Source organism: Enterocloster sp. 210928-DFI.2.20 (genome assembly GCF_020554465.1).
Classification (GTDB): domain Bacteria; phylum Bacillota; class Clostridia; order Lachnospirales; family Lachnospiraceae; genus Enterocloster; species Enterocloster bolteae.
Window position 1 is genome coordinate 1 of record NZ_JAJCHK010000019.1, and the last position, 100,872, is coordinate 100,872.

Annotated in this window: 91 protein-coding genes; 6 read left to right on the plus strand and 85 right to left on the minus strand. The window is 50.5% G+C overall.

Translation table 11 applies throughout. The annotated features are described in order from the left end of the window. Nucleotides 1-239 (plus strand): hypothetical protein (locus LI015_RS16820; RefSeq protein ID WP_227125745.1); only part of this gene is annotated, 239 nt, incomplete at its 5' end. A 322-nt stretch (nt 240-561) separates the two neighbouring features. On the opposite strand, the gene LI015_RS16825 is transcribed toward LI015_RS16820, so the two are convergent. The 30 genes from LI015_RS16825 to LI015_RS16970 form a co-directional block, all read right to left on the minus strand. Further along, complete coding sequence (locus LI015_RS16825) at nt 562-846, minus strand: DUF6809 family protein (protein WP_227125747.1); 285 nt, start codon at nt 844-846, stop codon at nt 562-564. A gap of 1,039 nt (nt 847-1,885) precedes the next feature. Continuing rightward, nucleotides 1,886-2,140 carry a hypothetical protein gene (locus LI015_RS16830; protein ID WP_227125749.1) on the minus strand — a complete coding sequence of 85 codons (255 nt, stop codon included), beginning with the start codon at nt 2,138-2,140 and terminating at the stop codon, nt 1,886-1,888. A 296-nt stretch (nt 2,141-2,436) separates the two neighbouring features. Further along, on the minus strand, nt 2,437-3,687 hold the full coding sequence (locus LI015_RS16835) for an MFS transporter (RefSeq protein ID WP_227125751.1): 1,251 nt from the start codon (nt 3,685-3,687) through the stop codon (nt 2,437-2,439). A gap of 12 nt (nt 3,688-3,699) precedes the next feature. Then, nucleotides 3,700-5,514, minus strand: a complete 1,815-nt coding sequence (locus LI015_RS16840; RefSeq protein WP_227125753.1) for a CocE/NonD family hydrolase — start codon at nt 5,512-5,514, stop codon at nt 3,700-3,702. Between the two features lie 181 nt (nt 5,515-5,695). After that, nucleotides 5,696-6,652 (minus strand): LysR family transcriptional regulator, encoded by a 957-nt coding sequence (locus tag LI015_RS16845; protein WP_306560979.1) that lies wholly within the window; start codon nt 6,650-6,652, stop codon nt 5,696-5,698. 276 nt (nt 6,653-6,928) lie between these two features. Then, nucleotides 6,929-7,174: a hypothetical protein gene (locus tag LI015_RS16850; RefSeq protein WP_227125755.1), complete on the minus strand. Its 246-nt coding sequence runs from the start codon at nt 7,172-7,174 to the stop codon at nt 6,929-6,931. A 15-nt stretch (nt 7,175-7,189) separates the two neighbouring features. Next, nucleotides 7,190-8,896, minus strand: a complete 1,707-nt coding sequence (locus LI015_RS16855; RefSeq protein ID WP_227125757.1) for a sodium:solute symporter family protein — start codon at nt 8,894-8,896, stop codon at nt 7,190-7,192. Between the two features lie 23 nt (nt 8,897-8,919). Further along, nucleotides 8,920-9,933 carry an electron transfer flavoprotein subunit alpha/FixB family protein gene (locus LI015_RS16860; protein WP_227125759.1) on the minus strand — a complete coding sequence of 338 codons (1,014 nt, stop codon included), beginning with the start codon at nt 9,931-9,933 and terminating at the stop codon, nt 8,920-8,922. A 13-nt stretch (nt 9,934-9,946) separates the two neighbouring features. Then, nucleotides 9,947-10,729, minus strand: coding sequence for an electron transfer flavoprotein subunit beta/FixA family protein (locus LI015_RS16865; protein ID WP_227125761.1), 783 nt, complete (start codon nt 10,727-10,729; stop codon nt 9,947-9,949). A 17-nt stretch (nt 10,730-10,746) separates the two neighbouring features. After that, nucleotides 10,747-11,883 (minus strand): acyl-CoA dehydrogenase, encoded by a 1,137-nt coding sequence (locus LI015_RS16870; RefSeq protein ID WP_227125763.1) that lies wholly within the window; start codon nt 11,881-11,883, stop codon nt 10,747-10,749. Between the two features lie 21 nt (nt 11,884-11,904). Next, nucleotides 11,905-12,738 (minus strand): 3-hydroxyacyl-CoA dehydrogenase family protein, encoded by an 834-nt coding sequence (locus LI015_RS16875; RefSeq protein ID WP_227125765.1) that lies wholly within the window; start codon nt 12,736-12,738, stop codon nt 11,905-11,907. Nucleotides 12,739-12,755: 17 nt separating this feature from the next. After that, nucleotides 12,756-13,535 (minus strand): enoyl-CoA hydratase/isomerase family protein, encoded by a 780-nt coding sequence (locus LI015_RS16880; protein WP_227125767.1) that lies wholly within the window; start codon nt 13,533-13,535, stop codon nt 12,756-12,758. A gap of 6 nt (nt 13,536-13,541) precedes the next feature. After that, complete coding sequence (locus LI015_RS16885) at nt 13,542-14,720, minus strand: acetyl-CoA C-acetyltransferase (protein ID WP_227125769.1); 1,179 nt, start codon at nt 14,718-14,720, stop codon at nt 13,542-13,544. A gap of 17 nt (nt 14,721-14,737) precedes the next feature. Further along, the gene (locus tag LI015_RS16890; RefSeq protein ID WP_227125771.1) at nt 14,738-16,036 is read right to left on the minus strand and encodes an acetyl-CoA hydrolase/transferase family protein; all 1,299 of its coding nucleotides are present in this window, start codon (nt 16,034-16,036) and stop codon (nt 14,738-14,740) included. A 4-nt stretch (nt 16,037-16,040) separates the two neighbouring features. Further along, a complete protein-coding gene (locus tag LI015_RS16895; RefSeq protein ID WP_227125773.1) occupies nt 16,041-17,498 on the minus strand; it encodes a 4-hydroxyphenylacetate 3-hydroxylase family protein in 1,458 nt (485 codons plus the stop codon). A 34-nt stretch (nt 17,499-17,532) separates the two neighbouring features. After that, nucleotides 17,533-18,516, minus strand: a complete 984-nt coding sequence (locus tag LI015_RS16900; protein WP_227125775.1) for a lipoate--protein ligase — start codon at nt 18,514-18,516, stop codon at nt 17,533-17,535. 24 nt (nt 18,517-18,540) lie between these two features. Continuing rightward, entirely contained in the window at nt 18,541-19,152 is a 612-nt protein-coding gene (locus LI015_RS16905; RefSeq protein ID WP_227125777.1) for a GDSL-type esterase/lipase family protein, read from the minus strand. After that, on the minus strand, nt 19,149-20,531 hold the full coding sequence (gene lpdA / locus LI015_RS16910; protein WP_227125779.1) for a dihydrolipoyl dehydrogenase: 1,383 nt from the start codon (nt 20,529-20,531) through the stop codon (nt 19,149-19,151). Before lpdA ends, LI015_RS16905 begins: the two co-directional genes overlap by 4 nt. Nucleotides 20,532-20,550: 19 nt before the next feature. Continuing rightward, entirely contained in the window at nt 20,551-21,831 is a 1,281-nt protein-coding gene (locus LI015_RS16915; RefSeq protein ID WP_227125781.1) for a dihydrolipoamide acetyltransferase family protein, read from the minus strand. Nucleotides 21,832-21,905: 74 nt separating this feature from the next. Continuing rightward, complete coding sequence (locus LI015_RS16920; RefSeq protein WP_227125782.1) at nt 21,906-22,886, minus strand: alpha-ketoacid dehydrogenase subunit beta; 981 nt, start codon at nt 22,884-22,886, stop codon at nt 21,906-21,908. A gap of 35 nt (nt 22,887-22,921) precedes the next feature. Continuing rightward, a complete protein-coding gene (locus LI015_RS16925; protein ID WP_227125784.1) occupies nt 22,922-23,878 on the minus strand; it encodes a thiamine pyrophosphate-dependent dehydrogenase E1 component subunit alpha in 957 nt (318 codons plus the stop codon). A gap of 41 nt (nt 23,879-23,919) precedes the next feature. After that, nucleotides 23,920-25,035 (minus strand): 4-hydroxybutyrate dehydrogenase, encoded by a 1,116-nt coding sequence (locus tag LI015_RS16930; protein ID WP_227125785.1) that lies wholly within the window; start codon nt 25,033-25,035, stop codon nt 23,920-23,922. A 44-nt stretch (nt 25,036-25,079) separates the two neighbouring features. Next, complete coding sequence (locus tag LI015_RS16935; protein ID WP_227125787.1) at nt 25,080-26,315, minus strand: M24 family metallopeptidase; 1,236 nt, start codon at nt 26,313-26,315, stop codon at nt 25,080-25,082. A gap of 63 nt (nt 26,316-26,378) precedes the next feature. Then, the gene (locus LI015_RS16940; protein ID WP_227125789.1) at nt 26,379-26,837 is read right to left on the minus strand and encodes a VOC family protein; all 459 of its coding nucleotides are present in this window, start codon (nt 26,835-26,837) and stop codon (nt 26,379-26,381) included. 986 nt (nt 26,838-27,823) lie between these two features. Then, nucleotides 27,824-29,110 carry a phosphoribosylamine--glycine ligase gene (gene purD / locus LI015_RS16945; RefSeq protein WP_227125791.1) on the minus strand — a complete coding sequence of 429 codons (1,287 nt, stop codon included), beginning with the start codon at nt 29,108-29,110 and terminating at the stop codon, nt 27,824-27,826. A 60-nt stretch (nt 29,111-29,170) separates the two neighbouring features. Further along, complete coding sequence (purN, locus tag LI015_RS16950; protein WP_002565035.1) at nt 29,171-29,761, minus strand: phosphoribosylglycinamide formyltransferase; 591 nt, start codon at nt 29,759-29,761, stop codon at nt 29,171-29,173. Next, a complete protein-coding gene (gene purM, locus LI015_RS16955) occupies nt 29,755-30,789 on the minus strand; it encodes a phosphoribosylformylglycinamidine cyclo-ligase (protein WP_227125792.1) in 1,035 nt (344 codons plus the stop codon). Before purM ends, purN begins: the two co-directional genes overlap by 7 nt. A gap of 112 nt (nt 30,790-30,901) precedes the next feature. Then, the gene (gene purE, locus LI015_RS16960) at nt 30,902-31,417 is read right to left on the minus strand and encodes a 5-(carboxyamino)imidazole ribonucleotide mutase (protein ID WP_002572765.1); all 516 of its coding nucleotides are present in this window, start codon (nt 31,415-31,417) and stop codon (nt 30,902-30,904) included. Nucleotides 31,418-31,954: 537 nt separating this feature from the next. Further along, nucleotides 31,955-32,869: a PepSY domain-containing protein gene (locus LI015_RS16965; protein WP_002572766.1), complete on the minus strand. Its 915-nt coding sequence runs from the start codon at nt 32,867-32,869 to the stop codon at nt 31,955-31,957. Between the two features lie 239 nt (nt 32,870-33,108). Next, nucleotides 33,109-33,444, minus strand: a complete 336-nt coding sequence (locus LI015_RS16970) for a hypothetical protein (protein ID WP_007037094.1) — start codon at nt 33,442-33,444, stop codon at nt 33,109-33,111. A 61-nt stretch (nt 33,445-33,505) separates the two neighbouring features. On the opposite strand from LI015_RS16970, the gene LI015_RS16975 reads away from it, so the two are divergent. After that, nucleotides 33,506-35,050, plus strand: coding sequence for an ABC-F family ATP-binding cassette domain-containing protein (locus LI015_RS16975; protein WP_227125793.1), 1,545 nt, complete (start codon nt 33,506-33,508; stop codon nt 35,048-35,050). 186 nt (nt 35,051-35,236) lie between these two features. On the opposite strand, the gene LI015_RS16980 is transcribed toward LI015_RS16975, so the two are convergent. The 22 genes from LI015_RS16980 to LI015_RS17085 form a co-directional block, all read right to left on the minus strand. Beyond that, nucleotides 35,237-36,436, minus strand: a complete 1,200-nt coding sequence (locus LI015_RS16980; protein WP_227125794.1) for an anti-sigma-I factor RsgI family protein — start codon at nt 36,434-36,436, stop codon at nt 35,237-35,239. Then, a complete protein-coding gene (locus tag LI015_RS16985) occupies nt 36,433-37,167 on the minus strand; it encodes a sigma factor (protein ID WP_227125795.1) in 735 nt (244 codons plus the stop codon). The genes LI015_RS16980 and LI015_RS16985 overlap by 4 nt, the downstream gene beginning before the upstream one ends. Before the next feature lie 233 nt (nt 37,168-37,400). Then, nucleotides 37,401-39,602: an aminopeptidase gene (locus tag LI015_RS16990; protein ID WP_227125796.1), complete on the minus strand. Its 2,202-nt coding sequence runs from the start codon at nt 39,600-39,602 to the stop codon at nt 37,401-37,403. Between the two features lie 16 nt (nt 39,603-39,618). Next, nucleotides 39,619-39,942: a hypothetical protein gene (locus LI015_RS16995; RefSeq protein ID WP_002572780.1), complete on the minus strand. Its 324-nt coding sequence runs from the start codon at nt 39,940-39,942 to the stop codon at nt 39,619-39,621. Further along, on the minus strand, nt 39,939-40,412 hold the full coding sequence (locus LI015_RS17000) for a VanZ family protein (RefSeq protein WP_002565044.1): 474 nt from the start codon (nt 40,410-40,412) through the stop codon (nt 39,939-39,941). Before LI015_RS17000 ends, LI015_RS16995 begins: the two co-directional genes overlap by 4 nt. A gap of 15 nt (nt 40,413-40,427) precedes the next feature. After that, nucleotides 40,428-40,607 carry a hypothetical protein gene (locus tag LI015_RS17005; protein ID WP_002584185.1) on the minus strand — a complete coding sequence of 60 codons (180 nt, stop codon included), beginning with the start codon at nt 40,605-40,607 and terminating at the stop codon, nt 40,428-40,430. Then, nucleotides 40,607-41,284, minus strand: coding sequence for an orotate phosphoribosyltransferase (gene pyrE, locus LI015_RS17010; RefSeq protein WP_002565046.1), 678 nt, complete (start codon nt 41,282-41,284; stop codon nt 40,607-40,609). Before pyrE ends, LI015_RS17005 begins: the two co-directional genes overlap by 1 nt. Nucleotides 41,285-41,412: 128 nt before the next feature. Further along, a complete protein-coding gene (locus LI015_RS17015; protein WP_002565047.1) occupies nt 41,413-42,315 on the minus strand; it encodes a dihydroorotate dehydrogenase in 903 nt (300 codons plus the stop codon). A gap of 36 nt (nt 42,316-42,351) precedes the next feature. Further along, nucleotides 42,352-43,146, minus strand: a complete 795-nt coding sequence (locus LI015_RS17020; RefSeq protein WP_002565048.1) for a dihydroorotate dehydrogenase electron transfer subunit — start codon at nt 43,144-43,146, stop codon at nt 42,352-42,354. Between the two features lie 19 nt (nt 43,147-43,165). Beyond that, nucleotides 43,166-44,083: an orotidine-5'-phosphate decarboxylase gene (gene pyrF, locus LI015_RS17025; RefSeq protein WP_002572783.1), complete on the minus strand. Its 918-nt coding sequence runs from the start codon at nt 44,081-44,083 to the stop codon at nt 43,166-43,168. 194 nt (nt 44,084-44,277) lie between these two features. Then, on the minus strand, nt 44,278-45,381 hold the full coding sequence (locus LI015_RS17030; RefSeq protein ID WP_227125797.1) for a mandelate racemase/muconate lactonizing enzyme family protein: 1,104 nt from the start codon (nt 45,379-45,381) through the stop codon (nt 44,278-44,280). Nucleotides 45,382-45,385: 4 nt separating this feature from the next. Further along, on the minus strand, nt 45,386-46,789 hold the full coding sequence (gene uxaC, locus LI015_RS17035; RefSeq protein WP_119205343.1) for a glucuronate isomerase: 1,404 nt from the start codon (nt 46,787-46,789) through the stop codon (nt 45,386-45,388). Beyond that, on the minus strand, nt 46,779-47,549 hold the full coding sequence (locus tag LI015_RS17040; RefSeq protein ID WP_119205342.1) for an SDR family NAD(P)-dependent oxidoreductase: 771 nt from the start codon (nt 47,547-47,549) through the stop codon (nt 46,779-46,781). The genes uxaC and LI015_RS17040 overlap by 11 nt, the downstream gene beginning before the upstream one ends. 3 nt (nt 47,550-47,552) lie before the next feature. Then, complete coding sequence (locus LI015_RS17045) at nt 47,553-48,773, minus strand: UxaA family hydrolase (RefSeq protein WP_227125798.1); 1,221 nt, start codon at nt 48,771-48,773, stop codon at nt 47,553-47,555. A 10-nt stretch (nt 48,774-48,783) separates the two neighbouring features. Next, the gene (locus tag LI015_RS17050) at nt 48,784-49,131 is read right to left on the minus strand and encodes a UxaA family hydrolase (protein WP_002572788.1); all 348 of its coding nucleotides are present in this window, start codon (nt 49,129-49,131) and stop codon (nt 48,784-48,786) included. Nucleotides 49,132-49,150: 19 nt separating this feature from the next. Next, a complete protein-coding gene (locus tag LI015_RS17055) occupies nt 49,151-49,816 on the minus strand; it encodes an RraA family protein (RefSeq protein WP_002565055.1) in 666 nt (221 codons plus the stop codon). Nucleotides 49,817-49,832: 16 nt separating this feature from the next. Beyond that, on the minus strand, nt 49,833-50,576 hold the full coding sequence (locus tag LI015_RS17060; RefSeq protein ID WP_002565056.1) for an SDR family NAD(P)-dependent oxidoreductase: 744 nt from the start codon (nt 50,574-50,576) through the stop codon (nt 49,833-49,835). Then, nucleotides 50,573-51,694: an enolase C-terminal domain-like protein gene (locus LI015_RS17065; RefSeq protein WP_227125799.1), complete on the minus strand. Its 1,122-nt coding sequence runs from the start codon at nt 51,692-51,694 to the stop codon at nt 50,573-50,575. The genes LI015_RS17060 and LI015_RS17065 overlap by 4 nt, the downstream gene beginning before the upstream one ends. Nucleotides 51,695-51,704: 10 nt before the next feature. Continuing rightward, the gene (locus LI015_RS17070; protein ID WP_002565058.1) at nt 51,705-52,544 is read right to left on the minus strand and encodes a carbohydrate ABC transporter permease; all 840 of its coding nucleotides are present in this window, start codon (nt 52,542-52,544) and stop codon (nt 51,705-51,707) included. Then, nucleotides 52,541-53,488: a carbohydrate ABC transporter permease gene (locus tag LI015_RS17075; RefSeq protein ID WP_002565059.1), complete on the minus strand. Its 948-nt coding sequence runs from the start codon at nt 53,486-53,488 to the stop codon at nt 52,541-52,543. Before LI015_RS17075 ends, LI015_RS17070 begins: the two co-directional genes overlap by 4 nt. Before the next feature lie 85 nt (nt 53,489-53,573). Then, nucleotides 53,574-54,902 (minus strand): ABC transporter substrate-binding protein, encoded by a 1,329-nt coding sequence (locus tag LI015_RS17080; protein WP_002572791.1) that lies wholly within the window; start codon nt 54,900-54,902, stop codon nt 53,574-53,576. A gap of 375 nt (nt 54,903-55,277) precedes the next feature. Next, nucleotides 55,278-55,811, minus strand: a complete 534-nt coding sequence (locus LI015_RS17085; RefSeq protein ID WP_002565061.1) for a ferritin-like domain-containing protein — start codon at nt 55,809-55,811, stop codon at nt 55,278-55,280. A gap of 427 nt (nt 55,812-56,238) precedes the next feature. Here LI015_RS17085 and LI015_RS17090 point away from each other — a divergent pair, with 427 nt between their 5' ends. After that, nucleotides 56,239-58,005: a methyl-accepting chemotaxis protein gene (locus LI015_RS17090; protein ID WP_002565062.1), complete on the plus strand. Its 1,767-nt coding sequence runs from the start codon at nt 56,239-56,241 to the stop codon at nt 58,003-58,005. A gap of 93 nt (nt 58,006-58,098) precedes the next feature. Here the strand turns inward: LI015_RS17090 and LI015_RS17095 are convergent, their stop codons facing one another. Then, on the minus strand, nt 58,099-59,181 hold the full coding sequence (locus LI015_RS17095; protein WP_002572792.1) for a substrate-binding domain-containing protein: 1,083 nt from the start codon (nt 59,179-59,181) through the stop codon (nt 58,099-58,101). 172 nt (nt 59,182-59,353) lie between these two features. Further along, complete coding sequence (locus LI015_RS17100; RefSeq protein ID WP_002572793.1) at nt 59,354-60,664, minus strand: serpin family protein; 1,311 nt, start codon at nt 60,662-60,664, stop codon at nt 59,354-59,356. Between the two features lie 272 nt (nt 60,665-60,936). Here LI015_RS17100 and LI015_RS17105 point away from each other — a divergent pair, with 272 nt between their 5' ends. Then, a complete protein-coding gene (locus LI015_RS17105; RefSeq protein WP_002565065.1) occupies nt 60,937-61,380 on the plus strand; it encodes an Hsp20/alpha crystallin family protein in 444 nt (147 codons plus the stop codon). A gap of 116 nt (nt 61,381-61,496) precedes the next feature. On the opposite strand, the gene LI015_RS17110 is transcribed toward LI015_RS17105, so the two are convergent. Further along, nucleotides 61,497-63,173 (minus strand): amidohydrolase, encoded by a 1,677-nt coding sequence (locus tag LI015_RS17110; protein ID WP_002565066.1) that lies wholly within the window; start codon nt 63,171-63,173, stop codon nt 61,497-61,499. Nucleotides 63,174-63,321: 148 nt separating this feature from the next. Here LI015_RS17110 and LI015_RS17115 point away from each other — a divergent pair, with 148 nt between their 5' ends. Then, nucleotides 63,322-64,950, plus strand: a complete 1,629-nt coding sequence (locus LI015_RS17115) for a phospholipase D family protein (RefSeq protein ID WP_002565067.1) — start codon at nt 63,322-63,324, stop codon at nt 64,948-64,950. Here LI015_RS17115 and LI015_RS17120 read toward each other — a convergent pair. The 4 genes from LI015_RS17120 to LI015_RS17135 form a co-directional block, all read right to left on the minus strand. After that, nucleotides 64,943-66,334: an MATE family efflux transporter gene (locus tag LI015_RS17120; protein WP_002565068.1), complete on the minus strand. Its 1,392-nt coding sequence runs from the start codon at nt 66,332-66,334 to the stop codon at nt 64,943-64,945. The two genes, LI015_RS17115 and LI015_RS17120, sit on opposite strands and share 8 nt — an antisense overlap. Nucleotides 66,335-66,347: 13 nt before the next feature. Beyond that, entirely contained in the window at nt 66,348-68,144 is a 1,797-nt protein-coding gene (pepF, locus tag LI015_RS17125; RefSeq protein WP_227125800.1) for an oligoendopeptidase F, read from the minus strand. A gap of 71 nt (nt 68,145-68,215) precedes the next feature. Then, nucleotides 68,216-68,920: an LrgB family protein gene (locus LI015_RS17130; RefSeq protein WP_002565070.1), complete on the minus strand. Its 705-nt coding sequence runs from the start codon at nt 68,918-68,920 to the stop codon at nt 68,216-68,218. 1 nt (nt 68,921) lies between these two features. Beyond that, nucleotides 68,922-69,284, minus strand: a complete 363-nt coding sequence (locus LI015_RS17135) for a CidA/LrgA family protein (protein ID WP_002565071.1) — start codon at nt 69,282-69,284, stop codon at nt 68,922-68,924. A gap of 217 nt (nt 69,285-69,501) precedes the next feature. On the opposite strand from LI015_RS17135, the gene LI015_RS17140 reads away from it, so the two are divergent. Then, nucleotides 69,502-70,503 carry a GNAT family N-acetyltransferase gene (locus LI015_RS17140; protein ID WP_002565072.1) on the plus strand — a complete coding sequence of 334 codons (1,002 nt, stop codon included), beginning with the start codon at nt 69,502-69,504 and terminating at the stop codon, nt 70,501-70,503. A 33-nt stretch (nt 70,504-70,536) separates the two neighbouring features. On the opposite strand, the gene LI015_RS17145 is transcribed toward LI015_RS17140, so the two are convergent. The 26 genes from LI015_RS17145 to LI015_RS17270 form a co-directional block, all read right to left on the minus strand. Next, nucleotides 70,537-71,250: a GTP pyrophosphokinase gene (locus LI015_RS17145; RefSeq protein ID WP_002565073.1), complete on the minus strand. Its 714-nt coding sequence runs from the start codon at nt 71,248-71,250 to the stop codon at nt 70,537-70,539. Between the two features lie 42 nt (nt 71,251-71,292). Next, nucleotides 71,293-72,129, minus strand: a complete 837-nt coding sequence (locus LI015_RS17150; RefSeq protein WP_002565074.1) for an Mrp/NBP35 family ATP-binding protein — start codon at nt 72,127-72,129, stop codon at nt 71,293-71,295. Between the two features lie 99 nt (nt 72,130-72,228). After that, nucleotides 72,229-73,386 carry a flagellin lysine-N-methylase gene (fliB, locus tag LI015_RS17155; RefSeq protein ID WP_002565075.1) on the minus strand — a complete coding sequence of 386 codons (1,158 nt, stop codon included), beginning with the start codon at nt 73,384-73,386 and terminating at the stop codon, nt 72,229-72,231. A 10-nt stretch (nt 73,387-73,396) separates the two neighbouring features. Then, nucleotides 73,397-73,996: an HD domain-containing protein gene (locus LI015_RS17160; protein WP_002565076.1), complete on the minus strand. Its 600-nt coding sequence runs from the start codon at nt 73,994-73,996 to the stop codon at nt 73,397-73,399. 267 nt (nt 73,997-74,263) lie between these two features. Next, a complete protein-coding gene (locus LI015_RS17165) occupies nt 74,264-76,534 on the minus strand; it encodes a xanthine dehydrogenase family protein molybdopterin-binding subunit (protein ID WP_002565077.1) in 2,271 nt (756 codons plus the stop codon). A 2-nt stretch (nt 76,535-76,536) separates the two neighbouring features. Continuing rightward, entirely contained in the window at nt 76,537-77,016 is a 480-nt protein-coding gene (locus LI015_RS17170) for a (2Fe-2S)-binding protein (RefSeq protein WP_002565078.1), read from the minus strand. Between the two features lie 30 nt (nt 77,017-77,046). After that, complete coding sequence (locus LI015_RS17175; RefSeq protein ID WP_002565079.1) at nt 77,047-78,363, minus strand: uracil-xanthine permease family protein; 1,317 nt, start codon at nt 78,361-78,363, stop codon at nt 77,047-77,049. A gap of 52 nt (nt 78,364-78,415) precedes the next feature. Then, a complete protein-coding gene (locus LI015_RS17180) occupies nt 78,416-79,036 on the minus strand; it encodes a flavodoxin family protein (RefSeq protein ID WP_002565080.1) in 621 nt (206 codons plus the stop codon). A gap of 45 nt (nt 79,037-79,081) precedes the next feature. Further along, entirely contained in the window at nt 79,082-81,346 is a 2,265-nt protein-coding gene (locus LI015_RS17185; RefSeq protein ID WP_227125801.1) for a xanthine dehydrogenase family protein molybdopterin-binding subunit, read from the minus strand. Further along, entirely contained in the window at nt 81,336-81,818 is a 483-nt protein-coding gene (locus LI015_RS17190; RefSeq protein WP_002565082.1) for a (2Fe-2S)-binding protein, read from the minus strand. The genes LI015_RS17185 and LI015_RS17190 overlap by 11 nt, the downstream gene beginning before the upstream one ends. A 21-nt stretch (nt 81,819-81,839) precedes the next feature. Next, nucleotides 81,840-82,769: a dipeptidase gene (locus LI015_RS17195; protein ID WP_002565083.1), complete on the minus strand. Its 930-nt coding sequence runs from the start codon at nt 82,767-82,769 to the stop codon at nt 81,840-81,842. Nucleotides 82,770-82,828: 59 nt separating this feature from the next. Continuing rightward, entirely contained in the window at nt 82,829-83,128 is a 300-nt protein-coding gene (locus LI015_RS17200) for a DUF6506 family protein (protein WP_002565084.1), read from the minus strand. 125 nt (nt 83,129-83,253) lie between these two features. Then, nucleotides 83,254-84,444, minus strand: coding sequence for a YgeY family selenium metabolism-linked hydrolase (locus LI015_RS17205; protein ID WP_227125802.1), 1,191 nt, complete (start codon nt 84,442-84,444; stop codon nt 83,254-83,256). A gap of 29 nt (nt 84,445-84,473) precedes the next feature. After that, the gene (locus tag LI015_RS17210; RefSeq protein ID WP_002565086.1) at nt 84,474-85,673 is read right to left on the minus strand and encodes a 4Fe-4S binding protein; all 1,200 of its coding nucleotides are present in this window, start codon (nt 85,671-85,673) and stop codon (nt 84,474-84,476) included. Between the two features lie 20 nt (nt 85,674-85,693). Further along, complete coding sequence (dpaL, locus tag LI015_RS17215) at nt 85,694-86,890, minus strand: diaminopropionate ammonia-lyase (RefSeq protein WP_002565087.1); 1,197 nt, start codon at nt 86,888-86,890, stop codon at nt 85,694-85,696. 66 nt (nt 86,891-86,956) lie between these two features. Continuing rightward, on the minus strand, nt 86,957-87,448 hold the full coding sequence (locus LI015_RS17220) for a (2Fe-2S)-binding protein (protein WP_002565088.1): 492 nt from the start codon (nt 87,446-87,448) through the stop codon (nt 86,957-86,959). Nucleotides 87,449-87,450: 2 nt separating this feature from the next. Next, nucleotides 87,451-88,326, minus strand: coding sequence for an FAD binding domain-containing protein (locus tag LI015_RS17225; RefSeq protein ID WP_002565089.1), 876 nt, complete (start codon nt 88,324-88,326; stop codon nt 87,451-87,453). Nucleotides 88,327-88,342: 16 nt separating this feature from the next. Next, a complete protein-coding gene (locus tag LI015_RS17230; protein WP_002565090.1) occupies nt 88,343-90,703 on the minus strand; it encodes a xanthine dehydrogenase family protein molybdopterin-binding subunit in 2,361 nt (786 codons plus the stop codon). Further along, nucleotides 90,694-92,040 carry an amidohydrolase family protein gene (locus LI015_RS17235; protein ID WP_227125804.1) on the minus strand — a complete coding sequence of 449 codons (1,347 nt, stop codon included), beginning with the start codon at nt 92,038-92,040 and terminating at the stop codon, nt 90,694-90,696. Before LI015_RS17235 ends, LI015_RS17230 begins: the two co-directional genes overlap by 10 nt. Before the next feature lie 3 nt (nt 92,041-92,043). Continuing rightward, nucleotides 92,044-93,468 carry an amidohydrolase family protein gene (locus LI015_RS17240; RefSeq protein WP_002565092.1) on the minus strand — a complete coding sequence of 475 codons (1,425 nt, stop codon included), beginning with the start codon at nt 93,466-93,468 and terminating at the stop codon, nt 92,044-92,046. 93 nt (nt 93,469-93,561) lie between these two features. Beyond that, entirely contained in the window at nt 93,562-95,001 is a 1,440-nt protein-coding gene (locus LI015_RS17245; RefSeq protein ID WP_002565093.1) for a uracil-xanthine permease family protein, read from the minus strand. Nucleotides 95,002-95,167: 166 nt separating this feature from the next. After that, complete coding sequence (hydA, locus tag LI015_RS17250) at nt 95,168-96,541, minus strand: dihydropyrimidinase (RefSeq protein WP_002565094.1); 1,374 nt, start codon at nt 96,539-96,541, stop codon at nt 95,168-95,170. Nucleotides 96,542-97,052: 511 nt separating this feature from the next. Continuing rightward, nucleotides 97,053-97,817, minus strand: a complete 765-nt coding sequence (locus tag LI015_RS17255) for an alpha/beta hydrolase family protein (RefSeq protein WP_117625953.1) — start codon at nt 97,815-97,817, stop codon at nt 97,053-97,055. A gap of 14 nt (nt 97,818-97,831) precedes the next feature. Beyond that, entirely contained in the window at nt 97,832-99,133 is a 1,302-nt protein-coding gene (locus tag LI015_RS17260) for a TRAP transporter large permease (RefSeq protein WP_117625952.1), read from the minus strand. Beyond that, the gene (locus LI015_RS17265; RefSeq protein ID WP_054354671.1) at nt 99,130-99,639 is read right to left on the minus strand and encodes a TRAP transporter small permease; all 510 of its coding nucleotides are present in this window, start codon (nt 99,637-99,639) and stop codon (nt 99,130-99,132) included. Before LI015_RS17265 ends, LI015_RS17260 begins: the two co-directional genes overlap by 4 nt. Nucleotides 99,640-99,665: 26 nt before the next feature. Continuing rightward, the gene (locus LI015_RS17270) at nt 99,666-100,796 is read right to left on the minus strand and encodes a TRAP transporter substrate-binding protein (RefSeq protein WP_054354670.1); all 1,131 of its coding nucleotides are present in this window, start codon (nt 100,794-100,796) and stop codon (nt 99,666-99,668) included. Nucleotides 100,797-100,872 lie beyond the last annotated feature (76 nt).

Here is a 100,872-nt window from a genome sequence, read left to right on the forward strand (position 1 = left end):
TGGTAAAAAATAGGCCTTCTGATAACCAGATTTCTTCTTACGATTTTCTTAAGATACACAAGTTCGGTATACAACCAGGCTTGCAGATTACATTTCCAGAAAAGATTCCCCCGCGACTCATGGTAAAAAACAGCCCTTTGATAGCCAAGATTAATTGCATAAACTTTTCAAGCCACCTTGAACCCTCCTATCATCTGCCCTTTGAAAATATCGGCCCAAAAAATGCCCCTCACTATTAGTCCAGTTTCAGACCCCTTTTGATAACCTCAAAAACTCATTTTCGTTAAAAGTGCACATATAACTTTAGTTATTTTTACTCAGATTATCACGCCTCAAATGGTTTATATTCTTTTCCTCTGTACTAGATATTCCATTGGGTACTTCTTGGCAGGCCACCATGGGCCAGGGCATGGCCCACCAGATAGACAGACTCCACTCTTGGAGTAGCATGTATTTTTTTGTACGGGTACAGCACGTATTTGATTTTTTTCGCCTTGTTTTTCCTCTCTAAACAAACAAAAAGCCGCCACATAATATGACGGCTACCTTCAAAACATACTATCACATATCCCGAATCATTTTCATCAACCGTATCCCATCCTTCACCCCTTCCTCATACAGATACAGCTGACACATCCCATTTCCATCCAGCATGTCATCAATACAATTCTCTATGGCATCCCTCTGCTCCTTGGTAATTTCCTTCATCCAATGGTCCATCCGTTCGTTCAGCTCGTGGTCTGCTTTCTTTTCTTCCTGTGTCTTATCTACCTGCCATCGGGTTACCAGCCATTCTACCCTGGCTGCTATGACATCCTCACATTGTTCCCTCGTAGTTTTCTTCATGGACACTCCTCCTTCCGCCAACACCATATCGAATATCCCGGCGGAAGTCCATATCCACATGTCATAAAGATTCTGCTCCAAATACGTCAGAACCACCTACAGGGTGCACCTATAAATACACCATTTTCCTTGTATTTGCGTGGTCTCCAGCCAAAACCGACCACCTGACAGGTGACCAAGGCGCCAAACAGGTGCACCTCCATGGAAGCAGAAAAACGCCCGCATTGCGGGCGATTGTGGCCGGGAGGGGCGCCTTTAGGTGCACCTCCCTTTAACCTGCACACAAATCGAACGCCGGAATCACCTCTGAAATCTGCATGCTGATAGTCCATGATATCCCTGTCTCTGTACTTGATTTTACGCTGTTTTCTCAAATCCGCCCAAATTCCGTGGCTTTCTCCTAACATGCCCAGTACTCCCACTCTCCCCCGCAAAAGCCCACACGCTGCCTTACCGTGCGTCACAAGCCTGGTTTATCCGGCACCCTGTCTGGTCATTCTACAAGTATTCGCTTTCCCATTGCCGGTACTATCCTACGTCGTGGTATATCTATGGAAAGACGAATCACATCTCCCCTGTACCCATACGCTGTCTTGCGTATTCTCCGTGCCCCATGTTCATCCCCTTGTTTCCATTATTCATCATTCGCCCGATTGACAGTGTTTCGCCGTTCCTGGCTCCTCATACCAGTCCTCCCTTCACTTGATTCCCGGCTTTCGATATATTCCCTGATGGCTAGCGGTACCTATTTTTCATATAATTTCTACAGTGTATGCAGAAGTTCCGCCTCCAAGTCCACCTCTTTCTTTATCGTATACTTTTCCAATGCCGACAGTTTCTCTTCATCATATTTCAGTTAGATAATTGCCTTTTTCACGATAAGCCTCCCTAATATTCCATATTTAATCCTTTATCTAACTCAAAAAATCCATCCGTCACTCATCTCAGCGTACATTTCGATTTTCTCGCCTGCCTGATGGATGGACAACTCCTGTTTCTGGATATCATAATACTAGACGTGGTCTGATAGGATTTCCTCTTACCGCACTTCATTTTTGTTAACGAATCGGACTATATCTTCTAAATCATCGGATATACCAACATCAGGTATAGCCTCCTTGTAAGTTCCCATTTGCAGCATTCCCTCTGGTGATATTCTTATAAAAGCTCCTGATTCACCACCCATATAATAAAGCGCGTCCCGTCCGTTTAGAATAGTAATTGTATCTTCCTGCCACCTGCAGGAGCTTCTCGCAGTTATCTCCCTCCAGTAATCAAATTCTTCTTGAATCATAACTCCTCCTCTTTTAAGTCTCTACAGAATATGATGAGCATTTAATATAAAAATTCTTTGAGTATACCGAATGGGGACATAAAAACAGAGGCATCATGACAAATTCTTAATGTATGCCACAACAATAAAGCAAACGTGTCAGGAATCCCTGGGCTAGAATAGCTTAAGATATGCAATACAAAAAGGAAAGTTATTGGATCCCTTTTTACCATCAAACCATACAAAATTGAGTGAAGCCCGGGAAGATTTCCTCAGCCCAGGCTTCAATATGATTTCAATAGAATATTACAGTGGGACTATACCCCTTTACATTCCGCCACCTGCCTCTTACGTGACAGATAAAGCGACTGTATCACCACCAGGCCCACAAGCATCATTGAGGCGCAAACCATATATCCAGTCAGATACGTTCCTGTCAAATCCGTCATTAACCCAAAAAATGTAGAGCCAAGGATGATTCCCACATTATAAAATGCCAGTATATATGAATAGATGGCTCCGTATTCCCGGTTACCAAAGAGGTCTGTTGTCCAGAATGGATTACCCATGGTTCCAATAGGGATACCGATAGCAAACAAAAGCGCAAACAGGTAAAGGAATGGTGTGCCTATGGTAATAAAAGCCGCGCTGGCAAGGCCTACACCATACACAATGAAAATATACCAGTTTGATTTATAGGTTCCGAATCTATCTGCTATGGCTCCGTAGAGCGGTTTGGTGAATATGTTGACAAACGCATACATGGAAAAGGCACTGGCCGCCACCATGGGCTCATACCCCGCACTTCTGGCATAAAGGATAATGTGTCCGATTGCAGGCTTAACCGTAAATCCCACCAGAAACGCCACAAAGCTGAGCATCCAGAAGGAGGGCATTCTCAATGCTTCCTTTTGAGTATATCCCGTAACCACCTTCTTGCCTGTGTCAGCCGACATACCCGATTCCTCAAAACCATATGGCTTCAGCCCCATATCTTCAGGATTGTTCCTTACGATGAAAAATGCAATACCCTCCAATACCAAAATGATGGCGCTGGCAAACATAAAGCCGTACATCAGTGAATATTTTTGTATAATCCATGTAATCGTGGGCGTTAGTATGGTGCTGGAGACACCTGACCCTACTGTAACAATACCAAATGCTTTGCCCCGGCTTTTGACGAACCAGCGGTTAATCAGTGTGGAAGTTGGGACATGCCCGGCGCCTCCCAGTGTGATGCCTGTCAATATGGCACCCAGATACAAAACCGGAATGGAATCCGCTACTCCCATCAGCACAAAACCGATGATACATATAAATACAAAAAACAGATTGACACTGCGTACACTATATTTTTTATACAGATTACCGGCTCCCCCCAAAGCAGCAATGGTCGCAATCCCCTGCAGGGACATGATAAATGAGCTCTGGGTTCCCGTCAGGTTCAGCTTTTCCCTTAATGCCGGAAGAAAAATAGAAATTCCTACGGAAGCTACGCCGATCACACATAAGTTCATCATAAAAGCGGCTGCCATCACATACCACGCATAATGTATTTTCTTGTTCATCATTTCCTCCTGTTATTGTTTTGGCATGACCGGCAGCTGTATATAGGACATATTCCCATCTTCCGAATAGATGGTTGTCTCACCGGAGTAAATCTTCTTTTCATCATATTCGTACTGCAGACAATGGGTATAAATGGAATGTCCCCGGGCGTTTCCTGCCTTCTTGACATTTTTCCAGTCTTCATACTTGTCATTCTTCACCTCATCCTTGGAGGGAAGTGAGAAATCACGGCCGCTGATGGTGAATCCAAAGCGATAGCCTGCCGGAACCGTCATGCAAATAGGCCATACCTCCACATCCAGCTCGTAAATTTCCCCTGGCGTCAATGGCTGCTTCTCATCATGGGTATGCCACGGTCTATATGGTTTACTCATCTGCGGGTCCAGCTTCCTGTGGGACGCTCTGAGCCATCCGGTTCCCAGATTGCCTTCCGGATCGCTGGCCGCAACCGTGGTGACATCATTGCCGTCCGGATCCAAAACCCTGAATATAAGATAAATATCCGCATCCTCAGTGGTTGAGGAAATATAAAGCTTTGCCGTTACATGGCCTGTAAGTTCCACTTCTTCCTTTAACGGTTCAGTAAAATAAGAAAGATGCTCACTTTCTGCCTTAAACGCAGCTTTGCCAGGTGTTCCCGGATGATTTATAAACCCGCCATTATTCAAATCAAAATAATACTTTGTCCACTGTGTCTCTGCCGGAGGCCATTCCTGGGCGGTGCGCTGGGTAAAGGTACCGTCTACATGTTTGATATTCATAAATACCGGCGGCTGCTCAAACGTCCCCTCATTCTTCAGAAAACATCCAAAGAACCGCTTCTGCAGCTCTAGCCCGTAATTGGTATAAAACTCGGCATAATGCTCATTACCATGAATTTCCAGCCACTTCTGATCAGAACTGCATCTCATATACCCTTCGATATTTCCCCTCAGATGCAGACCGTTTCCTCCCCAGTTAGCACAGGACAGCACCGGAACCTTTACCTTTTCAATATCCGGCGTAATCCTGGTATAAACATCACTAATCCATTCATTCGCCGTTGGAAGCATGGATGCGTCCGCCCGGTTCTTCTCCAGCTCCTCCTCACTTAATGTCTCAGGTCCGGATACCAGAACACCATTTATACTGCTTCTCCGTCCCCTCTCTCCCAAGCCGTGCTGTGTGCTTTTAACTTGTGAAGGATACCACATGCTCCTGAAATCCATGAAAATGCCACCATGCCTGATATTGTCACGGTACACATCAAAATTCCCTTCAAAAGGACAGATTGCTTTCAGATGAGGCGGATTAGCCGCTGCCGCCGACCACATGGCGATTGCATAGTAAGAGATACCTGCCAGTCCAACGTTGCCATTGCTCCAGGGCTGAGCGGCAAAATATTCGATACAGTCATAATAATCCTGAATCTCATCAGGACTTCTGGAATCCAGATAGCCTTCTGAGCGGCCGGATCCCCTGGAATCAATCCTCACAACCGCGTAGCCATCCGGAACCCATTTTTCCGGATCCACGGTTTCCCAGTTCATGTATTTTTCACTGGTTCCCTCAAATATTTCAGGATACTTCCGCTTTAATGTATTCCAGCTTCCCTCATACCCATCCTTAAAATGAAGGCTTTTCCCGTAAGGTCCCTGGGACATCAGAATTGGGTATTGTCCATCGTCATCCGGGCGGAACACATCCGCCCTGAGGGTCACCCCGTCACGCATATGCAAAGGCACATCCCATTCAATCCGCATACCGTCCTGCACAACACTTTTCATGAACGGATCATCGAGCAATTGCTGTTTCGTGGTGACTACCCCCGGTTCCTGTTTACTCATATTCATTTCCTCCTGACATGTGATTTTGTACAGTCAGTATATTAAAAAAGTCCCTGTTTTGTCTAATTTGTATGTTTTATACATTTTATAAATATGTCTTATATATTCCCATCCACATGTGCATAAAGCCAACAAAAAAAGCCTGCCGAAAACAGCAGGCCGATTCATACATCAATGCCAATCAGATGTTGGCTTTCATTATGCTTTTTGAAATTGCCACCAGGCGCTCCGTATAGGGCTCCAGACGTTTTGTTTCACTCTTTCTCCATGCTATAATGAATGGATATGTAATACCACCTAATGGCAGCAGCTTTAGGGTGGGGTTGTCCACGTACCCGCTGAGTGTAAAGATTATGCTCTCATCCACATGCAGGTACTTTCTAAGTGTAAAATAATCCACATTCCTGTACTGGAACTGCATATTTACATGATTAGCGCGCAGAAATCTCTGGATATCCCTGGTCAGCATGGATTTGTTCAGGGAATTAGGCCAATAGCAGGTCAGGCCGTCCAAATCCCTCCAGCTCACATTTTCTCTGTCAGCCAATGGATTATTACTGTTGACGATTCCATTCATTGACAGGTTATACAGCTTCCTGTAGCTTATATTTTTATTTAAGTGAAGGTTTTCCGTATCCACCATATGACATATATCCAGTTCACCGTTCAGAAGCCTTTCCGCTATCAGCAGACGGTTGTCAATCTCCACCTCCAAAAGTATATCGGGAAAGGACTGTCTGAACATATGTACCACCTTTTTAATCTTAGAGGACTCATTTCCGTCACTGAACCCCATGCGTACCGGCTTTTCACTTATATGCCCATAAGATTCCTTTAAGCTTTTAAAGGTCTTCTCCACATCCGCCAGAAATCCTCTGGTCTCTTCCAGAAACTGTTCGCCAGCTTCTGTCAGAACCAGTTTCCCTTTATTTCGGGTGAATAACTTCACCCCCAGTTCTTTCTCCAGCTGCGCAATCTTCTGGCTCAGCAGCGGCTGGGAAACATTCAGGAGTTCCGCAGTTTTCATCATTGTCCCCTGTTCAACCACTAGAATAAAGTATTGGAAATGCTGCAGTGTTAAAGACATGTAGCCCGGATAGTCCAATTTGTCACCTCCATCAGCAGATAAAGCCCTCATCAAATATCACAAAAATCAATCATGATTTTTTCCACTTATGCACATATAATTAATAATTATCGGTTTTATAAGCGGATATTATCGGTTTTCCAAAATAATAATGTTTTTTAACGATTCCAGTAATTTATTTGTAATTATATCACACAAAAACCAATTTCGTCAAAATTAATCTAAAACATTGCTGCATTTTCACATTCTGTATATACTGGTGTCAATTTCTTTGCCTGAAAACGCAAAAAAAGCCCACCATGATTGAGATGAGCTTTTGAGATATATTTATTTTGCGATACCACCCAGTATACCACGCCCTTTGTCCGTGATAATGCAATACCGCTTTATAATTCCCTTTGATCGAATATATCCATCGTCCTCAAGCCGGGCTACAACGGGAATCAGCTTGGCCGTATCCCCGTCCACTGATTTCACAACATCATAATAGTCCGTTCTTTTGCCCAGGTTACCATCATTTAAATCCCGGATTGCCTCCAGAACCTGCATTTCTTCCTGATTCAGAGTAAACATAATAATCCCCCTTTCCTATGCCGTGACTGACCAAATAACACAAAAAGCAGCGATACACACAAAGGCAGCCATTATCATGGCAATGTCCCTGCCGCCGGAAGAATCCGCCGCAAATTCCTGTTCCGAAGAACAATGCTCGGATCGTATATAAGTCATATAATCAATCTCCCTAATCTGCTTATTCATGGCCAGTTCGCTTACCGCCAGGCGTATCTGTCTGGCGTCAATGTCAAACCGGTCAATAAAGTCCGCCATGGTAGCCGTCCTATTGGAAAGAAATTCCAGTATATCATCCTTTGCCTTTGATTGGGCCGGGTCCTCTCTCCCCCACCAGGAACCGGTCTTAGCTACGGCCAGACTCACAGCCACCATAACTACCATACTGATTACCATGGACCACCAGATACCGTCAAAACGTGTGCCATGGCCGGTAAAGGTCCAAATCATAGCTACTGTACCAGCGCTGAGTATGGAAAGCAGTGCTCCTTCCTTACAAGCTTTTTTCCAGTATAAAGCGCCAATAAGGGCCCCAAAATTACCGCTGCTGAACACGAAAAGAAAATTCAGTCCGGAAACAACCGATTTTAACGAGGTAGCCATTAACAGAATACTGACCAGAACACCAACGGTCACCATACGGGATACCCGGTTGATATTCTTTGAATTCGTTCCTGTATGGCCCAGGGCACGCTGGTAAAAATCCCTCACCAAAACAGTGACAGCTCCCATGGCACAGCCATCTACGGTTGACATGGCGGCAGCAAACACACCCGTCATAGCCAGGGCGCCAAAAATAACAGGTGAAGCAGCTATCATCAGACTGAGAGACTGTTCACTGTTTGAAAGAGCCGGAAACGCTGCCCGCGCAATCATGCCAATCACGGTCCCAGGTATAAGTACCATGATAGTGAGGGCCACGGCTGTTGTAAAAAAGCCCATTTTTGCATGTTTAACACTACGTGCGGCAGCTGTTCTCTGAAAATACCACTGGGATCCCCACTCGTTTACCCACATCCACTGAACCACCCATGTCATGACCATTTTAAGGGAAGGTCCTAACAAGGTAAAATAGGTGGTCGGCAAGTCCTCTAGGGCTTTCACGGCCTGAAATCCTCCAAAAGCTCCCATACCCCAGATTGCCACCAGGGGAAAGGCCAGAAAACAGCATACCATCTGCGGTATAATTGTATAATTGGAAGCGGCCAGACCACCCATGGTCATATAAAACAAAGTGATGACCCAGGCAATCATAATCCCTATGTTTTCCCCCAGGCCAAACATGGTGGAAAAAATCAGGCCGATTGCCTTAAATTGCGCGGACGCCGCTGATATGCCGGAAAGCACTATAAAGAATCCGGCAATCATCCGTACATTAAATCCGTACTTGATTTCAAACAGCTCCGCAATGGTAAATGCGCCGCTCTGGCGTACCCTTTTCGCATAGAGAAATGCACATATCAGAAATCCGATAATGGTGCATCCCTCATAAAAAATCCCTCCCAGTCCATAGATATATGCAAAGTTAGATACAGATGTAATGACTGCTCCGCTAAAGTTACTTCCGACCAGGCCTCCGGCCACAATCAACCAGCTCATCTGGCGCCCGGACAGAAGATAATCTGTGTTAGACTTAACATTTCCGCTGGACATTTTACCCAAAACCAGCAGAATAATCAGATATGCCGCCAGAAAAGACAGCTGTATTATTTGATTCCCTCCCATATAACATATCCTCCTTTTGATTCTCAGGCCCGCTCTGCTCTTATCCTTTTCACTGCATCGGTAAGCAGCGGTACAATTTTACATGCATCCCCTATTACGCCATAGTCCGCCACATCAAAGATGGGCGCAGATTCATCCTTATTCACAGCTATGATGATATCACTCTCCTCCATGCCGGCCAGATGCTGTATGGCGCCGGAAATTCCGCAGGCTATATAAAGGTTGGGACGTACTGTCTTACCGGTCTGGCCCACCTGGCATTCCTTATCCCTCCAGCCTGCGTCCACCGCTGCCCTGGAAGCGGATACGGTTCCTCCCAGTTCCCGGGCCAGATCCTCAAGCAGCCGGAAATTCTCAGGGCTTCCCATCCCTCGTCCTCCTGATACAAGCACCCTGGCATCCAAAATATCCATCCGTTCACTAACCCGCTTAATGATATCCACAATCTCAACATTTCTATGTTCCGATAGGTTTTCCACATGGAAACGCTCTACTGCGCAGCACGCATCTTTAACAGGCTCCCTGCGCTTCATGACGCCAGGGCGTACGGTTGCCATCTGGGGCCGGTGTTCCGGACACAAAATAGTTGCCATGATATTACCGCCAAAAGCCGGGCGGGTCATCATCAGATTGTTTGTCCCATCCTGGATTTCAAGTCCCGTGCAGTCCGCCGTCAGTCCTGTATGGATTCGCGCCGAAACCCTGGGAGCCAGGTCCCTGCCGATGGCGGTAGCTCCGTACAGCATGATATCCGGCTTATAGGTGGTCAAAACAGCCGTAAGGGCATGAGCGTATGTTTCGGTCATGTATGTCTCCAGCTCCGGGGCGTCCGCCAGGATGATCCGGTCTGCACCGTATTCAGCCAGACGGCGGGCCAGTCCCTCTACCTTGCAGCCCATGAGCACTGCCGTAACCTCTGTCCCCAGTGTCTCGGCCAGCTCCCTGCCCTTTCCAAGCAGCTCATAGGTTACATTGGAGACCACTCCATCCACCTGCTCAGCAAAGACAAAAATCCCCTTGTACTCCTGTATGTTCATATGAGTCCCTCCTTTATATGATAAACTTTTCCTGAAGCCTTGACGCCAGCCACTCAGCTGATTCCTGCGCATCCAGTGAAACCACGGTTCCTTTTCCTTTGACCGCTTTTGTGAAGGACTGGAACACCCGGGTAGGAGACCCCTTAAGTCCAATATTATCATCACTGATTTCCAGGTCGGAACGATGGATTTCCTCTATCTGCCGTTCCCGAAACGCTTCAAAGATTCCCCCGGGTGTCATGTACCTGGGTTGGTTTAATTCTGCCAGAGCCGTGATGAGACAAGGCAGCTTTGCGCGGATTATGTGGCAGCGATCCTCATATTGCCTTCTGACGGTAATATCCCCCCCTTCCAGGGTCATCTCTTGGGCATAGCTTATATTAGCCAAACCCAGATGTTCTGCAATCTGAGGCCCGACCTGGGCGGTATCCCCGTCTATGGCCTGGCGGCCTGTTATGATTAGGTCATAATCAAATCTGCGGATAACAGCGGCCAGGGTGGAGCTGGTGGCCCAAGTATCCGCCCCTCCAAAGGCGCGGTCAGTCACAAGAATCCCTCTGTCAGCTCCCATGGCAAGTGCTTCCCTAAGGGCCAGCGCGGCCTGGGGCGGACCCATGGACAATACCGTTACATTTGCTCCATGCAGGTCTTTAAGCCGCAATGCGGCCTCCAGCCCTGCCTTATCATCCGGATTAATAATACTCGGAACACCATCACGTATTAATGTTCCGGTTTCCGGATTCAGCTTCACTTCATTCGTATCCGGTACCTGCTTGATACAAACAATAATATTCAACCTATTTTCCTCCTCTATCACAACATGCCGCCGGCAATTACCATTTTCTGGACTTCACTTGTGCCCTCATATATTTCAGTAATCTTGGCATCCCTCATCATCCTCTCTATGGGATAATCCCTGGTATATCCATACCCTCCGTGAAGCTGTACACATTTAGTGGTCACCTCCATGGCAGTTTCGGCTGCAAACAGCTTAGCCATGGCCGCCTCCTGGGAATAGAGGTCCTGGTGATCCTTGGCATACGCCGCCCTATATACCAGGAGGCGGGCCGCCTCAATCCTGGTCTTTAAGCCGGCCAGCTGAAACCTGGTGTTCTGGAACGCGGAAATAGAACGTCCGAATTGTTTGCGTTCCTTCACATAGGCCACGGTCTCATCCAGGGCGCCCTGGGCAATCCCAAGTGCCTGGGCCGCAATGCCGATACGTCCGCCATCCAGGGTGCCCATGGCAATGCCAAAGCCTTTTCCCTCTTTGCCCAGAAGGTTTTCCTTTGGTACCTTACAGTTCTCAAACACCAGCTCGGTCGTACTGCTGCCCCGGATTCCCATTTTTAATTCCTTCTTCCCAATAGAAAATCCTTCAAAATCTTTTTCTACAATAAAGGCAGAAATACCCTTTGTTCCCTTAGATTTGTCCGTCATGGCAAAAATAACATATGTGTCCGCCACACCACCGTTGGTGATAAATATTTTGGTGCCGTTTAATATATAATGGTCTCCCCGCAGGACAGCCTTTGTCTGCTGGCCCGCCGCATCTGTGCCCGCCCCCGGCTCCGTAAGCCCGAAGGCGCCCAAACTCCTGCCCGCGGCTAAGGGAACCAGATACTTTTCCTTCTGCTCCTGCGTTCCGTATTTACGGATTGGATCCGCGCAAAGAGAGGTATGGGCGGATACGATCACGCCTGTGGTTGCGCAGACTCTGCTTAATTCCTCCACGCAGATTGCATAGGCAAGAGTATCCGCCCCTTGTCCGCCCCACTCCTTTGGAACCGGAATTCCCAAAAAACCGTATGCGGCCATCTTTTCAACTGTCTCCGTTGGAAAACGCTCTTGCTCATCCAGTTCTTGGGCCAAAGGCTTTACCTCGTTTTCGGCAAAGGTCCGGAACAAAGTCCGGGCCATTGTATGTTCCTCAGACAGAACAAAATTCATTCTATTTCCTCCTCATAAACTTTAATATGTATAAAAACCTTTTCCCGTCTTTCGGCCCAAAAGTCCTCCCCGCACCATCCTGCGCAGCAGAGGATGGGGACGGTATTTAGGATCGCCTGTCTCTGTTTCCAGCACTTCCATAATGGCAAGGCAGACATCAAGGCCGATTAAATCCCCCAGGGTCAAAGGGCCCATTGGGTGGTTCGCTCCCATTTTCATGGCATCGTCAATGTCCTTTGCCGCAGCCACGCCTTCCGCCAGAATGGCGCAGGCTTCATTGACCATGGGTATCAGTATCCGGTTCACCACAAATCCAGCCGAATCCTGTACGACAACCGGAGTTTTTCCAATATCTCTGGCAATTCCACATATTTCATCCGCCAGTTCCAATGGGGTGCCAATCCCCACAACTACTTCCACCAGTTTCATGACCGGGGCCGGATTGAAAAAGTGCATTCCCACCACCGGACGGTTGAGCCAGGCAGACAGCTGAGTCACGGAAAGGGACGAAGTATTGGTTGCAAAAACCGCGTTTTCACTGCATATCCCTTTCAGCTCCTCAAAAATGCGGCGTTTTAAATTCAAATCCTCCAGTACGGCCTCTATGATAAGTCCGCAATCCCGGGCACAGCTGTTGGTTCCGGCTGTGATGCGCTCCAGACAGGATTTGGCCATGTCAGGCTCCAGCTTTCCTTTTGCAATCTGTCTTTCCAGACCTTCCCTGATTCTATCCTTTCCTTTGGCCGCAATCTCGCCGCTGATATCACATAAAACCACAGAATACCCCTCTACGGCCGCAAATGCCTGAGCAATACCGCTTCCCATGGTTCCTGAACCGATTACTCCAACCTTCATAAACCCTGACCTCCTGTCTATACGCCTAAAAATGGTTCCGGCTTCCGTTTTTCAGCAAACGCCGCCATGGCCATACGCTGGTCACGGGTGCCGAAACAGGATGCAAATTCCACTATTTCAAATCTTCCAGCTTCTTTTAAGGTACATCCCGCAGTCCGGTTCGCCACACGCTTGGAAGCACCTATGCCCAAAGGTGCATTTCCCGCAATCTTGTCCGCCATCAAAAGAGCCTCGTCCATCAGCCTGTCACATGGCACTACTTTATTAACAAGTCCCATCCGAAGGGCTTCCTCAGCGCTGACCCGGTTACAGGTAAATACCATCTCCTTGGCCCTTGACAGTCCAATCGTGCGGACAAGGCGCTGTATGCCTCCGTAACCGGGAATTATACCTAAGGACGTCTCCGGAAACCCAAACACCGCCTGTTCAGAGGCAATGCGGATGTCACAGGCCAAAGCCAGTTCACATCCGCCCCCCAGCGCATAACCACCTACAGCAGCGATTACAGGCACAGGTAAGGTCTCCAGCTTTTCCATCACGGAGTTTCCCGCATGTGAAAAGTCCCCAGCCTCCTGTACGCTCAGCATCGCCATCTCAGTAATATCGGCTCCCGCGGCAAACGCTTTCCCTCCTGTTCCCGTAAGAATCAGGCAGCGGATGTCTGTCTTTGGAATCGCCTCCAAAACCTCTCCCAGTTCAGCAATAACCTGGCTGTTCAGCGCATTCATGGCTTCCTTCCGGTTGATAGTAAGGATTCCCGTATATCTGTTTGTTTCATAAATTACTGTTTCTGCCATGCCGCCTTAGTTCCTCTCAATAATCGTACTGACTCCCATGCCGCCGCCCACGCAAAGGGTGGCAAGTCCGCATTTAGAATCCCTGCGTCTCATTTCATGGAGCAGAGTCACTAGTATCCTGCAGCCAGACGCGCCTACCGGGTGGCCCAGAGCAATGGCACCTCCGTTCACATTTACCCTGGCGCTGTCCCAGCCCAGTTCCTGTCCCACGGCCACCGCCTGCGCGGCAAAGGCTTCATTGGCTTCTATTAAATCTATGTCATTAAGAGAAATACCCGTTTTTTCCAGCACCTTTCTGGTACTGTACAAAGGACCCATACCCATGATTTCCGGTTCCAGTCCGGCCACCGCTCCTGCCGTCAGCCATGCCATGGGCTTTATGCCCAGTTCCCCTGCTCTTTGAGCGCTCATGACCACAACCGCTGCCGCTCCATCGTTAATACCAGAGGAATTCCCTGCCGTCACAGTCCCATCCGATTTGAAAGCAGGCCGCAGTTTTCCAAGACTTTCAGCGGTTACACCGGACCTGGGATACTCATCCCGCTCAAATATCACAGTCTCCTTTTTCGCTTTAACCGGCACAGGCACAATCTCCTCTGAAAACCGGTTATTTTTCATGGCCTGTTCTGCCTTCTGCTGGCTCCATGCTGAAAACTCATCCTGCATTTCCCGTGTAATACTATACCGCTCCGCCACATTTTCCGCCGTCATTCCCATATGATACTGGTTAAATGCGTCAAACAGCCCGTCATTTATCATAGAGTCTATAAGAACATCATTTCCCATACGGTAACCAAAGCGGGCCTTTGACAGCACATACGGCGCTGTGGACATATTTTCCATGCCGCCCGCCACTATCACATCCGCGTCGCCGGAACGGATTAGGGCAGCTGCCATGTTCACACTGTTAAGGCCGGAACCACACACAAGATTCAGTGTCTGTGCAGGCACCGAAACCGGCAGACCGGCCTTTACGGACGCCTGCCTTGCAGCGTTCTGTCCCAGTCCGGCCTGAATCACACAGCCCATCAGGACCTGGTCCACATGCTCCGGATCTATACCGGCCCGTTTTACCGCCTCCCTGATGACAATGGATCCAAGCTCTGCCGCCGGTGTGCCGGATAAAGCGCCGCCCAGCTTTCCAACTGCTGTCCGCACCGCACCTGCTAATACTACTTCTCTCATCCTGTTCCTCCCTCCTGTCAGAACTTACACCGGAACCGCTTTTCAAACGACTCTGCCAGTCCATCCCGGAAAGCAGGATGAGCGATATGGATCAGCATCCTTGCCCGCTCCCGGACCGTGTGGTATTTAAGATGGGCAATTCCGTATTCCGTGATTACATACTCCACATCATACCTGTTAGTGGTAACGGCCGCGCCTTCATCCAAGGTTGCCACGATTTTTGATATTGTACCGCCGGCCGCCGTGGACGGCATGGCAATGATGGACCTTCCGCCCCTGCTGAGCGCCGATGCCCGGACAAAATCCACCTGTCCGCCCACCGCCGATATCTGTGTGGTACCAACCGATTCAGAGCATACCTGTCCCAACAGGTCCACCTGTACGCATGAGTTGATGGAAACCAGATTGTCATTCTTACCTGCCACATAGGGATCATTGGTATAAGTAGCCGGATACATGGCAACCATGGGATTGTTGTCCACAAAATCATACAGCCTTTTTGTGCCCATCAAGAAGGTGGCAACCATCCTGTCCCTGTGGAAATTCTTTTTCGAATTATTAATAATACCGGACTCCACCAGCTCCACGACCCCATCTGAAAACATCTCAGAATGGATTCCCAGATCTTTTTTGTTCTTAAGAGAGAGCAGCACTGCGTCAGGAATCGCGCCGATTCCCAGCTGGAGGCAGTCGCCATCACGGATCAGACTGGCACAATATTCTCCGATTGCCCTCTCCACATCCGTAATGACAGGAGGCGCCAGTTCAATGAGGGGAGCGTCATGCTCCACAATCATATCCATATCAGATATATGGACAAATGTATCACCAAGTGTTCTCGGCATCTGCGAATTCACCTGGGCAATCACCAGATTTGCCTCCTTTACCGCGTGTTTTGAGTAGTCAACCGACACCCCCAGGCTGCAGTAGCCATGTTCATCCGGCCGGGACACATGGATGACGGCCACATCCAGGGGCATAGTGCGGTGCCAAAGGTTAGGTATCTCCGAAAAGTAACAGGGGGTAAAATCCCCGTGCCCATCCCTGACCGTCTTACGGGTCGTTCCTCCCACAAACAGTGAATTGTGGCGGAAATATGGCTCCATTCCGGGCTGTGCATACTTACTCTGGCCCATGGAGATCATATGGGTGATTTCCACATTTCTGTAAGCTTCCCGATTGGCGACCATGGCTTCAATGATATGGGTGGGTTCCCCCACCGCATGACTCAGGGAAACCCTGTCCCCTGATTTTATATGCTTCACAGCCTCCTGGGCCGTTGTCAGCTTTTGCCTGTATATCGCTTTCCAATCCAATTGTTCAATTCCTTTCTGTATTCCCGATTTGAGCTATGGTCTTTGCCATCTCCTTCTTCTGAGCCAGATTTCCCTGGCGGGATATCATAATCCTCTGTGCCTGAGGACTGCCGGCGCCGTGCATGGACTCGGTACGGTATCCTACCGCGGCCGTACCCAGAGTCAAATTCTCAATCAGACGCAGAATCTTAAGACGGTCTTCCGTGGAAACATCGTCCACACCCTTTAAGTATTTTTCTATGTATGGCCCTATTTTCTCATTGCGCAAATCTCTTTCGGAGGGAGCCGTAACCATAAGGCCGCCGGCTATATCCTCTGCCAGACGGGCAATTTCGTATGGGAACCGAGTTATATTCTGCTTACAGACATTGGCAAGCAGCAGATCAATAAGATAATTTCCGGAATCAGTGGCCTGTCCCTGGCAGGAACATGCAATACCACAGGAATAAAGAGTTTCGTTCAGATGCGTCATCTCAATCAGCTTATCCTTAATATGACTGGCTTTCTGAGCACCATTATAATCAGCTGCCAGGGCCGCCGCTCCGATCAGCACATCCCCCACTCCCACTTTACATCCACCATAACTCTGTCTGTGGTAACCGGCAAAGCGCTCCACCAGCATACCCGAAAAGTCGGTCTCTCCATCCATGAAAATCCTCTCATTTGGTACAAACACATCATCAAAAATCACCAGAGCCTCCATACCGCCGAATTTGCAGTTTCCCACATCCATACAACTGCCCTCCAGCTTACGCGTATCACAGCTTTGGCGGCCCACTATCATAAATATGCCTTTCGCATCCGCGGGAACCGCAAAAGAAACAGCGTAATCCTCATCCCCCGGCTTCATAGACTGTGTAGGCATCACCAGAACCTCATGGGAATTGCTCATGCCGGTCTGATGCGCCTTGGCTCCCCGAACCACAATGCCATCGGTGCGGCGTTCAACCACCCTCAGATACAGGTCAGGGTCGCTCTGCTGTCCCGGTGCAAGCCCGCGGTTACCCTTGGGGTCCGTCATGGCTCCGTCCACCGTCCAGTCGTTTTCCTGGACCATTTTCACATACTCCACAAAATTCTTGTGATAGCTGGTTCCGTGCTTTTGGTCACATTCGTATGTAGTACTGTAGATTGCGTTCATGGCATCCAGACCCACACAGCGCTGGAAGCAGGAAGCCGTGGTCTGTCCCATCAGCCTCTGCATCTTAACCTTTTTAACCAGGTCCTCCGGGCTCTGGTGTATATGGCAGAAACGGTTTATCTTCTTCCCCGTCAGATGGGAGGTGGCTGTCATTATGTCTTCGTACTCCGGCTTCTGGGCCATATCATAGGTGGCCTTCACTGAATTGAGGGAAGGCCTTAGGATATCATTGTCCGCGCTGCACGAAATCCTTTCCCCGAACATATAAATCTCCATATTCATTTTGCGGATACTCTCCACATATTCTTCGCCTGTCATCATAATTCTTTACCTCTTTCATTGTAGTATTCGTCTGCTATTGCATAAGAATGGAGCAGAATTGCTCCTGACTTAAATTATTAAAATAGTCCTGGATATGTATTGTTTCAAGGAGCATACCTACGTCTTCCTCCCGAAGCTTTGCCCCTGTCAGCAGTGCCGCCAGCTCCTTTGTGTCCCTGTTCCCGAAGTAATCGCCGTAGAACGCCGCCTTTTTTATCACACCCTTCTCCACATCCAGATGGATTTCAATTTGTCCCACCCCATCCACCCGACGCCGTTTCACAATCTGGTATTGGGGTGATTCCCCGTAATTCCATTCCCAACGGTCATACACTTCCTTCTGCAGCTTCCTGACTGCATCCAAATCTTCTTTTCTTAAATCGTAGGGTATTAATCGGAATTCTTCAGACATAAAACCTTGGAGATGGTCCATAAATTCTATTGTAGAGATGGATTGGGACAGATGAGGTTTTACATTGGTCACGCGGCTGCGGACTGACTTAAATCCTTTAGATAGGAACTTATCCTCCGGCACCTTCAGGGATCTTTCCACCATATCCAGATTGGAGTCAAACATGATGGTTCCGTGGTGCATTACCCTTCCATGCTTTACATACTGTGAATTACCGGAGAATTTCCGTCCGTCTATACTCATATCATTTCGTCCGCTGAGTTGAACTTCCACCCCAAGGCTCCTCAGGGCTTTCATAACCGGATAACAGAAGGTGGAAAAGTCGAATCCGCCGCCATGATGTGCAATGAATGTAAAATTTACATTTCCCAGATCATGGTAAACCGCGCCGCCTCCTGAAAGACGCCGCACCACTTCAATGCTGTTTGCCTTAACAAAAGCGGCATTAATCTCCTCCATGGTGTTCTGGTGCTTTCCAATAATGATGGCATTATCGTTCCTCCAAAGGATGAAAAAATCCTTCTTCACAGCCAAACGGTCAAACACATACTGCTCCAGAGCCAGGTTAAAGTAGGGGTCTGTACAGGAATTATCAATATAATACATAGAGTCCTTTTCCTCCCTTCCAGGTTAGTTCTTGTCTGATACGCGCTCTAAAGCAGAAGATATTTCCCTGGCGGCAATGTCTGCCATCAGCTCATGGCCGGCTTTATTGGGATGAAGGCCATCCTCCAGGTAATACTCCCGAAGTGTGCCTCCCAGGCTTTCCGTCCGTCTGGGAAACTCCCCTTCAAAATCAATCACGGGGAGCCGGAACATCCCGCAAAGCTCTTTCAGCCAGCAGCTGTATTCCTCCCTGAGCATTCTGACCTCCTGCGTGTCTGCCCAGGCCGACCAGTCTGACCGCACAGGCGGACATGGCCTTAAGGGAACGCCTATAAACGGACAGACCCGGGCGGACATGGCAATGTGTGCCATTGCTCCCATGTTAGCCCTGGCTCCGGTTAAATCCCTGCCATAGGCTAAATCGTTGCTTCCCCCCATGAGAATCACCGCGTCATAATGGAGTTTCTCCAATTCTCCGGTCATGACGGCAAGCATCCCACCGGTGGTGGTGCCGTTCACTCCCCGGTTCACACACTCCATCCCGGTACGGGCAGCCAAAAGCGCTGTCCATACCTGGGACCGGGGAATGCCGTAACCATATGTCAGGCTGTCTCCCAAACAAATGATCCGCGTCATGAGTTGATGGCCCTGCCGTTCCAGGCGGCCATGAATGCTTCACCCAGGGCTTCGTTGACCGTTGGATGGGGATGAATGGTATGGATAATTTCTTCCGCGGTGGCCTCTGCGGTCATGGCGGCGGAAACCTCTCCTATCATTTCGGTAACATGTTTTCCATAGAGATGGACACCCAATATCTCGCCAAGCTCACTGTCCACAATCACCTTGAACATTCCATCGGTATCTCCCTCCACCAGGGACCTTCCATTGGCAGCCATGTGAAAGCGGCCTACTTTTATCTTGTCGCCATATTGTTCACGGGCCTGAGGTTCTGTCATACCAATACATGCAATTTCAGGATCCAGGTAGATGCAGGAGGGAATCCTGTTATAGTTCATCTCTTCACCTGTTTCGCCGCATATATGAGCCACGGCCGTCATTCCCTCATGGGATGCCGTGTGGGCCAGCATTACCTTGCCGTTCACGTCTCCGATTGCATAGATGTTAGGTATGTTGGTGCGTAGAAAGCCGTCTGTTTTAATGGCCCCGCGGTCCATCTCAATGCCGATTTCCTCTGTGTTAAGTCCCTCAGTGTTGGGAATCCGTCCCACCGCCATCAGGATAACATCCGCCTTAACGCTCTCCTCTCTTCCGTCCAGTTCATAATAGACCGTATTGTTCTTTATCTTTTTTACTCTGCATCCCAAGCGGAAATCCACCCCGGATTTGCCAAGGCGTTTCTGGGCCATTCTTCCCACCTCAGGATCCACCATGGGAAGGATATGGTCCATAAGCTCCAGTACCGTAACCCGGCTGCCCAGTTTGTTGAAAAGAAATGCAAATTCCACTCCAATCACGCCGCCTCCAATCACAGCAATGGAAGACGGGACAGAGTCAAAGTCCAGGGCTTCCGTGCTGGTGATGACATGGTTATCTCCCTCCTGAGCTATGAATGGCGGCATAAACACACTGGATCCGGTGGCAATAATGAAGATATCGCTGGTTATGTTCCTCTCTCCCACCAGGACGGTATGTGTATCCACAAAGGAGGCTTTGCCCTCCACGACTGTTACTTTGTTTGCTTTTAAAAGACCCTTCACACCGCTCACAAGGGTTTTTACAACCGATGCTTTGCGGGCACTTAGTTTCTTCATGTCCACGAACACCTGGTCCGGGTCCACTCCATCTACGCCAAAGTCCGCTGCCTCCCGCACCTGGCTTAACACTTCGGCTGACTTAATCAGCGTCTTAGTAGGGATACAGCCCACATTCAGGCAGGTTCCCCCAAAATATGTACTTTCAATAATGCATGTTTTCTTTCCCATCTGCGCAGCCTTGATGGCGGTCTCATATCCACCGGGCCCGGCTCCGATTACAGTTACCTCAAACTCTGCCATGACCATTGCCTCCTTCCGGCTAAATTAGTATATGAATCGGGTCCTCTAACAGCCCCTTTATGTATTCCACAAACTGGGAAGCCAGCAGTCCGTCTATCAGCCTGTGGTCCACAGAGAGCTGGATATTCATGATTGGACGAATTACAATGGCGTCCTCTCCGTTTTCGTCCGTCACCACCACTGGTGTCTTCCTCACGGAGCTCACAGACAAAATGGCTGCTTCCGGGGCGTTGATGATGGCGGTAAAGTTGCCAATACCGAACATGCCCAGATTAGAGATGGAGAATGTTCCCTCACTGTATTCTTCCGGGGCAAGCCTTCCTTCCCTGGCCCTGGACACCAAATCGCGGTTTTCCGCCGCCACCTGGGTAAGGGACTTGGTTTGGGCGTTCTTGATAACCGGAACCACAAGTCCGTTATCCCCGGCCACTGCCGTGCCTATATTAATGGATTTGTAGGTAATGATTTTGTCATCCTTCAGGGTGACGTTAATGCCAGGGAATTTTTTCAGAGCCTTGCAGGCCGCCATAATAAGCAGATCGGAAACTGCAATCTTCACATCACTTTTCTCATTCAGCTCTTTTCTGAACGCAGTCATATTGGTTGTATCTACGGTATCGGTAAAATACAAATGTGGAGCGGTAAATTTACTGTGGGCCAGCTTTTCACCGATAATCTTTCGCACGCCTTTGTAGGGAGCGGTGGAATCAATGAGCAGGTTGGAATTTTCCTGCGGCCGTGCAGAGACTGCATGGGCCGCTGTTGCCGCTGTTACGTCTTCCTTCATAATCTTTCCGGCAGGTCCTGTCCCCTTAACCTCCGAAAGATCCACATCCATCTTAGCCGCTGCTTTTCTGGCCAGAGGCGATGCCTTGATATCTTTATAGGTAATGCCGCCCTCAAAGCCTGTGCCTTCTATACCCGCCAATTGGGCGGGTTCCAACCCCTCTTCTTTTACAAGCCGCTGCGCCTTAGGCGTCAGTTTTAACGTTTTCAAATCAGCCGGAGCAGCAGGCGGCTCCTGGCCGTTATGGGAAGCGATGGCCGCATCCGGGTCCTCCCCCGGAGCGCCGATTACCGCAATGGGTGTGAACACATCGGCAAACTGCCCCTCCTCCAGCATTATTTTCAGAACCGTGCCGTCAGCAGTGGCTTCCACTGGCATGGTGGTCTTGTCCGTATTAATCTCAAACAGCACCTCACCCTTTTTTACAGAATCACCTGTCTGCTTATGCCACCTGACAAGCTCTCCCTCATCCATGTTAAACCCCAGCTTGGGCATGATTATAACTTCTGCCATAGCAATTTCCTCCTCGTTATAAGCACCCGGCGCCTGTCTTCAGGCGCCTGCGTGCAATACTCGTTTTATATACATTAGACCATCTGGCGAATCTTAGCCGCAATCTTCTTCTCATCCGGAATAAGAGGAAACTCCAGAGCTGGGCTGAATGGCAGCGGCACATCCGATGTTCCCATCCTCTCAATGGGGGCCTCCAAATCATAGAATACCTCCGGCATTATGCGGGCTGCAATTTCTCCCGTAATGCCAAAACTTACATGACCCTCGTCGATAATAAGCAGCTTGCCTGTCTTTTTAACGGAGCGGACGATAGTCTCCGTGTCCAGGGGTACTATAGTTCGAAGGTCAATCAGTTCCGCGCTGACACCATCCTTCTGAAGTTTCCGGATGGCCTTTTCAGCCTTAATGGTCATCATGGAGTTGGCAACCACCGTAATATCCGTTCCCTCAGTCACGATTCGGGCCTTTCCAAATGGTATGCAGACATCCTCATCCGCCTCGGGCACATCGTTAAACTTAGTGGTATAAAGCATTTTATGTTCAAAAAACATAACCGGATTATTGTCACGGACAGCTGTCTTTAAAAGGCCCTTGCATTCTCCCGCCGTGGACGGCAGGACCACCTTGACCCCGGGAATATGGGCGGCCCACGCATGCAGCGACTGGGAATGCTGAGCTGCCGAGGAACGGCCGCCGCCTAAAGGCATCCGGACTACCATGGGTACATTGCACTGACCGCCGGACATGTATGTAATCTTGGCCATCTGGTTAAAGAGCTGGTCGCCGCAGACCATGAGAAAATCGGCAAACATCAGCTCAATTACAGGACGCATACCGGTCAGGGCAGCGCCTACCCCCATACCCACAAAGCCCTGCTCCGAAATAGGGGTGTCTTTTACGCGCAAATCCCCGTATTTCTCCATCAGACCTTCCGTACATTTAAAGTTGCCGCCGATTACGCCTATATCCTCTCCCATCTGGAATACGGAACTGTCGCGTGCCATCTCCTCATCCAGGGCTTCACGGATTGCATCACGAACCATCAATTCTCTCATTATGTATAAACCTCCATTTCTCTGACAATCAAATGTTAATCCACGAATACATCGGCATAAGCTTCTGTTTCCTCCGGATAAGGGCTTTCCTCGGCAAATTTGCACGCCTCAGCGATTTCCTTATTAACCGCCGTCTCAATCTCACTGATTTCCTCATCGGTCAGTAGCCCCTTTGTCTTCATAACCACCAGCGGTTCCTTCGCCTTCCAGGCGGACAGTTCTTCCGGCGCCCGGTACTCTCCTGGATCGCCTACATGGTGCCCCTGCCAGCGGTAGGTTTTACACTCGATAAGACTGGGCCCCTGGCCCTTTCTTGCCCGCTCCACTGCTTTCTTTACGGCTTCATAGACAGCAAACGCATCATTCCCATCCACACACTCTCCCGGAATGCCATAGCCCGGGGCCCTCTTATAGAGGTCGTGTTCCTTGGTAACCCGGCGGATATCCACAGAAATACCAAACAGATTATTTTCGATAATATAGACTACAGGAAGATTCCATGCGGCCGCCATATTGACAGATTCATGAAACGTGCCTTCGTTGGACGCGGAATCCCCGAAGAACGCCAGCGTAACCTGGTCTGTTCCCCGCAGCACGGATGAGTAAGCTGCTCCTGTTGCAATAGGAATCTCTCCGCCCACGATGCCGTTGGCCCCCAGTATGCCTTTATCCATGGCCATGATATGCATGGAACCTCCCTTCCCTTTGGAATACCCCGTCTCCTTACCCAGTATTTCAGCCATCATGCGTTTTAAATCCGCCCCTCTGGCCACCAGATGACCGTGCCCCCGGTGTGTGGACCCAATATAATCATCCTCTCTGAGAGCCGCACACGCACCGGCCGCAACCGCTTCCTCTCCCAGGTACAGATGGGCCAGGCCGGGCATCAGGCCGCGTTTGTAGAATTCAAACACTTCCTCTTCAAAGCGCCGGGTGCGGTACATAACCGTATAGAACTGCCTGGCCAGATCCTTTTCTTTTTTTCCACTCATAATTAAGTTACCTCCAAACAAAAAATGATTCATTTCAGCTATCAATACAGTTTTGCATATACCTTCTTCACCTGTTCCGCATTAAGGGGCACGAAATTATTGCTCATAAGACGTCCCTGGGTAGTCATCACGCTCTCGGTAAATTTCCCGATATCTTCAGGTTTCATGCCATATTCATGGAGAGCCTTTTTGGGAAGTATCTGGTTTAAAAGCTCCTCCAGCCTGTCATACACATCCGCCGCATCACACCCCAGCAGGTCTGCCAGAAATTGATTTAAAACAGCGATTTCCCCATCCTTTTTTATTTCCATGTAAGCCAGGAGCACCCCTGTAAACATGGCATAATTGCATTCTCCGTGAGCTACATGGTACTGGCCCCCCAGAGGATAGGACAGTGCGTGGACAGCCGCGCATCCGGCAGTGCCGAAGGCTATGCCCGCATAATTGGAGGCAATGAGAAAATCCTCCAGAAGGGGAATTCTGGCCTCCCTGCCATGAGACGCTATGGTCTGGTATCCTTTTATAATCATCTCAATGGCCTTGTAACTGAACAGCTTCGTATAAGGTGTGGCCCTGGGAGAAAGGGAGGACTCCACCGCGTGGACAAGGGCGTCAATGGAACTGGCCGCAAACACGCCAAAGGGAAGACTGTTTAAAAGTTCCGGTATAAGAACCGCGTTGTCCGCGTACATTGCAGGCCCCACTAGGCCCATTTTAGTCCCTATGCGCGTACGGTTTAAAATGGAAATGTCCGTCATTTCACTGCCTGTTCCACAGGTTGTGGGAACAATGACAAGCTGGCGCCGCTTTTCCAAATCAGGAGCCTTATCATACAGACTGTCAATGGTTTCATCTCCGGCCACAGCCAGCACCTTTGCCAGATCTATGATGGTGCCCCCGCCCACAGCCACTATGCGTCGGGCCCCTGTTTTTAACGCATCCGCCATAATGGCCTCCGCCATCACATCGGTAGGTTCCCCCGCCCCATACTGCTCCTGAAAAAGGGTATGGCATGACAGCCCTAACTGTCCAAAATACGGGGTATAAATATATTCATTGGTCAAAATCAGGTCCTTATCCCCTAATTTGAATTCGTCAGCAAATTCTCTGCATGTTTTATAGCCGTGCAGGATCGGCTTCATAATAACTTCTACCATATTTTAAATTCTCACTTTCTGTATTAGAAAACCGGCCGTTCTCCTTACGGAAACAGGCATCCCGGGAAACCACAGGAAGTAATCTCATCAGACGGGAACTTGGTGATGACCTCATGACCTGTCTCCGTGACTACAATCTCCTCCTCAATACGGGCGGAGCCTGAACCATCGGCGGAAGCACACCATGTCTCAATTGCAAAGGTCATGCCCGGCTTAAATTCAAACGGATGATCCTTTGAAAACAGTGGTGAGATAGCCGGCTTCTCCCAGAGTCCTAAACCTATGCCGTGAGCAAACTGAAGCAGAAATGCCTCTTTCTCATCCTTAAAGCCCAGTTCCTGGGCAGTTGGCCACATAGCCACCACATCAGCTGTCGTTGCACCCGGTTTAATCACGGATATGCCATCCCGGATCCATTTAAGAGCCTTTGCATATGCCTCCTCCTGTGCCTTGGTAGGTCTGCCGCAGGAGAATGTGCGGTAATAACAGGTATGGTAACCGTTATATACATTGCCCACATCAAAGTACACCAGCTCACCCGGCCGTATCATACGGTTTGAGGTGGTATGGCTGTGTGGATTCCCCCGCATTCCGGAGATGCAGTTGACAAATTCCACAGATTCAGCACCCATACGGAAAAGCTCGCCCTGAATCAATCCCTCCATCTCATTCTCAGTTACGCCTGGGTGCAGATGCTTGGCAACCTGCCAATATACCGCATCCACCATGGCAGCAGAGCATTTTAACAGCTCAATTTCATCCGGGGTTTTAATCATACGCGCCTCCACCATAGGCGCCTGTCCATCCCCAATGGTAATTCCGGCCTTTTCCAACGCTTTGTAAAGAGGGATGTCCACGATGTCAATTCCCAGAACCTTTTTATCCGCGCCATACTCTTTCAGATAGGATATAATCTCACTTGCCTCCTGCTCCACCATGCCTGCTTCCGCGGGAATAGAGCCCCGCATGGAACCTACAGCCGGCATGATATTTTCAGAGGGCAGCCATGACACCCTCTGCCTTTTGGACGGGCAGGCTGGATCAAACAGGATAGGCTGGTCAATTCCATCAATAAGAAGACAATGCCGGTTCATCTTATTTCTGTTCCACTCACCCACATGGGTGCCGGTAATATAGCGTATATTGTCAAAGTCATAGCACAGCAATGCACCCAGTCCTGATTCCTTCAAATATTTCTTAGCTCTGGCAAGCCTTGCCTTGCGCATACGGTCAAAGTTAATATTGTCTTCAAAATCCACACCATTAAATCCAGATTTCATGTTTAAATCTCCTTTTCCTATTCATTTTAGTTTGCTGACACTACATGAGGCCTGACACAGTCTTTAATGAAACTGATCCGTAACTTCAATTAGCTCCATATTAGTCCCGTCCGGGTCCTTAAAATAAATCCATTTCCAGCCGGCCAGGGGACCGTCCGTGATGGTTTCATACTCATTGGAAGTAAACCTGACACCACATGCAATCATATGCTCCATGGTCTTTTCAATGTCATCCACCTTAAACGCCACATGAACCTGTCCCAATGCGTTAACAGGTCCTCCATACTGGTTGGGGGCGGCCGGCTCAATATATTCAATCAGTTCCAGCGTCGCTTTGCTGTTTGGTATGCCAAAAACAGCAATCCGGATTTTTGCTCCGGGAACCCCCAGCTTCTCACCCCTGGAAGCTTTAGGGGGTTCTTGTTTAATCAACTCCAGCCCCAGTACATCCCGGTAAAAAGGAATACTGACAGACAAATCCTTTACCGTAATCCCGGAATGAACAATGCCAATCATGCTCATGAAAAATACCTCCTTCTCTTATTTGTTCCGAAGCAGCCCGTTCCTAATTTCCGGCTGCCCGTGATGGTTGCCTTGATAGTTTGTATTGTAAGTCCGAAAAATGGCGAAATCAAATCGGCACAATTTATACACACCTATAAAAATAGCTTATAACAGACAAAGTGAATTTTCATGGTCCCGTATATATACGGCGGCCGGCATTTTGCAGTTTCGCTGACTGCCGGCAGATCCCATTGATTCATATGGCTGAGGATATGGCAGGCAGGTTGTTTTTTGTATATATTATCCAAACCAGCTGGTGGTTTTTCTCTATTTTTCATATATTATTAAAAATTATAATCTCTATAAGTTTGCATATTGGTATATCAATATTTATTATCTAAAAGAAACCGTATATTATAAAATTTTGAACCACCTATTAGAATATCTTCTAAAATCCATTGTTCTCATCTATCCGTTCAGGCAACTCTCCTCCACATCTCTGGAAAACCAACCGCTCCGTTTGCTTCATTATTATTTGAAGCAAAAAAAGGACTGCCCTCTATCATGCACAATCCTTCTATCACAGCCTACATTTATACATTGTTTTCATCCGGCCCCATCAGTTATCGTAAACTACCAACATACAATTAAAATCCCTATTCTCAAATTTTTAAAACATAGTTATTTCTTATACTGATGTACAAGTTACAATTTAATAAATATCGGTTATCACCCCGATAACCAACAAAATAAAATAATTTACATCCCATCTCATAATCCATCCCCATCAAAGTAATCTCCAATAAACGTAGACAAAATAACTTCCAGAAAATAGAAAATCCCCTGGTTCACTACCCAAACCAGGGGATGTCATCTACACTTATGCGGTTTTTACCCTTAAATTCACAGCCAAAAGCAAACCCAATTTTACCGTTTTTTCGTTCTAAAACCACAACATATTGTGGTCAAATATGTATTTTTTCTCCGCAAACCACAAGTGTCATCTACATCACAACTCCAACCTCATCAATCGCCTTACCAATATCATGCCTCATATACTTATTCCCAAATTCCACCCACTCCGTTGCCTTATAAGCATTTTCCCTGGCTTCCTTCAGAGTATTTCCTTTTGCTGTAACCCCCAGCACCCTTCCGCCGTTGGTCACTATATTCCCGTCCTTATCGAACCTGCTTCCGGCGTGGAATACATAATACCCGTCCTGTCCGTCAAACCGGTCCAGGCCGTCTATCTTATATCCTTTATCATAATGCTCCGGGTATCCGTCTGATGCCAGAACCACACATACGGCTGCATTGTCCTCAAATTCCAGCTCTATCTGGTCCAGGGTTCCGTCCACGCAGGCCTCGAACACATCCACAATATCATTCTTCATCCTGGGCAGCACTACCTGGGTCTCCGGATCTCCAAACCTGGCATTGTACTCCAGCACCTTGGGGCCGTTTTCCGTCAGCATCAGACCAAAGAAAATGATTCCTTTAAATTCCCTGCCCTCTGCCTTCATGGCGTCTACGGTTGACTGGTACACATACTTTCTGCAGAATGCATCCACCTCATCCGTATAGAATGGGCTGGGTGAAAATGTTCCCATTCCCCCTGTGTTCAGTCCCTGGTCCCCATCCTTAGCCCTCTTGTGGTCCTGGGCTGAAGTCATGATTTTAATCGTCTTTCCATCCACAAAGGAGAGTACGGATACCTCCCGTCCTGTCATGAACTCCTCAATCACAATCCTGTCACCAGCAGAGCCAAACTGTTTATCCAGCATCAGGGTCTTGACGCCTTCCTTTGCCTCCTCCCTGGTGCTGCAGATAAGAACGCCCTTCCCCAGCGCCAGACCGTCTGCTTTCAGCACGATAGGCATGGGAGCTGTCTCCAGGTATGCAAGGGCTGCTTCCGGAGAATCAAAGGTCTCATAAGCGGCAGAAGGGATGTTGTACTTCTTCATCAAATCCTTGGAAAATGCCTTGGAAGCTTCCAGTATGGCAGCATTTTTCCTGGGGCCGAACACACGGATGCCCGCATTTTCAAATGCGTCCACAGCACCAGCTGCCAGCGGGTCATCCGGTCCTACGACCACTAAATCAATGGCCTGCTCTCCGGCAAATGCGACCAGCTTCTCAAAGTCCATGACACCGATATCAACGCATTCAGCCACCTTGGCAATGCCCGCATTGCCGGGAGCGCAGTATAACTTCTCCACCTTCGGGCTCTGTGATATCTTCCATGCAATTGCATGTTCACGACCGCCGCCGCCTACTATCAATACTTTCATGACGTTCCTCCTTATTCTGAAAACATGGCACACATGGCGTGCGCTACTGTCAAAGAGATGTTACTGCCCATTGGCAATCATGTTGATTGCTTTAGGAAGGATTACCCACTCTGCCTGCTCCATAACCCTTCTTTGCAGGATTTCCGGAGTATCCCCTTCCTCCACTTCCACTGCCTTTTGGAGGATAATGGGGCCGGTATCCATGCCCCCGTCCACATAGTGGACCGTAGCCCCTGTCACCTTCACTCCTCTGGCCAGGGCTGCCTCATGAACCTTAAGTCCATAGTAACCCACACCGCAGAAAGAGGGAATCAGGGATGGATGGATATTGATGATACGCCCTTTATACTTCTCAGTCATGGCCGCCGGAATCATCACCAGGAATCCGGCCAGTACAATCAAATCCAAATCATATTCATCTATTTTGGCAAGAAATGCCTGGTTGAACGCGTCCCTGGTGGGAAACTGTTTTGGAGAAATGCAGACAGCCCGGATCCCATGCTTTCTGGCTCTCTCCAGAGCATAGGCTCCCGGATTATTGCTGATGACCACAGATACCTCTGCATTGGTAATATCACCATGATCCACGGCGTCCAAAATTGCCTGAAGATTGGTTCCGCCTCCGGATACCAGTACGCCCACTCTTAGCATAAGGATACACCCTTCTCTCCTTTTTCAATGGAGCCCACTACATAAGGAGCTTCGCCCGCCGCCTTCATGGCTTCCATGGTTTTCTCCACATCAGCAGGATTAACGGCCACTATCATACCCAATCCCATATTATAGGTATTATACATCATCTGCTCTTCAATCCGCCCTTTTTCAGCCAGCAGCTTGAATACTGGAGGAATGGGATAGCTGTCCTTTCTGATGACAGCCTTCACGCCGTCTTTTAACATACGCGGAATATTCTCATAGAAGCCGCCGCCGGTGATGTGGCTGCACGCCTTTACGGTAACGCCTGCTTCCTTTACGTTTCTCAGAGCCTTCACATAAATCCTGGTGGGGGCAATCAACGCCTCGCCCAGGGTAGTCCCCAGCTCATCATAATATGTATTCAGGCCTTCCTTTGTCAGCTCCTTCTCAAATACCTTGCGCACCAGTGAAAAACCATTGCTGTGTACACCGGAAGAGGCCATTCCAATCAGAACATCTCCTGCACACAGGTTTTCGCCTGTAATCAGGTCCTTCTTATCAACAATACCAACTGAGAATCCTGCCAGGTCGTACTCATCCTCCGGATAAAAGCCCGGCATCTCTGCTGTTTCTCCGCCAATCAGGGCAGAGCCGGACTGCCTGCATCCCTCAGCCACGCCTTTTACAATTGTAGCGATTTTCTCCGGAACATTCTTTCCGCAGGCAATATAATCCAGGAAGAACAGAGGCTCACCGCCAGCGCAGGCCACGTCGTTGACACACATGGCCACACAGTCGATTCCCACCGTGTCATGCTTATCCATCAGGAATGCCAGTTTCAGCTTGGTTCCCACGCCGTCCGTACCGGACAGCAGAGTAGGCTCCTCCATCCCTTTGAACGCGGACATGGAAAATGCTCCTGAAAATCCGCCCAGGCCGCCTAATACCTCAGGGCGCATGGTTCCCTTTACATATTCCTTCATCAGTTCCACTGATTTATAGCCTGCCTCAATATCAACTCCGGCCTTCTTGTAATCCATCATGGTTTCTATCCTCTCTTATCTGCTATTTCATTTGATTTCCCTTTAAAATTTCCTTTTATTTCCCTTTTATATTTAGCTGGATATTTCCTTTGCCCGTTTCCTTTAATCTGTCTTATTTCATCTGTGCAAGATATTCCTTATAGCCCACCTGCTCCAGCTTCTCAGCCTTTTTCACCACATCGTTCTTCAGGCTTTCGGAATACGCTTTCAGCTTTGCAAGCAGCTCCGCATCGGAGGTGGCCAGTATCTTTGCCGCCAGGATTCCGGCGTTGGCACCGCCGTTAATAGCCACGGTTGCCACCGGGATACCGCTTGGCATCTGCACGATGGAATACAGTGAATCCACACCGCCCAGGTCAGATGTCTTCATAGGAATTCCAATGACCGGCATAGGGAAAATAGCCGCGCACATACCGGGAAGATGTGCAGCCTTGCCTGCACCTGCTATGATAACCTTAAAGCCCTTATCCTCAGCTGCCTTTGCCCAGTCAAAGAATACATCAGGCTCCCTGTGTGCGGAAATAATTGTCATCTCGTAATCAATGCCCAGCTTGTCCAGAATCTCAGCTGCCTTTGCCATAATAGGCATATCAGAGTCGCTTCCCATTACAATTCCTACTTTTGCCATTGTTCATTCTCCTTTTCTAAAGCTCATTATCCTTGTAGATAATTATTATTAGTTTTTCTTATAAGTATCTTTATATAGCTCAATTCTACTTATAATCATAATACTAGGAAATGCGTATGCCGTCAATATAAAACTTGAAAAAAGTCTTCTGCATTTTAAATTGTTTTTGTAATGTATCTGCCTAAAACTGCCTGGTTCCTGCATCTATCAGCCAGGCTATCATTTCCGACACAGGCTGGTGAACAAAATACGCAGGGGAATGCCGGTATGGAGCCCATATGGGTCCGCCGTACATTCCCCTGCAAAATCCTTCAAGTTTCTTTCCGGTATCCTATTGCCTGCTGATAAATTCCAAACATTATCTCAATTCCAGAAATATAAAATTTATCATTATGTTTTCCTTGGCATCAGTAATCATACTTCTCTGCGGCTTTCTTCAGTATTATCACACATTGCACCTCAGCATTACATTCTATCATCCGTAACTTCCATTGCACGCTGCCGTCTTAGCCGGGCATTAAAAATCTCAATCATCCATCAGTCATCGTAGTCATTGCCATCGTGGTCATCATCGTGCCGGTCATCGTCATCATCATCGTGGTCGTCATCATCAAAACGGTCATCATCGTCAAAACGGTCATCATCATCAAAACGGTCATCATCGTCAAATCGGTCATCATCATCAAATCGGTCATCATCATCAAATCGGTCATCATCGTCAAATCGGTCATCATCGTCAAACCGGTCATCATCCCAGGCTCCCGTATCATTGTCCCAGTCCACATCCGCAATCCTGCCTGTAGCGGCATTTACATCCACCTCGAGTTTCCTTCCATTTACCAGAAACCTCAATTCATAAACACCGTCGTCCAGGTCACATCCCTTGTAGGTCAGTTCATTTTCCTTCAGCCCCAATTCCTTTATGGCGATCCGCTTCGCCTCATTCTTCCCTATATATAACTGTTCTGACTGTTTCCCGTTATCCTTAAGTGTTATGGTGATATCAATGCCGTTTTTGTTTACTGCTTCCCATGCAGCCTCTTCTATCTCTTTCATGAAGTCGGCCCTGGGATAAACAGATCCTTTTTCAGACTCAATGAGCAGCTCTTTCTCATTTTTGTCTCCGCGGAACCATCCCTTATCATCCATACGCTTTACCAGTCTGCGTACAGCTGTATCACAGTCCGCACCGGCAAAATTCCCTGCCCCCTCTAATAATTTTCGTCCGTCCTGATTCAGTCCTTTTGCCTCCAGGACCTCTCCTTCCCTGTCATAGGAAAGGGATATCTTCGGACCTGCGCTGAGGAACACACGTCCCCATGTTTCTTCCTGAATCCTTGTTTCCCTGTTGGAGGGCGCACCCAGTGCCGTGCTGCCCACACCAGGCAGAGAAAGGGCCATGAAACCTGCACACACCAATATAGCTGCCTTTTTAATCCTCTTTGCCGTCATAATTATTTTCCTCCTGTCTGCTGTGATTTATTTATCTACATCCGTAGAATACGTGAGACAAAATGTAAAACCGGGGTCGCGGACAAAAAATTTTATTTTATTTCCCTTCTCATTGCTGCTGCCAAAATATTGACAAATGCAGTTGGCTGTGATATAGTTGCCGCATTGTAATGAAGGAGAGGCAGGTATGGGCTTTTATATATTAAATCAACCTCGGAAGAAAGAGATCTCTGTACAATTCATACCGATGAAACATTGTACAGAGTATGGCGTATCTTATGCGCTTTCGTGATTTCATCGGGAAACTGAGTAATGGACTGGAGGCAGCAGTGTAGGCTGCCGTCGGTTTGATTGCTCTTTTTTCCCGTGGTTATCCGTGCATAAAAGGCTATGGACAATGTTTTGTCCATGGCCTTTTGTAATGTGAGGAAATCGTATGATTTTGTAATACGGCAGAAGGCAGGTGCAAATTTGGCATCTACCTTCTGCCTTTTTTGTCCGGTTACAAACAATACGGTTTCCTCCCATACAGCATTCTCCTCACATACAGCTTTCACCTCCCATACAGCTTTCACCGCTCATCCATACATTGCAATACAGCGCAGCACCATTAAATATAAAAGGAGTGTTTCAATTATGAGTTTATTAGATATAACAGGACTTTCCCATTCTTATGGGGACAGCCGCCTTTACAGTGATTCCGCTCTTTCCCTTAACCGCGGGGAACATATGGGGATTGTGGGTCAGAACGGAACCGGCAAAAGTACGCTTATCAAAATATGCACGGAACAGGTCATCCCTGATTCAGGCCGCGTGGCCTGGCAGCCGGGCATTACCATTGGTTATCTGGACCAGTATGCCTGTACCAATCACGTTTTGACCATGGAGCAGTTTTTAAAATCATCCTTTCGCAGCCTATATGAGCTTGAAGCCAAAATAAATCGTCTTTATGACGAGGCCGCATTATCCTGCAATATGGAGGTTCTGAACCAGGCATCACTTTTTCAGGAGCAGTTGGAGCGCAGCGGTTTCTACTCCATTGATACCCATATTGCCCAGGTGGTTTCCGGTCTGGGACTGGTCTCAATCGGTTTGTCCCGTCCTCTTAAGGACATGAGTCAAGGCCAGAGAGCCAAGGTCATCCTGGCCAAGCTTCTCTTGGTAAAACCGGACGTCCTTCTCCTGGATGAACCAACTAATTTCCTTGACAAGGAACATGTGGAATGGCTGGGCGGTTATCTTTCGGCGATTGAAAATGCCTTTATGGTTGTCTCACATGACCGCACATTTCTGGAGCGGATATGCACACGTATCTGCGATATAGACAACGGCAGGCTGTCCAAGTATTACGGCAGCTATACGGAGTTTCTGAAAAAGAAGGCATTTCTGCGCGAGGACCATATAAGGCAGTACAATGCGCAGCAAAAAGAAATCAAAAAAACAGAGGAGTTCATACGGAAGAACATAGCCGGCAGGAAAGCACAGATGGCCCGCGGACGGCAGAAGCAGCTGGACCGCATGGATAAGCTGGCGGCCCTGGAACAAAAGGAAATCAAACCGGAATTCTGTTTCCAATGCCTTCCCTTGACCAAATGCCTGCATTTGTCCGTAAAGCGTTTATCTGTGGGGTATGATTATCCCATTTTGTCCCATCTGGATTTTTCCGTAACCGGAGGACAGAAGGTGGTGGTCACTGGTTTTAACGGCATCGGGAAATCCACCCTGCTGAAAACATTGACGGGAAGCCTGAATCCCCTGGATGGGGTCTTCGCTTTTTCACAGCAGGTTACAATCGGATATTTCGGACAGGATTTCAGCTGGGAAAATGATACATTGACTCCTGTCCAAATTGTCTCCAATGCCTACCCGAAGCTCACGCTTAAGAAGATACGCCAGCATCTTACCCGATGCGGGGTTCTAAGCCGGCAGGCCGTGCAGCCCATGGGCACATTAAGCGGCGGCGAACAGACTAAGGTCAAATTATGCCTTCTGACGCTTAGTCCCTGCAACTTTTTGATTTTGGATGAACCCACTAACCACCTGGATATCCAGGCCAAGGATTCACTGCAGGCAGCTCTTAAGAGCTTTCCCGGAACCATACTGTTGGTTTCCCATGAAGAATCCTTTTACCGCAGCTGGGCAAACCGCATAATACACATTGGGGATTACTCTTCTCCATAAATACGCTGCGGCTTTTGCTTTGCCGCAGGTAATAACATAAAGACGGAACCAGATGGAGTATATCCCAGCCCATCTGGTTCCGTCCTGCTTTTGGCCATACCGTAGTCATTTGGCGGTATTTCCGCCCGGCGGCATCTCTTCTATTTTCTTACGTTACATGACACGCTGCATGACCAGCACATGATATCAGTCATCGTCGTCCTCATCTTCGTCCTTATCATCTTCTCCATCCTCATGCCCGTCGTTATCCTCTTCTTGGGAATCGTTTTCGTCGATATCGTCTTCATCAGAGTCTCCTTCATCGGAATCGTCCTGGTCAGAATGCTCCCCGCCGTCATCTTCGTCCCGGTCTCTGTTATCATTTAATCCATTTCCGGCCTTCCCATTATCTCTTTCATCCGAATCATCCAAATCCTTATCATCGCCTGCACCGCTGCTTTGTCTCACCACATTGTTTCTGCCGGATTTATCCCTGGCTTTTTTGATATCATCATCTCTGTCATCCGTATCGTCTTTGTCGTCATCATCCCTGTCGTCATCGTCCCTGCCGTCATCCTTATCACCAGCTTTATCTTTACCGGCATCTTCCTCCCTGTCATCGCCATCATCTTCATCATACTTATCGGGGTCAGCATCATTTTCTTCATCATCATTTTCAGTGTCATCCCCACGCTCATCCTCGTCCCTGTCATCTTCACCATTGCCGTCTGCATCTTCCCCCGTTCCTCTCGGAGGCATTCCGATGAATGCCGGCTTATCCCCTCCTGTTCCTCCGGGTATCTCACCCTTATGATGGGGGGCGGCTGCGGGGGGGCTGTCCTTTCCTATGCTTTCCACATGTACTTCCACCGGCATACCATCCTTTAAAAGGGTGTCCAGCCCTGTACGTATGGCATCGGCCCGTTTTGCCTTCCAGCGCTCGCTCCCGCCGGATGCCGCCACATATATGGTCCCTCCTTCGGTCAGATATCCCATTTCCATGGCCCGTTCCACCAATATACCTGTCATATATTCTGAGTTTCTTCCCTTATATGACACCTGGTCAATGAGTTTTTTTCCGTCCTCATTCACACCTTCCAGGCCAACTACGCGATCCATATAACTCACAGACATTTTCACATCTGGATTGATTCTCACCTCCACTGTACCATACGGCATTCCGTATGCGCCATAGGCCCCGCCTCCCAATACAGCCAGGCACAGGCAGGCAGCCGCGGCCAGCGGAGCAAGACGGAACAGGATGGGAGCCTTTGGTGTCTGCCGGGCAATTATCTCTCCTACCACCTGGCCCTCCTGGTAACCCAGATTGGCTGCCTTTATCATTCTGCCTTCATTGTCAAGGACAATGGCATATGACGGATGGCACTCCATTACAAGATAAGTCATACGGTTCCCTCCTTTCCCGGTGATATCTGACACAGATGTCCCCGGATGATTTCATATCCGTTGGTATAAGCCAGCAAAATGGCAACCAGATACGTCCGGTGCCGTTCCATGGTCTTTCTGGATACGCCGGACAGCTCTGCCAGCTCCGCAACGGGAAGTTTGCGGTTCTGTATCAGGTGTTCCAGCAGCCTGGGATGGCTCCTGGCAGCCTCCAGCACTTTGTGGCATGCCCTGAGGGTACGGTCCTGCCGGGGGCAGTTATCCGCCACATCAGACAGACTGATGCCATACTCAGACAGATTCCTTCGGAACTCATCCAGCTCCTCCCTGGTAGCCGTTCTCACATTCCACAGCTGGATTCCGTTTTTCTCATCAGGCGTTACTTCCAATAGGGCATGGGAATCATCCTCCTGTCCTGCCGGGGCATCAAAGGAAACCAATCCCTGATGGCGCCCCTCTTTCCTGATGTAGTCTATGAGCCGGTTGCGTATGGACGCGGCAGCATAAGGCAGAAACGCGCCTCTTCCCCGCTCATACCCCTGGACCGCCTCATAAAAGGCAAACATGGCCACACTAAGCTGGTCCTCCCTGACCTGGGTTGGAGCTCCCTGGGTAAAGCGGACTGTCTCTGCCTGTATGAAATTCATATACTGGTCAATCAGGCTGTCAGCAGCTTCCGGACTCTTCTTTGCCTCATAGACCAAACGGACTATCTGGTGCTCTTCCCCCAAGATATCACCTCCATTTACCATAGAATACGCAGGAACCATTTCTGTTTCGGGGTCACAGGAAAATTGTTTCCTTTTTCTTTTTATTTTCCTTTTTATTTCCTTTTATCTAGTATAACAGAAAAAATCACTTGTTCCATCCATGAATTGGATTGTACAAGTGATTTTTTAATATAGAGCACACCCTCCCCCACAACCGGAGCAGTGTCTCCCTCATCCATCATCGAATCATACTGTTATTCACAATCTAACCCGGCCGCGCCGTCATCCGCTTCATCCAGAGCCTCATTTAACTCCTCTGTGCCTTCCAGCACAAACCTGCCCTGACGGATAATATCAATCCGGCTTCCATCTGCCCTGACAGCCTTTATATCCCCTAATTCCGAGTAGGGAATGGTGATATCTGTATGACAGCTGAAATATGCCTTGGACATATCTGTCTTTCTAAGAAGGGATATCTCATTGTCTCTGGCAATGACCTCCCTGCCATCAGGATTATACATGGGCGAATCCTCAGCAAAGCTGTAGCAAGTATCACCCACCGCGAAATGAGGCCCCATCTTTTCGGCAATAAGGATAGGCAGCTTATCGCCAATGGAAAACCTTCTGGCCACGGCATAGGCCGTAGTATTGGTACCGATGGCGAACTCGCCCAAAGGCAGCCAGTCATGGTTTCGCATAATGACCTGCTTCACAAGGGCCTGGCCCTGTCTGCGGGCGTCCCCGGCACCCCCGGCGTCCTTATCATTTCCAGCAGCTCCGGCAGCCCCGGCGTCCTCAAAATTCCCGCAGGAATACTCCGTCACCTTACCATCCTTAAACACCATGCGCAGATTCCTGAACTGATAATCCTCCACATAAACATTCTTTACGTGCAGCAGTCCTTCTGTCCCCTTCAATATGGGGGATGTAAAAACCTCTCCCAACGGAATGTTCACATCGGACACACAGTTCTCGAAATTAGTCTCCTTTTCCCTGTCCCTTAAGGGGTGGAGAGCCACCTTCATGGATGTCTCATTGCCGTCACGGCCTGTTATGAGCACATAGCCGGCCTCATCCAGTGCCTGGATGATACACTGCTGTATTTTCTGGTACTTCTCATAATCCAGTGTATTGATCCGGATGGTTTCCCTGAAAACAGCCTCGAAATCCGGCCCAATCTCTGGTTTGGGAAAGGCAATGATGGTAAAGCTGGTCTCGTCTCCCGGCATATATTGATTTACAATCTGCCTGGATTCATTGGCATAAGCCAGGGTCAGCGCCTCCTGATGGGCGTTGAGGGCCAGGGCCGCTTTTTTATTCTCAGGAGCAAAGCCTTCCTCACCAAATGTCTCCACCAGGGCAGGGCCCGCGCACCAGGCGGCTTCCTTCCGGTAGGTCTCATAGGCGGACCGCAGAACGGCCAGCTTTCTCTCCTTAAAAGCATTGCCCATATAAAGGGCGCTGTCATAACGATGGTCATAATCGTACTGCTTATTGGGAGATGTGCCGTAATATCCCCTGCGTCCGTTCGCCCTGCGGTTCACGGACTCCACCGCTGCCCTGTAACAGATGGGTTCAAGTCCCATCTCCCGGAAGTACTCCACCGCCCTGCGGATCATCCGCTCAAAGCCCAACTGGAATTCCACCACAACGGTCCGTTTTTTCTTCAGGTCCCTGCCCATGACCTGAAACCCCTTCCTGAATCCTTCCGTATAAGTGGATGCCATCTGGTCAATGGTCTCCTGGGGAAGACTGTTCATGAAAGAGGCAAGCTTTATCTCTGTCTCCGAAACATATTCCCCATAGGCATAGAGATACCGCAAATCAGTCAAATCCCGCTTCATCACGATATCTGTTCCAAAGGAAAGGGCCGGATCCAGTCCCTCCCGAATCCGCCAGTCCACGGTGACCTCCGCATAATCGCTGACAAACCAGTACAGGGAATCCTTAATCAGCTGCTCCAGAGGCGCATTTTTTCCCTCCTCCCATGCCTGGGCAAAAAGGTTATACACTTCCAGGAACAGCTCATTCAGTATGGTGATATTCATAAGCCGCATCTCAAAGGCATATACAATATCAGCCCGGATTTCCGTATAGAGAAAGGATAAAAGCTGGCCGTAGCCATCCCCCAAAACCTCCACCGCGTAATCCGGATTGGCAAAGCTCTCCCTGTAATTTTCAGGCAGAATGTCCTGGTACAGGGCGTAATTTTCCTCCTGCAGCGCCTCCAGGGTCAAAGAAGTCCCCTCCAGCCCGTCCTCCCCGCTTAAACCGGTTTCTTCCACCCGCTTTGCCAGTCGCTCTATCCTGCGGATAAAAGCCGAAACCTTCTTAAAATAACAGCCGTAAGGCAGCCCCATCTCCTCTGTATCCATGGACCTGATACGCTCCATAGACAATTCGTAGCGCTCCCTTACGGCATCATTCTCTTCCTGTAATAAGATTCTGTAATCCATCTGCATTTACTCCCATCTATCTTACAATACCGGTTATGATAATCACAGCCCACACGATGACCAGCACCACGCAGATACTGATTCCTATTTTCGCCAGTATGTAATTGCGGTCCTTTTCCATAAATGAGCGCACACCGTACCACAGCCCCATAAGGGCTGCAGCAAGGCTGGAAAAGCCGTAAGCCCCTGTATTCAGGCCTCCCTGGCCCGCCCTGGCCACAGACAGATACATGCTGGCCGTGCCTAAAGCCAGTCCCAGCACTGCCAGGGTCAGACAATAGTAGCTGTTTCTTGCAAAAGGATTTCTAACATACGATACCTTATCGCCAATCTGCCTCAACGGGAAAGCCTCCTTTTTCTCAATTTGCACCGGGTCCATTGTACCAGGCGGTAACACAGATAACCTGCGGCTGCTCCCAGGGTGTTGAGCAGCATATCATCCACATCAAAGCTTCCCACCTTGAACACCAGCTGCAGAGTCTCTAACATCAGACTGAAAACAAAGCCGAACATAACCGTGTTGTACCACTTTTTGCTGCGTCTGCTGATAATGGGGAGAAAGAACCCAAAAGGCATGAAGGCCGCCACATTTCCTATCATGTTAATCATGAACAATGTGGGTCCCAACACGTCATAATACCGGAAATACCGCGTAATTTCCTTAAAGGGCACCAGATTATACTGGTACCCCCTGTCAGTGTCTGTGCGCCCGAAGGATTCTGAAAAAAACATGAAATACGCCAGAAAGCAAAGATACAGTATGAATAATACCCAGCCCAGCTTTTGACGCTTTGTTGTATTTCTTATCATTGTCAGCCCCGCTTACTAAAATTCAATTTCGGATTTTCGTTTCAGCAGCAGCGCTCCATTTACAATGGAAATGATTCCAACCGTAAGGCCGGTCACTGCTATGATGACTCCTAATGCTATGCAGCCAGCCCCTGTGTTACGCATGGTTTTATACACTCTCTCCATATTCATCGCCTTTCTTCCTGGAAACATCATTATGCCTGGGCTCCATACTGCTCATAGTAAGCGTCGATGGCTGCCTTTATCTGATCGTCGATGACTACCTTGCCATTTATTTCTTTATTATAGAGGTGCTCCACCACATCTGCCATGGAAACGATGGCGGCAGTGGGGAAACCGTATAAATCCTTAATCTCATCCAGAGCGCTCCTGGTGCCTTTGCCGCGCTCCATACGGTTTAAAGAAACCATGAGTCCCTTGATTTCCACATCTCCCTGGGCCTTGATGATGGGGAATGTCTCCTCGATGGACTTGCCGGAAGTGGTCACATCCTCGATGATAACTACCTTGTCCCCGTCCTTGATAGGACTGCCCAAAAGGATGCCTGTATCGCCGTGGTCCTTGACCTCCTTGCGGTTGGAGCAGTAACGGATGTCTTTTCCGTACAGCTCACTGATTGCCATAGTGGTTGCCACGCTTAAGGGAATCCCCTTATAAGCCGGCCCAAAGAGCACATCAAAATCCAGTCCGAAATTGTCATGGATGGCCTTTGCGTAGTACTCTCCTAATTTTCTCAGCTGGGTTCCTGTGACATAGCTTCCCGCATTCATGAAAAACGGGGACTTACGTCCGCTCTTTAATGTGAAGTCGCCAAATTTTAGCACACTGCTTTCCACCATAAAATCTATAAATTCCTGCTTATAGTTTTCCATCTTCCTTAAACCTCCTGTATTTACGGGCCGTTTAACCGCTCTGTAATTCTTTTGCTGCTGCCTTTTTTAAACTGCCTTTGTCACTGTCTTTTATCACTGCCTTTTATCACTGCCTTACCCTGCCGGTGCTACCTCACAGCCCCTATAAGGTCCCGGATATCTCCGATACCGTACGTTTCCATATATGCCCGGATTCCATCCACAGTCTCCACCGTGGCATAGGGGTTATGGAAATTGGCCGTGCCGATGGCAACAGCCGTGGCGCCTGCCAGTATGAACTCCAGGGCGTCATCTGCATTTCTGATTCCTCCCATGCCGATGATAGGAACCTTCACTGCCTGGGCAACCTGGTATACCATGCGCACAGCCACCGGCTTCACAGCAGGACCGGACAGTCCTCCTGTCCTGTTGGCCAGCGCGAATGCCCTTTTGTGAATGTCAATCTTCATGCCTGTAAGGGTATTAATTAATGAAATGGCATCTGCCCCGCCAGCCTCTGCCGCCCTGGCCATGACAGTGATATCCGTCACGTTGGGGCTCAGCTTCATGATGATGGGCTGCCTTGCATGTGCCTTTACCTCCCTGGTAATGGCCTCCACCGCCTTTGGGTCCTGGCCGAAAGCGATACCGCCTTCTTTTACATTGGGACAGGATATATTAATTTCCAGCATATCCACCGGCTGGTCCCCAAGACGCTCCACCACATCAATATATTCCTCCGTGGTCTTTCCGCAGACATTGACCACGATTTTCGTGTCATACTGTTTTAAAAAGGGAATATCCCTCTTTGTGAACACGTCAATGCCCGGATTCTGAAGGCCGATGGCATTGAGCATGCCGCCGTATACTTCCGCTATCCTGGGAGTGGGGTTGCCCGGCCACGGCACACTTGCCACACCCTTGGTAACCACTGCGCCCAGACGGTTTAAATCCACAAACTCACTGTATTCCATGCCGGAACCAAATGTGCCCGACGCTTCCATTACCGGATTCTTAAATTCCACACCGGCAATATTTACACTCATATTCATCTAAACGGTACCTCGCTATCTTTCACCTATACATGCCTACAGCTCAATCTCATCCGCCCTAAACACAGGACCGTCCTTGCATATACGCTTATTGTGTACCTGTGAATGGTCATCCACCTCTTTGGACCGGCACACACAGGCCAGACAGGCGCCTACTCCGCAGGCCATCTTCTCTTCCAGGGAAAGCCAGCACTCCAGCCCCTTTTCGGCCGCATATGCCTTCAGTGCCCGGAGCATGGGAGTGGGACCGCAGGCGTAAATGACATCCGCCGTAAGGCCCTGCTCGCGGATAGCGTCCAGCACATTTCCGCTGGTTCCGAAGCTGCCGTCCTCCGTGGCTGCGTATACCGGACCGTATGCCTCAAATTCATCCTTTAAGAACATCTGGCTGTCTCTGTATCCCAGCACGGACTGGACCAGATTGTCCTCTTCGTCCTTGTTAAGCTCATGAAGAGCTTTTGCCAGTTCCAGCATAGGCGGAACACCGATGCCTCCGCCTATCAGAAATGCCTTTTTTCCGGCCTCCAGGGGAAACCCATTGCCCAGAGGTCCCAGGACATCAATGGTATCGCCTGCCGTGAGCCCGGAGAACTCCTTCGTGCCTTCCCCCGCAATGCGGTACACCAGCCTCAGCTCTCCCTTTTCCTTATCAATGCCGCACAAACTGATGGGACGCGGAAGAATCCTGGCCCCGTCTTTTGAATAAAGGGATACAAACTGGCCCGGAACTGCTGACTCCGCTATCTCAGGCGCTTTTATCCTCATATCGTATATATCGGCAGCCAGCTGCTCCTGGAGCGTGACGGCTGCTGTTATTTTCACTTTTGCCATAACATGAATCTCCTGTCTCTTACAGTACGCTGCTGATATCAGCAACCATGTCAATCACTGCCTGTCTGGATGCCTCGCCGAAGTGCTCCGGCCCGAAGTTCTTATACTTTTCCTGTTTGTAAGCCGCAATGATTCCTCTGGAGGAGTTAACCACAGCGCCAAGCCCGTCCTGGTTAAAACAATGCTTCAGGTCAGCGGCTGTTCCTCCCTGTGCCCCGTATCCGGGTACCAGGAAATAGGTGTGGGGCATGAGCTTTCTCAGAATCTCGCTCATCTCAGGATAGGTGGCACCTACAACAGCGCCCACATTGCTGTACTCACCGTCCATACAGCCGGCACCCCACTCCTCCACTTTGGCGGCCACCCACTCATAGAGGGGCTTACCGTCAATCAGGCGGTCCTGGAATTCGCCGCTGGACGGATTGGAGGTCTTGACCAGAACGAAAAGACCCTTGTCCTCACTCCTGCATACATCCACAAATGGCTTCACGCCGTCTGTTCCCAGATATGGGTTTACAGTAAGTATATCCACATTGAATCCGCTTAAGGATTTGCTTCCCACCTGCACCCTGCCAAGATGGCCTGCTGCATAGGCAGCGGATGTGGAGCCGATATCGCCTCTCTTGGCGTCGCCAATAACAATCAGTCCCTTTTCATGGCAGTAGTCCACAGTCCTCTTATATACGGTCAGTCCTTCGATGCCGAACTGCTCATACATGGCAATCTGCGGTTTTACAGCCGGTATCAGGTCAAATGTATGGTCAATGATTTCCTTATTAAATTGCCAGATGGCATCAGCAGCCCCCTCCAGAGTCTCTCCGTAAGCATCCAGGGATTTCTTTACCACATGTTCCGGCACATAGGACAGCATGGGATCCAGTCCTACGCAGATTGGGGCATTGGTTTTCTTTATTTTTTCAATTAACTGGCTTATCATAATGTTCTCCTTTGTTACGAGTTTTTCACTTTGCATGAATTCTTTCCCCATTTTATCATATAAAGTACCTTGTTTCAAGGAATGATATTCCAGTATTGCAATTATTTTAACGGACCCGTAAACGAAAAAAACGCCGGGCAGGGAAAACCGATGTGATATCAGTTCCTGTCCGGCGGCAAATCCCAACTCAATTCCTATACTTCTGTCATACACTCCTCCCTGAAACGAAATCCCCATCCGTCCCCTTCCCTGGGACTGGCAAATCCGTTTTCTATCTCCATGGCATTATCTATGATGCCGTCAATCCAGTCAAAGGACTCTGCTCCATAAGGACTCCTGACCGTACACAGCAGTGGGACATCGTAATCCTTATAATAATGGGGCAGGACCGGCAATCCGAAGGCCTCAGCCAGGGCAGCGGATTCCCTCCACGCCTCCACCCCTCCCAGCCTGACGATGTCCGGCTGCCATAAATCCAGGGCGTTGCGCACTGAAAGCTGTTTTAAAGCCTCAAAATCATATTCCCGCTCCCCCATGGCCAGCGCAATACCGCACTGGTTTCTCAAAAGCTGGTATCCGGCATAGTCCGTGTGGACCACCGGCTCCTCAAACCACTGTATTCCCATGGAGGAAGCCCTGCGGGCCAGCTCCAGCGCATCCGGCACATTGAATCCCTGATTGGCGTCCATCATGATTTTCACACTGCCCCCCAGCGCCTCCCTGCACTTTGCCAGACGTTCCGCATCCCGTTCGATGCTTCCCGAACCAACCTTGATTTTAACGGCCTTAAAACCTCTCTTTTTATAATCCAGCACTTCCTCCAGCAGTTCCTGGTCCGTGTAGGAAATCCAGCCGCCGCTGCCGTATACAGGTATCCTTCTCCGGTTGGCCCCCAGCATCTTCCACACCGGCTGGCGGCATGTATGTCCCCAGGCATCCCACATGGCCAGGTTCACGGCAGCAATGGCGCAGTTGTTGATTCCCGTATTGCCAAAGTATTCCGCCTCCCGGTCCCAGTCAGCCCTGGCCAGCACCGTATCATATACAGCGTACTCTCCCGCGCTGATAAAGCTGCAGACATCCCTGAGCGCTCCCTCCATTGCTCCCGGAGAATAGTGGAAGGACAGCACATACCCCTGGCCCCTTACACCCTCCGCTGTCATCAGCTCCACAATATAAAAACCGATTTGGATGATTGTGTGTGTGGAATCCGCAATGGGTCTGCTGATATCAGACACAGCCCTGTAAAAATGTATATCCTTTATCTTTTCTTTTACATTCATTTTACCTGCAGTCATGTTCTCACCATCCAAAGTATTCTTTTACATTCCTGTAGCATATTCCTTCTATTATTTCCTTCAGATATTTCTCGCCGGAGAAATATTCTCCGCGCTCCACCAGTTCTCCCAGATAGCTGCAGAGACAGCGGCGGTAAAGCTCATGGCGCGGATAACTTAAAAAACTCCTGGAATCCGTCAGCATCCCAACGGACAGGCTCAGGGGATACAGATTCCCTGCTCCGCCAAACTGGCGCATGATGCCGAAGGGCTGGTCGTTGAACCACCAGGGAGCGCCCAGCTGTACCTTCCCCCTTACCGTGCCGTCGCAGAAGCCTGCTGCCAGAACGGCAAAGGGTTCCATCTGCGCAGGGTTTAAGGGATACAGAATTGTCTTTGGAAGCTGATCAAGCTCTGTCAGCCGGTCCAGGATACGTCCCACGGATTTTACGGACGTGGAGTCATCCACACAGTCAAAACCTGTGGACTGCCCGATTTCCTGCACCTTCCTGTGATTGGCGTCCAGATAGGTACCGATATGAAGCTGCATCACAAAATGATATTTTTTATAGAGCTTTGCCATTTCAATCAGGAACGCGGATTTATACCTGTTTATTTCCACCTCTGATAACTGCTCCCCAGCCGCAGCCTTTTGAAAAATGTCCTCCGCCTGGGCCCCGGTGTATTCCTCCCACGCAATGTGGGCAATGCCGTTGTCGCTGACCGTTGTTCCAAATTCCGCAAAAAATGCCAGACGTTGTTCCAGCGCTCCCATCATGGAGGAAAAATCCACGATTTCCTGCCCCGCTGCCTGGGAAAGGATTTTCATATAATCCGAAAATGTCTTCCGCTCGCAGTAAAATGCCCTGTCAGGCCTGAAGGCCGTGAGAATGCGCGTCTTTAAAACTGCATTCTCCTTTATTTTCATGTGATATTCCAGGCTGTCCGCCGGATCCTCCGTGGTGCTGAGCAGTTCTACCCCGGACCGTTCCAGACACCATCCGGGCGTCATGTGAAGCTGCCTGATCCGCTGGTTGGTGCGCCGGTAAATCTCCTCCGCATTATCCGGTCCAAGGGGTTCCTCTATGTCAAAGTACCGCTTCAGCTCCAGGGCGCACCATATATAAAGGGGATTGCCTGCAAGATAGGGCATGATCTGCGCAAATTTCAGAAATTTTTCATAGTAGCTTTTTGTTCCGGTGATATACTCCTCGCTGATTCCGAATGTGCGCATGGCCCTCCATTTATAATGGTCATGAGCCAGCCACATTTCACCCAAATCCTTGAACTCCCTGTTTTCACAGATTTCCCTGGCCTCCAGATGGCAGTGGTAATCCACAATGGGAAGCCTCTCCCCATAGCTGTGGTACAGCCGGCTTCCCGTGGGGTTTGTCAGAAGAAACTCCTCGGAAAAACAATCAGAACCCAATCAGAGCACCTCCATCCACCGGCAGGCAGGTGCCTGATATGTATCCGGCCGCGTCACTGCTTAAAAATACGGCAGCCATACCTATATCTGTCACGCTTCCCACCTTCTGCATGGGAATCCGTCCCAGGATTTTCCCCAAACGGACCGGGTCCCCGTCCGTGGCCTTATGGAACATGGGCGTATCAATCCATCCCGGCGCAATGGCGTTGACGCGCACCCCGTAAGGACCGCCTTCTGCTGCCAGGGTATGCACCAGGCCCAGATAACCTGCCTTGGCCGTGGCATAGCCTGCCACCTGCGGCTGGCCGATGTAGCTGGTCATGCTGGCCTGGAACAGGATGCTTCCCTTCCCCTGCTCCTTCATGTGGGGGAACAGTGCCTTCGTCAGCGCAAAAGCGCCCACCAGGTGTACGTTCAGCACGTTTACGTAATCCTCCACCGTCATGTCCTCAATGTATTTCTTGCAATGGTTTCCCGCATTGTTCACCAGGATGGTCACCGGCCCCTGCTCCGCTATGACCCGGTCCGCCATCTCCTGGGTATGGTCTGTGTCCGTTATGTCAAACTGATAAAACACAGCCTTTCCCCCAAACTCCTTTAAGGCTTCCCGCCCCTGTTCCCGGCTCTCATAGCTCAGCACCGCCACCTTTGCGCCTGCCCCCACCATGCACCTGGTGATTGCAAGCCCCAGTCCGGTGGTGCCGCCTGTAACAATTGCGGTCTGCCCCTCTAATGAAAAATAACTTCCTGTATCAAACATTGCCTATGCCTCCCTGCATTTTTTCGTTGCGTCCCTGTCCTGATATTTATACGGTATAAAATACTCTTTGTGGCCCAGCACCTCGCTTTTGCTCTTTGTGCCGGAAGCCACCTCTGCCGCCATTTTGAGAAGCCTTTGTGCCATCTCATCCTGAGAGCAGCGCCCCTCCAGCACCGGCCCGGCGTCAAAGTCCATATCCTCCTCCATGGCCCTGTAGGTAGCAGAGTTTCCCGTGATTTTAATACAGGGAACCACAGCGGATCCCACCACATTTCCCCTGCCTGTTACCAGAAATACAATATGGCTGTGGCATGCAGCCAAATCCATCAGCCCTTCGCTGTCATTGGGATTGGTGATTCCAAACTGCATCCAGTATGGATCCGGCGTGGAATCCAACAGCCACAGACCGGGATGAGGCGGCTTAACCCCCACCTTAAGAACTCCCTCAATGGGTCTGCTTCCGCTTTTTATGAGGGCTCCCATGCTTTTTTCTTCAATGGTGGACAGCCCTCCCGCAAAATTACCCGGGCTGACCGAATACTGGCGCACGGATTTGCAGTACTCCAGGGCCTTATCATATGTATCCCCAATCTCCTGCCTGGCCCTTTCATTTGCAGCGCGCCCCACCAGCATCTCCTTAAGGCCTATGGCCTCCACGATTTCCTCAAAAATGGCCGTTCCTCCCAAATCGGTCAGCCGGTCGAAAAACCGTCCCACCACCACATTTCCGGCCAGCCCGCTGGTGTAATCAGACCCTCCGCACTCTGCCCCTATGATTAAATCCCGGATTCCCATGGGTTTTCTTTTGGTATCCTTAAGCCGTTCCCGCATCAGCCCCACAACAGCCAGGCCCTTCTCTATGGTCTTTCTGGTTCCGCCCTCCTGCTGAATGAACATCCAGGCGGCTTCCTTTCCCTCCTTCCCGGCTATGTCCGCCAGCCATTCCGGCTGCACATACTCGCACCCCAGCCCGACTGTCAGCACAGCGCCCACATTGGGATGGCGTATCAGGGCAATCAGAAGGCGCACCGCATATTCATTATCCGTACAGCCCGAAAATCCGACCACCTCTGTCTCCGGGTCCCCTGCAAGTCTTACGATTTCCCTGGCCACAAAAGAAGCGCACTCCACGGTGTAGATGACCAGCACCTTATTGCGTATTCCCATTGCGCCGTTCTTCCTCACATAGCCCATCCAGCTATATTCCCTTTTAAGGTTATCCATCGCCTGCCTCCTACTCATATCTGGTATCCTTGGGCGCTCCGGTCATCACGTCCAGGTGGCTGGAGCGCTCATCGTACACGCTGCGGATATTGTGAAGATGGACCCATTCCCCGGCCCTTATGTCCTTTGATGCCCTGGCAATGCGCACCCCGTATTTTATGACATCCTCCCCGGCCCTTATGTTTTGGAGAGCGATTTTATGGCCTTTTGGTATCTTCTGAACAGCCTCGGCTTCCCTCATGCATCCATCGCCCAGAAGCCTTAGCGCACCGGGGATGAGCTCCTCCAGGGCAGTGGCCACATTGTCTTTTTGTTCAATCTGAAATGCCCTTTGCATTATTTCCATTGTTCCATCCATCCGGCCCGTCGTCCCTCCTCTACAAAATACCGAATTTCGCAAATGCATCCGTGGCGCTCATACCGTCCTCGATGGCCTTTCTCACCGTCTTTTCCCCGGCAGCCTTTTTAAGGGCCTTTATAAGTACCTCATCCGCTGCTTCCCTGGGAATGACCAGCACTCCGTCCACATCACCGAAAATTAAATCCCCGTCATGAATCCTTACCTGTCCTATCTCAATGTCGCACCTAAAATCCACCACCTGGGTGCGGACGCTGGAATCCTGGGCATAACAGCCGCAGGAAAATACCGGCCAGTTCTGGGACAGCACCTGGGGCGTATCCCTGTGCCACCCGTTCACCACGGCGCCGGACGCCTTCCTGGTTCTGGCCGCTGCAGTCAGAAGCTCTCCCCAGTAGGCGCACCGTTTGGTTCCGCCCGCAGCAATATATATCTCATTTTCCTTCAGCTGGTCCAGCGCCTCCGTCAGAAGCCCAAAGGGCTTTTTCTGCGGTCCGTACACATCTGTCATCAGCACGGTCATGGCCTTTCCCGCCAGCTTCATATCCTCGCGCAGAGGCCGGATATCCTGGGGCAGAAACTGGTGATAATATCCCAGTTCGTCCAGTATGTCGCCCACCACGGGTGTATAGAGCTTCTCCCTCATCAGGGCGAATTTTTCATTTTCATCATTCCACAATTTCATGACATTACCTCCTCTGCTAATAACCGAAGCTTAAAGCCCCGCCGTCCACGGCGAAGTCCTGTCCGGTTATATACTCTGATTCATCTGACACCAGGAACTTGACCATGGCGCCGATATCCCTGGGATTGCCGAAACAGTGCACCGGCATTCTGGCCAGTATTTTCTGCTTCCTCTCTTCGTCCATGACCTTGCGGCTCATCTCCGAGGGAAACCATCCGGGTGCAACCGAGTTTACATTGATACCATCCTGGGCCCATTCCACCGCCAGCCCCCTTGTCATGGACAGCACAGCTCCCTTGCTGGTACAGTAGGGCACCACCTCCGAAAACCCCAGATGGGCTGCCATGGAAGTGATGTTCACGATTCTGCCCCTGTTGGGAGACTGTCTTAAATAGGGGTAGCACAAGGTGCACAGCTTAAACACACTGCTTACGTTTACCTGGAGCACCTTCTCAAAATCTGCGTCCGAAACATCCTGCGCCAGGCTCTTTACCGTGATTCCCGCGTTGTTTACCAGAAAATCAATGCCGTGTTCACGGCCGATTCTCTCTGTTAGTTCCCCCATCTCCTTATAATCGCTTACATCCGCCGCCAGATGAATCACATTTTCATGGCTGGTCTCCCCTTCCAGCTTCGGCCTGCCGCTCCGGCTGACAGCATACACCACTGCCCCTGCCTCAGCCAGAACATTGGCCGCGGCAAACCCAAGTCCGCTGGATCCGCCTGTAATAATTCCCGTCTTACCCGCCAATTCCATCATTCCAACACCTCCATCTGATGGGAAACACAATTTCGTTCAATCAGCTCCCAGTCCAGTTCTCCGCCGATTCCCGGCTTGTCAGGAACTGTAATTATCCCTTTCTCATCAATGGGAAGACGTCCCTTCATGGGGAACATGAAATCCTCTTCCGGCACAAAATACTCAAAATATCTGCAATTGCGTATGGCGCAGGAAACGTGAAGGTTTACCAGGTCCATGTAATTCATGGTCGTGGTATGAATCTCGCACTGCATTCCGAAGCTTTCTGCCAGGTGTGCTATTTTCAAAGTTCCCGTAACCCCGCATTTCCATGACACATCGGCCCTGACAATATCCGCCGCCTTCTGGTTGATGACCTGCGCCACCCCCCAGTGACATCCCCTGGTAGTCTCCGTGGCGGCAATGGGAATATCCAGGGCGGCACACAGCTGGGTATATTTGTTCAGTTCAAAATCCCGGAAGGGTTCCTCCAGCCATTCATACCCCAGCTTCTCCAGGTGCCTTCCCACCCTGACTGCTTCTTCCAGTGTATATTCCGCCACAGGGTCGCTCATGAGCTTCATATCCGGTCCCACTGCCTTGCGTATATTCTCGTGGATTTCCATATCCAGCTCACAGGGACCGGAGGGATGGGCTTTATAACAGTTGATTCCCCTGGATTTGTAATAGAGGGCCTCCCGCACATACTCCTGCGGGTCCTCATGGAACAGCCCGCTGGCATATACAGGCAGAGACCGGCGGTAGGCGCCTATGTATTGATAGAGCGGAAGTCCTGCTGCCTTGGCGCAGATATCCCACAGAGCCACATCCACCGGGCCCGGCAGATATACAGGAAAAAAGGTCAGGTGCCGGTCAATGTTCCACAGCTCATGCCATATTTTTTCCCTGTCATAGGGAGAGGCACCCAGAACCACCGGAGCAATATTATCGTGCAGATAGCTTTCCGTCACCCGGCCTGACCGCGCTGCCAGGGCTGTTGCGATTCCCTCGTATCCGTTATCCGTTGTCAGCTTAAGCACCACCACATCCCAATCCATACTGCTCTTGCCCTTGCGTTTTTCATCAAACAGGCACTTATTTCGTTTAACCCACCAGGTTTCAAATTTTACGATTTTCATAAGCTGTCTCCTATCCTTTCACTGCTCCTGCCATGATTCCCTTGATAAAATATTTCTGCATGGACAAAAAGATTGCCAGCACAGGAATCAGGGACAGGATAATGGTTGCTGTCAGGGTACCGTACTGCCACGAAGCAGCCTCATCCCGCAGGAAAGTGATGCCTACTGCAAGGGTCTGGGATTTTGCCGTGGTGCACAGGGTTCTGGCGTATGTAAACTCTCCCCACACTGAGATAAATGTCATGATGATGACCGTGGCGATTCCGGGCTTCACGATGGGCAGCATCACACGACTGAAGGTCTGCCACTGGCCTGCCCCGTCAATTCTGGCTGCTTCCATCATCTCGTTGGGAACGCCGTTAAACTGTCCTCTCATGATGAATACGGACATGGGCAGGTTGGTTGCAATATACGGAAGTATGAGGCCAAGCCTGGTATCAATCAGGTCAAAACGCGACTGCATAATGTAAATCGGTATCAGGTAAATAACATAGGGCAGGGTGATGATTAGCAGAACAAATCCAAGGAACAGGTCCCTTCCCCAATACTGAAACTTGGAAAAGGAATATCCCAGGGTGGCTGCGAAAAGCACATTGAACAGCACGCTCCAAAAGGATACCACAACGGAATTGGAAAAATATTTAAAGAAGTTGCCCAGTTTTGTAAAAATACCCGTATAGTGGCCCAGATAGGGATTTACAGGAAGAAAGGTAAGGACTGACGAATATATCTCTTCATCCGGCTTTAGCGAGGTGAGCATCGTCCATATGAAGGGAATAATGAAAATAAAGGATATGACGAACAGCAATATAAACACGGCTATGCTGCCGGCGTTTTTCTTAATACTCATGCCCTGTTCCTCCTTTTTCCGGTCTTTTTCCGTTTCACTTCATCCTCATCCTTTGTCCTGTTGATGTAAAGATTGATACATGACAAGATCAGGATAACCGCCCCCATAAAATAACCGATGGCAGACGCATAGCCCATCTCGTAATATTTAAACGCGTTCATCCATGTGTACTGGTATAGAACCAGGGTGGATGTGCCCGGCCCGCCGTTTGTCATGACGAAGGGCTGTTCAAACACCTTCACGGACTGGATAATGGCCCACAGGCCGCAGATTACATAGCTTTCCTTCAGATTAGGCAGAATAATCCTGAAAATCCTCTGGAATGCATTGGCCCCGTCAATCTTGGCGGATTCGATGATATCCGATGGGATTCCTGCAAGGCCTGCCATAAAGAAAATAACAAGCATTCCCATATTTTTCCATAAGCTGACAATTACGATGGAAAACATGGCCCATTTTCCTTCTCCCAGCCAGTTGTGGGCCCATGTGTCCAGGTGCAGCATTTCCCTGAGCACGCTGTTGAGAAGGCCATACTGGTTGTTTAAAATCCACTGGAAAATAATGCCGGTCAGGGAAAGCGGCACCACCATGGATACAAATACGCAGGTGCGAAAGATTCCCGATCCCCTGACGCCCTTGTCTAAAAGCATGGCGATTATCAGGGAAATAATCATGATGGACGGGAAAAACAGCAGCGAAAATACCACGGTATTTCTCAGGGAATCCATAAAATATGCATCGGAAAACATCTTTGCAAAGTTGGAAAGACCTGCGAATACCGGCTTCTTGTCAAAGGCAAAATTGTAATTGGTAAAGCTCAGGTAAAGCGAGCGTAACAGCGGATACCCCATGTAAACAGCCACAAATATAACCCCCGGAGCTGCAAACGCATAGCCGGGTATCATCTTTTTCAGCTGCACGCCCACACTTTTTTTATTCCCCATATTCCACCTCATCCTATTTCTATGATAGCGGCAGGAAAACCGGCCAATGCAAAGACTGTCATTGAACCGGCCCTGCCGGCTGGTTTTATTTGTTCATACCAGTGCTCAGGTCAATGGTCGTCATGAACTTACTCATATTGGCAGAAAACTCATCAACCGTGGAACCGCCTGACAGCATCTTCTGAAGCTCTATCTGCATGTTGGTATCCAGCTTTGTGTAGTCCTTGTACAGAGGAGGCGTCGTTGCTTTTTCTGTGAAATCAAGTACGGTTGGCCAATATGGATTATCCAGTTTCTCGTAATGGGCCTTCATGGGTGACATCTTGCCGTAGGAATTCATGGAATCAGCCTGGAACTGTTCCTGCAAAAGCTTATCCTTGATGAATTTAATGGCCAGCTCCTGGTTTTCAGATGCCTTGGGAATAACGGCGCCATGTATGTAGGAAACAGAACCATGGGTATCTGTGCCCGGTATGGGCATAACGCCTACATTCTCTGCCCCCAGAAGCTCCCCTGCCTCAATCCATCTGGAAGCCGGGGCAATGTGCATGGCTACCCTTCCGGCCTTGAAATTTGTCCTGTTTGCATCGGCATCCGCGAATACATCCGTGGTGGTATAGCCGTCCTTTACTAAATCCTGCCATACCTGGAGCATGTTTTTGACGGGCCCGGCCGTGAAGTTCAATGTATTTCCGTCTGACTCGTACAAGTTTCCGTTGGCTCCCATGACGCATGCGTCGTAGGCCTTTACCGCCATGTTGTTGCCCCAGTCAATCGCCAGGCCGGTCTGTCCGTCCTTTGTCAGGTTCTTTGCATATTCGTACATCTCATTCCAGTCTGCCGGGGCAGTGACAGTCTGGTCCTCTGCCACGTAGCCGGCCTCCTGCATCATCGGTATATTTACCACGCATCCCAAGACTTCTCCCAGCAGCGGAATCATGTACTGTACTCCGTCAGCATTTCCGCTTTCCAGAAATGACTCGATGAACTTATCCTTGGTAAAATCCCCGTTAAAGAAGTTCTCGTCCGTAAACTCCACCACATAATCATTGGCAGCGTACGGAACCGTCTCAGAGCGGTCGCCGCCCAAGGCTAAATCGCAGTTTGTCTTTCCCTGGGACCACTCCAGCATGCTGGAGGTCACGTCCACATTGTCCACCTGGTTATAGACTACTTTTACGCCCGGATTCTCTTCCTCAAATTCCTTTGCAATCCTCTCAAAATCATATTTCCCCATCATCCACGCCTGAACAGTCACCCGCAGGGTCTGCCCTCCCCCGGCCTCCTTTGTCCCGCTGTCTGAAGCTTCAGCTGCTCCAGTCCCCGGGTCAGTTGAGGAAGAACCGCACCCCCACAGTACGGATGATGCCATGACAGCTGCCAGTGCCAACGAATACGCCTTTTTTGTCTTCATAATAAACCTCCTGATACATTTTAGTGAAACGTTTCCCTTATCATATTTTCATCTTACTATATTATTCTGCCGGTGTCAAGATGCGGAGGTTGACTTTATTGTTATTTTGCATAATTTTTCGGTATTTTTTTGCCATTTTATCATTTTATTAACATATGCTTAACATGTTTTCATATTATCTTTTCCGCTGTCCCGTTTATCCTCTTCGCGTTTTCAAGAAGTAACGTTTCCCTTATTCCGCAAAAAAACGACAAAAAAGGGGATGGTGCAAAACCAGATTGGTTACCTGATTTTGCACCATCCCCTTTTTTGATTTAGATGCAGGAAATCCATTTAAATAAACCGCCCCATCAAAACCTGGGACGGCGGATAGGTTCATTCAATTTGAGACAGATAATCACTAAAAATTTTATAATGCAGTTTTTCGTCTAATGATAACCTTGCAAGCATTTTAGAAACATGAGGGTCTTTGATTTCTTTTGATTGGGCCGCGTATGCCTGAGCTGCAAACTGTTCTGACCGGGCATTATCAGACAATATTGCAGGGAGTTCACAGCTGTAACTTACCATATTCCCGCACCAATAGGAATTGGGCCTGGACGAACGGCATTCGGGCTGGCCTCCAAGAAGGTGAATGAGCTGTCCGATTATGGAAAAGTGGTGCTGTTCAACGATGGCTATGCGTTGAATGACACGGCGGATGTTTTGATGACGATCATTGATGGTCCAGGATTGATACAGATACTGGTGTACCGTGGTCATTTCGCTGGCGGTTGAGGCTAAATCCGCCATAAGGATCTGGGCGTATTGCTGGTTCTTTTCCAGAACAGCAACGGGAGGATACCAGTTTGAGTGCGCAACCGGAAAAGAATCCGGGTTTGCGCGGATATTATATTGAATATTGTTCATGGGACATTCTCCTGGAAAAAGCTGGATAGGTGGTTTTTTAATCTTTATGAGAAAGAATCCATCGGTAGAACGCCATTGAATAAAATAAATCATTTATAATTTAGCTTTTCATGCCGATATATAGCATATACCTTGTGTGCTGGTTTGGCATATTCACACAGGGCGGGGACAAATACCGGCAAACTTGTCCAGCCATGGTTCAGGCCGGTAATTTGTTCCCATGGTTCTGCTAAAAATGGCGTAAAAGGGGGAAATATGCAAACTATTTTTATAGTCAACCATGCTGTTGAGTGGGAGAGTATAATCAGCGATGAATGGCTGAGACCGGAAGGAGTAACAGAGCAGCCATACAAACAGATGATTTGCAGAATGCATAGACTGCCATGCCCCCAATCATCGGGGCATGATTACTAAGGAGAGTCGATTTATGAATTTTATGAAGAATTTAAAAATTGGAAAAAAATTAATTGTTACATTTGGAGTTATCATTATACTTTTTTTAATTTCACTTATGGTATCAATTATGAGTCTGAGCAACTCCGGTAAGAATTTTGGAGATTTCTACACAGTGGGATACCCGGTTTCCAATAAGACAACCGATATGTGCCGTGCTACCCAGACAGGCTTAAAGTGTATAGCAATCAGCATGCTTACGGATGATGCTGCTGAAACACAGAATTATATTACCCAGGCCAATGAACAATTTAATACATTGTCTCCGGGATTCGACTATTTACGGCAGAATTTCAGAGGTGATAAGGCGGTGCTTGACCAGGCCCAGAAAATTCTGGAAGAGGCAAAGCCATACCGGATAGAGATTCTTGACCTGGCAGGACAGAATAAGAATACAGAAGCGGCTGACCTGCTTTTTACTAAATACCAGCCATTAATGCTGGAATTTATGAATTTAATGAACAAAGCTGATTCTGATACCACTGCGATCGCGGCCGAGGACTATTCTCAGTCCGCCAAGGCCCAGACCTCTGCCCTGGTATTTCTGATCACCATAGCTGCATTGGCTCTGGCACTGACGGTCACACTTGCCATTTATATCACAAAAGCCCTCACCAGGCCAATCAGCGAGATTGAGGAAGCAGCTAAAAAGATGTCTGCGGGAGATCTTGAGGTGTCGATCAGCTACGTTTCAGAGGATGAACTGGGCAGCCTCTCTGAGAGCATGAGGACCCTGACCCATAATTTTAAGGGGATTATACAGGATATGGGAATGGGGCTGTCGGCTCTGGGTAATGGGGATTTCAGTGTGGATTCTAAGGCCAAAGAGCTTTATGTAGGCGAATTTGCACAGCTGGCAACATCCATGTATCAGATCATTGACAAGCTTTCATCTGTATTGGGACAGATTAACCAGTCTGCGGACCAGGTGGCATCCGGCAGTGACCAGGTTGCGTCCGGTTCCCAGGCCCTTTCCCAGGGAGCCACGGAACAGGCCTCCTCAGTGGAGGAGCTGGCCGCCACGATCAATGAAATCTCCAATCAGGTGAAGTCTAACGCGGAGAATGCGCACAATGTCAACAAGCTGGCAGATGATGTGGGGCTAAAGATGACGGAGAGCAACCAGCAGATGCAGACCATGATTGAAGCGATGAAGGAAATCAGCTCCTCCTCCAGCGAGATCGGAAAGATTATCAAGACAATTGAGGATATTGCCTTCCAGACCAACATACTGGCGCTCAACGCAGCGGTGGAGGCGGCCCGCGCAGGAGAAGCAGGAAAGGGCTTTGCAGTGGTTGCGGATGAGGTGCGTAATCTTGCCAGCAAGTCAGCGGAAGCATCCAAGAATACGGCGGCGCTGATAGAGAGCTCCATTCTGGCAGTGGAAAAGGGCACTAAGATTGCAGACGAGACAGCCCACACTCTGTTAGAGAGCGTGGAAGGCGCCCAGAAGGTAACCAGAACCATAGACCAGATTTCCAGGGCATCTGAGGAGCAGGCATCCTCCATCAGCCAGATAACCCAGGGGATAGACCAGATCTCCAATGTGGTGCAGACCAATTCAGCCACCGCGGAGGAATCAGCAGCAGCCAGCGAGGAGTTATCCGGACAGGCACAGATTCTTAAGGGGTTAATCAGCCAGTTTAAGTTAAAGGATATGGGAAGCGCCCCCATGGTGATGCAGGATGTTCCAAGACAGATGGATCCAATTCCCGTTTACCCGGACGGAAGTAAATACTAAACAGCAGCTTTGACCAGGACAGGGGCAGCATTTATGAAGGAAACGCTGCCCCTGTCTTTTTGTTTTCCGGCTTCAGCCAGTTAAGTCCGCGGTTTATGTCCGCATATACTGCATGTCCTTAATATTTTCCCAGAAGTAGTTTACGTTGCTCTTAAATATCAGTACTATTTCCACCCTGCGTACCTTTTCCGCTGGTTCCTTATCCATGAGCAGGTACTCATAAAGCATCTTGATGGCAAGATATGACTGCTTACAGGGGTCCTTGAACACCAGATTGGTAAAGGTTCCTTCCTTTAAGGCCCTCACCGTCTCATCAAATACATCGCTTGCAATGACGGGAATCCTGCCTGCCATCCCGCTTTTCTTTAATGCCCTGTACAGGACAGCGCTGCCTCTGGAAAACACGCAGCAAATCAGATCCGGGGGATTTTCCTTCAAAATATCCAGCACGTTTTTATCCAGATGGTCTAATTCATAATAGCCGTATAAATCCTCAACAGCATACTCCTTCTTCTCCTGCCGCATATATTCGTGAAACCCTTTTGCCACCAGATAATGGGAATCCTTATAGGGGTCACCTGTCATCAGGAGAATGCGCCGGCCCCTGGCCAGGATATTGCAGGCCTGTTCCGCCATGAGCTGGCCTGCCGCGTAATAATCCCCCACCACGGTTCCTAAATGGCCGCACCGGTCCTGGTCTTCGGTCACAAAAACCACAGGCAGCCCTTTATCTGTAAAGTATCTGACTGCACAGATTCCCTTTTCGTCTCCCGGCGGAACCGTCAGAAGTCCGTCTAACTCCTCCCCTGCCTTCACCTTTTCACATAATGCTTCCAGTGTCCGGGAAAGCTCTCCCTTTTCATAGGCCAGCTCCTGAATCTCCAGGTTAAACTCGCTCTGTTCCGCCAGGTACATTCTGTATCCCTGCCATATATAGCTGTAGAAATACTTGCTGTCCTGATCCAGTTTGGGCAGGCATACTGCAATTTTCATATTTTTCCGTTTCAGCATGGATGCCATGGCGTTCAGCCTGTAACCATTTTTTTCCGCATAGGATACTATTTTTTTTCTGGTAGCTTCACTCACCCCAGGCTTTCCATAAATCGCTTTATGGATTGTATTAAGGGACACATTAAAATGCTGTGCCATATCCTTCATGGTAATCTGTGATTTCATGTGGTTTTCCTCGTCTTCTCATAAGGTCAAATTATATTTAAAACAAGCCTTACGATATATCTTATACAATCCTTCACTTTTTTTCAAGCCCGCAGGCAGCAATTCCATAGAATGCACAGAATCCGGTTTGGGGAAATCAATTTTGGGGAAATCCGTTTTGGGAAAATCCGTTTTATTCCAGCTGCATCAGACAGCCCATAAAAAGAGGAAAGTTCTGTCTGGTATCTATAATCATATAGAAAAACGGTCTGTCAAGAAAAACCTCCTTTGGTTCCTCTGTTTGAACGGCACTGCCCTCCGATACCTCAACTGCCGTCACTGCCCCTGCTTTTGTCCCTTTTTCGTCCACATCAATTTTAGTCTTGTGAATCACTTTGCTTATATAAATATTATCATTATCTGAATGGGCCATGGAGGAAAAATCCGCTTTTTGGCTGTCAAATGCATCTTTCATTCCGGATTCCGTCAGGGACTCGTTGAGAACCACATTGTATTCCACTGTAAATTTTGGCAATCTGACACAGACGGTTTTATTACGGGTCTGTTCAAGAAGATCTGTAATCCCATTTTCCTTTAACCTCTCCAGGAACTCCTTCATCGTCATACCCTCATCAGGCAGGACCGCGGCAAATGCATAGGCGCCGTCCCCATATGGTTTTAGGAATCCCCTCCCCAATGTATTTTCAAGATAGACTGCTTCTGTGGAATACATGAACTCCGCGGACTGGTGTTCCCCGTTTTCCGCGTTAAATGTTCCTTTATGTATCTGGTTCTTTTTATAGATATCCCGCCATTCCCCGTCAAAGGACAGCGCATTGACCAAATACATAACCGCGTCCCGGGGCGGCGCCTCTTCCAGCAGTTTCTGAATCATGCCGTTGGTTTCCTTCTTTACCCAGCTGTTGATGTCATCCCTTGTGCCCGCGTCAAAGGGAGCCTCAAATATAGATGCATCGTAATAATTCCGGCTGGTTTTAAGAAAATCCTCATTTATAGCCAGGCTGTCCCTGTCCCTGAACCATATGGAATTCGCTATGTTGACCTGGCAGGCCTCGCTGTTGGGCATATAATCTGTGTATGCCTTCAGATAATCATTCAGGACAGCCGTATCCGTATGCATCATCTGTTCCATCTGCGCCCGCGTGCTGCCCTCCGCTCCATTTGCAGTCATTCCCAGGGCGGAGACAATGGAAAGAGGCGAAATCAGGCAATTGCCATGGGACAGGTTTTCACTCAGAAGTTCCAGAGAAAATTCTGTAAGTTCCTTCCGTGGATTTACAGATTCATAGGATGGCTCCATCATATCCACTGTCTCCACTTCTTCCTTGGGTATATTCCGGGTAAGATCCTGGGTACCCTTATGAAGGCCATTTAAAGCACACCCGGATGTGAGCGCAGATAAAAATATGGCTGTCAGAAGCAGCCCAGCTCCCAGATACTTCCTTTTCCTTTTCGTTATCATTTGCATCAAATGTTTCATCATATTCCCCTCCCTGCCGCAGATATGCGGAAACCTTATGATTACTTTACCATATCCTTCCACGTTTTACTTTAATCCCTGCTTACGGTTCTATGTTTTTTCTCTGAAGGCCGCAGGATATGCTGCGTACAGGCTGCAAATGCTCTCTTAATATACTTCATACTTTTTTTATAATTTTATTAGCACTCACCTCTTGACAGTGCTAACAATCGTGCTATAATACAAGCATAAAGCAAATGAAACCAAACAGTTCTATGAGCGAGGAGGATATAACGATGATGTTAATACCAAGAAGAAACTACGGACTTAATTTATTTGATGACTTTTTCAATGACCCATTCTTTACCAGCGCCTCCGAAAAGGGTGAGGAGGCCAAGAAGCTTCCGGTGATGCGTACCGACATCATGGAGAAGGATGGAAACTATATTTTAGAGATTGAACTTCCCGGATTCAAAAAAGAGGATATCAGAGCAGAGCTTAAGGACGGGTATCTGACTGTCAGCGCTGATATAACCAAGTCCAGCGAGGGCAAGGATGACAAGGGCACCCTGATTCACAAGGAGCGCTATACCAGTTCATGTAAGAGAACCTTCTTTGTAGGCGAGCAGATTCGCCAGGAAGATATCAAGGCTGGTTTTGAAAACGGCATACTGAGGCTTCAGGTGCCAAAGGATGCGCCCAAGGTGGAGGAGACACCCAAGTATATTGATATTCTGTAATCATCATTGAATGCCCAACTCCTTTTATATATATATTATCCCTAATAAAGGACACAGCCGTGAATCCCCCATCCCGGCTGTGTCCTTTTTAGTTCTTTTATATTCTTTCTTTCATCCTATGCTTTCCACAAAAGCCGGTCCTCCTTGATGGTTGCCAGCACCCTGATATTTCGTATCTCATCTGCCCCTGTTTCCAGAGGATTCTGTTCCAGCACCACAAAATCCGCCTTTTTCCCGGGCGTGACGGTTCCCTTCTCATTTTCTTCAAAATACTGGTATGCCCCGTTGACCGTCACTGCCTTAAGCGCATCCCGCACCGGAATGCGCTCCTCCGGTCCCAGCACCTTACCCTCCCTGGAACGCCGGTTTACGGCGCACCACAGAGTCTCCATCATGTCCGGCATAATAACCGGGCTGTCCTGGTGCAGGGTGAAACAGATGCCCTCCTTCAGGGCCGATGCAGCCGGGCTGATGCGTCCCGCCCGCTCCTGACCAAAATTGCGGACGTGGATGTCCCCCCAGTGGTATACATGGGCCAGGAAAAAGGAGGGAATGATTTCCAGTCTCTTTACCCGTTCCAGCTGATCCAGCCCCAGAAGCTGGGCATGAATCATTACCGGACGGATATCGCCCCTGTAAAAACCAGGCTTCCTGCTGTTCCCGCTCCCCAGTTCCCTGTAAACTGCCTCCAGCATATCCATGTACTGCTCTGCCGCCCTGTCACCGTTGCAATGGGCCAGAAGCTGCATGTCTTCCAGCTCTGCCTTTAAAATATTTTCCTTTACCTGGCTGTCCTCCAGGGTATTATAACCGCAGTAATCCTCTTTTGTTGCCCGGGTCCGGGGAAATGCATCCGCCTGTGCCTTTTCCTCTGCATCCGGTGTTTCCGGCAGATAGGGCGTACGCATCCATGCCGTCCTTCCCTGGGGCGATCCATCCAGGAACATTTTGTACCCGCCTATCTTCATATGCCCCTTATAGTTCTTTATATGGCTTTCAAATGCCGTCCGTGCAGCATCGCTGTCCCGTATATCCATAAAGGAAATTAAATCCAGCTTTAAAAGTCCTGATTTCAGCAGCATCTGGTACAGCGGCACCAGCTGGCTTGCCATCAGTCCCTCCTGGACCGTGGTGATTCCATAGGAAGCATAGAGCTCCTGGGCGCGGCCGTAGGCAGTCAGGAAATCTTCTGCCGACGGCATGGGGATGCGTCCCTGGAAGCCCAAAAATGCATTTTCCTCCATATATCCGGTGGGAAGCCCGCCCTCCATTTCTATGACGCCTCCCTGAGGCGCCTGTGTCTGTCCGGTCACACCCAGAAGGTTGAGAGCCATGGTGTTAAACACCCCCATGTGGCCTGACTGGTGTTTCAGTATCAATGGATTCTGAGGCGCTGCCTGGTCCAGGACCTTCCTGCGGGGGTGGCTGTGTTCCTTCAGGCGGTTGTGGTCATATCCGGACGCAGTGACCCATTTTCCCTCTGGAATCTTCTTATCTTCAATGTATTGCCGGATGCATGTTATCATGTCCTCAAAACTGCCCGCCCCGCCCAGGTCCACTTCCATTGTGTGGCTGGCGCAGGCCGTAAAATGGCTGTGGGAATCTATAAAGCCCGGCATCATCACCCTTCCCTGAAGATCCAGCCTGCGGGCCTTATCCCCTGCTCTTTCCTTTACCTTTTCCCATGTTCCTGTCTCCAGGATTCTTCCGTCTTCTGTCAGCACGGCTTCCACCTGGGGGCACCTGTCCTCCATGGTAAGAATGGTGCCGTTATAGTAAAGCGTCTGCGCCATGTCCTGTCCTCCTGTTCTATGAATTGACTTTCCCTGTTTTTCTTAGTATAGTACCTATATTATCACTGGTACAGCGTATCGCAGGTCCTTGTGCACACGGCGCCCGCTATCCGCAGTACTAAAAGTATGCACATAAAAGGAGTTTCTTATGATATGCAGGTGTATTACATGGATTAAAAAGCACCCTGTCCTCTCACTCTTTTTCCTGATACTGATGTATCTGGTGATTGGAGCCACAGCTCCCTTCTATCACTATAAGCCAATTTCCCAGGAAACACAAGATACGGTATCGGCTGAGAACTTCTATCAGGAGGGAGACAGCCGGGACCGCGCCATGATACTGGAAACCAATCAGAGCGCCTGGGATGAACGGATGCGCCTCATGAACCTGGCCAGGGAACGGATTATACTGTCCACCTTTGATTTCAGGGATGGCGAGAGCCCCAGGGATCTGATGGCAGTCATGCTCCACAAGGCGGACCAGGGAGTCAGCATAAAGATACTGGTGGACGGTTTCTCCGGCCTGGTGCGCATGGAGCCCAGCAAGCTTTTTTATGCCCTCTCCAGCCATCCGAACATTGAAATCAAGATTTACAACAAAATGAATCCCCTGCTTCCGTGGAAAACCCAGGGAAGGATGCATGACAAGTATGTGATTGTGGATGATTATGGATATATACTGGGCGGCCGGAATACCTTTGATTATTTCATCGGTTCCTATCCCACGGATTCCAGAAGCCATGACCGCGAAGTCCTGGTCTACAATACAGCCCACGGCACAGACAGGGGAAAGGACAGCTCTCTGTATCAGGTGGAAGATTACTTTGAGCAGGTATGGAATCTGGATGTGTCCTCCCTGTTCCATGACAGCGAAAAGACCGGTGACAGGACCTCTGTCCGGAACGCGGCGGCCATGCTGAGGGAGCGGTATAAGGTCCTGGCCATCCAATATCCGGATCTGTTTGACAGTGAGGAGGATTCTGCCAGCTGCACCGCCGCGCCCGGCCAGCCCGGCTGTCCGGCCCTGCCCATGGATTCAAGTATCAACGATGACGATTACCCCGCCGCCCCGGATATCCCGGACGCCCCGGATACCGCTCCCCCCCTGTTCCCGGCCTTATCCCTGACCGCCAATCAGTCAAAGGCCCTGGAGTATTACGGTTCCAACACGGTTCCCACGGGGAAAATCACCCTGGTGTCCAACCCCACCGGCATCTACGGAAAGGAACCCGTGGTCTTTCACACCATGTCTGTTCTTATGAAGGACGCAAAAAGGAGTGTGCTGATCCACACTCCCTATGCTGTATTCAATGACTATATGTACGATACCATGAAGGAAATCACGGCTCGGGTGCCGGTGACCATGATGATTAATTCAGTTGAAAACGGCGACAATTTTTTTGCCTCCAGCGATTATCCCATGCACAGGGACGCATTTGGGGATACGGGCATGGAGATTCTGGAATATGACGGCGGTCTCTCTTATCATGGCAAATCCCTTGTCATTGACGATGAGCTGTGCGCCGTGGGCTCCTACAATTTCGATTTGCGCAGCACCTATCTGGACACAGAGCTTATGCTGGTCATCCAGAGCCCGGAGCTGACAGCCCAGCTGGAAGAATACATGGTCTCCTACCAGAAGGACTGCCGACGTCTCCTGCCGGACGGAACATATGAAATACCGGAACATCTGACCATTGCAGATGTCCCGGCGTATAAAAGGGCGGCCTGGAAGGTGGTGGGCTTTGTGATGCAGCCCTTCCGCTTCCTTATATAACCTTTTTATCCCTCCATTTTCCTGTGAGGTAACGGCTGAAGGATATGACATAATTGGCAATCCAGCCCATGGGGACCGCGTACCACACGGCTGCCACACCCCATATGGGAGCAAAATGAAAGGCTGCGTAGACACGTATGGTCAGATTCACCAGATTGGCAATGGTAAATACCAGCACATCCCCGGAGCCTCGCAGAACTCCGTCCGTACACGCCTTCATACCGATGAACACAAAGAAGTAGGCGATAAAGGACAGGTATCCCGTGCCCGCCCCATAGGCTTCCCGGCTCATGCCGTCTCCCAGGAAGGAGGTTATGATCGGGCCGTTAAGAAGCACCACTATCACGGCTATGATGGCGGAGAAACCGGCTACAATGCCGTAGCTGGCCCTGTACCCCTCCTTCACCCGCTCCATCTTCCCGGCGCCGATGTTCTGGGCCGTGAAGGTGGCTACGGCGTTGCCTGTTGCAATCATGGGCACCACGCAGATGGACTCAATTCTGCTTCCCGCTGAGTAACCGGCCAGGGCAGCGGAGCCAAACCCATTGACCACGGACTGGACCAGCAGCATTCCGATGGATACAATGGACTGCTGGAGAATGGACGGCACCGCAATTCTGGTCCCTGCCTTTAACATGCTGCTGTCGTAGAGCCTGAAACTATCCCCGTCCTCCTGCTCATATCCCCTTAATTTTTTCATCAGGATGCCGAAGGATATCAGGGCGGATACTCCCTGGGCCATGACAGTGGCAATGGCCACACCGTCCACCCCCATCCCCAGCCATGTGACAGATATAATGTCCAGAACCACGTTCAGGATGGATGAAAATATGAGAAGGTACAGAGGCGTCCTGGAATCCCCCATGGCATTGAATATGGCGGCAAGAACATTGTACATAAACAGGAAAGGCATTCCCAGGAAGTAAATTCCAAGGTACAGCTTTGCCTGGCCCATGATATTGGCCGGTGTCTTAAGAGACTCCAGTATGAGGCCGTTCAGGTATAATCCCGCGCTCCCCAGCAGAATGCTCACAAAGAGGAAGGTGATCAGGGCCGTGGAAATGGAGGTTTTCATTTTTCCGTGCTGCCTGGCTCCCAGATACTGGGATGTCAAAACCGACGCGCCGTTTCCTCCCCCTATGGCTATCATAATAAACACATTGGTCAGGGCATAGGAAGCACCTACAGCCGCCAACGCGTCCTCGCCCACAAAATTGCCCACAATCATGGAGTCCGCCATGTTGTAAAACTGCTGGAACAGGTTTCCCAGAATCATGGGAAGGGCAAACAGGAGAAGGCGGCGCCCCGGACTCCCTTCCGTCAAGTCAATCCGCTTTTTTATCTGCTTTCCCTGTTCACGGCTTTTTGCTGCACTCTGATTCATGTTCTTCCCTCAATCATTCATTTGTATGGATACACTTCTTAAATTCCTCAATCAGCTCCCCGAAGAAACCAAGGGCTTCATCCACCGGCCGGGTGGTGGACATATCCACACCGCAGAGCTTCAGAAGATCGATTGGCTTCATGGAGCAGCCTCCGCTTAAGAACTTCTTATACCCTTCCAGCGCGCCTGGTTCCCCGCTCATAATGCGGCTGCTGATGGCCACGGCTGCTGAGAATCCCGTGGCATACTGATATACATAAAAAGGTGTATAGAAATGGGGAATCCTCTCCCACTCATAATCAATCTGGCGGTCCACTGTCATGGCCGGCCCGAAATAGTCTGCATTCAGCTGGCGGTAGATACTGCACAGACTCTCAGCCGTCAGGCTCTCTCCTCTGGCCGCCTTTTTATGGGCCATATCCTCAAACTCCGCAAACATGGTCTGACGGAACAGGGTTCCCCTAAAGCTCTCCAGGAAATGATTCAGCAGATATGCCTTTTCCTCCCTGCTGCCTGCCTTCTTAAGGAGATGGCGTATCAGAAGCGCCTCGTTGCAGGTGGATGCCACCTCTGCCACAAATATCTTATACCCGGCATAGGTAAACGGCTGGTTCCTGTCGGAATACCAGGTATGGATGGAATGTCCCATCTCATGGGCCAGGGTAAACACATCGTTAAGGGTGCCATGGAAATTCAGCAGCACATAGGGATGGCTGCCGTAGGTCCCCCAGGAATAAGCGCCGCTGCGCTTGCCTTCATTTTCATAGACATCAATCCACCGGCTGTCAAATCCCTGCTTTAACAAGGACAGATATTCCTCTCCCAGCGGAGCCAGGCCCTCCAGCACAATGGACTTTGCCTCCTCATAGGTGTAACGGCGGTCAGCCGCTGCCACCATGGGTACATAAAGGTCATACATGTGAAGCTCATCCACTCCCAGCACATCCTTCCGTACCCGGGTGTATTCATGAAGCTTCACGATATTTTCCCGCACTGCCTTCACCAGATTGTCGTAGACCAGCTCAGGAACCTCGTTGTCAGCCAGGTAATACTCCCGGCTGGAGGCATACTTCTTTGCCTTTGCGTAGAATACGGCCTGCTTCACATTGGAGGAAAATGCAGCTGCCAGAGTATTGGAAAACTGTTCATACACACTGTATAACCCCTCGAATGCATCCTTGCGTATCCTGCGGTCCTGGTTCTCCATCAGGGAAATGTAATTGCCGTGGGTAATCTGGATTCCCTCCCCACTCTCCCCCGTGATAACGGGGAACTTCACATCCGCATTGTTGAACATGGTAAAAATCTGGCTGGCGCCCTGGGTGGCGTCATAGGACTGGGCCAGAAGCTCTTCCATCTCGCCGGACAGGGTGTGATCCCGCCTGGCAAGAATGATTTCCAGCGCCCGTTTAAAATGGCCTATGCCGTTATCCGCCGCCATATACTGTTCCAGAAGCTCCCGGTCCATGGACAGAATTTCCGGCACCAGGAAGGAGCTGTTCTCAGCTGCCCGGTAGGACAGCGTCTGGGCCCTGGAAAACATATCCTGGTATCTCTGCACGGTGGTATCCTCGTCGGAACGCATCCTGGCATAGACATACAGACGCTCTATCTTCTGGGAAAGCTTGTCGTCGAACAAGAGGCAGGCATACAGGGTATCCGCGGACTCGGCCAGTCTTCCCTTGTAGGAAGCATATTCGCTTATTTCCCCGGAAGCCTCTTTAAACATCTGTTCCCACTGGCTGTCCTCCGCCACCATATCCTCCAGTTTCCAGGTATACTTACTATCTGCTTCGCTTCGTTTTTTCATGCAGAACACACTCCTTCCAATACAATATTAAATGGGCGCTCAATTAAATATACATTATTTTAAATTACACGCTAAATTAAATTCGCTGCCAGAGGAACCACAATAACCGTCATCAGCCCTGCCACCGCAATGGAGAGACTGCTCATGGCGCCCTCGATTTCTCCCATCTCCAGGGCCTTGGCCGTCCCCACCGCATGGGCGCTGGTTCCCATGGCCAGGCCCTTGGCAACGGGATGGCGGACCTTTAAAAGCTTTAACACGGTCTCCCCGGCCATATTGCCTAACACCCCTGTAAGTATGATGCTCATGACCGTCAGTGTTACGATGCCTCCTGCTTCCTCGCTGATACCCATTCCGATGGCCGTGGTAATGGACTTGGGAAGCAGTGTCACGTAGTGGACATGGGCCATACCCAGCACCTTGCACATGAGGAAAATACTCACCGCACTGGTGACCACCCCCGATGTGATGCCCACCGCCACGGCGTCAGCATGTTTCTTCAGCAGATGCAGCTGCTTATACAATGGGATTGCCAGACAGACCGTGGCCGGCGTAAGGAGCCAGCTGAGATAGGATGCACCTTTATTATATGTTTCATAATCCATTCCTACTCCCAGAATGCAGGCAATAATCAGGGCTGCCGACACCAGAAGAGGATTCAGGATAGCCAGTTTTGTTTTATTCTTAAGCCAGCAGGCAAACAGATAGGCGCCTATGCTGAGCACAAGACCGAAATATTGTGTTTGTTCCAGTATCAACCGTATGCCTTCCCTCATGTCACTGCTCCTCCCCGCTGTGTTTTCTGCCCATGACCCACTGGGCCATGCATCCGGTCACTGCCATGACCAGAAGGGTGGATATTCCTATGATTATCAGAAAGGGCACCAGAACTGCCTTCACCTCTCCGATACATTCCACAATCCCAACCGTTGCCGGTATAAACATCATGGTCATGGTATCCATGAGAAAATTACCCGTGCCCTCCACGCTCTCCAGCTTCACGGCCCCGCACATCAGGGCTGCCAGCATGATGAACAGGCCGTACACACCGGCCGGCACAGGCAGGGGCACCACATGATTCAATATCTCTCCCGCCAGGGTTATGCCCAGGATAATTCCTATCTGTTTTACATATCTCATATCTTTTGTTTCCTCCTGCTGCGTTAGAGCGTGTTTTAAGCCATGCTCCGATTATGTTTGAAATTCGCACGGCCTTTATTCTACCACTGCATTTTTCCATAATCAACCAGAATACAGATAAATACACAAGAAATACAATCTTGCCATTGCAATGAACGCCTTACTGCCCTACAATATAGGAAAGTCCAAAGGTAAGAATCCAGGAGGCCGCGCCCGCATGAATATGATGCATACCAATACCGCACATACAAATCTGACTCGTACGAATATGACTCATACAAATATCACCCATACAACCACATTATCCCGGAAAGAACAGGAAGATATACGCAGGATTTCGGCCCTGTGCCGCCTCACGGACGGCCTGAGTCTTTCCTGCCCTGAGGACGGGGATGAATACTGGCTTCTGGAGGAGGACGCCACTGCGGCTGCCTTCCTGGCCGTGTATAAAACAGAGGAAACAATGTGGGAATGCTATGCTTTCACACACCCGGATTTTAGAAGAAAGGGATATTTTTCTGCGCTCCTGGAACAGGTCTGCCAGTACAGCGAGGCCCTGGGCGAGCCGGAACTCTGCCTTGTAACCGACAACAAGTGCCCGGCGGCCACGGCCGCTCTCCGGGAACTGGGGGCAGAGCTTTGGAATGAAGAATATATGATGGAATATAATACAGCAGCCGATTCTTCTAAGGATGGAAAATCCGCCTCCCACGCCTCCCTGCCGAACAGAGCGTCGGACGGAGCGGATGGCAGAAAGCAGGATATGGAACTGGACATGGACATCCGCCCAACTCTAGAAGGGCTGCTCATCTGCGCCAGAAGGCCGGGGGACCATCCCTCCCCGGACAAGGATGGCATAACTTCCCAGGACAGGGATGACATCACCGCCCGTAACAAAGCTCACAGCACCGCCCGGAGCAAAGTTCACAGCACCGCCCAGGATAACACCTCCGGTACAGACAGCACGCCGGACGCCTGCGTTACCTGCCGTCTTTCCCTGAACAGCACCGCCGCATACCTGTACAGCCTGGAGACCGCTCCGGCCCTGCGACGCCGGGGGCTGGCCAGCTGTTTTCTCATACAGCTCATCCGCTATCTGGAGCGTGAGGGTATCCGGCGGATCTGCCTCCAGGTATCCGGCTCCAATGAACCTGCCCTGCATCTCTATAGAAAAACAGGGTTTCGCATAACGGAAACCCTGTCTTACTATCTCTACTAGAGCCTGTCTGAACTATCTGATTTACAGTCTCTGTCAGTCCCTGCGCACCGTGACGCCCTGGGCTTCAATTTTCTTGCGTATCTCCAGCATCTTCACGTCTGTGCCGGCAATGACCTCCGCACACTGCTTCAGTTCCTCGCTGATTTCTCCGTTGTCGTCAATAAAGGACTTCTTATACTTTAACTGATGGTCCAGGCTGGCCCAGAAGTCCATGGCAATGGTACGTATCTGCACCTCCACACGGATAGGCTTCTTGCTGTCGGAGAAGAACACCGGTATCTCGATAATCATGTGGTAGCTCCGGTATCCGTTGGGCTTGGGATTCTGAATATAATCCTTCACCGCAATCACCTTTACATCATCCTGCCTTATCAGCATATCCGCCACTTCATAGATATCATCCAGGAAGGAACAGATAATCCTGATTCCGGCCACATCATCCAGATTTTTCTCCATGGACTCCAATGATATCTCGAATCCCCTGCGCTGCAGCTTTTCCACTATGCTCTTGGGCTTCTTCACACGGGACTTTATCATCTCGATGGGATTGCGCTGGTTCTTTACGGACAGCTCGTCGTTCAACACTTCCAGCTTTGTCTTGACCTCCCTGATTGCACAGGTATACCTCATCATAGCCTGCTGGAACTGGCGAGCCTGGTCAACCCACATCTCCGGCACCTGGACCATATCCGGTACATTGACGATGGACTGATGAAGCTCACTGTTGGGATTGATGTTAATGTTCATCGGTTCACCTCATTATCTATGGTTTACTGCTGCCGCAGTTTTTTATAATGCCTCGACTGCCTTTACAGCCTCATCAAACCACGGCATTTCAAGATATTCCACCCGTCCTGCATCCACCATCTGGGCAATGGCAGGATCAATTGGTATCTGAGCCAGGACCTTGATGCCGTGCTCTGCCGCGATTTCCTCTACATGGCCTTCTCCGAATACGCTGATGCGTTTGCCGCAGTCGGGACATTCCAGATAACTCATATTTTCCACAACTCCCACAATGGGGATATCCATCTTCTTTGCCATGTTCACTGCTTTGGCTACAATCATTCCAACCAGTTCCTGCGGTGAGGTGACAATGATGATGCCGTCCACAGGCAGGGACTGGAATACGGTCAGGGGTACATCGCCTGTGCCCGGCGGCATATCCACGAACATATAATCCACATCCTGCCATAAGGTCTCAGACCAGAACTGTTTCACGGCTCCCGCAATCACAGGGCCTCTCCAGATAACCGGATCCGTATCCTTATCCAGAAGCAGGTTGGCGGACATGACTTCCACGCCTTCCATGGACTTGGCCGGAAGCATCAGTTTGCCGTCAGGTGATGTGGCCACGCCCTCATTGCCGATTCCAAAGGCCATGGGAATGGACGGACCTGTAATGTCAGCGTCCAGGACAGCTGTTTTCTTGCCCTTGCGGTTCATGCTCACTGCCAGCATGGAGGTGACTAAGGACTTGCCCACGCCCCCCTTGCCGCTGACAACGCCAATTACTTTCTTTACGGAGCTGGCCGGATTCAGTGCCTCCAGGAACTCACTTTTATCTGCCTTGCGGCTGTCGCAGTTTGCACTGCAGGAGCCGCAGTCATGGTTACATTCACTCATTTTTTTGTTCTCCTTCCAATATTTCTAAACCTAATTTTCATTATAAATCCATTTCACAAGATTGTCCATTGTTTTCTGGCTGCCGTCACTCTCCTGCCGTCACTCTCCACTGCCATCACTTTCCACCGCGGCCAGCAGACGCCTGAGGGCAAATCCCGGCCGCCTGACCACTGCTTCCTCCAACACTGCCTTATTGGAATCCGAGTGTTCCACTTCCCGGGAAAACCGGTGGGCCCCATCCGCAAAATCCAAAAAAGTAAGCCTGCCGCCCTGGTCTGTCCACAGAGCCTGGGCCAGCTCCTCAATCAGCAGGGTGGCTGTTGCCGCCATCTTCATTTTTCCATAGGGATTCCCGTTGTAAACAGCCCCGCAGAAATAGGTGAACACAAAATACACCATGAGCTGTTCCTTAAGCACCGGCAGCCGTTTTCCAATCTCACTTTCCAGGAATGCCCTGCGCCGCGTCTCATATGCCTGCCTGCCCTTCCCGTAAAGAGCTGCCTTCATCCCGGAGACAAAGGCCGGCCAGTCCTTTCCCAGAACCTCCATTTCGGAAAACAGGGAAAAGGCCTCCTCCATGACCTCATACCTGGAACAGGACGCCCTGTCCCAGCCTGAAGGAAGCCGTCTGCGCCCCGCCGCCCTGCGGTACCGCTCTATAAGCCCGTCCGCCTCATAGAGCCGCCCTTTTCTGATACGGGCCTGAAGGTCGTGGGCCAGTCCCAGGCACATGGATGTCCTGTCTTCCCAAGACCAGGTACGGTCTCTGAGGATATCCAGTGCCAGTTCCCTGGCATCCATCAGCTTGGTAAAGAGAAAGAAGTCAAAGTCCTCATATGTCTCCTGGCGCTCATCCTCCCTGGTAAGAAACCGCACCGGTTCCTCACAGCCCAATATGATTGTTGCCGCCTCTATGCAGGAAAGGCAGAGCGTCATTTCCCTGCATCCCTCAAATTCTTCTATATGCCTGGGATATGTGCGGCAGGTACGGCACAGGTACTCCGGCCCGGCCTCACTGTAGATGTCGCATAGATTTTCCTCATTTAAAAACGCGCACCGTCCATGGTACTGCTTAAAGGAACCTTCCTTCCAATGAATGGAATTATGGAGCCTGCTGCCAAAGGGTCCGTCCATGTTCCTGTACTTCTTAAGGGATGCGCTGTCAATCATGATGCCCCATCCCGCGCAGCAGGTGTCCGGACAGCCGGACGCAGTACATTTAAAATGATTGTAATAGTGGGGAAATGTGTATATCATTTGTACCTCCTTATAAATGCTGCAGCCTTCCCCCGCAGGGCAGCGCTTCATAGATGGTGCATCCCATCTGTTCTTCAAAATAATCCTTTATTTCCAGCACCCTTTTCCACCGGGGAATGGTGCTGGGATGAACCCCGTACCGGATGGTCACGTCCACGAACCTGGTTTCCAGAGGACAGAATCCCGTAGGCAGGGCCAGGCTGTCGCAGAGCTGTACCAGACGGTCATAATCGTCATAGACTGCCCCGGAAATGAATTCCTTCATAAATTCATAATCCTGGGGCGTCACGTCAAACTCACCAATGGACGTGCCTATATCCTGTATCATGAACGCATGGCTCATACAGATTCTGGCAGCCTCCTCCCATCCGTGTTCCATGCATCTGCGGTATCCGTCTAACAGATGGCGCTCCGATGTCCGGCCCGCATATCTGCCTGTATCGTGAAGGAGGCCCAGCACATAGGCCCGGTCCCGGTCCATGTGGCTGCACCTGGAAGCTATGCTCTCACAGGCAGCTGCCACGTACAGGGAATGCTCCTTCCAGGGTCCCGGATTTAAATCCGCCGCCCACTTAAGCTCTTTATTTGCCCTCTCTCTGTCCGGTATCATTGTGTCCCTCCTGCTTTCATTCTTCCGGTTTCCCGCCTTCCCAGGCAGAAACCCCCTGTTGTTTTAACGGAACTCCGTTTATTGTACTACCAAATCATACAGATATCTACCTTGTATTTAAGATTTAACATGGGAATCCCTTACAACATACCGCGGCATATCTGAGACAGCAATGTCCCGCCGCAGCAAATGCTTGGCTGCGGCGGGACATTGTATCCATCTGTTATTATAATCTGGTTCCGGTTCTTAAAAACGGTCCGGACGCTCCTATTTTGCCAATGACAATGCCTCCAGCACGTCCTCCGGACGGATGGGAAGCTTGTAAAACTGCCTGCCCACTGCATTGGACACTGCGTTGGCTATGGCCGGCGCCACCGGAACAACGGCGCACTCTCCGATGGACTTGGCTCCGTAAGGACCTGTCTCCTCCTCGGAGTCCAGGAAATCCACGGAAAGCTTCGGCATTTCCTTCACGTTAAGGATGTGGTATTTCTTGAAACTGCTGGTCTGGTTCCTGCCCGTGCTGTCCAGCTTCATTTCCTCGCAGAGGGCATAGCCCAGACCCATGGAAATACCGCCCTCCAGCTGTCCGGTGATGCCCATTGGATTCACCACCCGTCCCACGTCATGGACTGCGGCGTATTCCAGAACCTTAATCCCGCCGGTGACCGTGTCCACCTGCACCTTTGCAAAATGGGCTCCGCTGCTCATGGGGCCTGCCTCTGAGTGGAACATATAGGAGCAGCTTAAATCCTCCTGATGCTTTTCCCTGGCATGAACCGCAATCTCCTTCATGCTGACAAACTTCCTGTGAATATCCACGCACCACACTGCATCGTCGTGGAAATCCAGGTTATCCGTGGTGGTATCCAGAAGCTCTGCCGCCAGTACAGCTATCTTGTCACGCATGATTTGGGCTGTTTTCACTGCCGCGTGGCCGCTGGTGTAGGTGCCTCTGGACGCGTAGGCTCCCAGATCCGACATGGCCGCGTCCGTGTCCGTCTTTATGTAGGCGATATGGTCCAGCGGGATGCCCAGCACCTCGGAAATCAGCATGCACTGGGTGGTCACGGATCCATTTCCCATATCCGAGGTTCCGGTGGTAAACACGATGGTCCCGTCCTCGTTCATCTTGATGGTGATGCCCGTGATATCCGGCATGAAGGGGAACATGGATGTTCCGTGGGAACCGCAGGCCATGCCCACTCCTATGAGGTAGCGGCCCTTCTCCTTCCTGGATGCCTCCATCTGCTTTTTGGCCTCGTACCAGTCGATGAGCTCCCGTCCGCGGACCACGCAGTCCTTCAGGCGGAAGTTGCCAAAGGATTCCCCGTCATTGCAGGCCGCCTCAAAGGGATCCGCCAGGTTCTTAAGGAACACGTCAGACGGGTCCAGGCGCAGGCTCTGGGCAATCTCGTTCATCATGGACGATACAGGGAAAAACTGCTGCGGGGAACCAAATCCCCTCATGGCGGAAGCCACCGGCGTATTGGTATATACCGGTATTCCCCGGCATCTCATATTGCGGGTCTTTAAGAGCTTATAGAACTTGCCCCCTGCCGCCCAGCACACGGACATGGTGGCGCTGGTGTGGGCGCCTGCGTTTAAGATCATGGTCTCATCGGCTGCAGTGATGGTTCCGTCCTTTTTCACTGCCATGGTTAAATCCACCTTGGCAGCATGGCGGGTGCGGGTACAGCAGAATTCTTCGGTCCTGTTGTAGACCATTTTCACGGGACGGCCGGTCTTTATGGCTAAGAGGGCTGTCACCGGCTCTGTGACCAGGTCAATCTTGCCGCCGAAGCCGCCGCCCATCACCGGACTGATAACGCGTATCTTGCTCATGGGCAGCTCGAAAATACGCTGCAGATTGATTCTCTGGCCAAAGGCATCCTGGGTAGGCGTCCACACGGTCAGCTTGCCGTCCGCATCATACTCCGCAATGGAGACATGTGTCTCAAGGGAACAGTGGTTCACGGCCGGCATCTCGTATCTGTGCCGGAAAACATGGTCCGCATCCCTTATGGCGCCGTCCACGTCACCGCCGGAGTTATTGGATTCCATGATGATATTGCCGCCCTGATGAATGGGGTAGGCGTCCTCCTTCATGGCTTCCTCCGGATCCAGATAGAAGGGAAGCTCCTCATATTCCACAGAGATAAGGGAAAGGGCTTTTCTTGCAATCTCCTCTGTGTCGGCCGCCACAGCCGCCACCTTATCCCCCACAAAGCGGACGGTCTGGTCAAACACCAGCTCGGAGGGATTGATGTCCTTATCCTCACCGTTTCCATTGTAACGGTTCTTTGGAGAATCCTTGTAGCAGACAACGGCATGGACCCCCTCCAGAGCCTGGGCCTGGGTGGTGTCAATGGACTTAATCCTGGCATGGGGAACGGGTGAAAATAAAATCTTGGCATACAGCATTCCGGGCAGCTTCATATCGGCCACATACCGCATCTGCCCTGTCACCTTCATGGCGGCATCCCTGACCGGCACGCTTTTTCCTATCATTCCATTCTTGGGTATCTCACATGACATAGCTATCTTCCCTCCTTTCTCATGACCTGGGCCGCACGCTTAACAGCCTCCAGTATTTTCACGTAACCGGTACACCGGCACAGGTTTCCCTTCATGGCTTCCTTGATTTCCTCCTCCGTTGGATCCGGATTCTTATCCAGAAGAGCCTTGGCAGCCATGACCATGCCCGGAGTGCAGAAACCGCACTGCACGGCGCCGCAGTCAATGAATGCCTGCTGGATGGGGTGAAGGCTTACATGGCCGGGTGATATTCCTTCAATGGTTTCAATGGCCTTCCCTCCCATATCCATTGCCCTCACAGAACAGGAGTTGACAGCCTCGCCGTCAATGATGACCTTGCAGGAGCCGCAGTCACCTGTACTGCATCCGCATTTGGTGCCTGTCAGGTCCATAACCTCCCGCAGGGTGTAAAGCAGGGTCCAGTTTTTTTCCACTGCTATATTATAAGTTCTTCCGTTAACGTTTAATGCTACTAATTCCATCTTGACCTCCCTATCAGTTATATTCTGCCTCTATGCCTCTTCCTTTTTTTCGCCGGGAAGAATGATATTCAGTACCAGGGCAGTGATGGCCGTACCGGAAATACCGGTAAACAGCGTAACTACCGTGGAGGGAAGGAACGCAAGGGTTCCTGCGGCCTGGGCAAAGTTGCCGCCGATTCCCACTGCCGCCGCCAGGGCGATGATGGTAAAGTTTCTCTTGTTGTTCTCGTCAAAGCCAATAACCTTGATACCGCTGGCAATGATGTTTCCAAAGGTAACCAGCAGGATGCCGCCTAAAACCGGATTGGGAATCAGGGCCAGCACCTGGGAGAACTTGGGGAATATGGCCATGAGGCCGAAGATAACGCCTGCAATGGCTGTTACAAACCTGGAAGCCACGCCGGACATAACCTCCACGCCGGAGTTCTGGGCCGCCACACACATGGGAAGGGCGTTAAACAGGGTGGAGAACACGCCGCCCAGGGCGTCGCCGCGCACAGATGCCTTTAAGGTTTCCTTGGTGGGAAGGCCCTCGTCCGTGGCAGTGACAACACCGGTGGTGTTGCCGGAGTTCTCCATGATGGTTGCAATATGGATGATAAATACGGTGATTACGGCGCCCAGATTTACGGTCATTCCAAAGTTAAGAGGTCTGGGGACAGCTACCCAGGCCGCGCTTCCCACCTGGGAGAAATCTACCATTCCTGTTACGGAACAGAACACATAACCTGCCACCATGGCGATGAGTACTGCCAATGACTGCACAATTCCCTTTGCAAAATGGTCGATAATGACGCAGATTGCCGCGATGGCAATGCCGATTAAAAACATCTTCATGGCGTCCGGTCCCGTGGGGTTGTAATCCACCATGTCGTTCCATGCATTGAGAATCAGACACATTCCCACTGCCAGAACCACAGAACCGGTTACTGCGGGCGTAAAGTATTTGTACAGTTTGTCAATCACAATGGGTCCCAGCAGGAACAGGAGCAGCGTGCCAAGACAGGCAGCACCAAAGGCTCCCGGAATTCCGATGTTGGGATCATTGGCAAACAGCACCATTGGCGTGATGAGGGTCCAGCTTCCCGCAGATACCAGGGGCAGCCTGGCGCCAATCTGAAACTTGCCGATGCGGATTCCCAGAGACTGAATCAGCGTGGTGATACAGCAGGCAAACAATCCGCACTGTATCAGAAACGCCGTGTCGGCCGAGTTCATTCCGGCACCGCTTGCCAGCATGATGGAGCCTGTCATAGAACCTGTAAAGATAGTAAACACGTATTGAAGGGCCCAAGGTACAGCCTTACCGGCGGGAACCTTGTCGTCAAATCCATATTGCATTTTCATAAAAATATCCCCTTTATAAGTTTTTATACATCAGTTGTCAAGTTACGAAATACTAGAATCTTGCCTCTTTCATGATCCTGGACATTTTAGCCATTTTCCTTCCCAGGATTTCACAGTTTCTGAATCCGTCCGGGTCCTCTATCTCCGTGGATCCGTCCCCGGGATTCCACAGCATAGGGCCGGAATACATCCCTGAGCCGCCTGTACAGACCGTCATTCCCTGTGTCAGGAAAAAGTTGGTGATGGAATTCATGGTGGCCTCCTGGCCGCCGTTTCTGGTGCCGCCCACCGTGATTCCCGCCCCTACCTTGTGGGCGAAGAAATCAGGATCCTCCACTCCCTTAAGCCATGCGGAGCGGAACCGGTCAAAGAAGGTGCACAGCTGGGCCGTTATGTTCATCTCGTAGACCGGTGACGCGATAATCACGCCGTCAGCCTCGTAAAATTTGTCGTACAGCTCCGTCATATCGTCCTTGAACACGGTACAGCGGTCGGATTTATCCCGCAGGCACTTGTTGCAGTGGATGCAGAAATTCATTTTCTTGGCGCGGAGCTCCACCAGCTCCACCTCCACGCCTTCCTCTGCATTCTTAGCCGCTTCAAGGGCTGTCTCCAGCGCCTTGTAGCAGGACTTGCGGCGCGGGCTGCCGCAGATTCCCAGTATCTTTACCATATTCTCTTCCCCTTTCCCGGTGCAGCGCACTGCACCGTATAAAATCTATTTATCTCCCAAGGCTGCCAGGACCCGGTCGGGCCTTGCCGGAAGTTCATTGATTTCCCCGCGGACCGCATTGCAGATGGCATTCACCACAGCGGGAGCCGCAGGAACCACAGGACACTCGCCCAGGGCCTTTGCCCCGTAAGGACCGTCCGGTTCTCCCTGTGGGGTTTCCACGAAATCCATATATAGCTTTGGCATCTGGGAGGCCCGGAGCACCTTGTATTTTTTCAGTGTCTGTACCAGAGGTTTTCCGTCCCCGTCATATGCCATATCCTCGCAAAGACCGTAACCCAGTCCCATCTGTATGGCGCCTGCCAGCTGTCCCTTAAGCATCAGGGGATTGATGGCGCGGCCGATATCGTGGACCGCTGCATATTCCAGGGGCCTTACCTCTCCGGTCAGGGTGTTTACTTCCACCTTGGCGATATGTACCCCGTAGGAGGTGGCTCCCCGTTTTGCCTCGTAAGTCTCGGCCACCATCAGCTCCCTCATGCTCACGGACTGGCAGTGGACCATCACGTCGTGAAGGGAGGCGTTTTTCTCCTCATTCTTCCTGCTCCAGGCCCTGTCGTGGTGAAGCTCGATATCATCCGGCTCTGTCTCTAACAGCTTGGCTGCCTCAACCTGCAATTCCCGTTTCATGGCCTCAGCTGTCTTCTTGGCTGCGCTTCCTGCCACGAACACGCCCCGGCTGGAATAATCCCCAATGTGCCAGTGGACCACATCCGTGTCCGCTGCCAGGCAGTCAATCCGGTCCATGCTGATTCCCAGCACCTCGGATACAATCTGCATCTGCATCCCCAGCGTATCGGTACCCATATCATGAGAGCCGGTGTAATAGATGCAGGATCCGTCCTCATTCATCTTAAGCATGGGGGTTGACACATCCCGGTGGGCGCCTACACAGTTGTTGCCGTGGACTCCCAGAGCCAGGCCCACCCCAATCCGTATATCCTGATTTCTTGTAGCCTCCTGCTCCTTCAGGCAGGCTTCATAGTCAATGAGCTCCAGCGCCCTCTTTAAGCAGTCCTTTGGCCTGGAATTGCCGTGGGGTTTGTGGAAAATAGGGTCGCAGCTGTCCGGGTCCACCATGTTCTTCATCTGCAGAGCCGCCATATCCATGTGAAGGAAATCCGCAATCTTCTGCATCTGTCTCTGCCATCCGAAATAGACCTGGGGCGAGCCGTACCCTCTCATGGCTCCTGCTATCTCGGTGTTGGTGTACACGGGCTGGCACTGGAAACGCATGTGGTCAATTTTATATGCCTTAAAGACCTTGTGGGACATGGCGCCGCTTACATTCAGGGCGCTGGAAGCATAGGCTCCCGTGTTGGTGTAGACTTTAAAATCCACTGCCTTTAAGGTTCCGTCTTTCATGAACCCTGTTTTAACATAGTTTACGGAAGCGTGGCGCACACGGGTGGACAGAATGCTTTCCTTTCTGTTGTACTCCACCTTCACAGGCTTTCCCGTCATCTGGGAGAGCACTGCTGCCACAGGCTCCACCGTCACCTCCAGCTTGCCTCCGAAGGCCCCGCCGATGGCCGGCGCCACCATCCGTATCCTGTTATAGGACAGGCCGAAGATACGCGACATGATAACACGGAAGGCAAAGGTGTTCTGGCATGGACTGTATACGGTCAGCTTTCCGTTGGGAGCAAAGTCAGCTATGGCAACATGGGGCTCGATGGCCGCATGATGAATGGCCTGGGTGGTGTAACGGTCCTCAAATACATAATCGCACTCCTGAAAGGCCTCATCCACATTGCCTGCCTCTGCCCTGGAGGTCCCCACAATATTTCCTCCCTCATGAATGGGCCAGGCCTCCGGCTTTATGGCTTCCTCCACATCGGTAATCACCGGGAGGGCTTCGTACTCCACCTTAATCAGGTTTACTGCCTTTTTCGCTATGCCCGGGGACTCCGCCGCCACGGCAGCCACCCTGTCTCCCACAAAGCGCACGGTGTCGTCAAAGATACGTTCCGTGTCCGGAAGCTTGTGCTCAATAAAACGGACCGCGCTGTTGTACCGCACCTGGGGCGTGTTCTTGTAGGTGGCAACCGCCTTTACTCCGGGCAGCGCCTCAGCCGCGGAGGTGTCGATGCTCTTTATTCTGGCATGGGGAACCGTGCTTAAGAGCACCTTTGCGTAGAGCATTCCCGGCAGTTCCATATCACCTACATATATCTTCTGTCCCGTCACCTTTAAGGCAGCGTCGCCTATGGGTCTCGGTTTTCCGATTACAGTGTATTCATTGTCCATTCCGGTTTCCTCCCATCCGACTGGCAGCCAGTAAAATGGCCTTTACTATATTGTCATACCCGGTACAGCGGCACAGATTCGGGTCAATGGCCTTTCTGACCTCCTCCTCCCTTGGGTCCGGGTTCTGGTCCAGAAGGGCTTTGGCTGACATAATCATGCCGGGAATGCAGAAACCGCACTGTACGGCTCCGGCATCCACAAAGGCCTGCTGGATTGGGTGGAGATGGATGCCGTCTGAAAGGCCCTCAATGGTCTCAATGGCCTTACCTTCCAGATTGACAGCCTTTACCAGGCAGGAGCGGGTGGCTACGCCGTCTATGATGACCATGCAGGCTCCGCAGTCCCCTGTCTCACAGCCGCATTTTGTTCCTGTGAGCCTGAGTCCGTCCCTCAGCGTCTTTAACAGCGTCCAGTTCTTTCCCACTGCCAGTTCCCGGCAGACCCCGTTGATATTCAGGCTAATTGTCTCCATATTGTATTTCCTTTCAGAACATCATTTAACTTGTTGCTTGAAGAACCGGTATGCATTGTCAAAGAAAATCTTCTGCACGGCCGCTTCCCCGATGCCGTGTTCCACCAGATAGTCCGCAAACCGTCCCACCCCGTAAGGCGTGTTCAGGTCGGGGTCGCAGGTAATCTCGCCGTCCATATCCCCGCCCCAGGCTATCACGTCCTCTCCGCCTAACTCCAGCATGTGGTAGATGTGACGCAGCAGATAGTCCTTGCTGCCATTGTCATCGTCGTCTATGAACCGTGAGAACAGGTTCAGGCCGCACAGGCCTCCACGGCGCACAATTTCCTTAAACTGCGCGTCCGTAAGATTCCTGGGATGGCTGCAGCAGGCCCTGACATTGGAATGGGATGCCACAAAGGGACGCTCTGCTATGTTTAACAGGTCCTCAAACCCTGCATCGTTGAGATGGGAGCAGTCCACAATCATGCCCACCTGCTCCATCCTCTTTACTGCTTCCTTTCCAAAGGCAGTGAGCCCGGTATCGTTGTTTGGCCCTGAACCCAGCTCATTGGCCCCGTTCCACACCAGTCCCAGCATCTTGAAATTCAGGTCAGCAAAGCGGTTTATGTTGTCCAGATCCCCGTTTAACGCGGCTCCGCTTTCAATGGAGCGGATAAAGGCCCATTTTCCCTCATCCAGTATCCGGTCCAGGTCCGTGATTTTCTCCACCAGTTCAGCCTGGCCTCCTGTCCTTCTCACCTGGTCGTCCATGTACTGGTGGTAATCCAGTACGAACTGCACTGCCTCCTGCCCGCGGATATCATCAGGCACGAAAACAGCCATGACCTGGACAGCCTTCTGGAATTTCTCCCTGTCCCTGAGGGAGAACTGGGTGGTGCAGTTAAGATAATCTTCTCCCCGTTTTTTTAATTCTTCTATGGTGTCGCAGTGTAAATCAAACAGCCTCATAGTATGTATTCCTTTCTCTCTGGATTTGCCTGTGCCGGTTATGTGTCAGAGCCCGGCCATCAGCTCCAGAATGCCAGGGCCTTCTCAAACTGGTCCTGGGGGGTGGTCACATAGCCCACAGGAACCTTGCATCCGGTGGCCTCATACATTTTCTTTGCCAGTTCCTCCCCGAATGCCCCGCAGACCTCAATGGCTCCAAAGCCTTCCTCTCCCAGACGTTTGGCCAGCGCCACAGCCTCTTCGGGATTCCTCACCGTGAGGATGTGTGTCTCAACCTGCTCCAGGTCCAGGCGCGCCATGTCCTTTTCCGGGTCATAGCCCGCGTTCATGATTACCATAGCCCACTTCTTCATTGCCATAATCAGTTTCCTCCTCGCTATGTTCTCTGCGTAACCAGTTATACCCCGGCAAACAGGGCAAAGCGTGCGGGGTGAACCGTACACGCTTAAGCCCTGTCTGCCAGGGGACTATCCTTTTAGTGATCCTATTTCAACAGCGCCTTCATGACTCCGTAATAGGATTCCATGACCTTGTTTAACTGGTCTATCTCAATGTATTCGTTGATGGTGTGGGCCAGTGTCTCTAAGGACGGGCCTACGCCTACGGAACGGATTCCTGCCTCGCCTGCATAGTGGCTGGCATTGGTGCAGAAATCATAGTTGGTGATGGTTGGGTTCAGGCCGATTTCCTTCATTTCCTTATAAATGTTCTGTACCCAGTCCTCGTTCTTGTCGAAGAGCCATCCCGGGAAGAAACGCTCTGCCTCGATGGTCTCGCCGGTCCAGCACTTCTCCTGGCCTACTGCGTAGGAAACCTTTGCCTTTAACTGCGGATCTTCCTTCATCATGCCGTCCAGAAGCTCCTGTAAGGGAGCCAGTACGCTCTCCTTTGTCTCGCCGGTGAGCAGACGTCTGTCATAGGTTGCGCGGCAGTAATCCGGCACAACAGAGGCGCCTGGGTATGGGGAGGATTTCACATCCACCAGCTCCAGGATGCCGTCGCCCAGCACATCGTGGTGAGGAGGTGTCAGCTTGTTGATTTCCTCGATTACCTTGCACATCTTATAGACTGCGTTTACACCCTTGTGGGGGCTGGCAGAATGGGCAGGAACACCGAAGGTTTCCACCACGATCTCAGCACGGCCTCTCTGGCCAATCTTCATGTTCAGCTGGGATGCCTCGCCGATAATAACATAATCCGGCTTCACATAAGTGCTGATTTCCCTTGCAGCCACGCCCTCGAAGCACTCCTCATGGACAACGCCCGCAACGTAGATATCGCCGGGGAAGTCGTAGTCTGCATCCTCTGCATAGTAAAGTGCTGCTGCCAGCATGGCGGACAGGGCGCCCTTCATATCGGAGGTTCCGCGGCCGTACATCCTGCCGTCCACAATCTCAGCGCCAAATGGGTCGTGATCCCATTTTGTCTTATCCGGTACAGGTACCGTATCCATATGGCCGTCAAAGAGGATCTTCGGACCTGGTTTGGATCCCTTTATGTGGCAGATACAGTTGCCGTATCTGTCCACGTGGATATCGGTAAATTTGTGCTCGTCACAGAATTTCTTCATGACGTCCACCACCAGGTTCTCCTGGCCGCTGTAGCTGGGAGCCTGAATCATTTTAGTTGTGAGGGCCAGAAGTTCCTCTGCCCTTTTCTCATTTAACATTGACATTTCTTTTTCTTCCTTTCTATTATATACTGCTACTTAACCAACTCGTAGAAGTCCTTTGACTTCTGTGCCAGTTCCAGATCCTTTTCTGTCTGAGGAGCCAGCTCTGCGGTGAGGGCACCTGTGGGACATACGTCCAGACAGAGACCGCAGCACCTGCATTTATCCATATCCACTGTCATTTCCGGGAAGGTGAGCTTCCTGGCGTCATAGCAGCAGACGGTCTCGCACTTTTTGCAGCTCACACATTTCTTTGTGGTGCCGTCTTCCTTAAATGGTGTGAAATGGAACTTCAGACCGGAAATATGCTCTTCACTGGGGAAGTTTGGATGGGCTGCCCTGTTTACCTCCTGGATGGAGCTGTATCCCAGCTCTGCCAGGCGCTTTGACAGGTCATAGCACATCTTCTCCACATACTCCACGCCCTTAAGGATACCGGCCGTGCAGACGCCTACACCCATGGCTCCTGCCATCATGTACTCGATGGCGTCATCCGCCTTCATGACTCCGCCGGACGCGTACAGGTTCATAAGCTGGGGATTTTCTTTGGCAATCTGGTAATTGTAGCGCATGGCGATGGGCCTCATGGCAGCGCCTGTCATCCAGCCGAAGCCGTCCCCGCTCATCATCTCAGGAGCAGCCTTCTCAATGTCAATCTTCAGTGTGGGTCCGATGGAATCAATGGCGCAGATTCCGTTGGCGCCGTGCTCCAGGCATCTCCTGGCGGTTGCCGCAGTGTCGGGCCAGTTGCCGGACAGCTTGCAGATAACGGGAATATCCACATGCTCCTTGGTGTAGTCCAGCATGGGAAGCAGTGTGTCCTCTGTATAGGATACCAGCTCAATCATATGGGCTCCGGCACGTTCCACATCCTTTACAATGGCCTGGGCCTCCTTTAAGGTATGGCCCACGGAACCAATGACAACGGCTCCGGCTGCAACGGTTTTCGGTATCTCGTTCTCATACCAGTTCAGGCGGTCGGAATCAGCCCACTTCTCGCAGTTGATCAGGGAATCCTGGTTCACGGTGCCCATGTGGTGTACCGGGTTGATGGCTGCTCCCAGGCGGATGGTCTTTGTCACCACCGCGCCGGCGCCGGCCTCATGGCCCTTAATCATTCCCTCCGCCCCGTAGCATAAGGGTCCTGATGAGAGAATATAGGGGCTCTGCAGATGGCATCCGCAGAAGTCAATGGAGATATCCGCTCCGGTTAATTTTGATTTATCTAACATATTTTACCTCCAGCATTTGTTTACTTCAGTCCGCCTTCCCATACAATGGTCTTATAGCGGTCCGGATCCGTGTCTCCCTCGGTGGAGAACATAAGTACCTTGGAATCCTGATTCAGTCCAAGCTCCAGACGCAGCTCGCGGTAGGATTCATCCTTCATGATGGTGGCCAGGGCGCCGAATGTGGCTGCGCCGGACTCACCTGAAACCACCTGGGGGTCTCCCTTAAAGGGAGCTGCCAGCATGCGCATGCCTCTTCTGGCCACATCGTCGTTCACTGCCAGGAAGGCGGTCACATGGTTCTTTAAGATATCCCAGGAAGTGATATTGGGTTCACCGCAGCACAGGCCTGCCATGATGGTGGGCATTTCGCCGTCCACAATGCGTATCTCCCCGTCTGCCGCCTCTGCGCCCCTGTAAAGGCAGGCTGCAGGCTCTGCTTCCACCACTACCATGACCGGAGGATTCTTCTTATACTTGTTGGCAAAGTATCCCACCACGCCTCCTGCCAGGCTTCCCACGCCTGCCTGGACAAACACATGGGTGGGACGCTCCTCAAACTGCTCCACTGCCTCGTCAGCCATGGTGGAATAGCCCTGCATAATCCAGGACGGAATCTCCTCATAGCCTTCCCATGCAGTATCCTGGATGACCACACCGCGCTCCGCGTGTTTGGCCTCCTCGGCCACCATCCTGACACAGTCGTCGTAGTTTACCTTCTCGATGGTGCACTCAGCGCCTTCATCCTCGATGTGGCGGCGCCTGTTCTCAGTGGAGCCCACAGGCATACGGATAACGCATTTCTGGCCAAGACGGTTGGCGGCCCAGGCAACGCCCCTGCCGTGGTTTCCGTCTGTTGCAGAGAAAAAGGTGGCCTGGCCGAACTCGTCGCGAAGCTCCTTGGAAGTGAGCACGCTGTAAGGCATCTGGCTGATATCGCGTTTTGTCTCTTTTGCAATGTATCTGGCGATGGCATAGGAACCGCCTAATACTTTGAATGCATTTAATCCAAACCGGTAGCTCTCATCCTTTACACAGGCCTTTGCCAGGCCCAGATATTCCGCCATATTCTTAAGGTCTGCCAGAGGTGTTACCTGGTACTGGGGAATGCTTTCATGGAAAGCCCTTGCCTTCTTTACCTCCACCACAGACATGATGGGAAGATTTTTGTCTTCTGTCTTAGGCATCTTGTTTAAAGCCCATTTGATTTCACAGCTCATGTTCCAATATCTCCTTGATTTAATATTACAGGCAAACGTCAGACGCGTCCTGCCCCTTATTACCGGTTACAGCTTCTCCATATGGAGCTTCTTAAGCTCCTCTGCCGCCTGGTAGATGGCGTCGGTCAGCTGCTCATACCCTGTACAGCGGCACAGGTTTCCGGATATGGCACGGCGGATTTCCTCCCGTGTGGCATCCGGATTCTCGTCTAAGAGAGCCTTGGCGCTCATGATGAATCCCGGTGTACAGAATCCGCACTGGAGCGCATGGTTCTCAAGAACTGCCTCCTGCACCGGATCCAGCTTCCCGTCGCAGCCCACGCCCTCGATGGTGACCACGTTCCGGCCATCCACCGCCGGAGCCGGCACCAGACAGGCCGTAACTGCCTTGCCGTCCATAATCACGGTACAGGCGCCGCACTCACCAATTCCGCAGCCTTCCTTGGTACCGGTCAGGCGCAGGTCGTCTCTCAGCATATCCAAAAGCCTCTGGTGGGGTTTTACCTCCACCTGGCAGGGCTTTCCGTTTAATGTAAAACTTATTTTCATCTTCTCCACTGCTATACCTCCATTCCTGCTGCCTGGCACAGGGCCCGAAGTACGATTTCCTGGACCGCAGGCTCCTTATACTGGGTGGACCAGCGGACGCCGGTGCGCTCTATCATGACCTCTGACACGGCTTTTCCTGCTTTGGCAAACAGCTCCTCAGACGGCTTCTGCCCTATCAGGACCTGCTCGGCCTTCTCCACTCTGTCAGGCAGTATAAAGATACATCCCGGAGCGATTCTGGCTTCTGTGATGGTTCCCTCAGAGTCCATGGTAAGGGCCGCAGCGCAGTTAAGCCTGGATATGGCCAGAGCCTTTCTTCTGCCCAGCTTGGAAAATCCCATTCTGGTTCCCTCCGGCAGCTTCTTCACCACGAATTCGCGGATGAATTCTCCCGGTTCAAGCTTAAGGCTTCCCTTTCCCTCATAAAAATCCTTAAGCAGGCATACCCGCTCGCCGTCCTGGCCGTACACCTTGATAAGGGCGTCCGCCGCAATCAGGGCCGGAAGGGGGTCGGAGGCAGGAAATGCATTGCCGATGCTTCCGCCCAGGGTCCCGCGGTTTCGTATCTGCGGGGAACCCACGGTGGCGCTGGCCCATCCCAGGAAGGGGATGTGCTTTGCAATGATTTCCGACTGTTCCAAATCCGTGTGGGTGGACAGCGGGCCGATGTATACATACTCCTCGTCCTGGCTGATATAGCGCAGCTCCTTGTCTAAATAGGTGATATCAAGCAGACACTGGAGGTCCTTCCATCGTTTATCCTTTTCGTGAATCTGGACCATGATATCCGTTCCCCCGGCGACGATACGGGCCTTGCCGCCGTATTCCTTAAGCACTTTCACTACGTCGTCCAGGGAAGCGGCCCTGTGATACTTATACTGAATCATTTGCCGAATCTCCCTTCTACTGTAATTTATGTCCCAGCAATACTGTCTCTAAGTCTGCAGGATTTTCATAGACCCGGCGGCCGGTGGCGTTAAAGATGGCATTGGCAATGGCTGCCCCCACGCCCTCGGTGGCTGGTTCCCCGATGGATTTGGCTCCATAGGTTCCTGCCGGATCCTGGTTTTCATATATATTGATGTTCATTTTCGGAGCGTCCATGGAGGTGGGAAGAATGTAGCTGTCAAAATTCTTTGTCTTCTGCCCCCGCTTTCCGGTTACCACGTCCTCTGTCACCGCAAAGCCCTGGCCCATGACAATGCCTCCGTAAATCTGTCCCTTTACAAGAGCCGGATTGATGGCGGTTCCCACGTCGTGGCTGGCTGTTACCTCCAGCACATCCACGTAGCCGGTCTTCATATCCACTTCCACTTCAGCCACGATGCAGCCATAAGCAAAGGTGGGGAATGCTTTTCCCTGTCCTGTTTCATGGTCCTGAATCAGATCCTGGGGCTTAAACCACTCAAAGGCAGCCATCTGTTTGCCGGTCCAGAGACAGGCATTGCAGACGCCGGAGAAGGGGACCTTCACATCCGGATATTTCTTCAAATAAAACTGGCTGTCTAAAAGCTCCACCTGATCTGCTGTCAGTTTGCTGTAATCCAGGGTTCCCTTCTTAAGGCCGTATGCCTTCTCGATTTCCTCCAGCGGAAGGCTGTGAAGCTCCAGGGCATTCTGGATCATGACTCCCTTCAGCTTCTCTCCCGTCTTTCTGACGGACTGTGCTCCCATAACCGTTCCTCTGGAAGCCACTGTCATGCCGCAGTCCGGGATGGAATGGGTGTCGGTGCCGAAGAAGCGGATTGCCTCATAGCTCACACCCAGGGCTTCTGCCGCAATCTGGGCATAGGCTGTCTTTAATCCCTGGCCGTTCTCTGCCAGACCGGAATTAATCATCACGGAACCGTCCTCGTTGCAGATCATCATACATCCTGAAGCGTCCGGAGATTCAGCTCCCAGGCCGGAACCCCTGTGGCAAACGGCCAGGCCGATGCCTCTGCGCTTACGGCTTCCCTCAGGCTGGTTTAAGTAGGCCGCGTGTTTCTCCTTGTAACCGGTCTGCTCTGCGGTGGCGTCCATGATATCCTGGATCACGCAGTGTTCCACGGGTACGCCGGTGGCTGTCAGAGCTCCGTCGTGGAGAAGGTTCTTGCGGCGGAATTCCAGTTCATCCATACCGCAGGCCATGGCCAGCTCCTCGATGAACTGCTCCTGCGCCCAAATCAGCTGAGGGGATGAGTAGCCTCTCATGGCGCCGGAGTGTACATTGTTTGTGAACACACCGTATGTATCCGTCTTGATATTATCAATCTCATAAGGGCCTGCTGAATGGACATTTGCCCTCCAGTTCATGAACTGGGTCTGGTTGTTGTAGGCACCGCAGTTATCCACCTGCTCGCCCTGCCAGGCCACGATCCGTCCGTCCTTTGTGATTCCGGCCTTGTAGCGGAGGCGGAAGGGATGGCGCTTAGCAGATTCCAGGAAGGAGTCCTCCCTGTTGAACACGAACTTAACCGGCTTTTTCGTCAGGCTGCACAGGTAGGCGCATCTTCCTGCCACCAGTCCTGCTCCTTCTTCCTTGCCTCCGAAGGTGCCGCCCAGGGTCTCCTGGACCATGCGGACCTGGTTCATGGGCACTCCCAGCACATCCGCCACATACCTTCTTGTAAAGAAGGGATTCTGGGAAGCGGAATGTACGGTCATGGCGCCGTCATTGGGATTCAGGTAACAGATACATGCCTCCGGCTCAATATAGGAGTGCTCAATGTACTGGGTCCTGTATTCCCTCTCCAGAACAATATCCGCCTTTTCAAATGCTGTGTCCGGGTCTCCTTTGCGGATATGGAACACGGAATCCTTAAAAATATTGTCGGGATATTTCTCATGGACCGCAAAGGCGCCCTCGCTTAAGGCTTCCTCGATGGTATACACGCCCGGAAGCTCCTCATACTCCGCATGAATCGCCTCCAGAGCCTCATCCACCAGCTCCTTTGACTGGGCTGCGACCATGGCTACACAGTCGCCGGAGTAACGGATGGTATCCGTCAGATACATGTATCCTGCCCAGCTTCTGGTGCGGGGCATGTCAAAACAGGTAACAACAGCCTCCACGCCCGGAATCGCTTTTGCTTTCGCGGCATCAATGGACACTACCCTGGCACTGGAATAGGGGCTTCTTAAAACGCCAGCGTAAAGCATTCCTTCCATATATATGTCCGCTGCGTAGCGCGCCCTTCCCGTTACCTTATCCACCCCGTCAATACGGGGTACGCAGTGGTTTACCACAGAAAAATGTTTTTCGCCTACTTTTGTTAACGACATTCTGAATCTCCTTTCCAGAACCTCTCTGTCTTTTCTTCCATCTCTCTGCGCACAGCCTCTTTGTCAAGAGTCATCAGCTTTCCGTCCCTCTTAAGCCATGCGCCTCCCACCATCACGTTTATCACATTCTGGGGGTTGGTAAAAAGTACTAATTGGTCATATACGTTATATTCATTGATGGGAGTGGGTCTTGCCACATCCACGGTAATCAGGTCGGCCAGCATGCCCTCCTTTATGACTCCCGCCTCTATGCCCACTGCCTTTGCGCCGAGCTCCGTTGCCATACGGTACACCTTCCTTGCAGGCATGGCCTGGGGATCCTTATGGTAGCCCTTGTGAATCAGGAACGCTCCGCGCATTACTTCAAAGAAATTGTTCACATAGCCGTCCGTGCCCAGGCCAACGGTCATGCCGGCCTCCAGCATTTTCTCTATGGGAGCTATTCCTCCGCCCACCTCGCAGTTGGACAGCGGCATGGAAATGGCCTTCACGTCTTTTTCTGCCAGGATAGCTATTTCCTTATCAGTGACCTGTACCAGCTGGGAAGCCAGGACGTTTTCGTCCAGGCATCCCATGCCGTCATATGCTTCCACCGGCGTGGTTTTTAAATGTTCCCTGGCCCATGCCGGTTCAAGGTCGCTTTCACTCATATGCATGTGAAGCAGGCATCCGGCTTCGTCTGCCATGCGCTTTGCTTCACGTATGAAATCCTCGCCGCAGGTAAACAGGGTGTGGATGCTCATGACGCCTTTCACAAGACCGTTTTCCTCATTACAGGCCTTTGCAAAGTCGAAGTTTTCCTTCAGACCCAGCCGGCCGTTTTCCCCGCTCTTTCTCTCACAGGCCTCAAAGGACAGGAAGCCCCGCAGACCGGCTTTCTCCACTTCCTCTTTTTCTACCGCAAGAGCGCCGGGAATGGAATTAGGTCCTTCCAGGATATCCACAAAGGATGTAACCCCGGAGTCAATCATCTCCACGCAGGCCCACCTGGTGGTGATACGCGCCAGGTCATGGTCCACTCTGTCCTCCACGTAGGGCCACCAGAAATCCTCCAGATAATCGGAGAAATCCGTTACCATTGCCTCTGCCGTGATGCCGTGGGAAAGGACGCCGTACATATGGTTGTGTCCATTGACAAAGCCCGGAAGAAGCATCTGTCCCGGAAGGCAGACTGTCTGCACCTCCTCATTGCTTCCGCTGCCCAGGGTATCCCATGGACCCACACAGGCAATCCGTCCTTCTTCTATCCGGACGCCCCAGCCCTTTTTCAGGCCCTCCGGCGTCAATACATAGTCTGGTTTTATAATGGCCGCTGCCAGATTTCCATTTTTTATCATTCTCTACTGCCTCTCATATTTTCTATAAGTATCATTCCACTTATGTCCTTCTAAGCGGTTGGTGATATTACCTCTCACGCAGAGTTCCTCCGCTGCCTTCTGGGCTGCCCGAAGCTCTGTCTTTTCATCCTCTACTGTCAGGATAACACCCTTTTCCATGACTGCCCTGCCGTCCACATACACGTCTGTAATGTTCTTTAATGACGCGGAGTACACCAGGGTGGAGCATGGGTTGTGAAGAGGTACTGCCTTGACGCACTCATACGGGTCAAAGATTACCATATCCGCCTTCTTGCCTGCTTCTATGGAACCAATCTCCTTTTCCATTCCAATGGCCCTTGCGCCGTCTATAGTGGCCATCTCCACCACCTTCTCAGCCGACATGGACAGCGGATCCCTGGTAGCGCACTTCTGCAGCAGGGCCGTGTTCTTCATCAGCTCTATCATGTCGTTGGCGTTGTTGGAAGCAGCTCCGTCCACGCCCAGAGAACAGGTGACGCCTGCCTTTAAAAGCTTTGGAATAGGTGCCACACCTGATGACAGGTACATGTTGGAACATACATTGTGGGAGATCTTAAGGTCATATTTTCTGGCCTTCTCGATATCCTCATCCGTCAGATGCACACAGTGCACCATCAGTACGTTGGGTCCGCAGATTCCCATGTCAATCATGGCGTCGATATCCCACAGACCGTGGATGCCCTTGGCTGCCTCCCTGTCAAACTCTGTCTCAGAGATATGTATGGTAATGCCTGATTTGTACTCGTTGGTCACCTTCCAGAGCATCTGAAGCGTCTCCCTGGTGTTGGACCACATGGCTGCCGGCGCCACCCAGATTTTAATGCGGCCGTTGTCACAGTTGTGGTAGCGCTCAAAGATATCCCTGACGCCCTTCTCGATGTCGTCCTTCTGCTGTGTGATGCCCGGATGCACGCCGTACTGGATTCCGGTGTCCATGCAGCCCCTGCCGAAGATGCCGCGGATTCCCAGCTCTCTCATGGCCTTTATAACGCCGTCGTCCAGCCCTTCCCTTGGATGGGGATACATATAATCCACGTTGGTGGTGATACCGCTGTGGATGCCCTCCATCAGGCCCAGCATGGCGCCGTGGTAGCAGTCATCGGGAGTCAGGTTGGTGGCTGCAGGGAAGGTCATGGTTTCCAGCCAGTCCTTTAACACCATATCATCTCCCAGTCCCCGAAGCAGGGTCTGGAACAAATGGTTGTGGGTGTTCACAAAGCCAGGGAACATTACCCTGCCCTCCAGGTCCGTCACGCGTTCACAATCCGTATACTTGGCCTCCATTGCCTCGGTAGGTCCCACTTCCACAATCCGGTCGTCCTTAACGGCTACCGCACCGTGAAAGAATATCTCCCTGTCAGGATTTACCGTTACAATGATTCCGTTTTTAAATAAATGGCTGATCATAGTCAAAACTCCTTTTCTCTTTGATTCACACAAATGCTGCTCTCACACGTATGGTTCTCGCACGTATGGCTCTCACACGTACGGCTCTTACAATCAGGCCCTGGCTGTTCCCAGCTCCTGGTCCTTGGCAGATACAGCGTCATCTTCCGTCTGGCTGATTTCCCTTATGTACTCTGCTTCCACTTCCTTGTCCGTCTGGTCCTTTGGAAGTATCAGGTTCAGTATAATGGCAAATCCGGCCACCAGGATGATGGATGACTCCCCGAAGAACATCTGTACATACTCACCCATGCCTGACAGCGTATCCTTTGCCAGAGAGATGCCCAGTCCCAGTGCAAGGGCAGGTCCGCATATAAGCATTGCCCTGTTGGTAAATCTGGCTCTTGCCACCAGGCTCATGCCTGACATACATATCATGGAGAATACCACGATGGTGGCTCCGCCGATAACGCAGCTTGGGATGGTGGAAAGCACGCTGGCCAGCTTTGGACAGAACGCGGCTGCCGTCAGTGTGATGGCGCCCCAGCCCATAACCCAGCGGTTACAAACCTTTGTCAAAGCAACGATACCGGAGCACTGGCTGTAGGTTCCTGTTGCAAAACAGTTGAAGAAGGAGGAAAAGATACATGCAATGCCGTTGGCGATGATACCGCCCCGCAGCTCCTCATTCTTCGGCTGTCTGTTAAGACCGCCTGTGGCCGAAACCGTAAAGTCTCCTGACATCTCCACTGCATTAATGAAGAACAGCAGGATAAATACCAAAACAAAGTTCAGGTGGAACTCCAGTTTTCCGAAAGCCATTGGCCTTGGAACAGCAAACCATGCCGCTTCGCTGATGGGCGAAAAATTAATGTATCCGAAGATGGCTGCTATCACATATCCCACAATCATGCCGCCCAGCACTGCTGCCGCGCTGACCATGCCCTTGCCGTAGCCGTTCAAAATCAGAATGGCCAGAATAACAATCAGACCGATGACAAAATTGTGGAGCTGTCCCATGGACGGGTCACCCTGTCCGCCTGCCAGATTATAGGCAGCTATGGGGAAACAGGAGATACCGATAGAGGTGATGATGGTTCCTGTCACCACTGGCGGGAAAAATCTCCTAATTTTTGGAAGGGCAAAACCGATAGCAATAGACACAAGACCGCCTATAAGCTGCGCCCCAAATAAAACCCCTAACCCATAATTGACAGATACGGAAATGCAGATGGGAAGAAATGTGTATGTCAGTCCCATCATGACAGGCAGCCCTGATCCGAATTGAATATTGCCGAACCGTATGGGGAATACCTGCAGAAGTGTGGCCACGCCGGCTCCCAGGATGGAGCACTGCAGAAGCAGTGTAGCGTGTGAAGTGTCCATGCCGCTTGCATTTGCTACCAGAATCATGGGGACTATGTTTCCCACGAACATGGCTAAAAGCTGCTGGAATCCCAGCGGAAATGCCTGTGCGAATGGAGGGCGTCCATTTAACTCATAAATGGAGCCAGTTTTAATAGTTGAAGTACTTTTGGATGCATTCTTATTCATGTTGTTCTCCTTTAACTGATTAAGAATACGAAAGGGGGCTTCTTCCCTTCGGGTGTTCCTGACTTCGTCGTTACCCACCCTGATTCGTACCAGGATGTGCCTGTGGTATGGTTCTTTATCCGTCCAGTGTACAGGCTTGACAGATAGACTAAAGCCGGAGAAAAGCCTATCTGACCAATGTGTTCCTGAGTAAATAGTTGCCGGCCGGTACATCTGTCTTAAATGCGCCGTCCTCTATGATTTTTTGCCCTCTCAGAAATACATGCTGGACTTTATGTGAAACTACCATTCCCTGGTATGGGTTGTAGTCTACATACTGTTTCTGTGTGCCGGCATCTATGACATGACTGCTGTCCGGCCGGATTACCACCAAATCAGCGTCGCTGCCTGGCTGTATCACTCCTTTCCTTGGATATAAACCAAATATTTTTGCTGGATTTTCTGCTGTCATCCTGGCGATGTCGCTGTATGTAAGGCCATGGCTCTCAGCCTGTGAATACATAAGTTCCAGCCGGTTCTCCACACCCGGAAGTCCGTTAGGTATGAGGCGGAAGTCCCCCAGGCCCAAATCCTTCTGGCCCTTGTAGTTAAAGGAACAGTGATCCGTGGAAACCGTATCCACAATCCCCTTCTTAAGTCCCCTCCACAGGGCTTCCTGGTCCCTGCTGCTTCTAAGCGGCGGGCTGCAGACATATTTGGCCCCCTCGAAACCGGGAAGATGGTACTTTTCCTCTGTCAGGAACAGGTATTGAGGACATGTCTCGCAGTAGACCCTCACTCCCTCTTCCTTTGCTTCCTCTATCTCCTCAAGCGCCTGTCTGGTGCTGGTGTGGACTATGTAAACCGGAACCGTGAGAAGCCTTGCCATGTCAATCATCCGGGACACGGCCTCATGTTCCACCTCATTGGGCCTGGACATCGGATGGAGGGATATATCCGCCGGATGCCCGGCTGCCAGTTCCTCCCGGCGCACATCCAGGATATCGCCGTTTTCGCAGTGTACCATCAGAAGGACACCGTGTTTCTTCATCAGTGACAGGAGCCGGTACATATCACGGTCCTCCACTCCCAGGTCCCCCTTGTAAGCCGTGTAGGCCTTAAAGGAAGTGACTCCCTGGCGAATCATGGAGAGGATTTCCTCCTCTATCCCCTCGTCATACCGGGCCACGGTCATGTGGAAGGAATAATCCGTAAATGACCGTCCGTCCGCTTTCTCATGCCACCGGTCCAGGCCGCTTTGAAGGCTGGCCCCATGGTCCGGCTCCGAGAAGTCAATCACGGTGGTGGTTCCCCCCGCCACAGCCGCCCTGGTGCCGGTCTCAAAATCATCGGAAGTCATGATGCTGCCGCAGGGCATGTCGAAATGGGTGTGGGCGTCGATTCCTCCCGGCGCAACCAGACAGCCGGACACATCCATCACCTCTTCCCCTTCAAGGGGATTCAGGCCGGCGCCTGTCTGTAGGATTCGTCCCTCGTCCATGCGGATATCCTGCCGGGTACATCCTGACCCGCTGACCACAATTCCGTTTTTTAGCAGCATCCTTTTCACCTCTTTATCCTGTACTTTATCCCGTATTCCCGGTTAAACCAGCTTCCTATTCCAGCTTTTACCGCAATTATCGTTAATTTTTAGACAAATATAAACAAAAAAAACAAGAGCCGCAACGCTTTGTCAAAGGTTGCCAAACTCTTGTTAGGGTTAACAAAAATTTTTCTCTCCTGGTGGAGCTTTATGATTATGTCTACATTTTACATCTTAATCTCAAAATGTCAATATACTACCAAAAGATTTTCGCCAAACAAAGCATTTTCATGTATTACTTACAATTTTCCCACTCCTTCTTTGTGATATTTTCCGATAAATTAGTTATTCTCGTCTGAAAATAACGACAATTCTAATTGGTATATTTTTGAGACGGAGAGCAAAAACCCCTGTCGGAATAGTCCGGGCAGGGGTTGGATTACAGATATAAAACTGCACTTAATCCTTTAACAGTTTGTATTAAAATGGAAATTTTTTTTAATTTTATACAATTTTCGGAATATGTTTGTTATTTTTCTATCGAGCCTGTCTTTTCTTTTATGTATTCAATGCTCAACTCATATACCTTATTCTTCCACTCAACCGAGGTAAACTGATGATTGGCACCTTTTATTATTTCCAGCCGGGCCTTTTGCCCGTACAGGTCCAGATATGGTCCAACCGCATAAACCGGAACCTTCTCATCTAACTCGCCGTGTATAAGAAGCACCTCTTTGCCGTAACCTTCCGCCTGCCTGACAATATCCGTCTTTCTCACCTGGGAGAGGAATTCACTGGACATCATAAGTCCGCCTATGTCGTAGAACTCCTCGTAGTGGCCCGGAACAGCATGGACACGGCTGCTGATATCATAGTAGACCACATTTCCCGGAGCCCACATAACAGCTCCCCTGGGCTGAAGCTGCGGTATGATGTTGGAGACAATGGCCCCTCCCATGCTGTGCCCTACGGGAAACATATTGTCCCTGTCACACCATGGCTGCTCACTGGCCCACAGATAAATGGCCGTTGCCTGCTCCACCTCATCCATATATCTCATTTCCGAAAAGTCCCCATCGCTTTCGCCGCATCCGTAAAAGTCAAATTTCACACATGCGATGCCATTGACAGCGCACTTTCTGGCAAACAATTCATGAAGACGCATCTGGCCAATCCGATCCACGCAAAAGCCATGATAAAAACAAACCACAGGGAAGGGACCCGTTCCCTCGGGAAGCCTTACGTCTCCCCGCAGAAGTTTATGATTTACTTCCAATTCAACATTAATAAACATTCCTTATCCTCCCATTAACCGGTAAATGTATATCCCAGCAGCTTCGGCAGGAACATTGTTATCTCCGGGAATATAATCAGTAATGCCAGCAGTATATAGAGAACGATTATCATGGGGAACGTATCTTTAAAAATCTCCTCAAAACTGGTTTTTGATACTCTTTGGGCAACAAAGAGGTTTCCTCCCATGGGAGGCGTAATCATTCCGATACACAGGTTAATCACCATAATGATGCCAAAATGAAGGGGATCATAGCCAATGGCTATCGCGATAGGCGCGAAGATCGGCCCAAACAGTACGATTGACGATATGGTATCCAGAAACATCCCAATAATCAGGAGAGCAATATTGATCATCAGCATGATCATGGCTCTGGAACTTGTTATGGACAGCATCCAGTCTGTAATCATGGTCGGGACACGGTTCATGGTCAGTATCCGCCCAAAGGTATTTGCCGCGCCAAACAGTATCATGATGGTAGCCGATGTGATAGTCGCGTCAAACATGGCCTGGCAAAAAGCCTTCCAGCTAAGATGATGGTATACGAAAACAGCTACAATGATTGCATACACAACACCGATGACCGCGGATTCCGTGGGAGTAAACACACCAGAGTAAATGCCTCCCAATATAATGACGGGCATCAGGATAGCCGGTATGGCCTCTTTCAGAACAACCGCTTTTTCCCCGGCAGTCTTTGCCTTGGTCTCATTCCCCTTGTAGCCCCGCTTTTTGCTGGCAAAATAGTTATAAATCATCAGAGCCACACCCATGAGGACACCGGGAATAATCCCTGCGATAAACATATAGGATACGGAAACCCCAATGGTAACTCCGTACATAATCATGGGTATGGAAGGCGGTATTACCGGTCCGATGGTGCTTCCTGCCGCTATCAGGGCTCCGCTGTACCCTTTGGAATAACCCTGGGCCGTCATGGCACCAATCATGATCCCGCCTATGGCCGCAGCTGTAGCGGGACCGGAACCCGATATGGCCGCAAAGAACATGGATGCTACTATGGCAGCCATCCCCAATCCGCCCGGCATGGTACCTGTCAGCATTTCCGCCACATCCACCAGCTTTTTTGCAATGCCGCCTCTCTCCATCAGGCTTCCTACCAGCATAAAAAACGGAATTGCCATCAGTGAAAATGAATCAATGCTTGTGACTGTGGACTGCGCCAGCATCTGTGTCATATTGCTTCCCGCGTTAAAGACAGAGAATGTAGCCACACAGCTCAATCCCAGACTCACCGCAATGGGGACAGTACCCAAAAGGCATATAAATAATACTCCCAGCATTGTACCAATCATACCTCTGCCCCCTCCTTTCCTGTGTTCATGAATTCTCCAACTCTGCGCTGGATAATCCGTATACTCATACCGGCCATTCCCAATACACCGGCTAGATACATAATCCATTTGGGAACAAAGGGCAGGGCGGAAAGAACCTGCCCCTGGTTCCGTATCAAATTCATAAGCTGGAATATTTCATAAGACATGTATATCCCATAACCGGCAGCAATCACATCCCCCGCCAGGTACACTGCCTCAAAAATCTTCGGGTTCTTCTTAAAAGCCAATGACAATGCAGTCACTCTCATATGGGCATTGATCTTTCCTGCCCAGCTGATTCCGGCAAAGGATGTCCATACCAGCAGCAGCCTGGCCAATTGCTCGCCCCAGGAAAGGGTAAAGTTGAATACAAATCTGGTAACAACGTTAAGTGCAATAATTACAGTCATCACAAGAAACATGCATACAATGATATACTTCTCAATCTGGTTATAGAAAGGTTCTTTTTTCTCAGTCTGCTCCATGTTGTTCTCCTTATATGCAAGGCCTTTTACTTCATGTACTTTGCGTTGATTTCGTCAACCTTGTTTACCAAATCTTCCCCTATTCCGGGAACATACTTGTCATAAACCGGCTTTGCCGCGTCGCGGAAGGCCTGTCTCTCCTCATCCGTAAGGGTAATGATTACATTTGTCCCATTGTTTCCAATTTTTTCTTCCAGTTCAGCCTCATTGGAAGCAGAAAGTTCGCGCTCATAAACAATCATCTCATCCACACATTCCTGAATCACCTTCTGGTCTGCTGCGGAAAGGCTGTCCCACCAGGTCTTGGAGGCTAATAATGGGCTTGTATCATAAATATGGCCTGTCTTTATAATATATTTCTGTACCTCGTACAATCTGTTTCCGTCAATATTGGCAAAGGGGTTCTCCTGGGCATCCATGGTTCCATTCTGAAGCGCCGTATATAATTCAGAGAATGCCATAGGCACTGCGGACGCACCCAGCGCATTGAAATGGTCAATGTGCATCTGATTTTCCATAACCCTGATTTTCAGTCCCTTCATATCCTCCGGCTTGTGAATTTCCTTATTTGCAGTCAATTGTCTCCAGCCGGTAGCCATCCATGTCATCCCTTTGAAGCCTGCGGGTTCCAGATTGCTGAATATCTCCTGTCCCACTTCGCCGTCCAGCACCTCCTCAGCCGCTTCATTGGACTGGAATAAATACGGAAGGTCCAAAAGGGCAGTGGAATCCGTAAATGCCCCGAGAAATGCCACGGAAGAAATTGCCATTTCCAGGGTACCCATCTGAAGCTGCTCCAGAAGTTCCGTATTATTTCCCAATGCCGAGGCAGGGAATACGTCTACCGTAATTCTTCCGCCGGTTTTCTCTTTTAACATTTCTCCTAATTTGTTGGATGCAAGGTCAATAGGAACTCCCTCCTGGCTGACATGGGCTATCTTGATCACGATAGGATCTCCCTGGGTGTAATCCGCATCCCCGGCAGATGACTCAGCTCCTGCCGCCTCTGCCTGTTTCTGTGCCTCTTCTTTTTTTGTTTCTGAAGGCTGGGCAGCTGACGAAGGGGCAGCGCTGCCTCCCCCACAGCCGCTCAAAGCGAGCGCTGCCAGCGAAACTGCGGTTGCGATTGCCAGTAACTTTTTTCCTGTCTTTTTCATTCTTAATCCTCCCACATAATGATATAATCTCTCGGAATCTCTAAGCCAGTAAATATAAGGCTTTCAGATTCCTTTT

Coding starts and splice junctions, on each gene's coding strand:
- LI015_RS16825 (WP_227125747.1), bottom strand. CDS start 846: ATGAAGAAAACTACGAGGGAACAATGTGAGGATGTCATAGCAGCCAGG.
- LI015_RS16830 (WP_227125749.1), bottom strand. CDS start 2,140: ATGATTCAAGAAGAATTTGATTACTGGAGGGAGATAACTGCGAGAAGC.
- LI015_RS16835 (WP_227125751.1), bottom strand. CDS start 3,687: ATGAACAAGAAAATACATTATGCGTGGTATGTGATGGCAGCCGCTTTT.
- LI015_RS16840 (WP_227125753.1), bottom strand. CDS start 5,514: ATGAGTAAACAGGAACCGGGGGTAGTCACCACGAAACAGCAATTGCTC.
- LI015_RS16845 (WP_306560979.1), bottom strand. CDS start 6,652: ATGAGGGCTTTATCTGCTGATGGAGGTGACAAATTGGACTATCCGGGC.
- LI015_RS16850 (WP_227125755.1), bottom strand. CDS start 7,174: ATGTTTACTCTGAATCAGGAAGAAATGCAGGTTCTGGAGGCAATCCGG.
- LI015_RS16855 (WP_227125757.1), bottom strand. CDS start 8,896: ATGGGAGGGAATCAAATAATACAGCTGTCTTTTCTGGCGGCATATCTG.
- LI015_RS16860 (WP_227125759.1), bottom strand. CDS start 9,933: ATGAACATACAGGAGTACAAGGGGATTTTTGTCTTTGCTGAGCAGGTG.
- LI015_RS16870 (WP_227125763.1), bottom strand. CDS start 11,883: ATGAATTTTGTTCTGTCTGAGGAACATACAATGGCCCGGACTTTGTTC.
- LI015_RS16875 (WP_227125765.1), bottom strand. CDS start 12,738: ATGAAGGTTGGAGTAATCGGTTCAGGAACCATGGGAAGCGGTATTGCT.
- LI015_RS16880 (WP_227125767.1), bottom strand. CDS start 13,535: ATGGCAGAAACAGTAATTTATGAAACAAACAGATATACGGGAATCCTT.
- LI015_RS16885 (WP_227125769.1), bottom strand. CDS start 14,720: ATGAGAGAAGTAGTATTAGCAGGTGCGGTGCGGACAGCAGTTGGAAAG.
- LI015_RS16895 (WP_227125773.1), bottom strand. CDS start 17,498: ATGATGACAGGCGAAGAATATGTGGAGAGTATCCGCAAAATGAATATG.
- LI015_RS16900 (WP_227125775.1), bottom strand. CDS start 18,516: ATGTATTATATTGATAATTCCTGTACAGACCCCTACTTTAACCTGGCT.
- LI015_RS16905 (WP_227125777.1), bottom strand. CDS start 19,152: ATGACGCGGATCATTTGTTTGGGAGACAGCCTGACATATGGTTACGGC.
- lpdA (WP_227125779.1), bottom strand. CDS start 20,531: ATGGCAGAGTTTGAGGTAACTGTAATCGGAGCCGGGCCCGGTGGATAT.
- LI015_RS16915 (WP_227125781.1), bottom strand. CDS start 21,831: ATGGCAGAAGTTATAATCATGCCCAAGCTGGGGTTTAACATGGATGAG.
- LI015_RS16920 (WP_227125782.1), bottom strand. CDS start 22,886: ATGAGAGAATTGATGGTTCGTGATGCAATCCGTGAAGCCCTGGATGAG.
- LI015_RS16925 (WP_227125784.1), bottom strand. CDS start 23,878: ATGAGTGGAAAAAAAGAAAAGGATCTGGCCAGGCAGTTCTATACGGTT.
- LI015_RS16930 (WP_227125785.1), bottom strand. CDS start 25,035: ATGGTAGAAGTTATTATGAAGCCGATCCTGCACGGCTATAAAACATGC.
- LI015_RS16935 (WP_227125787.1), bottom strand. CDS start 26,315: ATGAAATCTGGATTTAATGGTGTGGATTTTGAAGACAATATTAACTTT.
- LI015_RS16940 (WP_227125789.1), bottom strand. CDS start 26,837: ATGAGCATGATTGGCATTGTTCATTCCGGGATTACGGTAAAGGATTTG.
- purD (WP_227125791.1), bottom strand. CDS start 29,110: ATGAAAGTATTGATAGTAGGCGGCGGCGGTCGTGAACATGCAATTGCA.
- purN (WP_002565035.1), bottom strand. CDS start 29,761: ATGCTAAGAGTGGGCGTACTGGTATCCGGAGGCGGAACCAATCTTCAG.
- purM (WP_227125792.1), bottom strand. CDS start 30,789: ATGATGGATTACAAGAAGGCCGGAGTTGATATTGAGGCAGGCTATAAA.
- purE (WP_002572765.1), bottom strand. CDS start 31,417: ATGGCAAAAGTAGGAATTGTAATGGGAAGCGACTCTGATATGCCTATT.
- LI015_RS16965 (WP_002572766.1), bottom strand. CDS start 32,869: ATGACGGCAAAGAGGATTAAAAAGGCAGCTATATTGGTGTGTGCAGGT.
- LI015_RS16975 (WP_227125793.1), top strand. CDS start 33,506: ATGAGTTTATTAGATATAACAGGACTTTCCCATTCTTATGGGGACAGC.
- LI015_RS16980 (WP_227125794.1), bottom strand. CDS start 36,436: ATGACTTATCTTGTAATGGAGTGCCATCCGTCATATGCCATTGTCCTT.
- LI015_RS16990 (WP_227125796.1), bottom strand. CDS start 39,602: ATGGATTACAGAATCTTATTACAGGAAGAGAATGATGCCGTAAGGGAG.
- LI015_RS17000 (WP_002565044.1), bottom strand. CDS start 40,412: ATGATAAGAAATACAACAAAGCGTCAAAAGCTGGGCTGGGTATTATTC.
- LI015_RS17005 (WP_002584185.1), bottom strand. CDS start 40,607: ATGATGTTTCCAGGAAGAAAGGCGATGAATATGGAGAGAGTGTATAAA.
- pyrE (WP_002565046.1), bottom strand. CDS start 41,284: ATGGAAAACTATAAGCAGGAATTTATAGATTTTATGGTGGAAAGCAGT.
- LI015_RS17015 (WP_002565047.1), bottom strand. CDS start 42,315: ATGAATATGAGTGTAAATATTGCCGGTGTGGAATTTAAGAATCCGGTA.
- LI015_RS17020 (WP_002565048.1), bottom strand. CDS start 43,146: ATGGCAAAAGTGAAAATAACAGCAGCCGTCACGCTCCAGGAGCAGCTG.
- pyrF (WP_002572783.1), bottom strand. CDS start 44,083: ATGATAAGCCAGTTAATTGAAAAAATAAAGAAAACCAATGCCCCAATC.
- LI015_RS17030 (WP_227125797.1), bottom strand. CDS start 45,381: ATGACTGCAGGTAAAATGAATGTAAAAGAAAAGATAAAGGATATACAT.
- LI015_RS17040 (WP_119205342.1), bottom strand. CDS start 47,549: ATGTTTGATACAGGAAGTTATTTTTCATTAGAGGGGCAGACCGCAATT.
- LI015_RS17045 (WP_227125798.1), bottom strand. CDS start 48,773: ATGGATAACCTTAAAAGGGAATATAGCTGGATGGGCTATGTGAGGAAG.
- LI015_RS17050 (WP_002572788.1), bottom strand. CDS start 49,131: ATGGATGGAACAATGGAAATAATGCAAAGGGCATTTCAGATTGAACAA.
- LI015_RS17055 (WP_002565055.1), bottom strand. CDS start 49,816: ATGAAATTGTGGAATGATGAAAATGAAAAATTCGCCCTGATGAGGGAG.
- LI015_RS17060 (WP_002565056.1), bottom strand. CDS start 50,576: ATGATGGAATTGGCGGGTAAGACGGGAATTATTACAGGCGGATCCAGC.
- LI015_RS17065 (WP_227125799.1), bottom strand. CDS start 51,694: ATGAAAATCGTAAAATTTGAAACCTGGTGGGTTAAACGAAATAAGTGC.
- LI015_RS17070 (WP_002565058.1), bottom strand. CDS start 52,544: ATGAGTATTAAGAAAAACGCCGGCAGCATAGCCGTGTTTATATTGCTG.
- LI015_RS17075 (WP_002565059.1), bottom strand. CDS start 53,488: ATGGGGAATAAAAAAAGTGTGGGCGTGCAGCTGAAAAAGATGATACCC.
- LI015_RS17080 (WP_002572791.1), bottom strand. CDS start 54,902: ATGAAGACAAAAAAGGCGTATTCGTTGGCACTGGCAGCTGTCATGGCA.
- LI015_RS17085 (WP_002565061.1), bottom strand. CDS start 55,811: ATGAACAATATTCAATATAATATCCGCGCAAACCCGGATTCTTTTCCG.
- LI015_RS17090 (WP_002565062.1), top strand. CDS start 56,239: ATGAATTTTATGAAGAATTTAAAAATTGGAAAAAAATTAATTGTTACA.
- LI015_RS17095 (WP_002572792.1), bottom strand. CDS start 59,181: ATGAAATCACAGATTACCATGAAGGATATGGCACAGCATTTTAATGTG.
- LI015_RS17100 (WP_002572793.1), bottom strand. CDS start 60,664: ATGATGAAACATTTGATGCAAATGATAACGAAAAGGAAAAGGAAGTAT.
- LI015_RS17105 (WP_002565065.1), top strand. CDS start 60,937: ATGATGTTAATACCAAGAAGAAACTACGGACTTAATTTATTTGATGAC.
- LI015_RS17110 (WP_002565066.1), bottom strand. CDS start 63,173: ATGGCGCAGACGCTTTACTATAACGGCACCATTCTTACCATGGAGGAC.
- LI015_RS17115 (WP_002565067.1), top strand. CDS start 63,322: ATGATATGCAGGTGTATTACATGGATTAAAAAGCACCCTGTCCTCTCA.
- LI015_RS17120 (WP_002565068.1), bottom strand. CDS start 66,334: ATGAATCAGAGTGCAGCAAAAAGCCGTGAACAGGGAAAGCAGATAAAA.
- pepF (WP_227125800.1), bottom strand. CDS start 68,144: ATGAAAAAACGAAGCGAAGCAGATAGTAAGTATACCTGGAAACTGGAG.
- LI015_RS17130 (WP_002565070.1), bottom strand. CDS start 68,920: ATGAGGGAAGGCATACGGTTGATACTGGAACAAACACAATATTTCGGT.
- LI015_RS17135 (WP_002565071.1), bottom strand. CDS start 69,284: ATGAGATATGTAAAACAGATAGGAATTATCCTGGGCATAACCCTGGCG.
- LI015_RS17140 (WP_002565072.1), top strand. CDS start 69,502: ATGAATATGATGCATACCAATACCGCACATACAAATCTGACTCGTACG.
- LI015_RS17145 (WP_002565073.1), bottom strand. CDS start 71,250: ATGAACATTAACATCAATCCCAACAGTGAGCTTCATCAGTCCATCGTC.
- LI015_RS17150 (WP_002565074.1), bottom strand. CDS start 72,129: ATGAGTGAATGTAACCATGACTGCGGCTCCTGCAGTGCAAACTGCGAC.
- fliB (WP_002565075.1), bottom strand. CDS start 73,386: ATGATATACACATTTCCCCACTATTACAATCATTTTAAATGTACTGCG.
- LI015_RS17160 (WP_002565076.1), bottom strand. CDS start 73,996: ATGATACCGGACAGAGAGAGGGCAAATAAAGAGCTTAAGTGGGCGGCG.
- LI015_RS17165 (WP_002565077.1), bottom strand. CDS start 76,534: ATGTCATGTGAGATACCCAAGAATGGAATGATAGGAAAAAGCGTGCCG.
- LI015_RS17170 (WP_002565078.1), bottom strand. CDS start 77,016: ATGGAATTAGTAGCATTAAACGTTAACGGAAGAACTTATAATATAGCA.
- LI015_RS17175 (WP_002565079.1), bottom strand. CDS start 78,363: ATGAAAATGCAATATGGATTTGACGACAAGGTTCCCGCCGGTAAGGCT.
- LI015_RS17180 (WP_002565080.1), bottom strand. CDS start 79,036: ATGGTAAAGATACTGGGAATCTGCGGCAGCCCGCGCCGCAAGTCCTGC.
- LI015_RS17185 (WP_227125801.1), bottom strand. CDS start 81,346: ATGGACAATGAATACACTGTAATCGGAAAACCGAGACCCATAGGCGAC.
- LI015_RS17190 (WP_002565082.1), bottom strand. CDS start 81,818: ATGGAGACAATTAGCCTGAATATCAACGGGGTCTGCCGGGAACTGGCA.
- LI015_RS17195 (WP_002565083.1), bottom strand. CDS start 82,769: ATGAGGCTGTTTGATTTACACTGCGACACCATAGAAGAATTAAAAAAA.
- LI015_RS17200 (WP_002565084.1), bottom strand. CDS start 83,128: ATGGCAATGAAGAAGTGGGCTATGGTAATCATGAACGCGGGCTATGAC.
- LI015_RS17205 (WP_227125802.1), bottom strand. CDS start 84,444: ATGTCAATGTTAAATGAGAAAAGGGCAGAGGAACTTCTGGCCCTCACA.
- LI015_RS17210 (WP_002565086.1), bottom strand. CDS start 85,673: ATGTTAGATAAATCAAAATTAACCGGAGCGGATATCTCCATTGACTTC.
- dpaL (WP_002565087.1), bottom strand. CDS start 86,890: ATGAGCTGTGAAATCAAATGGGCTTTAAACAAGATGCCTAAGACAGAA.
- LI015_RS17225 (WP_002565089.1), bottom strand. CDS start 88,326: ATGATTCAGTATAAGTATCACAGGGCCGCTTCCCTGGACGACGTAGTG.
- LI015_RS17230 (WP_002565090.1), bottom strand. CDS start 90,703: ATGTCGTTAACAAAAGTAGGCGAAAAACATTTTTCTGTGGTAAACCAC.
- LI015_RS17235 (WP_227125804.1), bottom strand. CDS start 92,040: ATGATAAAAAATGGAAATCTGGCAGCGGCCATTATAAAACCAGACTAT.
- LI015_RS17240 (WP_002565092.1), bottom strand. CDS start 93,468: ATGATCAGCCATTTATTTAAAAACGGAATCATTGTAACGGTAAATCCT.
- LI015_RS17245 (WP_002565093.1), bottom strand. CDS start 95,001: ATGAATAAGAATGCATCCAAAAGTACTTCAACTATTAAAACTGGCTCC.
- hydA (WP_002565094.1), bottom strand. CDS start 96,541: ATGCTGCTAAAAAACGGAATTGTGGTCAGCGGGTCAGGATGTACCCGG.
- LI015_RS17255 (WP_117625953.1), bottom strand. CDS start 97,817: ATGTTTATTAATGTTGAATTGGAAGTAAATCATAAACTTCTGCGGGGA.
- LI015_RS17260 (WP_117625952.1), bottom strand. CDS start 99,133: ATGATTGGTACAATGCTGGGAGTATTATTTATATGCCTTTTGGGTACT.
- LI015_RS17265 (WP_054354671.1), bottom strand. CDS start 99,639: ATGGAGCAGACTGAGAAAAAAGAACCTTTCTATAACCAGATTGAGAAG.
- LI015_RS17270 (WP_054354670.1), bottom strand. CDS start 100,796: ATGAAAAAGACAGGAAAAAAGTTACTGGCAATCGCAACCGCAGTTTCG.